76 protein-coding genes, 2 tRNA genes and 2 pseudogenes are annotated in these 93,884 nt (G+C 46.4%); 68 read left to right on the forward strand and 12 right to left on the reverse strand.

All coding sequences use genetic code 11. The features are described from left to right. Positions 1-134 (forward strand): annotated as a pseudogene (locus E5358_RS09555) (IS982 family transposase); the annotation flags it as partial. 313 nt (positions 135-447) lie between these two features. Here E5358_RS09555 and E5358_RS09560 read toward each other — a convergent pair. Beyond that, entirely contained in the window at positions 448-2,961 is a 2,514-nt protein-coding gene (locus tag E5358_RS09560) for an AMP-binding protein (RefSeq protein WP_135939967.1), read from the reverse strand. A 593-nt stretch (positions 2,962-3,554) separates the two neighbouring features. On the opposite strand from E5358_RS09560, the gene E5358_RS09565 reads away from it, so the two are divergent. From E5358_RS09565 to E5358_RS09645, 19 genes are all read left to right on the forward strand, one after another. Continuing rightward, positions 3,555-4,439 carry an aldose 1-epimerase family protein gene (locus tag E5358_RS09565; protein WP_135939968.1) on the forward strand — a complete coding sequence of 295 codons (885 nt, stop codon included), beginning with the start codon at positions 3,555-3,557 and terminating at the stop codon, positions 4,437-4,439. Positions 4,440-4,580: 141 nt separating this feature from the next. Then, complete coding sequence (locus tag E5358_RS09570) at positions 4,581-4,769, forward strand: winged helix-turn-helix transcriptional regulator (RefSeq protein ID WP_135939969.1); 189 nt, start codon at positions 4,581-4,583, stop codon at positions 4,767-4,769. Then, entirely contained in the window at positions 4,751-5,116 is a 366-nt protein-coding gene (locus tag E5358_RS15340) for an AlbA family DNA-binding domain-containing protein (protein WP_277821241.1), read from the forward strand. The genes E5358_RS09570 and E5358_RS15340 overlap by 19 nt, the downstream gene beginning before the upstream one ends. A 108-nt stretch (positions 5,117-5,224) precedes the next feature. Further along, the gene (locus tag E5358_RS15345; RefSeq protein ID WP_277821242.1) at positions 5,225-5,362 is read left to right on the forward strand and encodes a hypothetical protein; all 138 of its coding nucleotides are present in this window, start codon (positions 5,225-5,227) and stop codon (positions 5,360-5,362) included. Beyond that, on the forward strand, positions 5,331-5,972 hold the full coding sequence (locus E5358_RS15350) for an ATP-binding protein (protein ID WP_277821243.1): 642 nt from the start codon (positions 5,331-5,333) through the stop codon (positions 5,970-5,972). Before E5358_RS15345 ends, E5358_RS15350 begins: the two co-directional genes overlap by 32 nt. Positions 5,973-6,000: 28 nt before the next feature. After that, the gene (locus E5358_RS09580) at positions 6,001-6,948 is read left to right on the forward strand and encodes a nucleoside recognition domain-containing protein (protein ID WP_168354628.1); all 948 of its coding nucleotides are present in this window, start codon (positions 6,001-6,003) and stop codon (positions 6,946-6,948) included. A 55-nt stretch (positions 6,949-7,003) separates the two neighbouring features. After that, the gene (locus tag E5358_RS09585) at positions 7,004-7,894 is read left to right on the forward strand and encodes a cell division protein FtsX (protein WP_422121073.1); all 891 of its coding nucleotides are present in this window, start codon (positions 7,004-7,006) and stop codon (positions 7,892-7,894) included. Positions 7,895-7,946: 52 nt separating this feature from the next. Further along, complete coding sequence (locus E5358_RS09590; protein ID WP_135939971.1) at positions 7,947-8,180, forward strand: DUF3098 domain-containing protein; 234 nt, start codon at positions 7,947-7,949, stop codon at positions 8,178-8,180. Positions 8,181-8,219: 39 nt separating this feature from the next. Beyond that, positions 8,220-9,017 (forward strand): undecaprenyl-diphosphate phosphatase, encoded by a 798-nt coding sequence (locus E5358_RS09595; protein WP_135939972.1) that lies wholly within the window; start codon positions 8,220-8,222, stop codon positions 9,015-9,017. Positions 9,018-9,039: 22 nt separating this feature from the next. Next, positions 9,040-9,840 (forward strand): tRNA pseudouridine(55) synthase TruB, encoded by an 801-nt coding sequence (gene truB / locus E5358_RS09600; protein ID WP_135939973.1) that lies wholly within the window; start codon positions 9,040-9,042, stop codon positions 9,838-9,840. Between the two features lie 14 nt (positions 9,841-9,854). Then, positions 9,855-11,036, forward strand: a complete 1,182-nt coding sequence (gene queA, locus E5358_RS09605) for a tRNA preQ1(34) S-adenosylmethionine ribosyltransferase-isomerase QueA (RefSeq protein ID WP_135939974.1) — start codon at positions 9,855-9,857, stop codon at positions 11,034-11,036. Positions 11,037-11,102: 66 nt separating this feature from the next. After that, positions 11,103-11,522, forward strand: coding sequence for a 2-amino-4-hydroxy-6-hydroxymethyldihydropteridine diphosphokinase (folK, locus tag E5358_RS09610; RefSeq protein WP_135939975.1), 420 nt, complete (start codon positions 11,103-11,105; stop codon positions 11,520-11,522). 17 nt (positions 11,523-11,539) lie between these two features. Continuing rightward, positions 11,540-13,027 carry a CCA tRNA nucleotidyltransferase gene (locus E5358_RS09615; protein WP_135939976.1) on the forward strand — a complete coding sequence of 496 codons (1,488 nt, stop codon included), beginning with the start codon at positions 11,540-11,542 and terminating at the stop codon, positions 13,025-13,027. Continuing rightward, positions 13,024-14,280: a 3-phosphoshikimate 1-carboxyvinyltransferase gene (locus tag E5358_RS09620; RefSeq protein ID WP_135939977.1), complete on the forward strand. Its 1,257-nt coding sequence runs from the start codon at positions 13,024-13,026 to the stop codon at positions 14,278-14,280. The genes E5358_RS09615 and E5358_RS09620 overlap by 4 nt, the downstream gene beginning before the upstream one ends. Before the next feature lie 273 nt (positions 14,281-14,553). Continuing rightward, a complete protein-coding gene (porW, locus tag E5358_RS09625; RefSeq protein ID WP_277821245.1) occupies positions 14,554-18,282 on the forward strand; it encodes a type IX secretion system periplasmic lipoprotein PorW/SprE in 3,729 nt (1,242 codons plus the stop codon). Between the two features lie 45 nt (positions 18,283-18,327). Beyond that, positions 18,328-19,950: a T9SS response regulator signal transducer PorX gene (gene porX, locus E5358_RS09630; RefSeq protein WP_135939978.1), complete on the forward strand. Its 1,623-nt coding sequence runs from the start codon at positions 18,328-18,330 to the stop codon at positions 19,948-19,950. 36 nt (positions 19,951-19,986) lie between these two features. Further along, positions 19,987-20,856, forward strand: coding sequence for a glycosyltransferase (locus E5358_RS09635; protein ID WP_135939979.1), 870 nt, complete (start codon positions 19,987-19,989; stop codon positions 20,854-20,856). A gap of 34 nt (positions 20,857-20,890) precedes the next feature. Beyond that, complete coding sequence (locus tag E5358_RS09640; protein WP_135939980.1) at positions 20,891-21,940, forward strand: glycosyltransferase; 1,050 nt, start codon at positions 20,891-20,893, stop codon at positions 21,938-21,940. Between the two features lie 235 nt (positions 21,941-22,175). Then, positions 22,176-22,249 (forward strand) — tRNA-His (locus E5358_RS09645). A 616-nt stretch (positions 22,250-22,865) separates the two neighbouring features. Here the strand turns inward: E5358_RS09645 and E5358_RS09650 are convergent. Continuing rightward, positions 22,866-22,939, reverse strand: a tRNA-Met gene (locus tag E5358_RS09650). 176 nt (positions 22,940-23,115) lie between these two features. On the opposite strand from E5358_RS09650, the gene E5358_RS09655 reads away from it, so the two are divergent. The 14 genes from E5358_RS09655 to E5358_RS09720 all read left to right on the forward strand — a co-directional run bounded on the left by E5358_RS09655 (position 23,116) and on the right by E5358_RS09720 (position 38,780). After that, positions 23,116-25,023, forward strand: coding sequence for an LptF/LptG family permease (locus tag E5358_RS09655; RefSeq protein WP_135939981.1), 1,908 nt, complete (start codon positions 23,116-23,118; stop codon positions 25,021-25,023). A gap of 192 nt (positions 25,024-25,215) precedes the next feature. Continuing rightward, a complete protein-coding gene (locus E5358_RS09660; protein ID WP_135939982.1) occupies positions 25,216-26,409 on the forward strand; it encodes a pyridoxal phosphate-dependent aminotransferase in 1,194 nt (397 codons plus the stop codon). 146 nt (positions 26,410-26,555) lie between these two features. Then, the gene (locus E5358_RS09665; RefSeq protein ID WP_135939983.1) at positions 26,556-27,389 is read left to right on the forward strand and encodes a MotA/TolQ/ExbB proton channel family protein; all 834 of its coding nucleotides are present in this window, start codon (positions 26,556-26,558) and stop codon (positions 27,387-27,389) included. 33 nt (positions 27,390-27,422) lie between these two features. After that, on the forward strand, positions 27,423-28,043 hold the full coding sequence (locus tag E5358_RS09670; RefSeq protein ID WP_135939984.1) for an ExbD/TolR family protein: 621 nt from the start codon (positions 27,423-27,425) through the stop codon (positions 28,041-28,043). A 1-nt stretch (position 28,044) separates the two neighbouring features. Beyond that, positions 28,045-28,689 carry an ExbD/TolR family protein gene (locus E5358_RS09675; RefSeq protein WP_135939985.1) on the forward strand — a complete coding sequence of 215 codons (645 nt, stop codon included), beginning with the start codon at positions 28,045-28,047 and terminating at the stop codon, positions 28,687-28,689. Positions 28,690-28,736: 47 nt separating this feature from the next. After that, a complete protein-coding gene (locus tag E5358_RS09680; protein ID WP_135939986.1) occupies positions 28,737-29,570 on the forward strand; it encodes an energy transducer TonB in 834 nt (277 codons plus the stop codon). A gap of 365 nt (positions 29,571-29,935) precedes the next feature. Further along, positions 29,936-30,892 (forward strand): PstS family phosphate ABC transporter substrate-binding protein, encoded by a 957-nt coding sequence (locus E5358_RS09685; protein ID WP_135939987.1) that lies wholly within the window; start codon positions 29,936-29,938, stop codon positions 30,890-30,892. Positions 30,893-31,106: 214 nt separating this feature from the next. Beyond that, a complete protein-coding gene (locus E5358_RS09690; protein WP_135939988.1) occupies positions 31,107-32,552 on the forward strand; it encodes a tetratricopeptide repeat protein in 1,446 nt (481 codons plus the stop codon). A 979-nt stretch (positions 32,553-33,531) separates the two neighbouring features. Then, complete coding sequence (locus tag E5358_RS09695) at positions 33,532-33,966, forward strand: nucleoside deaminase (protein WP_135939989.1); 435 nt, start codon at positions 33,532-33,534, stop codon at positions 33,964-33,966. Positions 33,967-34,057: 91 nt separating this feature from the next. Continuing rightward, complete coding sequence (locus E5358_RS09700) at positions 34,058-35,161, forward strand: AAA family ATPase (RefSeq protein WP_135939990.1); 1,104 nt, start codon at positions 34,058-34,060, stop codon at positions 35,159-35,161. Positions 35,162-35,366: 205 nt separating this feature from the next. Next, positions 35,367-36,395 (forward strand): sensor histidine kinase, encoded by a 1,029-nt coding sequence (locus E5358_RS09705; protein ID WP_135939991.1) that lies wholly within the window; start codon positions 35,367-35,369, stop codon positions 36,393-36,395. Positions 36,396-36,485: 90 nt separating this feature from the next. Then, on the forward strand, positions 36,486-37,181 hold the full coding sequence (locus E5358_RS09710; RefSeq protein ID WP_135939992.1) for a LytR/AlgR family response regulator transcription factor: 696 nt from the start codon (positions 36,486-36,488) through the stop codon (positions 37,179-37,181). A gap of 303 nt (positions 37,182-37,484) precedes the next feature. Continuing rightward, on the forward strand, positions 37,485-38,063 hold the full coding sequence (rbr, locus tag E5358_RS09715; protein ID WP_135939993.1) for a rubrerythrin: 579 nt from the start codon (positions 37,485-37,487) through the stop codon (positions 38,061-38,063). A gap of 123 nt (positions 38,064-38,186) precedes the next feature. Further along, positions 38,187-38,780: a superoxide dismutase gene (locus E5358_RS09720; protein WP_168354629.1), complete on the forward strand. Its 594-nt coding sequence runs from the start codon at positions 38,187-38,189 to the stop codon at positions 38,778-38,780. Between the two features lie 150 nt (positions 38,781-38,930). On the opposite strand, the gene E5358_RS09725 is transcribed toward E5358_RS09720, so the two are convergent. From E5358_RS09725 to E5358_RS15355, 3 genes are all read right to left on the reverse strand, one after another. Further along, the gene (locus E5358_RS09725; protein ID WP_135939995.1) at positions 38,931-39,470 is read right to left on the reverse strand and encodes a beta-class carbonic anhydrase; all 540 of its coding nucleotides are present in this window, start codon (positions 39,468-39,470) and stop codon (positions 38,931-38,933) included. A gap of 508 nt (positions 39,471-39,978) precedes the next feature. Beyond that, positions 39,979-40,173, reverse strand: coding sequence for an FmdB family zinc ribbon protein (locus E5358_RS09730; RefSeq protein ID WP_135939996.1), 195 nt, complete (start codon positions 40,171-40,173; stop codon positions 39,979-39,981). A 131-nt stretch (positions 40,174-40,304) separates the two neighbouring features. Further along, positions 40,305-40,535, reverse strand: a complete 231-nt coding sequence (locus E5358_RS15355) for a hypothetical protein (RefSeq protein WP_135939997.1) — start codon at positions 40,533-40,535, stop codon at positions 40,305-40,307. A 239-nt stretch (positions 40,536-40,774) separates the two neighbouring features. Between E5358_RS15355 and E5358_RS09740 the strand changes: the two genes are divergently transcribed. Continuing rightward, a complete protein-coding gene (locus E5358_RS09740; protein ID WP_135939998.1) occupies positions 40,775-41,632 on the forward strand; it encodes a Cbp1 family collagen-binding glycoprotein adhesin in 858 nt (285 codons plus the stop codon). 1,026 nt (positions 41,633-42,658) lie between these two features. Here the strand turns inward: E5358_RS09740 and E5358_RS09745 are convergent. Continuing rightward, complete coding sequence (locus tag E5358_RS09745) at positions 42,659-44,938, reverse strand: NADP-dependent malic enzyme (protein WP_135939999.1); 2,280 nt, start codon at positions 44,936-44,938, stop codon at positions 42,659-42,661. Positions 44,939-45,172: 234 nt separating this feature from the next. Here E5358_RS09745 and E5358_RS09750 point away from each other — a divergent pair, with 234 nt between their 5' ends. The 3 genes from E5358_RS09750 to E5358_RS09760 all read left to right on the forward strand — a co-directional run bounded on the left by E5358_RS09750 (position 45,173) and on the right by E5358_RS09760 (position 48,009). Then, the gene (locus tag E5358_RS09750; protein WP_135940000.1) at positions 45,173-46,171 is read left to right on the forward strand and encodes a class II fructose-bisphosphate aldolase; all 999 of its coding nucleotides are present in this window, start codon (positions 45,173-45,175) and stop codon (positions 46,169-46,171) included. Positions 46,172-46,180: 9 nt separating this feature from the next. Then, positions 46,181-46,933 (forward strand): 5'-nucleotidase C-terminal domain-containing protein, encoded by a 753-nt coding sequence (locus E5358_RS09755; RefSeq protein ID WP_135940001.1) that lies wholly within the window; start codon positions 46,181-46,183, stop codon positions 46,931-46,933. A gap of 233 nt (positions 46,934-47,166) precedes the next feature. Further along, on the forward strand, positions 47,167-48,009 hold the full coding sequence (locus E5358_RS09760) for a bifunctional metallophosphatase/5'-nucleotidase (protein WP_135940002.1): 843 nt from the start codon (positions 47,167-47,169) through the stop codon (positions 48,007-48,009). A 1,039-nt stretch (positions 48,010-49,048) separates the two neighbouring features. Here E5358_RS09760 and porT read toward each other — a convergent pair. After that, positions 49,049-49,792 carry a type IX secretion/gliding motility protein PorT/SprT gene (gene porT / locus E5358_RS09765; RefSeq protein WP_135940003.1) on the reverse strand — a complete coding sequence of 248 codons (744 nt, stop codon included), beginning with the start codon at positions 49,790-49,792 and terminating at the stop codon, positions 49,049-49,051. A 157-nt stretch (positions 49,793-49,949) separates the two neighbouring features. Between porT and E5358_RS09770 the strand changes: the two genes are divergently transcribed. The 21 genes and pseudogenes from E5358_RS09770 (at position 49,950) to E5358_RS15110 (ending at position 75,237) form a co-directional block, all read left to right on the forward strand. Further along, on the forward strand, positions 49,950-50,510 hold the full coding sequence (locus E5358_RS09770) for a DUF1599 domain-containing protein (RefSeq protein WP_168354630.1): 561 nt from the start codon (positions 49,950-49,952) through the stop codon (positions 50,508-50,510). A 6-nt stretch (positions 50,511-50,516) separates the two neighbouring features. Further along, positions 50,517-52,444, forward strand: a pseudogene (locus E5358_RS15585) (BT_3928 family protein). Positions 52,445-52,502: 58 nt separating this feature from the next. Further along, complete coding sequence (locus E5358_RS09785) at positions 52,503-53,069, forward strand: SPOR domain-containing protein (RefSeq protein WP_277821246.1); 567 nt, start codon at positions 52,503-52,505, stop codon at positions 53,067-53,069. Then, positions 53,069-53,647 (forward strand): GTP cyclohydrolase I FolE, encoded by a 579-nt coding sequence (gene folE, locus E5358_RS09790; RefSeq protein WP_135940006.1) that lies wholly within the window; start codon positions 53,069-53,071, stop codon positions 53,645-53,647. Before E5358_RS09785 ends, folE begins: the two co-directional genes overlap by 1 nt. Positions 53,648-53,759: 112 nt before the next feature. Further along, a complete protein-coding gene (locus E5358_RS09795) occupies positions 53,760-54,587 on the forward strand; it encodes a transketolase (protein ID WP_135940007.1) in 828 nt (275 codons plus the stop codon). 71 nt (positions 54,588-54,658) lie between these two features. Continuing rightward, positions 54,659-55,582: a transketolase family protein gene (locus tag E5358_RS09800; protein WP_135940008.1), complete on the forward strand. Its 924-nt coding sequence runs from the start codon at positions 54,659-54,661 to the stop codon at positions 55,580-55,582. Further along, complete coding sequence (locus E5358_RS09805) at positions 55,579-57,072, forward strand: FGGY-family carbohydrate kinase (RefSeq protein ID WP_135940009.1); 1,494 nt, start codon at positions 55,579-55,581, stop codon at positions 57,070-57,072. Before E5358_RS09800 ends, E5358_RS09805 begins: the two co-directional genes overlap by 4 nt. Before the next feature lie 126 nt (positions 57,073-57,198). Further along, positions 57,199-58,629: an L-fucose/L-arabinose isomerase family protein gene (locus E5358_RS09810; RefSeq protein WP_135940010.1), complete on the forward strand. Its 1,431-nt coding sequence runs from the start codon at positions 57,199-57,201 to the stop codon at positions 58,627-58,629. An 89-nt stretch (positions 58,630-58,718) separates the two neighbouring features. Next, positions 58,719-59,486: an exodeoxyribonuclease III gene (locus tag E5358_RS09815; RefSeq protein ID WP_135940011.1), complete on the forward strand. Its 768-nt coding sequence runs from the start codon at positions 58,719-58,721 to the stop codon at positions 59,484-59,486. Between the two features lie 705 nt (positions 59,487-60,191). After that, positions 60,192-60,761: a hypothetical protein gene (locus E5358_RS09820; protein ID WP_135940012.1), complete on the forward strand. Its 570-nt coding sequence runs from the start codon at positions 60,192-60,194 to the stop codon at positions 60,759-60,761. 52 nt (positions 60,762-60,813) lie between these two features. Beyond that, complete coding sequence (locus E5358_RS09825; RefSeq protein ID WP_135940013.1) at positions 60,814-63,915, forward strand: tubulin-like doman-containing protein; 3,102 nt, start codon at positions 60,814-60,816, stop codon at positions 63,913-63,915. A 19-nt stretch (positions 63,916-63,934) separates the two neighbouring features. Next, complete coding sequence (locus E5358_RS09830; protein WP_135940014.1) at positions 63,935-64,564, forward strand: hypothetical protein; 630 nt, start codon at positions 63,935-63,937, stop codon at positions 64,562-64,564. Between the two features lie 27 nt (positions 64,565-64,591). Next, positions 64,592-65,725, forward strand: a complete 1,134-nt coding sequence (locus E5358_RS09835; RefSeq protein ID WP_135940015.1) for a hypothetical protein — start codon at positions 64,592-64,594, stop codon at positions 65,723-65,725. Between the two features lie 7 nt (positions 65,726-65,732). Then, a complete protein-coding gene (locus E5358_RS09840; RefSeq protein ID WP_135940016.1) occupies positions 65,733-66,542 on the forward strand; it encodes a hypothetical protein in 810 nt (269 codons plus the stop codon). 17 nt (positions 66,543-66,559) lie between these two features. Beyond that, positions 66,560-67,531, forward strand: a complete 972-nt coding sequence (locus E5358_RS09845) for a nuclear transport factor 2 family protein (RefSeq protein WP_135940017.1) — start codon at positions 66,560-66,562, stop codon at positions 67,529-67,531. Between the two features lie 17 nt (positions 67,532-67,548). Continuing rightward, positions 67,549-68,709, forward strand: coding sequence for an SUMF1/EgtB/PvdO family nonheme iron enzyme (locus E5358_RS09850; RefSeq protein ID WP_135940018.1), 1,161 nt, complete (start codon positions 67,549-67,551; stop codon positions 68,707-68,709). A 30-nt stretch (positions 68,710-68,739) separates the two neighbouring features. After that, entirely contained in the window at positions 68,740-70,443 is a 1,704-nt protein-coding gene (locus E5358_RS09855) for a hypothetical protein (protein ID WP_135940019.1), read from the forward strand. Between the two features lie 15 nt (positions 70,444-70,458). After that, positions 70,459-70,881 (forward strand): hypothetical protein, encoded by a 423-nt coding sequence (locus E5358_RS09860; protein WP_135940020.1) that lies wholly within the window; start codon positions 70,459-70,461, stop codon positions 70,879-70,881. An 804-nt stretch (positions 70,882-71,685) separates the two neighbouring features. Beyond that, positions 71,686-74,205, forward strand: coding sequence for a hypothetical protein (locus E5358_RS09865; protein ID WP_135940021.1), 2,520 nt, complete (start codon positions 71,686-71,688; stop codon positions 74,203-74,205). Positions 74,206-74,258: 53 nt separating this feature from the next. Continuing rightward, positions 74,259-74,480, forward strand: a complete 222-nt coding sequence (locus E5358_RS09870) for a hypothetical protein (RefSeq protein WP_135940022.1) — start codon at positions 74,259-74,261, stop codon at positions 74,478-74,480. A 493-nt stretch (positions 74,481-74,973) separates the two neighbouring features. Next, positions 74,974-75,237, forward strand: a complete 264-nt coding sequence (locus E5358_RS15110; protein WP_168354632.1) for a hypothetical protein — start codon at positions 74,974-74,976, stop codon at positions 75,235-75,237. A gap of 822 nt (positions 75,238-76,059) precedes the next feature. Here E5358_RS15110 and rpsO read toward each other — a convergent pair. Continuing rightward, a complete protein-coding gene (gene rpsO / locus E5358_RS09875) occupies positions 76,060-76,329 on the reverse strand; it encodes a 30S ribosomal protein S15 (protein ID WP_135940023.1) in 270 nt (89 codons plus the stop codon). Positions 76,330-76,635: 306 nt separating this feature from the next. Between rpsO and typA the strand changes: the two genes are divergently transcribed. The 9 genes from typA (at position 76,636) to E5358_RS09920 (ending at position 87,440) form a co-directional block, all read left to right on the forward strand. Beyond that, positions 76,636-78,438 carry a translational GTPase TypA gene (gene typA / locus E5358_RS09880; RefSeq protein WP_135940024.1) on the forward strand — a complete coding sequence of 601 codons (1,803 nt, stop codon included), beginning with the start codon at positions 76,636-76,638 and terminating at the stop codon, positions 78,436-78,438. 79 nt (positions 78,439-78,517) lie between these two features. Beyond that, complete coding sequence (locus E5358_RS09885; RefSeq protein ID WP_135940025.1) at positions 78,518-80,758, forward strand: glycoside hydrolase family 31 protein; 2,241 nt, start codon at positions 78,518-78,520, stop codon at positions 80,756-80,758. Positions 80,759-80,879: 121 nt separating this feature from the next. Next, positions 80,880-81,701, forward strand: a complete 822-nt coding sequence (coaW, locus tag E5358_RS09890) for a type II pantothenate kinase (RefSeq protein ID WP_135940026.1) — start codon at positions 80,880-80,882, stop codon at positions 81,699-81,701. Positions 81,702-81,710: 9 nt separating this feature from the next. Continuing rightward, entirely contained in the window at positions 81,711-82,229 is a 519-nt protein-coding gene (locus E5358_RS09895; RefSeq protein ID WP_135940027.1) for a KdsC family phosphatase, read from the forward strand. A gap of 39 nt (positions 82,230-82,268) precedes the next feature. Continuing rightward, a complete protein-coding gene (locus E5358_RS09900) occupies positions 82,269-83,042 on the forward strand; it encodes an SDR family oxidoreductase (RefSeq protein ID WP_168354633.1) in 774 nt (257 codons plus the stop codon). A gap of 32 nt (positions 83,043-83,074) precedes the next feature. After that, a complete protein-coding gene (locus E5358_RS09905; RefSeq protein WP_168354634.1) occupies positions 83,075-84,640 on the forward strand; it encodes a right-handed parallel beta-helix repeat-containing protein in 1,566 nt (521 codons plus the stop codon). Between the two features lie 35 nt (positions 84,641-84,675). Beyond that, positions 84,676-85,128, forward strand: a complete 453-nt coding sequence (locus tag E5358_RS09910) for a low molecular weight protein-tyrosine-phosphatase (RefSeq protein WP_277821247.1) — start codon at positions 84,676-84,678, stop codon at positions 85,126-85,128. Positions 85,129-85,171: 43 nt separating this feature from the next. Next, on the forward strand, positions 85,172-86,722 hold the full coding sequence (locus E5358_RS09915) for a pectinesterase family protein (RefSeq protein ID WP_135940031.1): 1,551 nt from the start codon (positions 85,172-85,174) through the stop codon (positions 86,720-86,722). Between the two features lie 112 nt (positions 86,723-86,834). Beyond that, positions 86,835-87,440, forward strand: a complete 606-nt coding sequence (locus tag E5358_RS09920; protein ID WP_135940032.1) for a uracil-DNA glycosylase family protein — start codon at positions 86,835-86,837, stop codon at positions 87,438-87,440. Positions 87,441-88,146: 706 nt separating this feature from the next. Here E5358_RS09920 and E5358_RS09925 read toward each other — a convergent pair. The 4 genes from E5358_RS09925 to E5358_RS09940 all read right to left on the reverse strand — a co-directional run bounded on the left by E5358_RS09925 (position 88,147) and on the right by E5358_RS09940 (position 93,561). After that, complete coding sequence (locus E5358_RS09925; protein WP_135940033.1) at positions 88,147-89,334, reverse strand: ATP-binding protein; 1,188 nt, start codon at positions 89,332-89,334, stop codon at positions 88,147-88,149. Then, a complete protein-coding gene (locus tag E5358_RS09930; protein WP_135940034.1) occupies positions 89,294-89,614 on the reverse strand; it encodes an AlbA family DNA-binding domain-containing protein in 321 nt (106 codons plus the stop codon). Before E5358_RS09930 ends, E5358_RS09925 begins: the two co-directional genes overlap by 41 nt. Before the next feature lie 151 nt (positions 89,615-89,765). Beyond that, entirely contained in the window at positions 89,766-92,021 is a 2,256-nt protein-coding gene (locus E5358_RS09935) for an LlaJI family restriction endonuclease (protein WP_135940035.1), read from the reverse strand. A 1-nt stretch (position 92,022) separates the two neighbouring features. Further along, on the reverse strand, positions 92,023-93,561 hold the full coding sequence (locus tag E5358_RS09940) for an McrB family protein (protein WP_168354635.1): 1,539 nt from the start codon (positions 93,559-93,561) through the stop codon (positions 92,023-92,025). Between the last annotated feature and the right edge of the window lie 323 nt (positions 93,562-93,884).

Here is a 93,884-nt window from a genome sequence, read left to right on the forward strand (position 1 = left end):
ATTCAAGGCACAGGTCTGTGCACAACTTCATAATGAACATCTGCTCCGCACTGACAGCATACTGCTTCTTTGACAACAAGCCGGAGGCTATGCCCGTGCATGTGGAGAAATCAAGCCAGATGGAGCTATTTTAAATGATTTCTTATCCCGAACTTGCGTAATTCGTGGGTTGCTACCCACGGCTACTTTCTTGTCACCGCTAACGCGGTGACAAAGGCAAGCTCGGTTTTGAAGAATAACCTTATAATATGCTAATACAGAACGACTTTACTGCTTGGTATTATTTTTTACCGGACAATAATAATTTGTTATTAAAAGGCACTGCCAACTGAAAATAACGACCTCCCCCGCTATCATGACTTGATGATAGCGGGGGAGGTCATTTTATGATGTATGCCACGGCTTTAGCATTATTTCCTGTGAGGCAATGCCGTGACAGATATGCGCTTAAAGCCTGTCATTGATGACTGTGCGTACCTTGTTGGCAAACTCATCGTAAGTTCCGGACGGCTTCACGATAGGGAGATACTCCACATCGATGTGGCTTGCCTTGATGTGATGCTTGCCACGTGGCAGAGCATCGTAAGCACCACGGATGCATACAGGCAGCACAGGGATGTCAAGCTCTACGGCGAGGATGGCAAACATCTTCTTGAACTTTCCTATCTCACCTGAGTGGGTGCGTGAGCCTTCAGGGAAAATCACCACGTTCTTGCCCTGTTTCAGCACCTGGGCGAGTTTCAGGATGGAGTTCTTGAGATTCTTGCGTTCCATGAGGATGATGTTGTTATGGCGTGCAAGATATTTCACAACAGGGTGCTGCACATGCTCCTCTGTGGCGTAGAAATAGTAGTCTTTTATCCTGGAGAAATCAACTCCCGACATTACGAGCGGTCCGTCCATGAAGCTCTGGTGGTTGGCTGCAAGGATGAACGGTCCTTTCTTCGGAATATTCTCTGTGCCTCGCACTTTCAGACTGTTATAGACCTTGAATGAGCCTTTGAACATCTTGCCGGCAACAGGCAGCATAGGCGATGTCTTTGGCAGTACAAGGTTCATCACAGTGTCATCGTTGAGCAATGTCTTCCAGTCGGTCTCCTCCATGACAGCCCTTGTCTTGTGGTGTGCGATGTGGTCAGCCATAGCCTTGATGTTAGGGAAATCAGCCATTTTGTCCGTCATCACGGTCATGCCGAAGCTCTGTTCTATGAAGCCCTGCAAGCTGACTTTGTCAAGGGAGTCAAAGGCAAGGTCAGTCTCGATGTGGGATTCCGGATGCACCGGTAGCTTCTTCTCTGCCTCGATGTATTTTTTCAGAATCATGAATTCCTCGGAATAAGCAACCTTCTCCGAAGGATTCTGTGTTTCTGCTGACGATGTTTTCCTTTCTGTGCACTCCTTTACAATGTCCTTGAGCTTGTACCTCTGAATCTTGTCCAATCGTGTCCTTGGGATGTCACCATGGTAGACAAGGATGCGCATCACCTTCTTGTAGTTCTCCACGGTAAGGTTGTAAGGTTCGATTACCTCGCGCTTCAACGTTTTCTCGATGTCACTGTCTGTCTTGCCCTCAGCCCACAGCTCCTGCGGCACTATTATGGCAAGGAGCATGTCGTCCTTTTCTGTCACGGCGCACTCCTTTACCTTGTCGGTGTACCTTTCTATATAGAACTCTATCTCGTTAGGCTGCACATTCTTGCCGTTGGAGAGGACAATGATTTCCTTCTTTCGTCCTGTGATTACGATACGGCCCTTTTCGTCAAAATGTCCAAGGTCGCCTGTATGGAGATATCCGTCCTTGTCGATTACCTCGGCAGTCTCTTCCGGGCGGTTGTAGTAGCCCGGCATGAGGTTCGGACCTTTTGCACAGATTTCTCCGTCGATAATCTTGCAGTCTACCGTCGGCAAAGGCAGTCCGGCACATCCCGGAACGATGTCATCGGGGCGTGTGAAGGAAATCATCGGAGCGGTCTCTGTCATGCCGTAGCCTTCGAGGACGTCAAGGCCGAGAGTGCGCAGTCCGATGCCTATTTCCTTGTCAAGGGCGGCTCCGCCACATACGCAGTAGTCGAGATAGCCGCCCATTTTCTTATGAACCGACTGGAATACGAAGCGTGACAGACGGCGGCTGTCAGCCTTGCGGCACATGTTGAACAAGCCGCGTGTGACAGCTTTCTCATCGATTTTCTTCTTTATGCCGACATATAGCATCTGCCACAGGCGCGGAACACCGATGAAGATGCCCACTTTTCCACGGCACAGCGTGTCCATAATGTCAGGACCTGTCATGGAAGGGCATATCGCCACGCCTCCGCCACACACTATCGGAGCCACGAGAGTGCCGATAAGCGGGAACACATGGTGCAGAGGCAGGAGAATCATTGTCCTGCGCTCGGTGTTGAAGATTGGCACATCCTTGGATACGCTGTCGATGTTGGCATAGATGTTCTTGTAGGTCAGCATCACACCCTTTGGCGAGCCTGTCGTGCCGGAGGTGTAGATGATTATGGCAACATCGTTTGATTGAGGGTTTGGCGTTAGCGATGATGTGTTGACAGGGGCACTGCTGACGCTTGCCTGCTCATGGTCGTCAATGATGATAATCTGCATTTCAACCGCTGCCTCGTCCATCGCTTTGCGCAGGGTCTCGACATGTGACAGTGATGTCCATACCGCGACAGGCTTGCAGTCGTCAAGTATGTATGCCACATCCATTACTGTCGCTGCGGCGTCAACCGGCACGGCGATGCACTTGTTCTGCCATACTGCAAAGAAAGCGTAGCCCCATCCTTCACGGTTCTCGCTGAAAATGACCACCTTGGGGACTTCGTTGACCATGGTCTGCCAATCCTTTCGTTTCGGTGTGTAGGATGCAAAGTGATTGATGCGCTGTGCCATCTCCTTATATGACACATGGTGCTCACCGGCGATGATTGCGGTTTGTTCAAGATTTTCTATCATTGTCTTGTCGCTGTTGATATGGTTGTTTTTATTTAGCGAATAGTTTGTTTTGGTCGCAAAATTACAAAAATTGTTCCAAATTTCTGTAAAACATGTTGCAAATTATATATTGTTAACAGAGAAGCGGTGCTTGGTTGTTGTTTTTGTGAAGATAATGCAAACCGAACGTGATGGAACTTGTTCCAAACTGCCGAGTTGCATCTTATATTATGCAAAGTTACATAAATATTTTAAATAAGGTGCATTCTTGTTGAAAAAATGATGCCGGGACTATGAATTTTTATTTATTTGCCCATGCGTTTGTGCCGTTTCGCCGATTACGCAAGGACAGTTGGCTTAATGTGCTGTGATTAAGGGCGTTGCGAAAGGTTACCTTTTACAAGGTGAAGTGTTACCTTTTGTATGGTTAACTGTTACCTTTCACCATGCAAAAGGTTACCTTCCGTATGCCAATCACTCCTTTTCGGCAAATAAATGAGTGGCAAAGTGAATAGTTTTCAGATATTTGCTGTGTTTTTCTGATAACTTTTTGTAACTTTGCAAAAGATAAGTGATTGGACTTTTTGCAGGCAAACGATATAATATTATAAGTCATGGAAATTGTATTGAAGAACGACAGACTGCGTGTTGTGGTGGACACACACGGAGCGGAAATAACTAAAGTTGGGCTTTTTGCCGACGGCAGAGCCGTGAAGGACTGCGTTTGGGACGGCAATCCTCGCTGGTGGAAGCGTCACACACCGGTGCTTTTCCCGATAGTCGGTGCGTTGTGGCATGGCGTCATGCGCCACAAGGGCTGCGAATATGCCATGGGGCAGCACGGTTTTGCGCGCGACTCGGAGTTTGAAGTGGTGGCAGCGACGGATGATTTCGTGGAGATGCGTTTGGCAAGTTCGGAGGAGACATTGAAGGTTTATCCATTCTGTTTTGAGCTTTCCATGAAGCATGAAATCTTCGCCGACGGCACGATTACGACCTCTTGGCGCGTTGCGAACACAGGTTCTGAGGAGATGCATTTCCAGATTGGCGGTCATCCGGCATATCTTCTTCCCGTTTCCGAGTCGGGAGGGTACGAAGGCACGGTGAGATTGTCCGGCGGCAAGCAGCCTTATCGTCTGACAACGATTGAGGCAGAGGGATGTGTCGCTCAGGGATATACTGCTTTTGAAGGGGATGTAATCACGATAGCTCCTGACACTTTTGCCCATGACGCTTTCATTTTTGAGACTCCGTGTCCAGACACTGTCACGTTGTGCGACGGCACCGGCAAGGAATTGCTTGTGTTCCGTGCCGACTGTCCTGCGCTTGGCATCTGGGCGCCGGGAAGAGACGAGATCGCCCCCTTTGTCTGCATAGAGCCTTGGTGGGGACGCACTGACCGTGTGGGCTACGAGGGTGACATCGCCGACCGCGAGTATATGCAGCACCTTGCACCGTCAGCTTCCGCAACAGGTTGTTGGTCAGTGACTTTTAAGTGAGTTGCCGGCATCCCTTTCTGTGCTTGAAGCAAATGTAAAACAAGATTCTTTTAGGTAAAGCGGACTATGGACAACTTTCTTTTTCAGCAACGAATACCAACAGAGAATAGATGAGCGACCGGAAAGCGACCAGAAAACAGTTTGCAAGAACAAGAGGAAGCCATTGTAGAACTTATTCAAGCCAACCCCTATATTTCCAGAAAAGAGATTGCCAGACAGTTGGATATACATGAAAGCAGTGTGAAACGCCGTCTGGCATCACTTCAGGAGCGCAATGTGATACGGCGTGTTGGTGCTGCAAAGGGCGGTTATTGGCAAGTAATAAAGTAAAAGAAATAAACAGGAACGAACTGAATAACACTTTACTGTGTGGAGAACGCATATCCTTGGAGTGCAAGAAAGCAAAGAATGAAGTCCCGAAGTCTGTTTGGGAAACTTATTCTTCGTTTGCAAACACATTAGGCGGTGACATATTGCTTGGTGTGGAAGAGCACTTGTCGGCTGAGGATAATGCCGGACGCTTTACTGTTGTGGGCGTTGATAATCCGATGAAGATAAAAACGGACTTGTGGAATACGATGAACAGTGACAAGGTCAGTTGCAATGTGCTTGTGGATGACGATGTGTCAGAGATAGATGTGGATGGCAAGGTTGTGGTTTGCATTCATGTTCCGTAAGCGGATTTCACACAACGCCCTGTATATATCAATGGCAATCCTATAAAAGGTTCGTTCCGCAGAAACCATGAAGGAGACTATCATTGCACGGAAGAGGATGTCAGAGCTATGATGCGCGATGCCAATGTGGAAGGCAACGACAGTATGCTGGTGGAGTACTATGGCATGGACGATATTGACCCGGATTCACTGCGCCAATACCGCACAGAGTTTCGTGTTCTCAACAGCGGGCATACTTCAGCATGAGGCTGTACGAGAAGCATTTACGAATTCCATTATCCATTCAGATGTGTTCTTGTCAGGCGGGGTTCTTCGTATAGACAAATACGATGACCGGCTGTGTTTCCGCAATCCGGGTATATTGAAACTTCCCATGGAGCAGGTTTACGCCGGTGGCAGTTCCAAGGCGCGTAACCCTAAAATGCAGAATATGCTCCGTATGATAGGCTATGGAGAGAACCTTGGGTCAGGCTTCCCTAAGATTCTTGCAGCATGGAAAGAGGCAGGCTGGCAGGAACCGTTGTTGGAGAACTGTTTGGAATTGGATGAGGTAAGGCTTACATTGTTCATTCCTTTTGTGGAAACCATACAAGACCCCATACAAGAAACTACCCAAGAAACTATACAAAAGACTATACAAAACTTGACAGAGCAGCAGCAAAGTATATTGTTATATGTAAAAAACAATCCAAACGCTACGCGGAAAGGGCTTTGTGAAAATATTCCCGGCGTGACAATGGGAGGAGTAATCTACAATCTCTCCCGTCTTCAGGAACTTGGAATTATTAAGAGGGAAGGAGGTCGCAAGCTGGGATATTGGAAAATCTTGGTTGATTTGAAGAATGGTGATGTTTAAGAAAAACAAAAGTGTTGAGATTATAGATATGTTTTCGACTCATAGAGTTTCGGCACAGTTTCGGTCTGCATTCCGTCCTGCTACAACGACGACGGTGTGGCTGTTGAAGATAATGCTGCCTATATCGTTGGTGGTGAGGATGTTGCAGTACTATGGCGTGATAGCATGGCTGGCGCAGTATCTTGATGTCGTCTTCCAATATATCGGACTGCCCGGAGCGTCAGCGATAGCATTCCTTACAGGTGCTTCGGTGACAACATACGCCGGTCTTGCCGTAATGCTTAGTATGGAACTAACCATGCGCGAGGCTACGATAATAGCGATTATGATGCTCCTTTGCCATGCCCTCCCGTTGGAGTGCGCGGTGGTGAAGCGTGTCGGCTCCAATCCTTGGGAAATGGCAGCGCTGAGAATCGTGGCAGCCTTTGCTGCCGCCTTGTTCCTGAATGCTGTGCTTCCGGAGATGACTAATCCATTTGTGGCTCATCCAGAGGCTGATGCAGAGGGGACGGTGTGGACTGTTATGGAGTTGTGGCTGCTTGCTTCAATGAAGCTATCATTGATGATTTACTTGCTGATTTACAGTCTCATGGTTGTACAGCGTCTGCTCAGTGAGTTTGGTGTTATGCCTTTGCTTGACAAACCGTTGCGTCCGGTGATGCTCCTGTTCGGTCTGCCGGAAAACTCAGCTTACCTTTGGCTTGTAGGTAATGTCCTTGGGATCAGTTATGGGTCGGCAATGATGTTGGATTTGGAGGATTCCGGTGCGATAACCAAGGAAGAGGCAAACGAAGTGAACTACCACCTGATAATGAACCATTCGATGCTTGAGGACACACTTGTGTTCTCGGCGGTAGGCATATCAGCGTTTTGGATACTTTTTGTCCGTATGCTCTTTGCCTTTCTTCTTGTTTGGAGCCGTAGACTTCTTGGATTGTCCTTCAGAAAATGCAAAACAGTCTCTAAAAAAGGTTAATCTCTTGCGCGCGTGATTTTTTTTGAGTAACTTTGCACATTATTTTGTAAATTGGATAAAAGTGGCAAAAAATAAACGCAAGAAGAAATATGGTCGTCATGGTGGCTTGCAGGTGGTAACACTGTGCATAAGCACATCACTCGTGCTCATACTTTTGGGTATGGTGGTTTTCTCTGTCCTCACGGCTCACAATCTGTCGAGTTATGTGAAGGAAAACCTTACCGTGACTGTCATGCTCAGTGAGGATATGACGCAGCCGGAAGCTCATAAACTTTGTGTGAAGTTGAAGCGCCGCCCTTATATAGCACATACGACATATATCAGCCCCGAGCAGGCTCTTAAGGAGCATGTGAAGGCAATGGGATCCGACCCTACGGAATTTCTTGGCGGCAACCCTTTCGTTGGAAGCATAGAGATGCAGATGAATGCCGATTATGCCAACAGTGATTCCCTGAAATGGATTACCAAAGAACTGAAATCCAACGCGAAAGTCACGGACATAACATACCAGAAGGACTTGATGGACCAGGTTAATGACAACCTGAAGAAGACCAGCATCGTGCTTCTTGTGCTTGCTGCGCTGCTGACTTTTGTGTCATTCTCTTTGGTGAACAACACTGTGCGCCTCAGTGTCTATGCACGCCGCTTTTCCATCCATACCATGAAGCTTGTCGGTGCGTCATGGGGATTCATCCGTTGGCCATTTATCAGGCGGGCTCTTCTCATAGGTTTGCTGGCAGGTGTTGTGGCGGATGTTGTCCTTGCGGCATGCCTGTATGGACTGTATACCGTTGAGCCGGGCATACTCGTCGTTGCCGATTGGGTGGTTATGGCAGTCACGGGAGGGGCGGTACTTGTCTTCGGACTTGTGATTACATCGGTGTGCTCTTCGCTTTCTGTCAACAAGTTCCTGAAAATGAAAGCCGGGGATTTGTACAAGATTTAGCATTAAGCCGGTAAATGTTTGTATTTGAGGTAAACAAAATAATTTTTTATACATGGATAAGAAAAATCTTGCATTCGGCAAAGAAAATTTCATAGCTCTTGGAATTGGCTTTGTTATTGTCGTCATCGGATTGCTGCTCATGTGTGGCAGCAGTTCCACAGTGGAACATTACAATGCGGACATCTTCAGTGTGCGTCGCATAAAGGTTGCTCCGGTTGTGACAGTAGTTGGTTTTGTATCAATAATTTATGCAATCATACGCAAGCCAAAAGATACAGTAGAATAGGGAAACGGCAAAAAAAACACATAACGCTAAAAAGAAACTATGGATTGGTTACAAGCACTTGTCCTTGGCATTGTCCAGGGACTTACGGAATATCTTCCTGTAAGTTCGAGTGGTCACCTTGCCATCGGCTCATACCTTTTCGGTATTGAAGGAGAAGAGAATCTTGCATTCACAGTCGTTGTTCATGTGGCAACCGTGATGAGTACTTTTGTCATCTTGTGGAGTGAGATAGCATGGTTGCTGAAAGGCATCTTCAAGTTTGAGATGAACGACGAGACGAAATACATGCTGAATATTGTTGTCAGCATGATACCTATCGGCATTGTCGGAGTGTTCTTCAAAGATACTGTGGAAGAGATTTTCGGTTCAGGACTGCTCATTGTGGGAATAATGCTGCTGTGCACTGCCACGCTGCTGACATTTTCCTATTATGCCAAGCCTCGCCAAAAAGCAAAAATAGGGCTTCGCGATGCCTTTATCATCGGTCTTGCTCAAGCTCTTGCCGTGATGCCGGGTCTCAGTCGTTCCGGCTCAACGATAGCAACAGGCCTGCTTCTTGGCAACAAGAAGGAAAACCTTGCACAGTTCTCTTTCCTGATGGTGATACCTCCGATACTTGGTGAGGCGCTGCTTGATGTGCTAAAGGCTGTCAAGGGCGGTGAGGCTTTTGGAGGGATAGAGGCATTGCCGCTTGCTGTCGGTTTCATTGCCGCTTTTGTCAGCGGATGCCTTGCATGCAAGTGGATGATAAACATTGTGAAGAAAGGCAAGCTCATCTATTTCGGAATTTATTGCGCGATAGCAGGAGCAATCACCATTCTGTGCAATTTTATCTAATACAATATTTATATAAAGCATAATGAACTTTCACGAAGGAGAGTATTTGTACATAAACAAGCCTTACGGCATATCCAGCTTCGGAGCTTTGGCACACATTCGTTATGTTGTGTCAAAGCATCTTGGTGTTAAGAGGGTCAAGATTGGGCATGCCGGAACTCTCGACCCTCTTGCCACCGGTGTACTGGTGCTTTGCACAGGCAAGAAGACAAAGGAGATAGAGTCTTTGCAGCTCCATACGAAGGAATATGTTGCCGGAGTGCAGTTCGGATGTACCACACCGTCCTACGACCGTGAGCATACTGTGGATTATACTTATCCGAAGAATCATGTCACACACCAACTTCTGGAAGAGACGCTGAAGACTTTTGAAGGTGACATAATGCAGGCTCCTCCGGTTTACAGTGCCATAAAGATAAATGGCAAGCGTGCCTATGAGTTAGGAAGGGCAGGCAGAGATGTGGAGATTGCTGCAAAGCCGGTGCATATAGATGAGATAGAACTTCTGGAGTTTGACGATGCAAGGAAATGGGCAAGTATACGTGTGGTATGCGGAAAAGGGACGTATATCCGCTCTCTTGCCAGGGACATTGGGGAAACAATAGGCAGTGGAGCCTATCTTACATCACTGTGCAGGACACAGTCCGGCAATGTCCGCATCGAGGATTGCCTGGACTTTGACCGGTTCAAAGAGTGGCTTTCGCAGCAGGAAATAGAGCCTTACCCTTGCGGAGACAACAATGGATATGCCGGTGGCGGTCATCCCAAGCACCGTAAGCGTAACGGAAAGAATGTAAAACAAAGAAAAGAAACAGGAAAATAATAAATCAACCAAATATGAAGTTAAGTAATTTCAAATTCAAATTGCCGGCAGAGCAGGTGGCACTCTATCCTCACATCGAGGAGCATACATTGAAATCAGGCGTGACATTCAAGTTGAAGCGTCCGGACCAGTGCCGTCTGATGGTTCTTCATAAGAAATCGCAGACAATAGAGATGTACCGCACGGATGCGGATGGAAATCAGCTGAAGGATGCTGACGGCAATCCGGAATATCTTCGCTTTGTGGACATTGTAAATTACTTTGATGAAGGCGACACATTCATTTTCAATGATACAAAAGTGTTTCCGGCACGTCTTTATGGCACAAAGGAAAAGACTGATGCAAAGATAGAAGTACTTCTTCTCCGCGAACTGAAAGAGGAAATGCGACTTTGGGACGTGCTTGTCGAACCGGCACGTAAGATACGTATTGGCAATAAATTGTTCTTTGATGAGTCCGGAACAATGGTTGCAGAAGTTATTGACAACACAACAAGCCGCGGACGCACATTGCGCTTCCTTTACGATTGCCCTCATGATGAGTTCAAGAGAGAGCTTTTTGCTCTTGGCGAAGCACCATTGCCGCGATATATCATCGACCCGGCTCTCAACGGAAAGCGTGAACGCCCTGTCACAGAAGAGGATCTTGACGATTTCCAGTGTGTGTTTGCAAAGAATGAGGGTGCTGTCACAGCTCCTGCAACGGGACTCCATTTCACACGCGAGGTGATGAAGCGTCTTGAGATAGCCGGCGTAAACACTGCATTCATCACGCTGCATTGCGGTCTTGGCAATTTCAATGACATTGAGGTGGAAGACCTGACAAAGCACAAGATGGATTCGGAGCAGATGGTTATTACAGAGGAGGCTTGTGAGTTGGTGAACAACACAAAGAAAGCCGGACATCGTGTGTGTGCTGTCGGTACAAGCGTTACAAAGGCAACTGAGTCTTCTGTTGGCACTGATGGATTCCTGAAACCTTTTGAGGGTTGGACAAGCAAGTTCATATTCCCACCGTATGAGTTCGGACTTGCCGACTGTATGGTTTCTAATTTCTATCATCCGCTGTCGACACTCATCATGAACGTTGCCGCTTTCGGTGGCTATGACCTTGTGTGGGAAGGCTATAAGAAAGCCCTTGAGCACGGTTACCGGTTCGGATGTTTTGGTGATGCGATGCTGATTCTTAACGACTAACCCACGGGGAAGGACTGCTTTATGCCGTCCTGCCTGTAGATTAGTTTGACAGAAAACGAAGTTAGTATGGCACATGCTGTCTATCTCGGATTGGGAACAAACCTTGGTGACAAGGAGCATAATCTCCGTATTGCCATAGATAGGATAGGGGAGAAGGTCGGCGCTGTGGTGCGCCGGTCTTCGTTCCTTGTGACAGAACCTTGGGGATTCTGTTCCGACAATACGTTTGTCAATGCTGTTATAATGGCAGAAACACAGTTGTCGCCAATTGAAGTCCTGCATGCCACACAGCAGATAGAACGTGATATGGGCAGGACGATGAAGTCTGTCGGCGGAGAATACCATGACAGGGTGATAGACATTGACATACTGCTTTATGATGACATCATATTGGAAACGGAGGAACTCACTATTCCTCATCCGCTGATGTATGAACGTGATTTTGTCATGACACCTCTTAGGGAAATCATGGCAAAGAAAGAATAAAGAAACAATACTGATATATGAAACTATACTCTGACGACGAACTTGCAGAGAAACTTGACACTCCAATCTTTCATCTTGTTGGTGAAACTGCCGATGAGTTAGGATTGGAGTGTTATGTCGTTGGTGGATATGTGAGGGACATATTTCTCGAACGCCCGTCAAACGACATTGATGTGGTTGTCGTAGGCAGCGGAATCAGTGTGGCACAGGCTTTGAAAGACAAACTCGGACGGAAGGCGCACTTGTCTGTGTTCCGGAATTTCGGCACTGCACAGGTCAAGTTCCGCCAGCGTGTCGAAGAAAATGGCACAGAGAAACCGACATATAAGGAAATCGAGGTGGAGTTTGTTGGGGCGCGCAAGGAAAGCTATCAGCGCGGTTCACGGAAACCGATTGTGGAGGACGGCACACTTGAAGACGACCAGAACCGACGTGACTTCACAATAAACGCTCTTGCAATCTGCCTCAACAAAGAACGCTTCGGAGAACTTGTTGACCCGTTTGACGGCATATATGACATGGAGGACGGAATCATACGAACTCCATTGGACCCGGACATAACATTCTCCGATGACCCTTTGCGCATGCTGCGCTGCGTACGTTTTGCGGCACAGCTGAACTTCTTTATTGACGATGAAACTTTCGATGCTCTCGAACGCAACCGTGACCGGATAAAGATAATTTCCGGTGAGCGCATACAGGAAGAACTGAACAAAATAATGATGACACGCACACCGTCAAAAGGCTTGATGGATCTTCATAGGTGCGGTCTTCTGCAGCTTATACTTCCGGAAGTGTCAAACCTCGACATCGTGGAGACCAAGAACGGAAGGGCGCACAAGAACAATTTCTACCATACCCTCGAGGTCTTGGACAATGTCGCGCATGCCACCTCGGGTGCTGATGCTACCGAAATGGCTCTGTGGCTCCGCTGGAGCGCGTTGCTTCACGACATCGGAAAGCCAAAGTCAAAACGCTGGGAACAGCCAATGGGCTGGACGTTCCACAATCATAACTATCTCGGTGCGAAAATGGTTCCGGGAATATTCCGCAGGCTTAAGCTGCCAATGGACATGAAGATGAAATATGTCCAGAAACTTGTTGACTTGCACATGCGCCCTATTGTCATTGCCGATGAAGAAGTGACCGACAGTGCCGTGCGTCGTCTGATAAGTGATGCCGGAGACGACATCGATGACCTCATGACCTTGTGTGAGGCGGACATAACCTCCAAGAATGAGGTGCGGAAAAAACGTTTCCTTGATAATTTCAGACTTGTGCGCGAGAAACTTGCGGATTTGAAAGAAAGGGATTTCAGGAGATTGCTGCAGCCTGTCATCGACGGCAATGAGATAATGGAAATGTTCCACCTTACTCCGTCGCGTGAAGTGGGAGCGTTAAAGCAAGCGTTGAAGAATGCCGTGCTTGACAATGTCGTGCCCAATGAGCGTGAACCTCTCATCGAACTTCTTATGAAGAAGGCAAAAGAAATGAAATTGGTATGAAATACAGAATATCTGCTCCAAACATAATAAAGGCAGACGTGAAACTGCCATCGTCAAAGAGCATCAGCAACCGTGCACTTGTCATCTCTGCCATGGCAGGTGATGTCAGTCGGTTGGAAAACCTTTCCGACTGTGACGATACAGATGTCATCGTGCGCGCCCTGAACGATATGCCTGAGACCATTGACATCAAGGCGGCAGGAACGGCAATGCGTTTCCTTACCGCCTATCTCAGTGCTTTGCCCGGAGAAACACATGTCCTTACAGGGACGGAAAGGATGAAGCACCGCCCGATAAAGATTCTTGTCGATGCCTTGCGCCGCCTTGGTGCACAGATAGAATATGTCGGCGAAGAGGGCTATCCTCCGCTTCGCATCACCGGCAAGAAGCTCCCGGGCGGCAAAGTGTCCCTCCCCGGAAATGTCAGTTCGCAGTATATATCCGCCCTGATGATGATAGGTCCATTGATGCAGGACGGTCTCACACTGATGCTTGAAGGCAGCATTGTCTCTCATCCCTACATAGACCTGACATTGTGCACCATGCGTGATTTCGGTGCGGAGGCAGACTGGACGGGCGTTGACACGATAGTTGTGAAACCGGTGGAGTACAAGCCCTCTCCTTATTATATAGAGAGTGATTGGAGCGCAGCAAGCTATTGGTACCAGATGATGGCAATGTATTGCAACGAGGATTGCCATGTCAACCTTCACGGAGTCATGGACGGTTCGCGTCAAGGTGACTCGCAAGTGAAATACATATTCTCAATGCTTGGTGTGAAAACAAAATTTGAATCGACTCAGAAACTTGTCCCTACGACGGCTGCACTCACTTGCCATGACCGCACGCTGCCACGTATGGACTTTGATTTCACCCACCAGCCTGATCTCGCACAAACACTTATCGCAACCTGTTGCGCATGCAATATCCATTTTTATTTCCGCGGGCTTGCTTCCTTGAAGATAAAGGAGACGGATCGCATAGAGGCTATGAAGACAGAGATGCGCAAACTCGGCTTTGTGCTTCATGATTTCAACGACTCAGAATTGCGTTGGGATGGTGAGCGGTGCGAAAGGGAGGCTGATGCAGTGATGGAGACTTACGACGACCACCGCATGGCAATGGCGATTGCGCCGATGTCGATAATCCTCGGGTCGCTGACGATAAACCATCCGGAAGTGGTCAGCAAATCCTATCCGCATTTCTGGGAAGACCTCATGAAAGCAGGCTTCCGCATAGAGGAATTGGACTGATGCCGTCGCGGTGTGCGTCATTGCATTCTGCACACCACAGCAGACGAGCTGGCGGAAGGTGACCTTTTGCAGGATAAAGTGTCACGTTTGACCATGTAAAGTGTCACACTTTGCCCTGTGAAAGGTCACCTTCGGCATTTATGGCAAAAAGATGACTGTCCGACAGGTCTGACATACAATATTATAAGCGAACTGCCGTTATTAAAATAGTGTGCACATCGTGCATGATTGCGGCAGTCCCGCATAACACAAAAACAATAATCCGGCACTCCATTGCTAATACTTGCAGTCTCCATACTTGTGCTTGGCGCGCTGTGCGCCATTTTGGGACTTCTTGCCAAAGGCGGCAAGGAGCAACCAGTCAATGCCGAGCCGACATGTGCCACATGCACCGGTGAGAATGCAAAATGTGAGCAGGAATGCATGCTTGAGGCGGCTGTCAAGGACATAGAATACTATGATGATGAGCAGCTTGACAGGTTTCAGGGGCGTGATTCCGACAGTTACGACGATGATGAAGTGGAGGAGTTTGCCGATGTCATGTACACACTGAAGGAGGATGAAGTGGCAGGGTGGAACCGCAGCCTTATCCTCCGCAACATAAACTTCCCTAATCAGTTGAAGGATGAGCTCATTGCGCTGCTCTCAAAGGCGTCGGTTATCCTTGCAATAGTCTTTGTGTGTGTGGGCTTACAGGGATGTTCCACTCAAAAGAATACGTCAGCATCACGCTGGTGGCATGGCTTCAATGCAAGGTACAATACGTATTTCAACGGCTCTCAGGCATACATTGAAGGCTCTTTGGAAAAGGAGAACGGCAACAAGGACAACTACACCGAGATGCTGCCACTCTACTATGTCGGCAATAAGGCAAGCCGTGAACTTGGTAAGTCTAACTTTGAGACTGCTGTGACCAAGGCGCAGAAGGCCATCAAGCAGCATTCCATAAAGAAACGCCCCCAATGGACAAAAAGCCGCAAGAAGACAGAACGCGACATAGAGTGGCTCAACCGCCGCGAATATAACCCGTTCTTGTGGAAGGCTTGGATGCTTATGGGACGCTCACAGTTCCATATTGGAGCATTCGATGAGGCAGCCGCGACTTTCTCGTACATGTCGCGACTGTACAGGACACAGCCTGCCATTTATGGCAAGGCACGTGCATGGCTGGCAAAATGCTACATAGAGCAGGACTGGCTCTATGATGCAGAGGATGTCATACGCAACATGTCGCGTGACTCGATAGACTGGCGCGCAAGGAAGGAGTGGGACTACACTCTTGCCGACTACTACCTCCGCACCGGTGACCTTGAGCAGTCGGCGGTTTATCTGCGCAAGGTCATACGCCACGAGATGCGCTCTAAGCAGCGTTCCCGTGAATGGTACATCCTCGGACAGGTGTACGCCGCTTTGGGAAAAGGCACGGAGGCCTATGACGCTTTCCGCCGTTGCATCCGTCAGAATCCGCCTTACGAACTCGAATTCAATGCGAGAATAGCCATGACGGAGGTTCTGCCGCACAACCAGGCGAAATCAAAAATCGGAAAACTCAAAGCCATGGCGCGCTCGGACAAGAATGCGGAATATCTTGACCAAGTGTATTATGCAATGGGAAATGTCTATCTTGCCGAGAAAGACACCATAAACGCCATTGCTGCATACGAGAAAGGAAACAGGGAGGCGACACGCTCAGGCATAGAGAAAGGTGTGCTGCTGTTGCATCTCGGTGACCTTTACTGGGCTGTTGAGAAGTTTGGCGACGCCCGTCGGTGCTATGGTGAGGCGATAGGTCTGCTTGACAAGGACCGCCCTGACTATGAGCAGTTGGCAGAACGTTCAAAGATACTTGACATTCTTGCACCGCATACAGACAACATACATTTGCAGGATTCTCTGCAAAGCCTTGCGAAAATGAATGAGAAAGAGCGCAATGCAGCCATCGACCGTGTCATTGAGGCTTTGAAAAAGAAGGAAAAGGAGGAGCGTCTTAACAAACTTGAAGAGGAGGCGCAAAAGAATGCTGCCCAAGGAAACGTAGCTGGCAACACGACACAGAAGACACCTCAATCGCCGGCTTTTGGTCAGGCGAGCACGTTCTATTTCTATAACCCCATGGCTGTGCAGCAGGGAAAGCAACTCTTCTTCCGCCAATGGGGCAAGCGAGAGAATGCCGATGACTGGCAGCGTGCCAACAAGACCGTTGTGGCTTCGGCATCTTGGGAAAATGAGGGCGAGGCAGGAATGGACTCTGACAGTGTTGGTGTGGCAGGCACTGACTCTGTTGCAGCCGGTGATGACATGGCGGAGAAGTCTGATTCAGCTGCTCTTGACCCACACAAGCGCGAGTATTATCTTGCACAGATTCCTTTTACTGAAGAGCAGCTTGCTGCTTCCAATCAGATACTTTCCGATGCTCTCTTCAATGCCGGTGTGATTTTCAAAGACAAACTTGACAACCTGCCTTTGTCGGAAAAGGAACTGAAACGCCTTACAAGGGATTTTCCTGATTTTGAGAAGAACGATGAACTGTACTATCATCTGTTCCTTTTGTATTCACGCAAAGGAGACTTTTCAGAGGCAGGGATTTACAGGAGTCTGCTGGCGGAACGCTATGCGGATTCGCAATGGTCAAAGATTGTCAATGACCCGAACTTCGTCGATAACATGCGTTATGGCACTCATAAGGAAGATTCCCTGTATGCAGAGACCTATGAGGCATTCAAGGCGGATGATTTCGTGACGATGTCGCGCAACAGTCGTGTCTCCGAGCAGCGTTATCCGCTTGGCGCACACAGGGACAAGTTCCTGTTTGTGGGCGGCATGACGCGCCTGAACCAGGGCGATGCTGACAGTTGCCTCCATGCCATGGAGCGTGTTGTCGGTGAATATCCGCAGAGTGAGGTCTCCCCGCTTGCCGGAATGATAATCAATGGTGTCAAGGCTGGGCGCAAACTGAGAGGTGCGAAGTTTGACATCGCCAACATTTGGGATTACCGCTCTACGGTTTTGACCGAGGATGCTGACACAACAGTCTCGTTCTCTGCAAACCCTGACGAGGAGTTCATATTCCTTATGACGTACAACCCTGATTCGCTCAACGAGAACCAGTTGCTGTACAGTCTTGCGAAATATAACTTCACAAGCTACCTTGTGCGCAATTTCGACATCGAAATCGAGAATTTCAGCGACATGCACCGCCTTGCCGTCAGTGGTTTCCGTAACTTTGGCGAAGCACTTGTGTATGCCCGTGAACTTTACCGCAACACCTCAATCATGACCATTGCCAAGGGCAGTCGCAATGTTGTCATAAGCAGGACGAATCTTCCGCTCCTTGGGGCGCAGTTCAGCTATAATGATTATGACAAGTTCTATTCTGAACATTTCGCTCCTTTGCCAAGACCGTCGATAGCTGTCCTTGAGGAGCAGACAGTCTCACCTGAACAGTATGATCCTGAATTGACACCGGATTCCGATAAAAAGGATGATAGTGAAGACGAGGAAACTTCTCCTGCAACCGGTGAAGATGACGGTATCATTGTGCCGGAAGATGTCCCGGCAGAAAATGAAACTACGGAGATCGTGACAGACGCTGCTACCGAAACTCCTGCAACAGAAGAAGCTCCAAACAATGATGACGGTATCATTGTCCCTGTTGAACAGCCAAGTCCGGAGAGTGGACAATCACAGGAAATCCAGGACAGCCCGTCAACGGAGATAAAGAATGATGACGCAGTCCCGGAGGATTCTACAGGCAATGAAGGTGTGGTTGTCACACAGCCTAAGGAGAACCCTGCAAAGGCGGAAACTCCAGTAAATACTGTAACGGAAAAGACGCAACAGCAGCAGAACAACGGCAACACTGTCCGTATGGACATCAACAGCGATATTCTTGAGATTATCGACGAGGATGCAGTGAAGAACGATACCCCTTCCAATAGTGGCAAGGTATCAAAGGAGCCGGTCGAAAACGATGACGAGTACTTTGACTTCGACGGCTTCTGATGGTAGTGCTCAAATGTAACTTCTTATAACAGACTAAATTCAGAGATGACTAACGGCAAAATTCTTTGGGTAGACGATGAGATAGAACTTCTTCGAGCCCACATAATATTTCTTGAAAAGAAAGACTATGAGGTCATTACCGTGTCCAATGGTACTGACGCCATAGAGCAGTGTCAGCAGCAGACGTTTGACTTGATTCTGCTTGATGAGATGATGCCGGGAATCACCGGTCTTGAAACTCTTCAGCAAATAAAGGCTGTACAGCCACACACTCCTGTCGTTATGGTAACCAAATCCGAAGAGGAGAATATCATGGACCAAGCTATAGGGCAGAAGATTGCCGACTACCTTATCAAGCCTGTCAATCCTTCGCAGATTCTTCTTGCATTGAAGAAACATATCCATTGTCGTGAGATAGTTACGGAAGTTACACAGACCCATTATCAGCAGTCGTTCGGACAACTGTCCATGCAGATAATGGAGTGTCGCACACTTGCTGACTGGAAAGCCGTCTATCAACGTCTTGTACTTTGGGAACTGGACTTGTCAGAGACAGATTCGCAGATGACGGAAATGCTTGTTTCACAGAAAGAAGAGGCAAACGCAGGATTCGCGAAGTTCATAAAGCAGAACTACATGTCTTGGGTGGAGCCAAAGACATTCCTCGATTATGACCGACGTCCGGTGCTGTCACCGGACATCTTCCGTAAATACATTTTCCCTGTGCTTGATGGCAAATCATCATCGCCTGCCAATCCGGAAAAAGTGTTCTTTATTGTTGTGGATAATTTCCGCTATGACCAGTGGCGCATTTTGTCAAAAGAGATAGGTGATATGTTTGACATTGATGAGGACATGTACCTCACAATACTTCCTACAGCAACCCAATATGCACGTAATGCCATATTCTCAGGACTTATGCCTGAGCAGATAGAGAGGATGTTTCCGGAACTATGGATAGAAGAGGATAGTGAGGAAAGTAAGAACCTCAACGAGGCACCGCTGATACGCACACAGATAGAAAGATACCGAAGGGATTATTCGTTCTCTTATAACAAGGTCAATGACTCTCAGGGAGCAGAACGATTCCTTGACAAGCTGCCCAATCTTTCTCAGAACGACCTGAATGTCCTTGTTGTCAACTTCATAGACATGTTGTCACATGCGAGGACAGAGTCAAAGATGGTGCGTGAGCTTGCCAACAATGAGTCTGCATACCGTTCAATAACGCTGTCGTGGTTCCGCCATTCTGTACTTGCAGAACTTTTCCGCAGGCTGGCACAGAGTGATTACCGGATAATACTTACTACAGACCACGGCTCGATACGCTGTGGCAAGCCTGTAAAGATTATAGGTGACAAGAACACTAATACCAATCTGCGTTATAAGCTCGGCAAGAACCTTAACATTCTGCCAAACGGTAATGGCGGAGCAAAGGAGAAGGACTTGTTAAGGGATATTTTCATTGTCAAGGAGCCTGCCAGGGTTCAGCTCCCGTCTCCAAATCTTTCCACAAATTATGTGTTCGCTACCGGCAATTCTTTCTTTGCCTATCCGAATAACTATAATTATTATGTGTCATACTTCAAGGATACATTCCAGCATGGGGGCATTTCCATGGAGGAAATGCTTGTGCCAATCATAACAATGAAACCACGCAAACGCTGAAGGCCGATAATAGATTTTAATTATAGATAACCAGAAATGATTACTTTTATAATATGTAGCCTTGACCCTGTCAAAGCTTCTGCCGTAGAGCAGAATGTACGGAAGACGATAGGTGTGCCATGTGAGTTTATCATAGAAGACAACCGGGAAAAAATAGGGGGGGGTAAAGGCATCTGCACTGTATATAACCATTGTGCAGGAAAAGCCTGTTATGAGTATCTCTGCTTCCTACATGAGGATGTGGTATTCCATGGAAATGACTGGGGACAGTCTGTTATAGCACAACTGCGAAAGAAAGATACTGGTGTCATAGGCTTTATGGGCAGTGTCTACAAGAGCAAGTCGCCGTCAGGATGGAATGTGTTGCCAAGACTTAACCGGTCTCATTTCATCCGGACAGACAAAGTTCAGGGAGTGCGTAGAAGTGATGAGGGGACAGGAGATTTCCGTCCTTGCCTGCTGTTGGATGGAGCATGCATCTTTGTAAGGCGTGATGTCTGGGCGGAGATTCCTTTTGACGAAGATATGCTTGACGGTTTCCATTGCTATGATATAGACTTTTCCCTGCAGGCATCGGCAAAGGGGTATCGCAACTATGTCTGCGGAACGGTATGGCTGGAGCATCTCTCCGATGGTGTGTTTTCGGATGCGTGGGGTGATGCGACATTACGCCTTTATCTTACAAAATGGAAGCATGCAATGAGTGCGAAAGAATTGGAAACCAATGAACTTGATTACATCTCGGGGCACCGTTCTTTCATAGAAGCCCGCAGTTTTTATGTGTTTCTAAAAAATCAGAAGAGCAGGAAATGGAACAAAGAAGAACGCTGCAAGCTCCGCTCGCTCTTGTTCCGTCATATAACACATCCTGTACTGTGCTTGAAATGTTTGCCTTATTTGGTTTAATCACTGTCACCATAAAAATATTGATTATACACATATGATTTCCATTATAATCTGTTCTCGTTATTCGTCACTTTCACAAGAGCTCCTGAATAATATTCGTGCGACTATCGGTGCTTGTGAATATGAACTGATTCATATAGAGAATACAGAAAACACATATAATATTTTTGAAGCGTACAATCTTGGTGTCCGCAAAGCGATGGGAGACATACTCTGTTTCATGCATGAGGATATTCTTTTCCATTCTAACGAGTGGGGGATGAAAATCACCAAATGGCTGACTAATGATGATTATGGTATTATCGGTGTTGCCGGTGGCTATGCAATACTTTCTCAAAGTGATTGGCGGCTGTATGGTAAATGCCTTGTGAATCTTATACAGGGATATAATACCATAGAGGAGGATAGCAAGTATTATGTTCCGCATGATTCTCCGCATAAAGCGAACCGGAAGATAACCGAGCCTGTTGAAGTTGCAACGCTTGACGGGGTATGGTTCTGTATTAGGAAAGAATTGTTTGAAAAGATTTCGTTTGACGAAGTCACTTATGATGGCTTCCACATGTACGATACTGATATATGCATGCAGATTCACCAGCTTGGAAAGAAAGTCATGATATGTCCTGATGTATTGCTGGAACATCTGTCCATAGGGTCATACACTCCTTCTTTTGGCAAAGGGCTTGCTGCTTTTCATGCAAAATGGAAAGATTGTCTTCCGGTAATAAAGACAATAACTTTGACCGATGAACAAATAGAAGCGTTGTATAAGCGTGGAATGTCCCGTCTTAAAGAATACATCATCCTTGACGGTGTGAAAAACGGACTGAAGCAGTTATTTGCTGAGAAAGCAAAAGGGTTGCCTGTCCGTCCTTTCACTGATAAGGAAAAGAGTGTAATGAAAAAGTCAAAGTATACTTACTGTAAGTCGACAATCAAGAATCGTAATCTGAGCTTTTCTGAAGCATATCGCTGCGTTCGCCCGTACCTTATGGATAATTACTGCCCTCATAAGCACAAAATAGTTCTCAAATTTATATGGTACAGAACCATGATAGGGCTTAAACGCAGAAGTTATGATTAGTCTGAAGGCAGAGCCCCTGTACCGAAGGAATGCCGGAATATACTTTGATGTTTGTAAAGAAAGGTTCATAAATGCATAAATATTAAGGTAAATTAAGCAGAAAAAGAAAAAAAGCGTAGAATTATTTGGTCATTTGAAAAAAAATGACTACCTTTGCACTCGCTTTTGAGATAAGGGAATGAAAATGTTGCAGAGTGGCTTTGATTTTCTTTCTTGATAGCAAAAGACATAAATGGTGCCCGTAGTTCAGTTGGTTAGAGCGTCAGATTGTGGTTCTGAATGTCATGGGTTCGAGTCCCATCGGGCACCCTGAAACGGAATGAGGTTGAAATCGTAAGGTTTCAACCTCATTTTCTTTTGATTAATCGGGACGCAAGGTAAGGAGGAGGTGTGTGAGTGTGTGTGGCTAAATTGCGGTTAAATTGTGGCAATAAGACGGCTCAGTAGAAATTTAGTGGGGAGTTGGTTTGAGTTTTTAAATAACCCTACTCATGTCAGCAACTCTCTAAAAGTGTGGCTCCGCCACATTTTCGGAGGTCGGACACACATCACAAGTGTATATCCAACTAAGTTTCTACCGGATCAATAAAACGGCTCTCATATTATGAGAATCCTAATTTTGACATTTTGCAAGCAAAGTGACTGTTGTTGATTGCAAAATGGTGGGTGTTTCGGCGCTTTTGGTGAATGGAGGAATTAATGAATATTAAAATGCTGTTGGTTATGCGAAAGATAACGCTTTGCTTGGTAAAAGGTAACCTTTCGCAAGGCAAAACGTTACCTTTTGCAATATCAAAGGTTATCTTTCATTTTGTCATCCATGGCTTTGTAATGTAATGACAATGATTGAAGTTAAGGTTTTCCGAAGGCTGTCTTAGAAGTGGATAAAACCAAAAAGGAGCTGCAAACCTGCAACTCCTTTTTGTAGCGGGAGGGGGGCACGATCCCTCGACCTCCGGATTATGAATCCGACGCTCTAACCAGCTGAGCTATCCCGCCATACCGTTTGTTCTTAAAAGCGAGTGCAAAGGTACGACTTTTTTTTGAATTGGCAAAGAGTTTTGCTGTTTTTTTTATCAAATATATTGAAAATTTCTTTTATTCGAGATTTTATTACTAACTTTGCACCCTGAAAATATATATACAACGTACGTACTGAGGCGTGCGATTTTTCTATGTTCAGAATAAAGAAACTCGATATATTCATAGCCAAGCAATTCGGACTGCTTTTCGCAGGAACGTTCTTCATCTGCCAGTTTGTGCTGATGATGCAGTTCCTGTGGCGTTATGTTGATGAGCTGATAGGCAAAGGGCTTTCGCTGGATGTGCTGGCGAAATTCTTCTTCTATATGGGTCTGATGCTTGTGCCGCAGGCCATTCCTCTTGCCATTCTGTTGTCATCATTGATCGCTTTTGGCAATCTTGGCGAAAGCTCGGAGCTGACGGCGATAAAGGCTGCTGGCATATCACTCATGCAGGCGTTCCGTTCGCTGATAGTGATAGCACTGTTTATCACTGCCGGCTCATATTTCTTCCAGAATGACATCGCACCGGAATGCCATAAGAAGATGGCACAGCTTCTTGTCGCGATGAGGCAGAAGAGCCCGGAACTGGAAATCCCGGAAGGTGTGTTTTATGATGGCATTCCCGGCTGCAACCTCTATGTCCAGAAGAAAGATGTCGGGACAGGCATGCTGTACGGAGTGATGATTTACCGCATGACAAACTCTTTTGAGGATGCGGCGATAATACTTGCAGACTCAGGGCGCTTGCAGTCTACGGCAGACAAGCACCATATTGTGCTTACACTGCATTCCGGCGAATGGTTCGAGAACATGAAGTCACAGGAGCTGGCCGGGAATTCAAATGTCCCTTACCGCAGGGAGACTTTCATGGACAAGCGCATAGTCCTTGACTATAATGACGATTTGGAGGTCGATGACAATGTCTTTGCCGGTGATGCCCGTGGCAAGAGTATCGATGCCATAAAGGAGGGGCTTGCCAAGACACGGCATGCCATCGACAGTGTTGGCATGGCGGTGAAGAGGGATATGGACAGGCAGTATTTCTCCAAATATATGCCGGAGAAGCGTGATACTGTTACCGGGTCGCGTCTTGCAAAGGCAGGCAACAAGGCATATGACCCGGACAGCGTCTATTCCCACCTTTCTGCTGAGGAGCAGCGTACGGTCATGGCGCAGACCGCCAGTGAGGTGAGGATGGCGAAGGATTTTCTTTCGTTTGGAGGGCTGATGGCGAAGAATGGCCACCAAGTTGTGCGTGAACATTATCTTGAATGGACAAACAAGTTTACCACAGCGTCACTCTGCCTTATTTTCTTTTTTATAGGTGCTCCCCTCGGTGCTATTATCCGAAAGGGTGGTCTTGGTGTACCTGTGATAATCTCTGTGTTTGTCTTCATTGTCTTTTACATCTTGGACAATACAGGCTTCCGCATGGCACGAATAGGTGACTGGCCCGTATGGTTTGCCAAAGGCATAGCACCAACAGTCTTAATCCCTACTGCCGTGTTTTTCACGTATAAGGCCAATAAGGATTCCGTTGTGTTCAACATGGATATGTATGTCGACGCTTTCAGGAAGATTTTGGGACTTAGGCTGCAGAGGCGCATTGCAATGAAGCAGGTCATCATAGAAGAACCGGATTATGCAAGTGACAAGATGAGGCTGCAACAGGTCACGGAAGATGTTGCAAGCTATAATCAGGCGCATCGTCTGTGGCTGATGCCTAATATAATAAAGGTGTTCTTCGTATATGTCCCTGACAGGGAGATAGAACGTATAGTTTTGGAACTGGACAGCGTTATAGAAGACCTTGGGAACACTCGCGACAAAGGGGTAATGAAACTGTTGAGGCAGTATCCTGTTGTTTCAATAAAAGCACATACGCGTCCTTTCGACCGACGCTGGATGAATATTGTGGCTTTCGTACTCTTCCCTGTCGGAATTTTCCTGTATCTGCGAATGTGGCGCTTCCGTCTTCGACTGCTTGCTGACTTGAAGAAAATCCATGAACTCAATGATGCCGTGATTAAGAGGATAGAGGGGATGGCTGTGCTGTAAAATGTCGTCCCGGATGCTTGCCGCCATGGCTGTGCTGTGTAGTTGCGAATGCGAGTGTCAGCCATTTTTGTGGTTATACGTTAAAAGAATAAAAGAGAAACAGAAAAGTGGAGCAAATATTCGCCAAAATGAATAAAAATAACTAATTTTGCACAGATTAACAAAATAACAATAAGTAAAAACGGAATTGCTATGTCAAATTTATCAGAACGCTTGAACCGTCTGGCACCGTCAGCAACTCTTGCTATGTCACAGAAGAGCTCTGAGATGAAGGCGCAAGGGATTGATGTCATCAATCTCAGTGTAGGTGAACCTGACTTCAACACTCCCGAACATATCAAGGCTGCCGCAATCAAGGCTGTTGAGGAAAACTGGAGCCGCTACAGCCCGGTGCCGGGCTACCCGGAATTGCGTAAGGCTATTGTCAACAAGTTGAAGAATGAGAATGGTCTTGATTACGAGCCGTCTCAGATTCTTTGTTCCAATGGTGCCAAACAGTCTGTCTGTAACGCAATAATGGCACTTGTCAATTCCGGTGATGAGGTTATTATCCCTGCACCGTATTGGGTGTCTTATCCTCAGATGGTCCTTCTTGCAGAAGGTACGCCTGTTTTCGTGGAAGCCTCTATAGAACAAGATTTCAAGATCACTCCTGAACAGTTAGAGGCTGCTATCACTCCAAAGACACGTGCAATCATACTGTGTTCTCCGTCGAATCCTACAGGCTCGGTGTACAGTAGGGAAGAACTGGAAGGGTTGAAGGATGTGCTTATGAAGCATGAACGTGTGATTGTCATTGCGGATGAAATTTATGAACATATAAATTATATGGGCAAGCATGCCTCTATGGCGGAGTTTGCTGACATCAAGGACCGTGTGGTGGTCATTAACGGTGTGTCAAAGGCTTACGCCATGACAGGATGGCGTATAGGCTTTATTGCTGCACCGGAATGGATTGTCAAGGGATGCAACAAGCTGCAAGGACAGTACACTTCCGGTCCATGCTCTGTTTCACAGAAGGCCGCAGAGGCGGCTTTTGCCGGCGACCAGCAGTGTGTGGAGGACATGCGCCTGGCTTTTGAACGCCGCAAAGACCTTATCGTAAAATTGGCTAAAGAAATCCCGGGTCTTGAAGTCAATGACCCGCAGGGAGCATTCTACCTGTTCCCCAAGTGCTCAAGTTTCTTCGGAAAGGAATATGAAGGCAATGTGATACGCACATCTACCGACCTTGCACTTTATCTTCTTGAAAAAGCACATGTGGCAACAGTTGCCGGTGATGCATTTGGCTCGCCTGAATGCTTCCGTATGAGCTATGCCACAAGTGATGAGAACATCGTGGAGGCAATGCGCAGAATAAAGGAAAGCCTTGCATTACTCAAATAGTAAAAAGGTTTTTTGACTGCAAACGTGGTTAAAATTCCTTAAACTCGCAGTTTATTCTAATAAATTGCGTATCTTTGCGAGGAAAAACAATTGTGGAAACTTATTTCTAATCAATATTTATAATTAAATCTAAACAAAAATCAATTATGGCAAATTCACAGAAAGCAGCTCCTGCTCAGAAGAAGCAGGGCTTCACAGGTGTTCGCGCAGCGATTTGGATTATCGTACTCTGTTTCATCGCAGGTGTATGCTTCTTCGAGTTCGTACTCGGCAACCCGGACAATTTCCAGGGCGGTGACAACGCAAACGCTCCTCTTCCAGGTAACCTTCTCGGTACAATCTACAAAGGTGGTATCGTCGTTCCTGTGATTATCACACTCCTCTTCACCGTGGTTGCTCTCTCAGTAGAGCGTGCTCTCGCACTCTCAACAGCTCACGGTAAGGGCAAGCTCGCTAAGTTCGTCCAGGATGTGAAGGCAGCTCTTGCAGCTAACGACCTCGCTAAGGCTCAGCAGCTCTGCGACAAGCAGCAGGGTGTTGTAGGCAACGTTGTTTCTGCATCTCTCAAGACTTACAAGGAGATGGAGACTGCAACAGGCATCAAGAAGGAGCAGAAGATCTCTAAGATTCAGCAGGCTCACGAGGAGGCTGTACAGCTTGAGATGCCAACTCTCCAGATGAACATGCCTATCCTTGCAACTCTCGTTACTCTTGGTACTCTGACCGCTCTCTTCGGTACCGTTGTGGGTATGATCAAGTCATTCGCAGCCCTCGCAGCCGGTGGTGGCGGTGACTCTCTCGAACTCTCTACAGGTATCTCTGAGGCCCTCGTAAATACTGCATCAGGTATCTTGACTTCTTGGTGTGCTGTTATTGCTTATAACTTCTACTCTAACAAGATCGATAAGCTTACTTACGCTCTTGACGAGGTTGGTTACACAATTGCTAAGACATACGAGGCTAACCACGAAGAGGCTTAATCTTTTTACTAACCCTTTAAAACTTTTATCGCTATGGGTAAAGTAAAAATTAAGAAAGCCGACGTCTGGATTGATATGACCCCGATGTCAGATGTCATGGTCCTTCTCCTCACCTTCTTCATGTTGACATCAACATTCGTGAAGAATGAAGCCGTGAAGGTCAATACACCTGGCTCCGTGTCAGAAATCAAAGTCCCGGAAACAGAGGTGTTGCAGATCCTTGTAGACAAGGAAGGCAAGATATTCCTCGGTCTGGACAAGCCTGGATACATGAAGGAAATGCTTGAGAACGTTCAGGGACAGGTGACTGGTCTTGATCTTGCACCTATGCAGGTGAAGAATTTCGTAGCTCTCGCATCTTTCGGTATGCCGGTATCAGAAATGTCAAATGTCCTCAAGCATGAGGCTTCCGACATCAACGAACTGCAGAAGAAGATGGGTATCCCTACTGACAGTATCAATGGTGGTATGAGCGAATTCCAGATTTGGGTGGATGCAGCTCGCAACTCATCATTCGGTTCTGACATGAAGATTGCCATCAAGGCTGATGCAGCGACACCTTACAAGGTTGTCAAGAAGATGATGTCTGAACTCCAGGACATGAGTGAGAACCGTTACTATCTTATAACATCGTTAAAGAAGGAGGGCGAATAATATGGCAAAGAAAAAAGCTAGCCGCCAGAAAAAAGCGGAGACCCGAGTGGACTTCACTCCGATGGTGGATATGATGATGTTGCTTATCACCTTCTTCATGCTGTGTACATCTTTGAGCAAGCCTCAGTCAATGCAGTTGACGATGCCAAGTAACGATAAGAATGTCGCAGAACAGGATCGTGGTGCAACAAAAGCGTCACAGACTATCACACTGTATCTTGCAGGAAATGATGCTGTATATCATGTTGACGGTATTCCTGAATATGATAACCCTGCTTGTCTGAAAAAGACCACATGGGGAGCTGATGGTCTCCGTGATGTGCTTATCAACCACAAGACAGAAGAAGGCTATACACCTGTAAAGAACATCAAGGCTTCCAAAGCCCTTCTTGATGCAGAGCGCGCAAAAGACAAGTCTATGACAGACTCTGTGTATAACGCACGTCTTTCTAAAATCAAGAATGGTGAGCTTGAGACCGGCAAGGTTCCGGTTCTTACAATCATCATCAAGGCTATGGACACAGCTTCATACAAGAACCTTGTTGACGCGCTTGATGAAATGCAGATTTGCGCAATCGGTAAGTATGTTATTGACCAGGTTAATGATGACGACATGCGTCTTCTGAACGCAGCCGGTATCAAGTAATCTGTGATATGGCAAATTGTTAAACCATAAAAAGAAAGAACAGAACTATGTCAAAAATAGATCTTATTTCAAACGATTGGACTGAGATTGTCTTCTCAGGTCGCAATCAGGCCTATGGTGCTTACCAGTTGCGTAAAGGTACAGGCAGACGTAACCTATGGTCAATGGTGTTCGTTGCTGCCGTTGCTGCGTTGGCGTATGTAGGCCTTTCAATGTACAACTCTTATCAGGAATCACAGAAAGCCAAGTTCGAGGCTGAGATGGAGGCATCTCTCCTTGAGCAGAAGAAGGAAGCTAAGGTTGAGAAAAAGACTGAGGCTCCAAAGATTGAGCAGGTTAAGCAGGTAGAGAAGGTCAAGTCTTCTATTGCCTTCACACCACCTGTCATCAAGAAGGACTCTGAAGTGAAGCCTGAGGAGGAAATGAAGACTCAGGAAGAACTTAACGAAAGTAAGACAGCCGTTGGTGCCTTCACTGTTGAGGGTAACGACGAAGAGGGCGGTACAGTCCTCAAGGCTGTCGAGGAAATCGCTGCACCTGAACCTCCTAAGCATGAGGAGGAGAACAAGGTGTTCGATGTAGTAGAGCAGATGCCTGCATTCCCTGGTGGTCCGGCTGCCCTTATGCAGTATCTTTCTTCTCACGTTAAGTACCCTGCAGTTGCTGAGGAGAATGGCATTTCAGGTCGTGTTACTGTCCAGTTCGTCGTAGAGCGTGACGGTAGTGTGACTGACGTTAAGACAATGAAGTCTGTTGACCCATCACTTGATCGTGAGGCAGAGCGCGTTGTCAAGTCAATGCCTAAGTGGATTCCTGGTAAGCAGAACGGCGCACCTGTTCGTGTGAAGTACTTCGTACCGGTTGTATTCCGTCTCCAGTAATATGTGATATAAAAACTATGTAATATATGAAGAGTAGGGCGAGGCTTCTCAAAGAGGGGTTTTCCTCTACTCTTCATTGTCAACGGAAGTCAATGCATATTCGCCACAAGTGCTGACAAACCTTTGTTCTTGACAGTTGCATTGTTGGTTTTCTGCAAATATAGTTGCCGAAGTCCAAGAATGACTAACAGTTTATGTATGGAAGAATCTGTTATTCGCAGTAACGAATACACAGTATAGGGCAGAAATGAGTCAGGCTGTATGTACAAGACAGAAGCTTGCAAGATGCAGGCAATCGGAACTTTCCCTAAGTGGAGGAATGCTTGATGTACGATAGGTTATCCTTAAATATAATAACATAAACAATGAAGAAAATAATATATACATCCCTTATAGTCCTTACATCTCTGATGGTTCTTGGAGCATGTAAGCAGAAATCCGCTAACGGAAGAACCGACACATACGCTTCCGGAGAGATGGTTGTAATGTGCGATGAAAGTTTCAGCCCCATAATCAATGAAGAGATAAAGGTGTTCCATGCCACTTATCCGGATGCGAAAGTCACTCCGAAGTACACAAACGAGCTTGATGCGTTCAATGCCCTGATGGAGCAAAAGGTTCACCTCATCATCACTGCGCGCAACTATAGTGCCAAGCAACTGAACTTCTTCAAGTCCAACGGCTTGCAGCCACGCTATTTCCCTCTCGGTTATGACGGACTTGCATTCATAATCAACAAGGAGAATGTTGACTCCTGCATACATGTCAACGACATCAAACGCATCCTCAGTGGTAAGGTGCGTAACTGGAATGAGGTTAACAAGGGCTCCAAGTTGGGTGAAATAGACGTTGTTTTTGATAACGCGAAATCAGCGGCAGTCCATTGGGCTGTAGACTCAATCCTTGGAGGAAAGCCTATCAACAGCCCTAACATAACAGCCGTAAATACAAGTGCGGAGGTCATCAACTATGTCGAGAAAACGAAGAACGCCATTGGAATCATCGGCAGCAACTGGCTTAATGACAAGCGTGACACGACAAATGTCACCTTCAACAAGAACATAAATGTCATGTCTGTTTGCCAAGTTGAAGGCAAGAAGGCAGATGAAATGAACTCATGGAAGCCATATCAGCTGTACCTCCTTGACGGTCGTTATCCTTTCGCACGCACTGTCTACGCTTTGCTGGTAGACCCATATCACGGTCTTCCTGTCGGCTTTGCCAATTTCATGCAGTCACCGATAGGGCAGAAGATTGTCCTCAAGTCAGCACTCCTTCCTTATCGTGGAGACTTGCAATGGCGCAAGGTGCAGACAGATTAGTCCGGAGCAAGAGAACAGCAGGTGTGGAAAGGCGGAAAAGCGAAACGCCAAGTGCGGTTTGGGATATGTCTCCATTTGTTGACACTTTTATGCCGGATATTGACACATGTTTTGCACATTCAAAAAATAGTCCTAATTTTGCATACGGAAATTAAAATAGTAAGATAAATCACTAACACAAATATAAATAACCAAGCTAATACAATAAAGATTTATGAATACAATGAAATATCTTTTGGCTGGTGCCCTGATGGTTGTCAGTGGCTCAGCAATGGCTCAGTCTTTTGATGAAGCAGTGAAAGCAGTTAAGTCCGGACAGTCCCCGAAAGAGGTGGAATCCCTTGTCAAGGATGTCAAGGACTGGAAGAAAAACGCAGCAGGTCTGGCTAAGGTCGGCCGTGCTTATCTTGATGTGAAGGACACCCTTAACACACGTAAGTATGCCAATCTCGCCGTTGATGCAGAGAAAAAGTTGAAGGAAGGCAAGACAGCCGTGGGCTATATCCTTCTTGGTGACCTTGAGGTCTACAATGATAATCCGGGCGATGCAGCTGCTTGGTATCAGAATGCCATATACTTCAACCCGAAGGCAGCTGAGGCATACAAGAAGTATGCTTTCATCTATCGTGGCCGTGACCCAAAGCAGGCAGTCCAGACACTTGAGCAGCTCCGCACTGTAGATCCTACTTATCCTGTTGACGCAGAGGCAGGACACATCTACTATATGTCTGCAACAAAGAACTCTGACTATATGCCGCTTGCCCTTCAGGCTTACCAGAAGGTTCAGCTCGAAGACCTTTCCAAGCTGGAGCCATACTACATGACAGAGTATGCCCTTGTAGCATTCGCTTCACAGAAGAACGACCTCTCAAAGAAGATTGCAGAGTTCGGTCTCAAGTCCACACCACGCAATGCCGGCTACAACCGTCTTGCAATGTACAACTCTGTCGAGTTGAAGCAGTTTGAGGATGCTGTGAAGTACACAAACAGGCTCTTCAATGAGAGCGACACGGCAAAGTTCACACCAATGGACTATAAGTATGCCGCACTTGCATACGAAGGCATCAACGACCTTGACAACGCTGTCGCAAACTACAAGAAGCAGATAGACTGCTGTACTTCCGAGACTCAGAAAATCACAGCTTTGAAGGACCTCTCTGACTGCTACAAGGCAAAGGGCGACCTTGTCAACTCACTTGCAACTTACGAGGAGTATCTGAAGCTCAATCCTAAGGCAAGTGCAAATGACTATGCAGGTTTCGCAAACATCTACCGCAACATGGCTGCAGAGCAGACCGGTGCAGAGCAGAAGGAATCCGTGGACAAGGCACTCGCCATCTATAAGGACATGATTGAGAAGTTCCCTAACTCTGCTGACTACTCCAATTTCATGGCAGCTCGTACAAGCTCTATCATCGACCCGGACCAGAAACTCGGACTTGCACGTCCATACTATGAGGCTCTCTTCAACTCTATCAGTGCTGCCGGCATCAAGGACAACAGCGACAAGGCACGTATCGTAGAGGCTTGCCAGTACCTTGGAATCTATTTCTTCAAGATACAGAATGACAATGAAGCCGCTAAGCCTTATTTCGAGAAACTTCAGGAGATTGACCCTGAGAACGCTCTTGCAAAGCAGGTTCTTTCGATAATCAAATAAATATATAATATAGACTGAAATGTAGAAAGTAGGGACAGACTGAGTTCAGTTTGTCCCTATTTTCAGTTATGCAGAGTGGCAGTATCTCTCCTTATGCAGCAGTTACGGCGTAGGCTTTGGCATCCCGTTGCATTGTGAAGGCTGTAGAGTAATTTATTATTGTCCGGTAAAAAAAAACAATGACAAGCAGCACAGTTCTTGTATATCCCCATCTTATGAGATTTTTCTTCAAGGGGGGCTTGGGAACCGCGTCAGCGGTGACCAGAAAGTAGCCGTGGGTAGCACCCACGGATTGTGATACAAGCACCGGGCAACGACCGATTTATCGGTCGAACAGCCTTGCGGCACTCCCAATTATTCGACCGATAAATCGGTCGCGCACAGAGCGTTACTGTATTCCGTGGGTACGCCCACGGCTACTATATTAAACCGCTAACGCGGTTCTCTGCACAGGAACATCCGGGCATTGCGTACACATTCAGAGATGTATTTTGCGTTTTACCTGACACCAATTCAGCCTTACTCCATGCCTTAGTATAACCTGATTGCCAAAGAAAAATTTATATCAAATATTTTAATTATGCAAATATGTACGACACCAATTAATAGTAATTCAATGGAGTATGGCAACTTCTCTATATAGATATTTCCTCTACAAAACAATGAAATTATAAGTGGTAAAATGAAAGATAACACTTTACCGTGCGAAGGGTTACCTTTGACAGTACAAAACGTTACCTTTCACCAAGTAAAGCGTTACCTTTCGCCAAATCAATGGGGTTTTAACATTCATTGTTGCTTAAGTTTAGGGAAATTTCTGTAGATATGACATTTTGAAAGTAATTGCCATGTTTGGCTTACATATAGGGAATTGTGCTAACTGTACGATAGACGCACTTGCATCAAATCCACACACGATAACATTCAAATGCAGAATAACTTGCATGACAACTGATAACATTACAACAACAAACATTCTATGACAGACGACGAGAGATTCATGCGTATGGCATTGAAAGAGGCAGAGCAAGCTGCCAATGACAATGAAATCCCCATAGGAGCAGTCATTGTCAGCAATGGCAGGGTGCTGTCACGTGCCCATAACCTTACAGAGACATTGTGTGACGTCACCGCCCATGCTGAGATGCAGGCGATAACCTCCGCTGCCAACACTCTCGGAGGCAAGTACCTGCAAGGCTGCACGTTGTATGTCACAGTAGAGCCTTGCCCCATGTGTGCCGGTGCCATAGGGTGGGCACAACTCTCACGCATTGTCTATGGCTGTCCCGACGCGAAGCGCGGCTATCGTGAGTATGCTCCCAAGGCATTCCACCCTAAGGCTACAGTCACGGAAGGTGTGCTGTGCGAGGAATGCAAGGCACTTATGCAGTCTTTTTTCAAGAAAAGACGCTGACGGTCTTCCGCACAACCATGAACCATGCTCCCCCCCCCCCCCCATAAAGTCCGGCATGGCATCTGTATATTGCTCATTTTATACATACTATATGAATAACATCAAACGAATAGTTCTTACAGGCGGTCCTTGTGCAGGCAAGACAACAGCCCTTGTAAGGATACGAGAACATTTCTCAAACCTTGGATACAAAGTGTTCACAGTTCCTGAAGTTCCGACAATGATTACTCAGACCGGTTGGAACTACCTTACGGACAACAAGAAATTCTACTACGAAGGCGAGCTTGTCATCCTCCAGATGCAGCTTGCCCTTGAGGACAGTGTGCAGAGAATGGCAGAGACTGTCGCGCCTGACAAACCGTGTGTCATCATCTGCGACCGTGGCACAATGGACATCTCCACCTACATCTCTCCTGAGATATGGAAGGACATCTGCGGCAAGGTCGGCCACACTACGGCAGAGTTGCTTAACCGTTATGATGCTGTCCTGCACCTTGTCACTGCTGCCGATGGGGCAGAGGAGTTCTATACCATTGAGACAAATGCCAACCGATATGAGCAGGCAAACGAAGAAGGGCTGAAGATAGCACGCATGCTTGACCATAAAGTGTTCGATGCATGGTTCACCCACCCACATGTGCGTGTCATCGACAACAGTTCCGACTTTGACCTAAAGCTCAACCGTGTGCTGACCGAAATTTCCCAAGTCCTTGAACTCCCGTTGCCTGTAAAGGAAGAGCGCAAGTACATTGTGGAACTTGCCGGAGAGTTGCCTGAATGCATTGAGAGTGAGATAGTCCAGACTTATCTTGTCGCTGACCCGGGACGCGAAGTGCGTCTGCGCCGCCGCTGGCAGGATGGTCAGGCGATAAACATCCATACGACGACAAAGATGATTTCCCCAAAAGAGAAGATTGTCACAGAACGTCAAGTGAGCAACAGCCTTTACGAGTCACTCTTGCAGCAGGCAGACCCTTACCGTGCCACTATACGCAAGCAGCGCCACAGCTTTATTTGGTGCGGACAGTACTTTGAGCTGGACACTTATCTTGAACCCGTCTCTGACCTTATGATTCTTGAGACAAAGGAGAAGACTTGCCATGAGGAAGTCAAATTCCCTCCGTTCCTGAAGGTCGTAGAGGACATAACAGGCAATACAAAGTACTACAACTACAACCTTGCCTTGAAGAAATAGGCAGTCATCTGCCACACTGTCACGGCTGTCACATTTTCTGTCTGCAGTCTTTGCAGACGGAAATGTGGCAGCATAACCCTCAATCTTCAGCCACTCTTCTCTGTGTGTGCAAGTGTTGCCATGGCGATAAACCGCCTTGCTGCCCAAAGGAAAACAATCTTTCAGGCTGTCATTCATCCGAATCCATGTAACATTCTTTTCCAACATGAAATTTTCAGTACACAGCACGACTCTCGTTTTTGACCTGTTCTTCTGCCTCGTCTTCGTGCCGCTCATCGTCATTCTCGGACCGGCACGCTACTGGCTTGTGCGCTGGACCGGCTTTTTCTTCCTTGCATGCGCCTATCTTTATATGTGCTATTTCACTATAAAGTATTTGAATTTCCCGAAACTGATGATTGCACGAAAGTACAAGAAGATAGGCATCTCCATTGCACTCCTCATCCTTTCCAACATTCTCATTTCCCACTTTCCCCTGCCTGACGTGGAATTCATCACCCCGGCGATGACAGAGTATCAGACCAGTGTCCGTGACCAAGGCATAATGCTGAACATGTGGCTCATGTTTTCCTTGGTGGTAGGCTACTCCCTCACGGTCTCTTTTGCCAATGAACTCTATGAGCAGCTGTTGCTGAAAAAGAGGATTGAGAACCAGAAGAACAAGGCTGAGATGGCTATGTTCAAAGCCCAGATAAGCCCGCATTTCCTTTTCAACACTCTCAATTCGCTGTACAGTCTTGTCATTGGGACGTCGCAAAAGGCTGAGGACGCATTCATAAAGTTCACGGAAATACTGAGGTACACATACGTCACGATAGAAAACGAGTCTGTGACATTGAAAGATGAGGTGACCTACATACAGAACTACATTGACCTTCAGGCATTGCGCCTCAACAAGCACACCACCGTGGACTGGAGCCATGACATCGATAATGATGGCGTTACGGTGCCTCCGATGATATTCCTCACCTTCGTTGAGAACGCTTTCAAATATGGCACATCGCCAAGCCATGACTGCTCCGTCGTCATACGCCTTACCGTGAAGGACGGAACCCTTTCGTTCACGACGCAGAACAGTGTGATGAAGCATGCCCATGAGTTCCGCCGCGATTTGCCTGTGGGCATGGAGAACTGCCGTGCGCGTCTCGAAGCATTGTTTCCGGGAAAGCATACGCTTGAAGTCTCGGAAGCAGACAGCAAGTTCAATGTATCACTCACCATACAGCTCTTCTGACCATAAGCTGTTCCGCAGAGCCAACAATCCACGGCAAACAGGCGTTTGCCATAAACCAAACATAAAAGCACTACGCAACAATAAGCAATAATGAACAGTAATGTAAACTGCATAGCCATTGACGATGAGCCATTGGCACTGGAGATTATAGAGAAATTCTGCACACGAATGGACGGTTTCGCGCTCCGTACATATTCTGACCCGGAAGAGGGACTTGCCGCCATTCTCCAAGAAAGACCTGACATAGTGTTCCTTGACATAGAGATGGAAAACATCACAGGACTTGCCATTGCACGCCGGCTCCCTAAGGAGATTTGCGTCATTTTCACGACAGCTTACCTCAACTACGCACTTGAAGGCTTCAATCTTGATGTCGTCGACTATCTCCACAAGCCATTCGCATTCAGCCGTTTCCAAGCCGCCTGCACAAAAGCCTTGCGCAGAATCGAATTCAATGCGATGAACTCCGCAAGCCAGAATCTGGTGGTCAAGCAGGAATATAACAATGTAAGTATCCCATTGAGCGACATCCTTTACATTGAAGCCATGGAAGGTTATTCCAGGATACACAGGCTCAGCGACAAGCCAATCATGTCACGTGGCGTGCTGAAATCCTTTGGCGACAGGCTGTCTCCCACAGAGTTCATACGTACACACCGCTCATATATTGTGGCAGCGGGTAAAGTGAAGAGTTTCACAAAACAGTCAGTCACACTCGTTAACGGGGCGACACTGCCTATCAGCAGGCAGTATTCGGAGAATGTGGTGAGACTCCTGAGCGAATGACCGTTCACTTTTACGCAATGCATCTGTTTTTGCGTGTCAAACAGACAGTGTTTAATGATTTTTCAATCATGAACACTGTTTTATTATGGATTTAACTTTATGAAAGAATGTCTTATAAAAAATATTCTTACATGTTCAAAAAAACGCAAAAACAATTGTTTGTTATGCAATTTCTTATTACTTTTGCCACCGAGATTTTCAACCAAGGCTGCCGACAATGCCGGTGACTGGCTCAGGACCAAGACCACGGGAGATGCATTATCGGCAGGCTTAAAAAGTTAAACCCTTAAAAACACACTTATTATGAACAAAAGTATTAAAGGGACTCAGACAGAGAAGAATCTGATGTCATCATTTGCAGGTGAGTGTCAGGCCAGAATGCGTTACACTTATTTCGCATCAAAGGCTAAGAAAGAAGGATTTGAACAAGTGGCTGCCATTTTCGAGGAGACAGCCAACCAGGAGAAGGAGCATGCAGAGCGTATGTTCAAGTATCTTGAAGGCGGCACATGTGAGATTTGTGCCTCATTCCCTGCCAGAGTGATTGGAACAACCGTTGAAAATCTGCAGGCAGCAGCAAAAGGCGAGCATGAAGAAGCGGAAGTTGACTATCCGAAGTTTGCCGACATAGCAGAGGAGGAGGGCTTTGACGAGATAGCAAAGATGTACCGTAACATTGCTATTGCGGAGCGTGGACACGAGAACCGATACGGCAAACTGCTGAAAAACCTTGAGGAAGGCACTGTCTTCAAGAAGGATGGCAAAGTCTATTGGCAGTGCCGCAACTGCGGATACATTGTTGAAGCAAGCGCCGCTCCGAAGGAATGCCCGGCATGCCTGCACGCACAGGCTTACTTTGAGGTGATGAAAGACAACTATTGATGTAAAGTCAAATATGGCGCAGTGGCAGTAATGGCGGTGCTTGTTGCCGGAAGACAGGCGGCTGTGCCATACAAAGTCCCCAATCTGAACCTTTGGTCTTAAACTTTTAATTCGCTTACAACTATGGATAACATGAAATTTCAAATGCCCGCACTCGGCTATGCCGCTGACTCACTCGCGCCGGCTATCAGCGCAGAAACTGTCAACCTGCATTACGGAAAGCATCTGCAGACTTACGTAGACAACCTTAACAGGCTTGTTGCAGGAAGCGGATTTGAGGACAATACATTAGAAGAGATTGCGGCAAAAGCCACAGGACCGCTCGGCAACAATGCCGGACAGGTAGTGAACCATACACTGTATTTTGAACAGTTGTCACCCAACGCCAAGTCAACCGAACCGTCAGCAGCGTTTATAGAGAAGATAAACCGCGCTTTCGGAAGCATGGAGGGCATGCGCGAAAAGCTCAGCGAAGCCGCCATAGGCCTCTTTGGCTCCGGCTGGGCATGGCTGGCAATGGATGAGAATGGTGAACTTTCAATCCTTCAGATGCAGAATGCCGACAACCCATTGCGTCACGGACTGCGCCCGTTGCTGACCATTGACGTATGGGAGCATGCTTACTATCTTGATTATCAGAACAGGAGGGCAGAGCATGTAAAAGCAATATGGGACATCATTGATTGGAATGTTGTCTCTGCCCGTGCAGAGCAATGATGAAACAAGCCTATACAGTCAGTGCTGACTTGTCTGGCTCTGATGTACGGAAATGAAATACTCCAATATAAAACGTGGTGACACAACCTTTATTTTTGGTCGTGTCACCACGTTTTGTATACTTGCCTTTCCGGCAACCAAAGGAAGCAATCACATTTCCTCAAGTTCTCCGGTCTCTGAGTCTATGATGAAACCGCGCACAATGATGTCCTTAGGAACCAGTGGGTGGGTTCTTATGGTCTCCACGGTTCTGCGCACGGACTCCGGCGTGTCCTTGAATCCTTCAAGCCATGCATCGAGGTCAATGCCACATTTGCGTATGGTCGCCAGTGTGCTGTCTGTCACTCCGCGTGCTATCATCTGCTCATGGAAATGCTCATAACTCATGTGGCATGCACCGCAATGGGAATGGGCGACAACCATAATCTCCTCAACTCCAAGCTCGTAGATGGCTACAATCAGGCTGCGCATCGCTGAGTCGAATGCGGAAATAACCAGTCCTCCGGCATTCTTTATGATTTTCGCGTCACCATTCTTCAGACCTAACGCCGCTGGAAGCAGCTCTGTCAGGCGCGTGTCCATACAACTGAGCACGGCAAGTTTCTTGTCTGGATACTTGTCAGTCACAAATTTCTCGTACTCCTTGTTCTCAACAAAACCTTTGTTGTAATCTATAATCCGGTCTATCATAATTATATAGCTGTTTGTATCAATAGGCATATCAAAGACTCGCGCATAATGAAAGCGCAGGACAAAAATACACAAACTTATTGAGAAAACAAAATATTTTAAGTCTTTATTGCAATTTTCTCCTTTGGAGCACAATGCAGGAGCCTACACCATATTCCTTATATAATGTGAAAGTTAGTGCCTTTATTATATGTGTAGGTCAAGAAAACGGAATATTTTGTGATGATTTCTTTCTTTGTGTTAAAAATACTTTCTGTGTCCGCACACAAAAATCATGACACAAAAAACACAGTCAAAATACTTGCAACTCTCAGGAAAAGTGCTTATCTTTGCACTCGTTATCCTGAAAACAATCTCTTTACCTTAGAAAAAGACTAATACCTATTGAAGTTAAGAGCGGTAGCCTGTGAAGGTCATCGCTTTTTTTTATGCTCATATTTCAAGTTGAAAAAGCAATATTAAAGAGAGCTTCCAAGTATACAAGCAAGTCAGCAAGAGATGCTTGTCCTCATTCCATCTGCTTCCACAACATCTTATACCTGACCCTGTCAAGCCATGATATTATTTTAGGGAAAGTGCGAATGCTGCCACATTTCACGCACTTCACCGGTGTAATCAAATCGGTGTTTTTCCATTGGATACCCATTTCGTCAAATTCTTGTCCACAATCAGTGCAGACAAATGTGATGTTTCCTTTCAACATAGTTTGTTCATAGTTTATGAGTTAGACTTCTGGTTAAGTGCCTGCAATCCATGACAAGCATGCCGCAGTTCCTTTATTGGCAATAAGATGGTCTGAGTGGGTTAGCATGCTAATGGCTTCCGGTTCCGTGTTCACCATTCTTCATGATAAGAAAAGAGCCCCTGAAGTCCACAGACTTTCTGGGGCTCAAATTCTCTCTCTGCATTATTACTATTCAAATGAATTTCAAACCATGACTCTCGTACTTTGCCAATATTTTCTATAGAGACTTTACCAATAGCAATGGCATTCACCGCCATAAAACACACCTTTGTAAAGTTCTCTACTGCAAAGATAATAATTTTATTGTATTTTAACTGCATTTTCGGGGGGGGTAACGTTTGTTAACAAAATAAAACTATAATTCACGTAAACGAAAGGCGTTGTGTTGCCATGGAAAATACGGTTAATGCCATATTCAAACTGCTCGGACAAGAAGGCTTTGTTTGTTGTGGTCTTCCATTCGTTGACACATTCATGTCAGATATTGACACATATTTTGATTATCCAAGAATAAGTCATAATTTTGCCGGCAGTTAGTAACCAAAATAGGAGAAACATTATGAAAAAGCAAATCATCACATCACTTGCCGCATTGGCACTGCTTTGTGCTTGTGGCAACGACAAGCAGTCTAAGGAACAGCAAAACCTCATGGAAGCCTCAAAGCAGGAACTTGCAGAGGCTGTCAGTGAGCGTGACCAACTTTTACGCCTTGTGGGCGAAGTGTCTTCGGGAATGGAACAGATAAAGCATATTGAGAACATACTTACGCTTTCCAAGTCAGGAGAGAACAAGTCGCAACGTGCTCAGTTGCTTGCTGACATGGAGACCATACAGAAGACTTTGAAGGAAAGAAGGGAACAGCTTGAACAGCTTGAGGCTAAGTTGAAGAAGTCAACACTTTTCAACAAGGAGCTCCAGACAACCATCGAGGCTCTTCGTGCACAGATCGAGTCACAAGCAACAGAGATTGAAGACTTGCGCACACAGCTTACTGCAGCAAAGGAGCGTATAGGGCAGCTGAGGAACTCTGTCGATTCCCTCAACACTGCTGTGGCTAACGTGACAACGGAAAAGGATGCAGCGCAGAAAGCTTCAGTGCAGTTGGAGAACGAGCTGAACACTTGCTACTACACTGTAGACACAAAATCAAATCTCAAGAAGCATAAGGTCATAGAAACAGGATTCCTGCGCAAGTCAAAACTCATGAAAGGTGACTTTGACCAGAATGTTTTTGTCATCAGTGACAAGAGAACCCTCACAACAATTAATCTGAAGTCAAAGAAGGCGAAGATACGCACAAACCACCCTGCCGGCTCTTATGAGTTGGTGGAGAACAACGGACAGAAAGTGTTGCGCATAACAAAGCCGCAACAGTTCTGGGAACTTTCCAACTACTTGGTTGTCCAGACGGACTAAAGTCTTGCGCCTTTCCGAACATAAGGAAAAAAGGAGATTCATCCAAACTGGGATTGGCAAACCTGAGAGCCTTCTGACATGGTTTACACATTTATATAATTAGGTTTGCCGGTACAGTGTTTTTATAAAGAATATCCTTCTGAAGAGCGTTCGCAGATACTTGCATCTTATGTGCAGTCTGTGGATGCTCTTTTTGTGTTATGGCATTTCGTGTGAAAATGTGATTGTGCCACAACTTGTAGAGTTTTGCCGGACGACGCCAATATAAATCACATTGTTACAATAATTTCATCCTACCATTTTACAATTTAGCCTAATAGTATGTATAGCATAGACAGAGGCATAAAACAAAGATGTGCAGACATTTCACAATGTCTGCACATCTTGTTTGTATTGATTTCTAAACTTTTCAAAAAGAAAGACGAGCCTCACGGCTGGTCGGTGTTACCTGAATTAACAACAAATCTTTTTACTCTTAAAAATCTAATACAATCTAAACTAACTAACTTTTACCTAATAACTAAAACCTAACTATATACTATCTATGAAAAACTAATTTCTTTTCAGTCAAGACTGTGTTTCAAGTCCTGTTGTCATCAGTACTTTTTGATGTCTCTACATCCTTTGTTCCTTTTGACGATGCAAAGGTACGACTGTTCTCGCACATGGCAAAATATTTATGTTGTTTTTTACTCAAAAAAGCGTTATTATTGATAGGGGTCAAGCATGTTTTCCGGCATAGGGTGTAAATATAACACTTTTTCGCATTTATCATGATTCTTTGTGTTTTCTCTGAGTAGCATATTTTTGCATATTGTTTGTGCTTGTTGTTCCTTTTTGTGACATATATTTATGGTAGGGTAGAGTATTCCTGACATTTTGCAATATGGACGTTTTACGTGTCTTTCATGCTTAATGCTTTGAAAAAGATGTTTTTTTGTTGTGAAAAGCCTTGTTTTGCTGATATGAAAAATGGGGCTGCACTTCAAACAGGTGCAGCCCCATGGAAAGGAAAGGTTGTATTCTTTACTTTATCTTGTTCACGTAAGCATCGATTACAGCTACGGCAACAATGTTTACCACGTCACGAACTGTAGAGTCGAAGTCTGTGAAATGGATAGGCTTCTTAAGACCCATCTGTATCGGACCTATCACTTCCGTCTCAGGAGAGAAGCCCTTGATGAGCTTATAGGCAGAGTTCGCTGCCGAGAGGTTTGTGAAAATCATTGAGTTCACGACCTCCCCGTGCAGGCGGAGGAATGGATACTTCTTGTCTCTGCGCTCATGGTCGAGTGCAAGGTCGATAGACATCTCGCCGTCAATCTTCAGGTCAGGGTATTCAGCCTGCATCTCTGCCACGACATCGTGCATAAGTCTTGGGCTGCCATCCTTGTCCACACCGAAATTGGAGTATGAGATCATTGCCATTTTAGGCTCATCATTGAAGAAGCGTATAGCATCCGCTGTAAGTCTGGAGATGTCCTTCAGTGTCTCCTTGTCCGGGTGACGGTTGATGAGTGTGTCGGCAATGTAGTATGTGCCACGCTTGGAATTGACAATGTGCATTGTTCCGAAATGCTTGTAGTTGTCACGTATGCCAACCACTTCCTTAGCGACTTTGATAGTGTTTGAGAACTTTGTGTAGACACCTGTGATAAATGCATCCGCCTCTCCTGTCTCGACCATCATCATTCCGAAGTAGTTGCGCTCGAACATCTTGTCGTTTGCCTCCTCGAAGTTATATCCTTCGCGGCAGCATTTCTCTGCAAGTATCCGTGCATATCGTTCACGGCGCGCCATTTCGCGGTCATGGCGTAGGTTTACAATCTCTATTCCTGTCAGGTCAAGGTCGAGTTCCGCGGCTTTCTTTTCTATCATCTCATCGTTGCCGAGGAGTATAGGCTGGCATATTCCCTCCTGCTTAGCCTGCACGGCAGCCTTTATCATTGTCGGGTGGAGACCTTCAGCGAACACCACACGCTGTGGGTGCTTGCGTGCTGTCTCGTAGAGTGACTGGGTCACGTTTGTCTCCTGTCCCATCTTGCGGCGTAGGTTGTTCTTGTATGCATCCCAGTCAGTGATAGGGGTGCGCGCCACTCCTGAGTCCATGGCAGCCTTTGCAACAGCAGCGGAAACTTCTGTGATGAGGCGTGGGTCGACAGGTTTCGGAATGAAATAGTCAGGACCGAAGGTAAGGTTGTTGACCTTGTAGACCTGGTTCACCACATCCGGAACAGGCTGTTTTGCAAGGTCGGCAATGGCATGTACAGCCGCAATCTTCATCTCCTCATTGATTGCAGAGGCGTTAACGTCCAATGCGCCACGGAAGATGTAAGGGAATCCGATTACATTGTTTATCTGGTTAGGATAGTCGGAGCGTCCTGTGGACATGAGAACGTCCGGGCGTGCATCCATGGCATCCTCGTAGGAGATTTCCGGTATAGGGTTCGCGCATGCGAAGACGATAGGGTTCTTTGCCATGGAACGTATCATCTCCTTGCTGACAACATTGCCCTTTGAAAGTCCGAGGAACACGTCAGCGTCCTTCATAGCCTCTTCCAATGTGTGCGCATCGCGGCGTTCTGTCGCGAAGAACTTCTTCTGTTCCGTAAGATTAGGTCTGTCGCTGGTAATCACTCCCTTGGAGTCAAGCATCAGGATGTTCTCCAGTTTTGCGCCGAGGGCGACATACAGCTTTGTGCACATTATGGCTGCCGCACCCGCACCGCTGACCACAATCTTCACATCCTCAATCTTCTTTCCTGCCACCTCAAGTGCGTTGAGGAGGCCCGCTGAAGAGATGATGGCCGTGCCGTGCTGGTCATCGTGCATGACAGGGATGTCAAGAGTCTTCTTCAGACGCTCCTCGATGTAGAAACACTCGGGAGCCTTGATGTCCTCAAGGTTGATGCCGCCGAATGTCGGTGCAATCTTCTCCACTGCCTCGCAGAATTTCTCCGGGTCTTTCTCGTCAACCTCAATGTCGAAGACGTCTACTCCGCCATAGATTTTGAACAGAAGGCCTTTTCCCTCCATGACAGGCTTTCCTGACATCGCGCCTATGTCACCGAGTCCGAGCACGGCTGTGCCATTGGAGATTACGGCAACGAGGTTGCCCTTGTCCGTGTACTTGTAAACAGAATCAGGATTATCTTGAATCTCCAGGCAAGGATATGCCACGCCCGGTGAGTACGCTAATGACAAGTCTGTCTGAGTACGATAAGGCTTTGTTGGTACTACCTCGATTTTACCGGGTCGGCCGGCCTCGTGATATTCAAGGGCGGCTTCTTTCGTTATTTTCACCATAATATTATATGTATTTAAAAAGTTTAGTTATCGTGAATGAATCTTTTTATAAGAAAAACCTGCTGCAAAATAACAAAAAAAAAACGAGTTGACCAAATATATATAATGTTTTTATCCAAAATAACAAAAAAACTAACAAACTTTTTGGTACTTACTGATAATTTTCTTAACTTTGCGGTACAAAAAAACTATACCGAGGATATACAGTTCAACTATATAAACAATTAAAAAACTATGGTAAATTACAAAGAACTTGGTCTCGTAAATACTCGCGAGATGTTCAAGAAGGCTGTTGCCGGTGGTTATGCTATCCCTGCGTTCAACTTCAACACAATGGAGCAGATGCAGGCTATCGTCATGGCAGCAGTGGAGACAAAGTCACCTGTCATCATGCAGGTGTCACGCGGTGCACGTAACTATGCTAACCCGACAATCCTCCGCTACATGGCAGAGGGTGCTGTTGAGTACGCTAAGGAGTTGGGATGCCCTAATCCGGAAATCGTTCTTCATCTTGACCATGGTGACTCTTTCGAGACCTGCAAGTCATGTATTGACATGGGCTTCTCTTCTGTAATGATTGACGGTTCTTCACTCCCTTACGAGGAGAACATCGCTCTCACAAAGAAAGTTGTGGAGTATGCACACCAGTACGACGTGACTGTCGAGGCTGAGCTCGGTGTCCTCGCAGGTGTTGAGGATGAGGTTGTTGCTGAGGAGTCTCACTATACAAAGCCTGAGGAGGTTATCGATTTCGCTACACGCACAGGCTGCGACTCACTCGCTATTTCTATCGGCACATCCCACGGTGCATACAAGTTCACTCCTGACCAGTGCACACGCGACCCTAAGACAGGCAAGCTCGTTCCTCCTCCACTCGCTTTCGAGATTCTCCATGAGATTGAGGAGAAACTTCCGGGATTCCCAATCGTGCTCCACGGCTCTTCTTCCGTACCACAGGACTGCGTGGATACAATCAACGAGTTCGGCGGCAAGCTGCCTGATGCAGTAGGTATTCCTGAGGAGCAGCTCCGTGAGGCTTCCAAGTCTGCCGTTTGCAAGATCAATATCGACTCCGACTCACGTCTTGCAATGACAGCTGCCATCCGCAAGTATCTTGCAGAGAACCCAAGCCACTTCGACCCTCGCCAGTACCTTACACCGGCTCGTGAGGCAATGAAGCAGATGTACATCCACAAGATTGTTGACGTACTGGGCTCCAACGACAAACTGTAATCTATGCAAATGAGAAAATATATAGTTGTGGCAGTCGTCTTTTTGACGGCTGCCATTTCTGCTTTTGGGCAGAAATACCATGTCACCAATGTCACACGGGAACGTATCCTCGTCGACAGCACCTTTGCCGATGATGCCCGTGGCGTGGATGTCCTTGCGCCCTACAAGCACATTGTCGATTCCATTATGTCGCCTGTTGTCGGCAAGGTTGCCAAATACATGGCGGCACACAATCCCGAAAGCGAGCTGTCCAACCTTCTTGCGGACATCATGGTGTGGCAGGGCAGGCGGTACGGCGAGAAGCCTGACCTCGGCATCTACAACATGGGAGGCATCCGCGCGGCACTGCCTGCCGGCGACGTGACGTTCGGTGATGTCAATGATGTCGCGCCTTTTGAGAACTACATAACATTCCTCTCCCTTACAGGTGAGCAGATGAAGACACTCTGCGACCAGATAGCGAAGAGCAACGGATGCGGTCTGTCAAAGGGAATCGCCCTCGTCATAAAGGGCAGGGAGGTGGAATCGGTCACACTTCACGGACAGCCGATAGACCCGAACCGCACCTACCGCATTGTCACACTGAACTATCTTGCTGAAGGAAACGACGGTTTTGCGGTGCTCCCTGAAGGTTTTGACATAAAGTCCCCTAAGGATGAGCAAGCCCGCACAAGAGAATTCATTGTCGATTATTTCATAGAGAAGACCAAGGCGGGTGAGGTCATCGATGCGGAAATCGAAGGGCGTGTCGTGCTGAAGTAAGCATGAAGACCGGAATTCAAAGCATTGTTGTCTGGTAAAAAAAACAATGACAAGCAGCAAAGTTCTTGTATATCATCATATTATGATATTTTTCTTCAAAAGGGAGTGTTTTGGGAACCGCTAACGCGGTTCTCTGCACAGAAACATCCGTACACTGCGTACAAAATCAGAGATGTATTTTGTGTTTTTATCGGACAACAATAAAATCAAAGTAAACAAAAAAGCGGAAAACTATGATTGATTCTATAAAGATTAAAGCCATTGTCGTCTGTGCCCTTGTCTGCACTCTGCTGCCTGCATACGCACAGAAGCGGCTCACCATACTTCACACCAATGACACGCACTCATGCGTCCTGCCGATGAACCCGAATCTTTCCGACAAGAGCATTGCCGGACGTGGCGGATACCTGCGGCGCATCACGCTGATTAACGAGGAACGCAAGAAAGACCCTGACCTTCTGTACATCGATTCCGGGGATTTCTCGCAAGGCTCTTCCTATTACACACTCTTCAAGGGTGACGTGGAGGTGCAGCTGATGAACGAGATGGGCTGCGACGCATCAACAATAGGCAACCATGAGTGGGACTACGGACTGGAAAACCTTGTCCGTAACGCACGCATGGCAAAGTTCCCGTTCATCTGTTCCAACTACGATTTCAAGGGCACAGAGCTTGAGAATGTCATCAAACCGTATACAATCATCAAGCGCAACGGTCTGAAAATCGGCATCTTCGCCCTTTGCCCGCCACTTGAAGGGCTTGTGTTTGCCGGAAACTGCAAGGGCGTCACCTACAACGACCCTGTCGCTTGCGGGCTGGAAATGGGAACATTCCTTAAGAAAAAGAAGAAATGCGATGTTGTCATCTGCATCTCCCACCTTGGCTGGGACGAGCGTGGCGACATCGGAATGATAAAGGGCTCACGCAACATAGACATCGTTCTTGGAGGGCACAGTCACAGTTATTTCACCGAACTTCAGTATGCCAAGGATCTCGACGGTAAGGATGTCCCTGCCGACCAAAATGGAAAATCCGGCATCTATGTAGGCAAAATCGTACTCGAGCTTGGCAAATGACATGACTTCCCTATAGTGTCTGTCGTTGTTTGCGGCAAACACGACTTGAGTATAGGTTGGTTTGCTATGTCCTGTTTTATGGAGTCAGGCGGTATCCGTGTGTTACGGATACCGCCTGATTTGTTTATGGATATAATCGAAAATATTGGTGTCGCTAAACATAAGTTAGTCCACAAAATTAAACGACATTATTTTCAATCGTTATGTATGAATTTGTCTTTAGCCTTCTCTGCTTGTCATTTTTGGTGAAAGCTATAGGTCTCATCGGTCATGTAGCTCGCTACACTCCCTATTCAGCCTACGATTTTTCCTCAAAAATAATAGCGCAGATAATGCAAATTAATTTTGTGGACCAACTTATATAACGCATTATCATTTATCTATTTCTGTTATGACAAGCCCCTATCCTCGCATACGGCAACATGATTTAGCTGTAAAGTGTGGCTCTGCCACATCTTATGCGAAACATTTCCTATGAAAATGTGATTTCACAACAACTTGTGGAGTTTTACCAGCAAAATAAATCTAAAAAAAGTGCATGAGTTTTCTAATTCCCTATTTATCATAATGTGAGAAACAAGCCTTCGTTACGTGAAAAATCATGCTCCATTCAGTCAAAGCCGGTCATTCAGACAGTAAAGCAATACCTTTCGCACTGCCAAAGGTATTGCTTTTCACTGCAAAACGTTATGGTTTGCAAGGTAAATGGTAACGAATTGGCGTGTTTTATCATGCCCTGTGAGTGTTATGCCATTGCTAATGATTTGGTTTTCAGCAAAATAACTAAATGACTGAATTTTAGAAATTTCCGTAATTCCCTTGTGAAAAAATCTACAGACGATTCTCAGAGGGCAAAAATGGCGTGAGTTTTCTAATTCTTTTCCTCTTTCGGAGGTTGGACATACATCACAAGTGTATATCCCAACAGAATTTCTACTGCCCCGTGAAAATACCAATAAAATGAAATAGTCCACAGTCTGTTCCTACGAACAGACTGTGGACTATCATGCCATAAACTGCTATGTAGCAAAAAGCGTAACTACTCAAAGTAAAGCGACAGGCAAATCATTTTCGTGCGTGCCTTGTCCACGGAGTAGGCGTAGGGCAGCATACTCTCGTCGCGCAGGGTGCCGGCATGCTTCGTGTCGAGGCTGTTTGTCAGGCTGTACATGAACTTCAGCTCCGGGCGGAGCTTGAAGAACGGCAGATAAAAATCGCATCCCAAGCCCGCAGACAGGAATATGTCGTACTTCTTCAGGCGCAGATAGTCGTTCGCCTTTGTCGTCAGATTGAACATCGGGGTCAGGCCGGCAACAATGTAAGGGCGGTGGTTGTTGAAGCGTTTTGCACTGAAAATCATGTCCATTGTCGCCGCGATGTACACGGATTTCATGTTCTGCACCACCTCTCTCGGCTGTTCCTGCTCGTCAAGGTCTGCACGATTATGGAATGTCAGGTGCTTCGTGCCGAAATAAAGCATCGGTGCAAGGCGGAACGCAAAGTGCGCTCCGAGGCGCGCTTCGCCAAGCACACCAACCTGAAAGCCCGGGTCCCAACGGTCCTGATCAACGCTCACGACAGATGTGTATTGCCCTCCGTCCTCCGTCTCTATGGTGACCGGACCGACATTGTTCAGCTCCATGTCCTGCAAGTGGGTGCCGAGAACCACGCCGAAATGGAACGGGCGCAGATCCGTGTAAGGGCGGTTCTCCACCGATCTGTCCTGTGCGCAGGCATAAAGTGCCGGCGCCAAGGCGAGTATGATTGTCAAAATATTCTTCATCCTATATATAACGTGTAGGCTTTTGTTTTATTGTGCCAAAACGGTGCTGCATGAATTTATCTGCATTTTCCTTTGTGGTGTATCATATAAAATAAGGTGAAAAGTTTGGGAAATTGGGGAAAAATGAGTAACTTTGCCCCAAATTAAGCAAACCGTAATGGCAAAAGACTTGCAGAAGACAGAAAGTCAGTTCCATGAAGCGTTGGAACTGTGCAGAGATATTTTCCGGAAGAAGCTCTATGATTATAAGCCGTCATGGAGGATGCTGCGCCCGTCGTCGCTGACCGACCAGCTCTTCATCAAGGCAAAGCGCATCCGTTCGTTGGAGATAAAGAGGGAATCCAAAGTCGGTGAGGGCATCTTCCCTGAGTTTATAGCGTTGATAAACTACGGTATTGTAGGGCTTATCCAGCTTGATAATGGTTTTGTGGACGAGATAGACATCACCAACGATCAGGCGATGGCACTCTATGACGAGTATGCCGAGGCATGCCTGTTGCTGATGATGAAGAAGAACCATGACTACGACGAGGCATGGAGAGGCATGCGTGTGAGCAGCTATACCGACTTCATACTCACGAAGATAGAGCGCATCAAGGAAATCGAGAACCATAATGGCGAGACCATCGCTTCGGAAGGCATCGGCTCCAACTATATGGACATCATCAACTATGCAGTGTTTGGTGTCATAAAGTTCATGGAAGCGGCAAAAATGTAGAAGCCTGTGGATAAACGTAAGATTGCGAATGCTGTCATAGTAAACCTCTCCAGGGTCTTGGTCGGCGTGGTTTTTGTGTTCTCGGGCTTTTCCAAGGCAGTCGATCCGTTGGGGACAGTCTACAAGTTTCAGGACTATCTTGCAGCCCTCGGGCTTGGAAACACTATTCCGGACGCCCTGCTTCTGCTCTGTGCTGTGGCATTGTCAACGGTGGAGCTTGCCATGGGCGTGTTCACTCTTCTGGCAATATGGCGTCGCAAGACCTCGAAGGCTGTGCTTGCCTTGATGGCTGTAATGCTGTTGCTGAGCGTTTGGATTTATGCTGCCGATCCGGTGCAGGACTGCGGATGCTTCGGTGATGCGCTTGTTCTGGCAAACAGGGACACACTCATCAAGAACATCATCCTGACAGCTTGTGCCATAGTGCTTGCCCGCTACCCGCTGTCAATGCCACGCATGCTTGGCAAAAACATACAATGGATGACGGTGCACATCACTGTTGCCGGCTCAATCGTGCTTAGCGGATGGTGTCTTTACGACTTGCCGGTGGTGGATTTCCGCCCTTATCATGTCGGAGCCGACATACGTCAGGGGATGATTGTGCCGGAAGACGCCGAGCAACCGGAGTTTGAGACAGTCTTCATCATGGAGAAGGACGGCAGGCGAGAGGAGTTCTCGCTGGAGAACTACCCCGATTCCACATGGACATTCATTGACAGCAGGACAACCGTTGTCAAGCAAGGATATGTCCCTCCGATACATGATTTCTCGATAACTACATCCGACGGTGCGGACATAACCGACGATGTACTTTCCTACAAAGGATATACATTCCTGCTCATAGCACCTTTTCTGGAGAAGGCCGACGACTCCAATTTTGGTGAGATAGACCAGATTTATGAGTTTGCGGACGACAACGCCCACAGGTTCTATTGCCTGACATCCAGTGGCGAAAAGGCTGTTGGGCATTGGAGGGACATCACCGGCGCGGAATATCCTTTCTGTTTCACCGACGGAACGACGCTGAAGACCATAGTCCGAAGCAATCCGGGGCTGCTGCTCCTTAAGGACGGCAGGATTATAGGCAAGTGGAGCCATAACCTCCTCCCGTCGTTGGAGAGGCTTTCGGGGATGATAAAGACGGAAAAATAACAGTTTAACACTTAAAAAATAAAAACAAAATGGCAAAGAAAATTGTTGCGGGCAACTGGAAGATGAACAAGAATCTTCAGGAAGGTGTTGCCCTTGCTAAGGAACTCACAGAAGTTGTCAAGAATCCAAACTGCGGTGTCATCATCTGCACACCGTTCATCCACCTTGCAAGTGTGGCAGAGGTTGTCAAGGGTTCTGCAATAGAGCTTGGCGCAGAGAACTGTGCTGACAAGGCTTCCGGCGCATATACAGGTGAGGTTTCTGCAGAGATGGTCAAGTCTACAGGTGCAGAGTACGTCATCCTCGGTCACTCAGAGCGTCGCGAGTACTACAATGAGACTCCGGAAATCCTCAAGGAGAAGGTGGAGCTTGCACTGGCTAACGGTCTGAAGGTAATCTTCTGCATCGGCGAGTCTCTCGAGGAGCGCGAGGCAAACAAGCAGAACGAGGTAGTAAAGGCAGAGCTTGCAGGTTCTGTGTTCCACCTTACAGCAGAGCAGTGGAAGAACATCGTAATCGCTTACGAGCCAATCTGGGCTATCGGAACAGGCAAGACAGCCACTGCAGAGCAGGCTGAGGAGATTCACGCATACATCCGTTCTTGCGTTGCAGAGGTTTACGGCGCAGAGGTAGCGGCAGAGACATCTATCCTTTACGGTGGCTCTTGCAAGGCTTCCAACGCTCCTGAACTCTTCGCAAAGCCTGACATCGACGGCGGACTTATCGGTGGCGCGTCACTGAAGGCTGCTGACTTCAAGGGCATCATCGACGCTTGGGGATAATGGCGTAAAGCCTGTGGTGGAATGGAGGAGAGCATATTTTATATATGATTTGTTGAATATGATGAAACATCTCTTTATTACAATATGTCTGGCATTGGTGGCTTTCGCTGCCAATGCACAGACTATTACAGATGAACTCCGACGCTCCAAGGACGGAGAGGGTACGGTAGTCATAAACCAAAGTCAGGAGATTGAACGTCTCGTGAATGCTGCAGATGTGCGCCGGCAGGCGGAAAAAGCACCGTCGGCAACAACATCAGAGCCGTCGACAGCAACCGCTCCGTCAACGGAGAGAGGCACTTCCACCACGGAAGGTGTAGCCACCACGGCGGAAACAGGAAAGAAGATAATGCGCCATAGTTACAAGACTACAGGCTACCGCATACAGATTTACAGCGGAGGGAACAAGCGTGCCGACCGCATCAAGTGTGAGCAGATTGCGCAAAGGGTGAAGGGCAGTTTCCCCAATCTCCCTGTTTATGTGCATTTCTATTCACCAAGCTGGAAGTGCCGCGTGGGAAATTTCACCAACCAGGAAGAGGCATCGGCTGTGCTTAAGCAGATACGTGCCATGGGATATTCACAGGCGTGTCTTGTCAAAGGAAAAATTAATGTTCAGTATTGATGACAGAGGAAGAAACATATTTGCGTCCGGGACTTGATGAACTTGCAGCACATTACAAGGAAATCCTCGGACTGCTTGGGGAAGACCCTGAGCGCGAGGGGCTTGAGAGAACCCCATTGCGTGTGGCAAAGGCGATGCAGTTCCTTACGAAAGGCTATGGACAGGATCCGAAAGCGATACTTGAAAAGGCACTGTTCCATGAGGAGTACAGCCACATGGTTATCGTCAAGGACATCAATTTCTACTCGATGTGCGAGCACCACATGCTGCCGTTCTATGGAAAAGTGCATGTGGCATACATCCCTAACGGCACAATCACAGGCCTTTCCAAGATAGCACGCGTTGTGGAAGTCTTCGCACGACGCCTGCAGGTGCAGGAACGCATGACACATCAGATTATGGAAATCATACAGGAGACTCTGCATCCCATGGGAGTGATGGTTGTCATAGAGGCGGAACACATGTGCATGCAGATGCGTGGCGTGGAGAAACAGAATTCCGTAACCACAACATCCGCATTCTCGGGTGTGTTCAAGGCACAGGAGACTCGTCAGGAATTCATGAACCTGATAAAGTGAGCTGGCTTTCCATGGATAGCCTTTTAGCGGTTATATGCCATCGTATGGGCGGTGGAGACCGGATATTTACAGGAAGAAAACAAAAATAAATCAACCATAAATCAAACTAACAATGACAGCAAAAGAACTTACTCTGCAGTCAGAAACCAACCGCAAACGCTTGGTGGAGATTGTCTACAATGGAGGTGCCGGCCATATCGGTGGCGACTTGTCATGCCTTAATGTGATGACAGCACTCTATTTCGATGTGATGAATGTGAACCCTGAAGATCCTAAAATGCCGGAACGCGACCGTTTCGTGCTTTCAAAGGGACATTGTGTTGAGGCTCTTTACAGTGTGCTGGAAGCAAAAGGCTTTATCACAAAGGAGCTTACGGACACTCTCGGACAGTTCAATTCCGTGCTTTCCGGTCACCCTACAATCGAGGTTCCGGGCATAGAGGTAAACTCCGGTGCACTCGGTCACGGTCTCCCTATCGGTGTTGGAATGGCTATTGCTGCAAAGATGGACAAGCAGCCATGGCGCACTTATGTCATGATGGGCGACGGCGAGCAGGGTGAAGGCTCTATATATGAGGCTGCCATGGCAGGCTCTAACTACAAGCTGGATAATCTTGTGGCAATCATTGACCGCAATCATCTTCAGATTTCCGGTAATACGGAGGATGTCATGAAGATTGATTCCGTAAAGGAACGCTGGACAGCTTTCGGCTGGGATGTCATTGAAATCAACGGCGACTCTTGCGAAGAGATTCTCAATGCGTTCCACTCTATCGACTACACTAATGGCAAGCCGCACCTCATCATCTCCCATACGACAAAGGGATATGGCATCTCTTATATGGAGAACATTGCGAAATGGCACCACGGCATGCCTAACCGGGAGCAGTACGAGCAGGCTGTAAATGAGATAAGCGCACGCATCGAAAGCCTGAAATAAGTAGTCTTCATGGCAGGAGATTATCATTTCCCTGCCCAATCCATCAACATTTAACCTAAAAATCGAAAGAAATGATTGCTTGTAGAAAAAGTTTTACCGATGAGCTTCTGCGTCTCGGTAAGCAAGACAAAGATATTATTGCCGTGACAAGTGACGCGCGCGGCTCAGTGACATTGGGCGATTTCGCCAACGAACTCCCTGAACAGTTTGTGGAGTGTGGCATCGCCGAGCAGGATGCTGTCGGCATTTCCGCCGGTCTGGCTCATTCGGGAAAGAAGGTTTTCTGCTGCGGACCGGCATGCTTCTATGTCGCACGCTCCTTGGAGCAGGTGAAGGTTGACCTTGCATACTCACAGAATCCTGTGACAATCCTTGGCGTATCGGGCGGTATTGCCTATGGCGCACTCGGTGCAACCCACCATTCTCTCCACGACATCGCTGCTCTCCGCACATTCCCTGGAATGTCTGTGTTCCTCCCTGCTGACGGTCAGCAGACAAAGGTTCTTGTCGGCAAACTTGTTGATTATAATCAGGCGGCTTATGTGCGTGTGGGACGTGCTGCCGTTCCTGAGGTTTATCCGGAGACAAAGACTGACTTCGAGATTGGCAAGGCTGAGCAGATTCATGACGGCGACGATGTCGCTATCATCGCTGTCGGTGAGCCGGTTTGGCACGCTCTTGAGGCAGCTAAGCGTCTTGAGGCTGACGGAATCCACGCCCGTGTGATAGACATGTCACTGGCAATCAAGCCATGCGACCGTGAGGCTGTCATCAAGGCGGCACGTGAGACAGGACGCATCATCACCGTAGAGGAACACTCTCGTTATGGAGGTCTTGGCGGTATGGTGGCAGAGATAGTCTGCGAGGAAGTTCCGGGAACAGAGCTGACAATCCTCGGTATTCCTGATGAGAACGCCGTACACGGCACTGACAAAGAGATTCGCCACTATTACGGACTCGATGCTGACGGCATCTATGAAGCGGTGAAAGAATGATTATCTCTATAGACCAGAGCACATCGGCTACAAAAGCCCTGCTCTTTGACGATAACTGCAAACTCCTGAAGCAGGTGGGCGTGCCTCACAAGCAGCACTATCCTCAGCCCGGTTGGGTGGAACATGATGCGGAGGAGATTTGGCAGAACACCATCGAGGCTATGAAAGAGGCTCTCTCTGCGCTCCCGGAAGGGGAGGGCATGGGTGAATCTCTCAGCGTTGCCATCACAAATCAGCGCGAAACGGTCGTCGTATGGCATCGTGAGACCGGCAAACCTGTCTGCAATGCTGTCGTATGGCAGTGCATGCGCGGACAGCAAATCTGTGACGAACTGAAGGCAAAAGGCTATGGAGACATGGTCAAGGAAAAGTCCGGACTTCTCATCGACCCGTATTTCGCAGGCTCGGGTGCCAAGTGGATTCTCGACAATGTCGAGGGTGCGCGTGCCTTGGCAGAGGAAGGCAAACTGTGTTTCGGCACGATTGACTCATGGCTTGTCTACAAACTGACAGGTGGAAAGGTTCATGCCACAGACTATACAAACGCTTCACGCACGATGCTGTTCAATGTCCACACTCTTGATTGGGACGACGAACTGCTTGAAATGCTGACCATTCCACGTTCAATGATGCCGACGGCTCTGCCTTGCGATGCCGTTTACGGTGAGGTGTGTGACGAAGTGCTTGCCGAATTGGGATGCAATGCCGACATAGTGAAGATTGCCGGAATCCTTGGCGACAGCCATGGCGCACTCAGTGGTCAGATGTGCTTCGCGGAAGGCTTCGGAAAGGCAACCTACGGCACAGGCTCTTCCGTAATGGTTAACATCGGTGAGAACTGTGCTCCTGCACCTGACGGTCTTGTGACCTCAGTGGGATTTTCTGCTCTTGGCAAGACTTTCTATGCCTTTGAGGGAAACATCCACTGCACAGGTGCCACACTTAACTGGCTTCGCGACCAGCTCCAGCTCATCAACGGCCCGCAGGAAGTGGAGGCAATGGCGACATCTGTCCCTGACAATGGCGGCGTTTATTTCGTTCCTGCGTTCTCAGGACTTGGCGCACCATGGTGGAATGCTGACGCAAAGGCATGCATCTCCGGCATGACTTTCGCCTCTATAAAGGCTCATGTGGTACGTGCCGCACTCGAAAGCATTGCCTATCAGGTGACCGACCTCATAAAGACCATGACCGAAAAGGCGGGAATCAATCTGAAGGAAGTTCGTGTCGACGGTGGTCCTACAAAGAACAAGTTCCTCATGCAGATGCAGTCCGATCTCCTGCAGGTGCCTGTTGTGCGTTCCGAAGTGGAGGATGCTTCAGCGTTCGGAGCACTCGTAATGAACCGTTTCGCCCTTGGCATATGGAAGACTTTTGACGAGGCACAGAAGGCATGGACAGCCCTTGAAGCCACAACTCCGGTACATACACCGGAGGATATGGCACCGGCGTATGCCGGATGGCAGAAGGCGGTGCAGAGCTTGCTGTAAAAATAACTTGGGTTGCAAGAGGAATTTCGTGATAAATCATGATTCATCATGATGAAACATGTTGCATCAACCCACAATCAATCACCCCATAATCCACAATCAACAACCCTAATACCTATTAATATTATGTATCAACCAGCTAAACCGGGAAAAGAGACTTTCGGTCTCATCATAGGCACACGTGCCTATTTCAACTTTGAACTTGCAATCGATGTGCGCAAGACTCTCATCAGTGAGCTTACAAAAGCAGGCTACGGCTATGTCCTTCTTGATGAAAACGAGACAGTTACAGCAGGCGCAATGGAGACTGTCGAGGACGGCAAGAAATGTGCTGAACTCTTCCGCAAGCATCGTGACGAGATTGACGGCATCATCGTTTCTCTTCCGAACTTCGGCTTCGAGATTGGCATCATCAACGCCATCTCACGTGCAGAGCTGAATGTACCTGTACTCGTTCAGGCTTGTGACGACGAGAACGATAAGGTAGACCTTGACCACCGCCGTGACTCTTTCTGCGGAAAGATCTCTGTTTGCAACAACCTCTACCAGTATGGCATTCCTTTCACTGACACAACTCTCCACACATACTCTATAAACTCTCCGCTGATGATGCAGGATGTCAACCGCTTTGCTGCCATTTGCCGCGTGGTGAAGAAGCTGACTCACTGCCGTGTGGGACAGATTGGCACACGTCCGCTTGGCTTCAACACTTGCCGTGCATCAGAGAAACTTCTTCAGGCTTCAGGCATAACAGTCGTTCCTGTCGACCTTTCCGAGATTCTCTACAATGCTGAGCGCGTGGCTGACGATGACCCAAAACTCATCGAAAAGATGGCTGCTATCCGCGGATATGCCACTGTTCCTGAGGCTTACGACGACAAAGTCAAGACACAGGCTAAGTTCGGTGTTGCTGTAGAGAACTGGATTGAGGCAAACGAAGTGGACTGCGTGGCAATGCAGTGCTGGGATTCTCTCGAAGTAAACTATGGCTGCGCTGCCTGTGTGACAATGTCCATGCTTGGCGAGAAGGGCATCCCTTGCGCTTGCGAGACAGACCTCGCCGGTGCTGTGGCTATGTATGCTCTGCACCTTGCTTCTGAGCTTGCTCCTGCTCTTGCAGACTGGAATAACAACTTTGCAGAAGACCGTGAGAAGTGTGTTGTCACACACTGTGGCAACTTCCCTAAGTCATTTATCCGTAACGAGATAAAGCTCGGTCCTCTCGGTGTGCTTGGCAGAACTCTCGGTAAGGTTCGCACCTTCGGAGCTGTCTATGGCAAGTGCACGGAAGGTGAGTTCACATATTTCCGTATCTCTACCGATGACACTCTCGGCTGCATCAAGGCTTACCTCGGTAAGGGCGAGATGACCAACGACCCATACGGCATGGACGGCTGCATCGCTGTCACTAAGGTGCCAAATCTCCAGGGACTGATGAAGTTTATTTGCAAGAATGGCTTCGAGCACCATGTCGCTATGGTACGTACAGATGTCGTTGAGATTCTTCGCGAGGCTATTGAGACATACCTCGGCTGGGATCTCTATGTACACGAATAATAATAAGGTTATAGGTTGTGGGTTTTAGGTTAATTAGTAATTAACAAAATCATCCTTAACCCACAACCATTAACCCACAACCAAAACAAATGAAATTCATTTCATGGAATGTAAACGGTCTGCGTGCATGCGTGGGGAAAGATTTTGAGAAATCTTTCCTTGCGCTTGACGCAGACTTTTTTTGTCTTCAGGAGACAAAGATGCAGGCGGGACAGCTTGATTTGCAGTTCGTCGGGTATAAGTCTTATTGGAACTATGCTGAGAAGAAAGGCTATTCAGGCACAGCCATTTATGCAAAGCATGAGCCACAGAATGTGATGTACGGCATGCGCCCAATCCTTGGTGACGATGTAGATGAGCATGAGCACGAAGGGCGTGTGATAACCCTTGAGTATGAGGACTTCTTCCTTACCACGGTCTATGTGCCGAATGCCCAGGACGGACTGCGCCGTTTGGACTACCGTATGCGTTGGGAAGACGATTTCCTGCGTTACATAAAGGCTTTGGACGAGAAGAAGCCTGTCATCTTCTGCGGTGACCTCAATGTCGCCCATGAGGAGATCGACCTTAAGAATCCGAAGACAAACCGCAGGAATGCGGGCTTTACTGACGAGGAGCGCGGTAAATTCTCCACCCTGCTGTCAAACGGTTTTGCGGACACGTTCCGCACCCTTCACCCCGAAGAGCAGACCTTCTCATGGTGGTCCTACCGTTTCCGTGCACGTGAGAAGAATGCAGGCTGGCGCATCGATTACTTTGTCGTGTCCGAGCGTCTTATGCCGAAAGTGGAAAGTGCTGCTATCCATACTGACATTTTTGGCAGCGACCACTGTCCTGTAGAACTTGTGCTGAAATAAAAAATCGCAATAATTCGTATGAGGATGTTGTTATTTTCTCATATGGATTCAGAATTTATGTAGATAAAATACAATGCGTGTTTGATATGTGACAGTATCGAACACGCATAACTGTTTTATGAATAGTAAGGTTAATGTATCTTAAAAGTAAAGCTGTTGGCTTAATTATTTTTGGTTATTAATAAAATAAAAGTTAACTTTGTTCTTGACTTTTTAGAGTCTTTGTCAAAATGTTGTGAATGAGAACGTGTTCTTGCAATGCAACATGACGAGGGCAGCCTGCGCCGGGTTGATGAGCGGACGCTTTGCAACGGATGGGTGGGAAAAGAAAAGTCAAGACATAATTAAGGCGTTTACTTAACGCTACGTTCGTGACGTATCAGAAATCTAGCAAATTTTAAGATACAAATATTAAAGTCGTGGACATAGCAACGGTAGATGCCCCGGGTGTGATTATATCACGACCTATCGTGGATTGGTGCAAAAGCCTCTTTTAAAAAGAAGGCCATATTGCACCATGAGATGGGTGTATTATATTCATATCGGCGTGGGCTCTGACGTTGTCTGTTCGACTTTAATAGGCAATTGCTAGAGCCTCTGATGCGTGGAATGGACAGCCGGAAGTTCTCACGCTTTTTTTGTGTCCTATTGAGTTGATTATATATTATTTATGTAGGACTATTCCGGCTCAGCCGACATTTATTTATGGGTGCATTGTTTGATATTATGTATTATGCCATTGGTAGCTTCTTCTTAGGAGTTATCCTTACTTTATGTGGCATGGTTCTTATGTTTTATCTTGTGAAGTCTTGGCGTAATAATGCAGAATACACTCCTGCAAGTTACATTGTCGGAGGCGTTCTGTTCTTTTTCCTTGCGTTTCAGACAGTTCTTCTTTGTGGTGCTGTAACGATAAAGTCGTATGTCGGTGATGTGGAAATATATGTAAATCATTTGGTTTCCGGAATTTCACAATCATCTGTATTGTCAAGCCAAGATAGTCAGGAGATACTTGATAGCATCAGTAATGAATTCCCGCTTGTCGGCTACTATGTCGATATTGCAGATTTCAGTGGGCATACTCCGCTTACAATTGCTGCATCTATGGCTGAGGAGTTGGGTAGCTACATGAATTGGTATATTCTGAGGCGATTGTTATGGATGTTGCTGTTCATTGCCATAGGCGCATTTGCTGTGATTAAGACAATGGATAAAAGTATGAAATATACGCAAAAGCGTGGCAGCACAACTAACAGGTATGTGTATGACGACTAACTTTCCGGTAGAAATAAACAAGTAATCAAATAACTTAATAAGAACAATAATTATGTCAAATCATCTTATCATTGGACTTGGAGGTACAGGTGGAAAAGTTCTCCGTGAATTCCGTAAGCGTGTGTACGAGGAATTTCGTAGTAACGACCCTTGCCATGGTGTGTTTTTGGATTATGTCTATGTCGACTCGTCACCTGCCGACCTTAACGACCGTTCAGGTTGGAAGGTAATAGGCAAAAGTGTTCATCTTGGTGAGGCTCAGAAAGTTAACATTAATGGCATGAACGCTTCCGTACTCCAGAACCTTGGGATGTATCCGGGTATGCAGAGTTTTATCAATGGCAATGACAAGTCATTGATGGACAGGCATATGGGACCGCTTATTACTGCCGGAATCGGAGGTCAGCGCCGTCGTTTGGGACGCATGCTGTTGGCTAACAACCTCAGTGATTCTGCCAACCAAAGCAATCTTAACAATGTGATTCATAATGCCGTGGTACGTTTGCAGAGCGCGTCAGGCGATAACGATGTGACTTTCCACATCTGTGCAGGTTTGGCAGGTGGAACAGGTTCGGGCTCGATTGTCGATGTCATTGCCCAGATACGAAAGCAATATCCTTATCAGGAGAGCACACGTGCATTCAAGATACGCCTTTTTGTGTACATGCCTGAGCGTAATATGGTTTATGCCAACCATGACAGCGGATTCTATCAGGCCAATGGCTATGCTGCTTTGCAGGAACTGAACGCCATCAGTACAGGATATTATGCTCCTGTAGACATTACAGGCGAGAAGGATGTCTACACTCAGGAAGTAAGGAAACTTATGGAGAGGCAGGAGTCTTTTGAGGCAGCCTATATTTACAGCAATGTGAATGAAGCTGGTAAGATGCTTGACTTGAGCCATGGACTTCCGGCATCTGTAGCTGATTTCATGTTCCAGACCATCGTTGCTGCCAACATGATCGGTGGTGCAGGCAAGATGGCAAGACTTGTGGGATGCGAGAATGACGGTGCCGGTCCTGAGCAGGATCAAAGCGGTGCTAAGACCAGAAGCCGTAAATTCCTGTCATTCGGTATCAGCCGCATAGAGTACCCTGAGTCAGAAATCAATGAGTATATGGTTTATAACTATGCCATCCAGGCTGCACGTCAGCTAACATACGACATGTGGCAGGAGGGTATAGGCTATGGTGAACGTTCCATAGAAGAGGTTGGCGCCGGATTCTTGGATGAAATCAAGAACCCAACAAACAGAGAACGCTTCAAATTGGCGAACTCTTATATCACCTTAGGACGCCCTATCATTGAGTCTTCCTCAACAAAACGGTGGAAAGACCTGACTACCACATGGGAAGACCGCACACAGCAAGATGCCGGTCTGGTGCAGTCGCAATATGAAAAGAAACAGTGGTTTGCCGAGTTTACAACACTGATTGACGCTTATTATGCCGATGGATTCCGTTCCCATGGTGTAGTGAAGTTCTATGATATACAGCGTCAGGAAATAAAAGCCTATGCTCGCAATATCCGTAGAGTGATAGAGAAAATCCTTTTTGATGAATGGACAAGTGGTGGAAAGGACAGCAAAAGCATATTGGCGATAGAGCGTTATGCACAGTTGCTGCGAACAGACTGTAATGACCGTATTGATACTTTTAAGCGGCAAATCGGAAATATGGAGGCAGAACTTGAAGAATATTCTGCTGCTGTCAAGGCTGCTGATACCGCTTGGAATAACATAGGCTGGCTTAAGGATGCGCTTACAAATGCGGCATCAAAGGTTTTTGCACAATACAAGACTGCAAAATGCAACTATTATACAACGTCCACACGCATACAGGCTTACCTCTATGGCATAACCCTCCTGCAAGAGATTATTGTGGAATTGGGCAACATGATAGAGGGAGTACAGGCATTTAAGAACGAGTTGAACGACATCTTGTCACAGGTGGTTGTTCAGGCAGGCACGAAATGCCAGGTGAATGCTGTTCAGGATGATGCTATTATCAAGAAATACGACCCGGAGAAAATACAGCAGTTGGGCAAATTGTATGCAACAAACTTTGAGTATCAAAGTGGCAATGCTGCCGAGATTCGTGCAAAAATGGTAGCGAACTTAGGCGAGGATGGTGAACATACATTTGCTAATCTGTATGATTCCATTGACCAGGAGACGGCTATGGGAATCATTTTGGATGTCTGCACAAAGAATGCCCGTGCCGCAATGGATGATTCTGCAAAGAACGACCCGATGATGAAGATGGTTGGGGTGAACATCCTTGACAAACTTAAGGTGGAATTGAACACAGAGGAAAAGATAGAGGCGTTTGTGAAGTCGTGTGTCAATTGGGCGCGTTCCTATGTACAGTTCAATCCGGAGGAGACAGGCAAGGTCATTGCAGGCAATTCGGGTAAGATGATGCCTATGGTACAGGTGGCTCTGCCAAAGGCGGAAAGCGACTCCACAGAGGCTTTCCGAAACAAACTCCTTGATGCCTTTGTGCAGAATGTTCCGGGATTTGTTCCTAACCTGGACACTGACTTGTCAATCAACTACAAGCCAAACCAAATGGTTGTGGTGTGTGCGAATGCCGGTTTCCCACTGCGCTATTTGGAGAACATGAAGACTTTGAAACAGAAATATGACCAACTGTTAGCTTCTCCTGAAGGTGAATTGAACAGGATGGTGCTTCATACCACAAGTTTTGCAAAGCCTCTTCCTTCACTCTTTGAACAAAGTGCGGTTGACTTGATGGAGAAAGCAAAGCGTCAGCTGATGCTGGCATTTGCATTTCAGATTGTCAAGCAGTGCCAAGATCCTGTCACAGGAGAAAGTTTCTATGCACTGCGAGTACCTGACGGAGACTTTGGTGATAGCTGGAATAAATTGGCAAAAGATTTCAAGAGTTGCTTGGAGGCACTGTCACAAAACTTCAAGAACTTTACTCTCGTAGAGGAACAGGTTGCAGCAGAGTTGAAGATACAGGCTCGCAGCAATGAGCAAAAGGCAAGCATGCGCAAGGCTGTTGGTGCTGTTGTGAAACAAGTGATTTTGCCAACAATGTGTGAAAACAATGAGTTTGACCCAACATATCTTAAATACAGAGATTTGGCAAAAGACATTTTCAATACGGAACTGAAAGAACTTTAATTTAAAAACTGAAAGACAAATGGCAAAGATAAAAGGAATATGCCGCAATGATGATTGTGACTTGGCGGCAGAAAGAGTTATCCAAGAGGTAGAGAAATCCAACTTTGTGTGTGAGGAATGTGGCAAACCGTTGGTTCCATTCGGCAATATATCTGATGGAGATAAAAACAAATGGAAGAAGAAAGCCGCCATTGTTGTTGCAGCATTGGCAGTGCTTGGTGGCGGTGGTTTCGCCCTTTCCCAAATGAGTGGCAGTGAGGAGAAAGCTCCTGAAGCGATCAATAAAGTTGATACGGCTAAAGTTGACTCTGTCAAAGCCGAGACAGCGACAGCTAAGGCAGAACCTGTCTCAGAACCTGTGAAGCCGGAGGCGGAGAAAAAGGAAGAGACAAAGCCTGCACCGGAGAAAACACAGCCTGCTGCTCCTAAGGGACCGTCTGTCTCATGGGGCAAATATACCGGTCCTGCCAATGGACTTGGTGGCACTATCCGTGTGACAAAGTCATACACTCTCGACCTGAACAGTATGGATGGCGATGTCCTTGAACTTAATCCGGGCGACGAGATACAGAACACACAGTTCAAGAACGGACAGCTGCGTGGAGGTGTATGGGTGCATGGCGGTAAGCGCAGGTTCTTCAACAGATAATCTTTGATGCTGATGGCACAGCCATTTATGATAATAAAGCGTTTGTCGGCACTCCTCGTTTTGGGAGTGCTGGCAAACGTATGCTCTTTTGCTGCTTCCGGATTCCACTCCAATCTCTTGCAGGAAATGGCAGAAGTATCGGGTATAAGGCCTCAGATTGACAAACTTACGGACGGCTGGTATTATGATGTGTTCTCTTATAAGAACCGCCCGCTGACAGTGGTTGTGAACAACGATGAGGTTGTGCATGTCGGTTACACAATCTTCTCTCCTATGCAGAGGGGATTTGTTGGCAGAGATATTGCTGATTTTGTTGAAAGATATTGGCTGTCAACCGATTTGCCATTGAAACGTCTGAAGCCCGTCGGACAACAAATGCGTGAGGACAGAGTCGTTTTTGCCAAAGGCTCTCTGCCGGTAATTGACAAGTTGCAAGGAGATTCAACTTTGTCTGTGCAGACATCAATGGATTTTGAGAGGCGTTATGTCATTACTTGGAAGAAAGACGGTGTTACAGTATGTGCATTGAGCTTCCCTGTCGATAATGAACTGCTCAGTGGCAGAAACCTTATCGAAAATGACCAAAGGTTGGCTGATGACATTCTTCGTGCAAGACAAAGTCCGGAGGTGCAGGATACTATTGTAAATGGTGATGTGCTGCAACATTCTCAGGAGCATGGCTATTATGTGCTGCCGGGTGAAAGCTATTACATGGATTCGCTTACAGGCAACCGTTATTTCCGGAGGGACAAGAAAAAGAGACTGTTCCACTTGCTGAATACTCCTGAATATAAGTTTGAAACCATAGCGAACATGTTGACCGGCACAGACTTGCCTCAGGCAGAGAACTATACGCTTACTCTCAGGCAGCAGACCTATAATTACCAACAGAAGATTGTCACGACTTCATTAAGGCAATATGTCTCGTTTTGCCTGCAGAACGGTTGTACTCCTTATGTCGGGCTTATAAGTGAGACCGGCAACATCGTGGAGGTTGAGCTTGTGATGCGCAATGTAGCCTTGGGATATGCACATGTGACGAAACTGTCATTCGATACCGCACAAATGGGTGAGGGCAGGGGTACAGTGTCCGGACGACTGAACGCGTATGTCCCGACTGCCAATGTCAAGAATCTGTTCAAAGACTTAAAAACAAAATGAAAGAGTAATGAGAAAGATATTTTTATTTTTAGTGGCAACGCTGGCATTCCTCCCACATCTTTCCATAGCTGCAATGGCACAGAATGGAGAGTCACCTTCCAAGACCATCAACAAGATTAAGCGTGATGGCAGCTATGTGTATGCGGAAGCTACAGCAAAGACAAGGGAAGAGGCTGCTGAGGCTGCAAAGCAGTTGCTGCTGATAGAGATTAGCCAGTATGTGGCAACAAAGAAGAAATTCTCAGGAGCCGACCAGGTGCTTATCAAGGACATGCAGACAGAAAGCCAGTCCATAGAGATGCCACGTGGAGACATGACAAGGATTTTCCTGTATGTGAAGAAAAATGACCTTATTGCCGCTGAAACTGTTGAGGCTGTCAATCAGAAAACTCTCAATGCTATCACGCCGAGACCGGAACCCAAGAAGGTCAAAGAGGAAAAGAAAGCAGCCCCGGCACGTAAGGAAGAGGTAACCGAGCCTGTGACCGACAATGTGTTGGCAATAAATGATGCTTCATTGAAAGATTGGCATAAGAAACTTATACAAGACGTGATGGGCAAGCAGGATTTCCACAAGGTCAAGCTGGCTCTAAACAAGTACAAGTCACAATATAAGGTTAAACGCCTTGGCAGTAATGAAACATCTTGCCCAACTCCAAGCGAGGCGTTTTACGTGGTGTTTGGAGACGGTGGGAGCATCGTGCAGTTCATAAGTGCCGATGCAGGCTCAGGGCGTATAGATTATGTGTCAGGCAAGGCTGCCGATACTGTAGGCATAGAGTCAAAAAAGCATGTGTGGTTTACGCTTTCTAAATAAACAAAACTTATATAACAATGAAAAAACTTATATATTTATTTCTCTTTCCATTGGTCTTCTGTGGCAATCTTTTCGCACAGAACCAAGTGTCCTTTGAAATAGACAAAAATGAAGGAGTGCCATCGGGTATGCCTGTTGCTGTCATGGAGATGAATACGGCACGATTGCTCACAGCCATCAACAAGGCAGAGGCAGCAAAGTCTGATGAACTGGATTTCTCCGGCATCAACATGACGAATGATGCAAAGAACAGCTTGGCAATGATGTGGGCGAATGTTCATTTCAGAGTCATGGATGACGACATTTTCCAGAAATGCCTGTCGCTGAAAGCCAACGGACGTGTGCGTGGCTATGAGGTGGCAAACATTGCCATAGAGATGATTCCGTTGACTGATGAATATGAGGAGAGCCGTACTCAGGAGATAACCATCAGCTATGACAAAGGCGGAAGGATTGATGATATTGTCATCTCAATGGGCAAGCACCAGTACACATCTTTGATGAAAGGCGCGGTGACGCTTGATGACTATGACCGCCGCATGCAGATTCTCCATTATGTGGAGCAGTTCCGCACGGCTTACTGCCAGAAGGATATGACTTTCCTTAATAATGTCTTCAGCGACGATGCACTCATCATAACAGGTAAGCGCACAATGACCAGAGTAAAGGATGGTCGTGGCATGGTTGCCAAGACAGAATACACCAAGCAGTCAAAGGCACAGTATCTCGCAAATCTTGCAAAAACATTCAAAAAAAACAAGTACATCAATGTAAAGTTTGATGAAATCGAGGTTGAGAACAATCCTTTGCATACTCACATGTATGGAGTGACATTGAAACAGAAATGGAACTCTTCCACATACAGTGACGAAGGCATAGTCTTCCTGCTTTGGGATTTCTCCAACGAGGAAGCTCCGAAGATTTATGTGCGTACATGGCAGCATATAGATGACCCAAACAGATTCAAGACAACTGATTTCGAATTCTAACCAATAAAAGTGATTTTATGAAACACAGATTAGTGTTTTTGCTGGTAACATTCTTCCTTTTAGCCTCTGAATCCTATGCCCAGTTGAAGGTTTCAACCCCATGCTACAAGAAGGATGGAGACCTCTCTGCTACCACAGAGGCGCAGAACAGACCATCAAAGAATGCTTATGGACAGAATCTTCCGTTTGCCTTGGTTCGTGTAGGCTTGGCGGAAGAGAATGTAAAGTTTGAGGGAAAGGGCGTCATCGAGAGCGAGTTCCGTGACAATGAGTATTGGGTCAGATTGCTGAGCACGGCAAAGGAGATGACCATAAAATCCCCACTGCATGAGCCGTTGATTTACAGATTCCCCGTACAGCTTGAAGACAATGCCACTTATATCATGTCCATAAACAAGGTATTGGGCAAGCTGGAAATATCAAGCAATCTTGGCTCAAAGGCTAAAGTCTACATTGACGGTCGTCTGGTAAGCGAGGTTACCCCTTTTGTCTTTGAAGGCGAAAAGGGGGAGCATGAACTGCTTGTCAAAGCCGATGGTTATGCCGATGAGAAACGCGCTGTGAAAATCCCTGCCAACGGAACTGTAAAGATAACTGTCAATCTTAATGTGGAAGGCTCTCTGAAGGTTGGCAATGTCAGCTATGGTGAGATAGCTGTTCAAAATGTCTCGTTCTCCATGGGTGACAATAGTTTCTATTATGGTCGCCCGGTGCATGCTGTACAGCTCCGCCCGTTCAACATTGGCAAGGCAATGGTCTCCGCATCGTTATGGAAGAGTGTGATGGGAGAGATTGACGAGAACATGATAGGTGCAAACGGGCAGGTTGTCAATGTGACTTACAGCCAATGTTTGGATTTCATCACATTGCTGAATGAGAAGACCGGCAAGTCCTACCGCTTGCCTACCGAAGCAGAATGGGAGTATTGCGCCAAGAACGCCGGCAAACTCGGCATGGAGGATATGACAAAGTGCCGTGAATGGTGTTCGGACTGGTTCGGCCATTATGCACAGTCAGGACCTTCGCCACAGGGGCCGGCAACCGGTTTCCTGCGTGTCGTCAGAGGAGCAGATGGTCCGGGATCCTATTTTACTGTGAGCAGTGCCACATGGCGTGGACAGATGAATCCGGAATTATCTGCCAAGGATGTTTCTTTCCGTTTGGCATCCGATAACTAATAAACTGAAACAACTACTAAAAAAAAGATTATGAGAGCAAGAGAATTTCTTTTGACAGCATTTGCTGCTTTGATAGCAATGTCTGCCAACGCGCAAGTGGAAAAAGTTTACATGAACCCTGTACAGTCTGCTGTCTCTCTGGACAGCAACAAGAAAAACCGCCTGCAGACGAAACTGATTATGGGTATGAGCAAAGCACATACCCTGAAGACAACAAAGGGGCAGACGCTGACTGCCAACGGCCAACTGGCTTCCGATGGATATAAGTATGCACTCAACGTAAAGGTCACAGAGGCGTCACACAAGCAGGATGAGGAACTTTTCTCAAGCAAGAAGAAGGACACCTATACTGCCACCGTGAAGATGAATGTTGCCTTGGTTGACGTTACAAACGGCAAGGAGGTTGCGAACTCCGTCTTTGAGTGTTCTGCCAGCAACAAGGACATCAACACAGCCTACTATAAGGCTTTCAATACTGTTGACGAGGACATAATCGACTTCATTGACAACAGTCTGCCGGTCACGGCTGAGATGATAGAAATCTATCAAAGTGATGTTGACAAGGAGGATGCCGAAGCTAAGGGCGTAAAGGTCAACAAAGGCTCTGCCTCCGGTGTGCGTCGTGACATGATGTTCACTGTCTACAAAGAGGTTGGAGGCAACAGGACGGAAATCGGCAAGGCACGTTGTGAGCAGGTGCTCAGTGCCGATGAGTCTTTGCTGAAGGTCTACGGCAAGGAGGATGGCGACAAGACTGTTGCCGAGTTGTTCAAGAACATGGACGGCTCATTCAATGTGGTGTTCGTGTCACGCTCCAAGAAACTATGGGGAAAATTGGGCTCCGGTGTGACAAAGGTGTTCAAGAAGGATGAGCGCACCAACTACTATGAGCCGAACCTTGACCGTCAGGCAAAACTCAAGGTTGGACTTATGGGCATCACTGCTGCAAACTCCGGTGTGACAAAGGATGCTTTGGAACTCCTTGCATCTGAGACTGTGGAAGGTTTGTCAAAGGTGACAACCATCGACTTCGTCCGGCAGCTGCATCCTACTCTTGAAGCTGCCCGGAAGGCGGGTCTCGACGGACTTATCAACATCACTTTCGACAAACTTGACCAGACGACAAGCAAGACAAAGGAAGGCAAGACAAATTATGAGTCTCACGCCTACATCTCAATAGAAGGTATAAATGTGCATGAAGGCTCATGGATAGAGATGACCGATGCCGACCAGCCGCACTCCTCAATGGAAAATGCTGCAGAAGCTGTGAAGAAGGCTGTGGACGCCATGGATGACCACATCAAGAAATTTGCCGAGGATGTGTTCCCTGTTGCCGGCAAGGTCATGGAAATAAAGGAGGCAAAAGACTATGTGGACAAGAAATCAAAGAAAAAGAAGAATGAGGAAGAAAATGCCCAGCCTGCCAAGCAGCGTGGCTCTGTGAAAGCTGCATCCATAAGCATCGGCTCAAATGTCGGAGTGCGCAAGAACATGATGTTTGACATCTACAAGCAGATAAAAGGTGTCGGTGCGGACTCACGCGTGTTCCTTGGAACTGGAAAAGTCAGCGAGAATCCGTCGGCAACTGAGGCTGTAATCAAAATCAAGGGCTCAAAGAAGGGCGATGAGGTGATTTATGACATATTGAAGAACGCTACTGATGATTCAATAGAGATTATCGTCATTTCACGTGCCTTTGACGGAATTGGCGGTTTCCTGAACAGATTGTTGTAATGCAAAAAGTAACGTATGAGACTATTATTTGGAATCCTGTTCGCACTGTCGGTAATGCCGTTGTTCGGCAAAAGCGACGTGGTCTATCTGGAGAAGGTAGGCAATGGAGGGACACGCGTGTTCTCTGTTGTTGTCCCTGTGATGGACAAAGAGGCTGAGACTATTGACTTGGCAAAGCGCACACTGATAGATGCGTTGCTCTTTGAAGGTGTGGAGAACTACAATGGCGGTTTCCCGCTTGTGTCGAATCCTGAGCATATCTATGCCAAGGAGATGGTTGACCCTGGCAAAGGGCAGTACCGCATCTACAGCAAGGAAATCTATTATGAGAACCGTAGCAGTAAATCATTGGCATACTTCACCATTGTGCTGAACCATTTCAATTTGCTGAGGGTGCTGAACATGCGCAAAGCAATGGACACTCCATTTGCGGAGTAACCGTGAAAAGCGGTGTGCAGCTTGTTTCATGCCATGAAAGAACTTGCACATCGGAGAATGTTTTTAATTTAATCAGGGGTAGTAATGAATTGTGAAAGTCATTACTACCCCTTTGTTTTGTCAATATGTAAGCAAAGTGCGCCTGTTGCTTGCAAAATGTTACGTATCTTAGTGCTTGTTGCAAACTAAAAAATCAATAAATGTCAAAATGTGATTACCGTGACGGAAGGTAACGCTTTGCATTGCAAAAGGTAACACTTTACTTGATGAAAGGTTACCTTTCGCACAGTAAAAGGTAACCTATCATAGTGTCATTCTCATGTACTGTTCTCATTGTTCAAAATTTTGCGGAATGCAACTTTTATGACAACGATTTATAGTAAGACAGAATTGATTTGCATTATTTTCGCAAATCAATCCAGTTTGACTATAAATAGGATAGCAATTCAAAGTGCCTGATTTCAAGCCCCCGTTTAACAGTGCTTGAAAACAAGTGTTTTTGCGCAGCAGAATAGTCATAAAAACATAATACAAATGTTAATTAACAAGAAAACTCACGCCATATACGTTAAACTTTGTTACCCCCCCCTAAAAAGGGTTAATTGAGAAGAAATATATGTACCTTTGTTGCCTGAATATATGATTATCCGACAGAATATTGTGTATCCATATTCACATCGACATGGACAGGTGGAGAAGCAACAGACAATCACATATATGGATTCCACTGAAGGCTCACAGTGTGTTGAACCGGGAGGGACAGAGAAAAAATTATATCAAACTCATATAACAAATAGTATTATCATGAAAAGAAATGTATTCTGCAAGACACTGCTCAGGCTTGGCCTGATGTGTCTCTTCTTCATTGCCATTCCGCAACGCTCCGCAGCACAGGGTGATGCCGAAAAGGCTAATTTCACGGGCGCGGGTCTTGACATTGACAAAGATGGAGATATTACTTTCGCCAATCCGGATTCCCAAACTTTTCCGGACATCTTAGACTCAAATGCTTCCCGAGTGCTTTTGTACAATGTGGGCAGGGACATGTTCCTCAATGCCGGAGGCTTCTGGGGCACACGTACCGCAACCTTCACCGTGGGACTGCCGGTGATTATGTCAAGGACACGGAATGGTCAAATATGGAATAGGTATTATACTTATTATTTCCGTGGTCCGTTTGACAACGGCAACGGAACGGATGTCGGCTCACTTATGGCTTTTGTGAATGACCAGAGACAGTCCAGACGAGGAGTCTTCTGGGACAGAGGCACAAAGTCAGGAGCAGACATAAACAATCCTGCCTGGAGATTTGAAGAGGTGACAAGCGAGTCAACCGCTACCGACAAGGTTTATAGGATATACGTTACCGTAGACAACACCAAATACTATCTGTGCTCAGGCTGTCCCATGAGTGTCCATGTCTTCAAAAACGGAAATGACAATCTTGTAAGGGCGCTTACAGACAGCGAACGTCAGAACATAAAATACATTGGCGAGGATGGAACAGAGCAAACTGGTTTGCCTATAGAAAACACCTACTGGAAGCTGACGAAAGAAAGAACATTGGAAAGCTCGTTCGAAGAGGATTACAAGGACGCGATTCTTGCTGACGCCACATTCCTGCTGCGCGCACAGGGCTTCAATATCTCGAACATATACAGTGCGACCGAAAGTGTTGAAAAATATGGCAGAGGATGGCAGACAAAAGGAAAGGTGCAGTACGAGACAAGTTTCTCTGCCGCATTCCCGAATCAGAGTGCGACACGTTTGCATGAAGCGCTGAGTCCTAACTTCGGCATGTTCCAGTGTGCCGGACTCCGCAATGCCGAAAAAGGTGCAAAACTTTGCCAGAAAGTGACGCTGAGCAAACCAGGATGGTACATGGTTGAGTGCCAGGGATTCTACAATGACGCCGGCGGGCAGGATGGCAAAGCGGTGCTGTACGCGAAATTCCTTGACGAGAATGGCAACAATCCTGCCATAAATTCCGTAGCGTATGCAACAACACCGCTGCTCAAGAAGTCCTATGCGGAGGATGCCAAAATCATGGGTAAGTTCGAGCAGACTCTCAACACTGAGACATTCTTGGATCTTAGCAGCAATAATGAGAACTGTCCGCAAGACGACACATACAAGAATCTTCTTGCCGGTGGCATCGGTGACAGTAAAATCTCCAACAAGGTAGAGGCAGGTGTGGCGTTCTACTCAAAGCTCTATCCTAACCAGGTAATGGTATACGCAGCCTTCGAAGAAGGAAAGACAAAGGACATGGAAATCGGTATAGAACTGCCGGACGGTCTGACGACCAATGAAACAAGTAATGCCGATGCGCCGAATAACGACTATGTCTATGTCGATGACTTCCGTGTGAAGTATCTTGGACTGAGCTTCGCCGTCAGCGATGAATGGAATGATTTCAGGACTCCGGGAATTGTTGGAGAAGACCAAGAAGACTATACAGACCATTATAACCAGAAGGCGATGGTCTTCAAGCGCAACCTCACCACTGGAAAGTGGAACCCCATCTGTCTGCCTGTCGACCTCCAAAAATGGCAGCTGAGAAGCGCGTTCTCCGCAGAGGTGAAATTGTCAAGGATGAAGGACACGCCTGTAAAGGACGGACGCATAGAGTTTGAGCTCGTTGACCTTGAGAATGCACTGGAAGACGAGGTTGTGCTCAAGCGTGGCGAGTGCTACCTCATCAAGCCGGGTGTGGGAAGCCTTATCGAGGACAATAGTATTACTGTAGGTAACATCAACAATAACAATGTTTTCCCACCGTACTACATCATCCCGAAAGTAACGCTCACGAAATCGGAGCTTGAGGATGTCATTGGCATCAACAGTACATCTGTGGTCTATAAGAAGTTCCACTCTTTGGATTATGACAGAGACGGCGGTTCCTCCTACGTAAGGGACAAATTCTACAAGCTCGCCGGTACGAAATACCAGGACTGTCAGCTGGACCTCTATGCTACCTTTGAGAATGAGGCAGAGGCACCGGCAAACTCCTATGTGTTCCATAAAGGCGCCCTCTACCATGTCACGAAGGCAACAAAGGTTCCGGGCTACAGCTGGTGGATAGTGGACAAGCATCAGGATGTGGAACAGGTGGGTCTGCAGGCAAAGCGCCACCTGCTGTCCTTCGATGACGGTGGCACAGCCACAGGCATAGAGGAAATTGATTCAGGCATCACTGTACGTGAAGGCGTGGAGGCTGTCTACAACCTCTGGGGACAGGCAGTCCGCTGCGGCACAACAGACCTCAGCGGTCTCCCAAGCGGAATCTATATAGTAGACGGAAAGAAGGTTTCTGTAAAATAATGACACCCATGCCGGCAGGCGGAAAATCCTGTCTGCCGGCATAACAAAAAACTATGGAAAATCAATCAAAAAAAGAGGACAAGACAATGAAACAGAAGAAACCATACATAGCTCCTAAAATCGAGATAATCCCAATGGAGGAGAATCTCATGGATCATGCCTCAAAAGTCTATGTCGACTTCGGTGACGGTACAGGCGAGGATATCCCCATTATCGAGGGCGATATCCCGGAGGAGGCGAAGGAGAGCCCGTACTCCGGTGCTTGGGAGCTCTAAGGAGGCAGATGCATGTGTGAAAGCAGGGATGTCGCCAATCAGAAAAAAAACAAATAGCAGAATGTACCTTTTCTCTCATGAAAGAGCCGGCAAGACATTCCTGCACACACACACATGTTTCAGGAACAGTTATTTTATCTTATACCATGATAACCGATCAAAGCCGTGACATTGTCTGTTGAAGACCGTGTCTGTTCACGGTTGTAATTATCTATTAGTAAAAAACGGTTTATAGTGTGTGAAAAAGAGAGAGAAACGCAGCCTGAGGACCGGGAGGTCCGCAGGGTTGCGTATTTTTTTTTATGCTTTCATGATATAGTCAAACAGAATTGATTTGCGAAAATATGCACGTGCATTGCTCATGGTTTCCAAATTATTCCCAATGATTGCGTTTTGCAAGACATTACCGGTTGATTATGCAATATTGTGTATGAGTATGAATAATATGCAATATTGCGTATGAGTAGGAGTATGAATATGAATAATATGCGGTATGGTTGTGTTGTCCGATTTCCTCATCAAGTGTGGCGGAGCCACAGCCCTTATGGTACCCCCTCGCTTTAGCGATGGGGCTGATACTCTGCATGATAAGCCGTGTGGCAGCGCCACACTCTTTTCTGCTTCATCTCCGCGCAGTTGCATGGGATTGGCTTGCGGCGTTTTTACCGCCTGTGTTTCCGGCATAAAGGAGTGTGGATCCACCACACAGCGTTTGAGTTTCTTTACAGTCCTCACGGCTAAAGCCGGAGGTGGTTGAGCTTTGCTCTACCTCCCCTCGCCACGGCATAGCTGAAACAAGTTTCGCTCTGCTCGTTTGGCTTATCGGGGACGTTTCCCGTAAGGGTTGTGGCTCCGCCACACTTTGCATGGAGATGGTGACAATAAGGCATGAGTGTTTTCGCAATCCAATTTTGGGTGACTATACAATAAGGTATATATGTGGTTTCGCAAATCAATTTTGTTTGACTATAAGTTGATGCAATGACTGCCAAAGAATAAGGTTGCTAATATTGAAGTGTCAGCTAGTATAAAAGGGGCAACCATTGTTTTCTAATTTCTGTCTTTTGGTATTTTTAGAAAAACATCCTGAAAAACTCAACTGCATTCAATGTATTTGTTTTTATTGGGCATTGGCACCATAAATGATTTCTCATTTTAGTAACTATGTGCGGTGGGTAAATTATTCTTCATGTAGATTCAGAGGATTACTGTGAATAATCAGCAGAAGCATCGGCATAAAATCATGAAAAACAGCAGGTATATGGGTAGATACCCCTATTGATACCCCTATAAAATTTGGAATCGCTTGTGAAATGTTGTACCTTTGCAGCGTCTTTGTAAGACAAGTGTTCTTTGACAGATTTGCCATACAATATTATATTATAGTGCCGGGAGAATGCCGTGGGATGTTTTTGTTAAGCCAACCGGGTAGAGCCGAGTAGTGCTTGTGCTATGCCATGGTGAGAATGGGGCGAACAGACATAACAAAAAATCTCGCCACCAAAAACAATGGTGGCGAGATTTGAGTTCTCATTAATCGAAGATTGCCGATGTGGAAATGAATCCCCGGCGGCACATCTTATCGGCGGAGACCGAGAGCCTTGATGATGGCGCGATAGCGATTGATGTCGCGGTCGTAGAGGTAATCAAGGAGTGCACGACGCTTGCCGACGAGCTTTGTCAGTGAACGTGCTGTCCTGAAATCCTTGTGGTTAGCCTTCAGGTGCTCTGTAAGGTGCTTGATGCGGAAAGTGAAGAGTGCAATCTGGCTCTCTGCTGAACCAGTGTCAGTTGTTGACTTTCCGTACTGTGTGAAGATCTCTGCCTTCTTTGTTGGATCTAAATACATGAATTTAGTGTGATTAATGGTTTGTTAATTACGTTCTTCTGATGTCTCCGCAACCTTAATCGAAGCCGCGTACATCATCGAATGCAGCATCTCTTAGTGAAAATGCGTTGCAAAATTACAACTTTTTCCTCTATCAGCAAAATATTTAATATATTTTTTGTAATTTTGCACCGAAAATAATAATAAATTATGTTGTAACCACATGCTTTTCTTTCCCAAATGGGCAATGGAATTGGTTTTCATGCTGTTGTGGCAGGAGGGCGAGGGTGGAATGAAATTGTGTTTCGTGGAAACACCAGAAAGATTATGCAGGATATTAGAAATATCGCAATTATTGCGCATGTCGACCATGGCAAGACTACTTTGGTTGACAAGATGATGCTTGCGGGAAAGCTTTTCCGTGACGGTCAGAACAATTCCGGCCAAGTGCTTGATGCCAATGACCTTGAGAGAGAACGTGGTATCACAATTTTGTCGAAGAATGTCTCTATAAATTGGAAAGGAACCAAAATCAACATCATCGATACTCCGGGACACTCCGATTTCGGTGGTGAGGTGGAGCGAGTGCTGAATATGGCTGACGGCTGTATTCTGCTCGTTGACGCTTTTGAAGGTCCGATGCCACAGACTCGTTTTGTGTTGCAGAAGGCTTTGGAGATTGGGTTGAAGCCGATTGTTGTTGTGAACAAGGTTGACAAGCCAAACTGTCGTCCGGAGGAAGTCTATGAGATGGTCTTTGACCTGATGTTCTCTCTTGATGCTACAGAGGAGCAGCTTGATTTCCCTGTGGTATATGGCTCTGCCAAGAACGGCTGGATGTCTGAGGATTATAATTCTCCTACTGACAATATCGACTATCTGTTAGACAAGATTGTTGAGGTTATCCCTGCTCCGACTGTGCTTGAGGGTACTCCGCAGATGCTCATAACATCTTTGGACTACTCAAATTATACAGGTCGTATTGCTGTCGGACGTGTTCATCGCGGTTCGCTGAAGGAGGGCATGAATGTCACTATTGCCCACCGTGACGGCAGTATGGAGAAGACACGCATAAAGGAGGTGCATGTCTTTGAGGGCATGTCACATGCCAAGGCTGCGGAAGTTCAGAGTGGTGACATCTGTGCGATTATTGGTTTGGAGAAGTTCGAGATTGGCGACACTATCTGTGATTTCGAAAATCCGGAGCCGATGGAGCCGATTGCTATCGACGAACCGACAATGTCTATGCTCTTCACTATCAACGATTCTCCTTTCTTCGGCAAAGAAGGCAAGTTCGTCACTTCACGTCACATCAATGACCGTTTGGAAAAGGAACTTGAGAAAAACCTTGCCCTACGTGTAGAGCCTTTTGGAGACTCCACCGACAAGTGGATTGTCAGCGGGCGTGGTGTGCTCCATCTCTCTGTCCTTATCGAGACAATGCGTCGTGAAGGATATGAGTTGCAGGTGGGGCAACCTACTGTAATCTACAAAGAGATTGACGGTGTGAGGTGTGAGCCTATCGAGGAACTTACAATCAATGTGCCTGAGGAGTTCTCTTCCAAGATGATTGACATGGTGACACGCCGTAAGGGTGAGATGACTTCCATGGAAGCTCAGGGCGACCGCGTGAACATTGAATTTGACATACCTTCACGTGGCATCATGGGACTTCGTACAAATGTCCTTACAGCGTCACAGGGTGAGGCTATTATGGCACACCGTTTCAAAAAGTATGAGCCGTATAAGGGAGATATTCTCCGTCGTACAAATGGTTCCATGATTGCTCTTGAGACAGGTAATGCATTTGCCTACTCCATAGACAAACTGCAGGACAGAGGAAAGTTTTTCATCGACCCGGGGGAGGATGTTTACTACGGTCAGGTTGTGGGCGAGCATGTCCATGACAATGACCTTGTAATCAATGTGACCAAGGCAAAGCAGTTGACCAATGTCCGTGCGTCAGGTTCTGACGATAAGGCACGCATCATTCCCAAAACTGTCCTCTCGCTGGAGGAATGTCTGGAATATATCAAGGCCGATGAGCTTGTGGAGGTGACACCGAAATCTATGCGCATACGCAAGACAATCCTTGACCACAACGAGCGTAAGAAGGCGAACAAGGACTGACCTTAATAAATAATAATATAGGCGGCGGATTGTACGGACATGTGACGTGCATATTACTGCCGCCCACTTATAACTGAAAATGAAACAAACCAACTACTACCTATTTGATTGGATGGACTTCGATGAAAGTCTGTCAAAGGATGAGTCATTGTGGAAAGCCTATACCTCCACCGAGGTGAAGGCTGTCGATGGCGACATACATATCACTGTGCCTTATCAGAAGCAGGTGCTGCAGGAAGATATGCTTGCCGACACAGATGTGCCACAGAGGGATTATATATTGATTCTCCGTGCATACGGCGATTCCATTGTCCGTATGTTCACATCTATGGTAGATGATGAGATGAAGGACACCGGCAGTTATATGTTGGAGCTTGACAAGGCTTTGACGCATAAGCCGTTGTCTGTTGAGTTTGCAGATAATGTCTATACCATAAAGGATAATGACGGTAGGACACGCGCAAGGATTGACATCACACCGTACAACACAGAATGGTGGAGCGACCTGCAACCCGGACCGCAGCCGACAATACATCTTACGGTGTATCCTGACGGTAATCTTGCAAAGGGTGTGGAACTGAGTGATGACCATTTCTCTCCTCCGCGCTATGATGCGCTGCCGATAGGCTTCTGCCTTACAGAAGGCAAGCCCGACCGTGCTACAGTCTCTTTCAAATGTGAGGCAGATGAATGCTTTGTAGGCACGGGCGAGCGCTTCCGTAAGATGGACCTTTCCGGTCAGACATTCTATTTGAAGAACCAGGACGGACAGGGTGTGAACAATAGGCGGGCATATAAGAATATTCCGTTCTATATGTCAAGCCGTATGTATGGTGTGTTTTACCACACTTCTGACTATTGCCGCCTTTCGCTTGCCGACCATTCAAGCCGCTCTGTGCAGTTCCGCAACGACCGTGCGACGATTGACACATTCATCATCGGTGGCGAGACTCCGGAGCGCATTCTGTTCCATTATCGTCAGTTGACAGGCTTCCCTCCGATGCTCCCGATTTGGTCGTTTGGTATATGGATGTCACGCATGACATATTTCTCTGCTGACGAGGTGGACGAGATTTGTGACAGGCTGCGTGCCGAGCATTATCCATGTGATGTGATTCATCTGGACACAGGCTGGTTCCGCACAGACTGGCTTTGCGAATGGAAATTCAATCCGGAACGTTTCCCAAATCCGGAACGTTTCCTGAAGCGTCTTTCTGATAATGGTTATAAGGTTTCGCTTTGGCAGCTGCCTTACGTTGCCAACGGTGCAGAGCAGATTGAAGAGACAAAGGCAAACAAATATATCTCCACACCTACAGGAGGTTGGGAGAACGCTGCCGGGACATCCGGTGCATCAAACTTCTCAACCCTTGACTATGCCGGCACGATAGATTTCACTTCCGAGAAAGCCACAGAGTGGTATAAAGGTCTGTTGAAGAATCTGCTTGACATGGGTGTGAAATGCATAAAGACCGATTTTGGTGAGAATATTCACATGGATGCTACTTACGAGTCCATGACACCGGAGCAGCTTAACAACATCTACTCATTGCTGTACCAGAAGGCTGCTTATGAGGTAACAAAGGATGTCACAGGCGACGGCATTGTCTGGGCACGTGCTGCATGGGCAGGTTGTCAACGCTATCCTTTGCATTGGGGCGGTGACTCTGAGAGTTCATGGGCAGGACTGGCAGGTTCTCTGAAAGGCGGCTTGCATTTCGGTCTTTCAGGCTTTGCATTCTGGAGCCATGATGTGCCGGGCTTCCATAGTGAGCCGGACTTCATGAACTCAGTAATTGACCCAAAGGTTTACATGCGTTGGACACAGTTTGGTGTGTTCTCCTCTCACATGCGTTATCACGGTTCTCACAAGCGTGAGCCATGGTACTATCCTACAATAGCCGAGGACATAAAGAAATGGTGGCGTCTGCGTTATCGCCTATTACCTTATATAATAGAGGAATCACGCATAGCCACTGAGTCCGGTTGGCCTATGATTCAGGCGTTGCTGATGCATCATCCGGAGGACAAGACCGTATGGCACATAGATGACGAGTATTATTTCGGCAGAAAGTTCCTTGTTTGTCCTGTTATGAACGGCAATGATCGTCGCGACATCTATCTTCCGGAAGGAGAGTGGGTTAACTTCTTTACAGGTGAACACTTCGAAGGTGGCAAGTGGTATCGTAATGTAGAGGTTCCTCTTGATGAGATGCCGGTGTTCTGCCGTCCGGGTACGGAGATTAAGGTTTATGACGAGAAAGTAGATTCTACCGACGACATAGATTGGCAGAAGGTTAAAACACTTTTTATAGAATAAGAATATAAGTGGCTGTTGGAGGCTTTTTTATATTGGTTATGGCTTCGATAAATATTTTTTCAATATAAAATTACTTTTCAGCAGTCACTTAAATATATAATGACATCAGCCTTTTTATATTATGAAGACTGTGATAGGAATAGATGTCGGCATATCCACAACCAAGATTGTCGGCATACGCAATGGAAAGATTATTTCTCCAATACGCATCAAGGCGACAGACCCTGTTACCTCTCTTTATGGTGCTTTCGGAAAGTACATCAACGAGAACAATCTCACTCTCAGTGACATTGAGCAAGTAATGCTTACGGGTGTCGGAGCTGCATATATCAAGGGTGACATTTATGGTCTTCCCACTGCTCGCACCGATGAGTTTGTTGCTGATGGTCTGGGAGCGCAGTATGAGAGTGGTCTTGACAGGATGATAGTTGTCTCTATGGGCACTGGAACTACACTTGTCAAGTACGACAACGGTGCGGTGCATCATATTGGTGGACTTGGTATTGGCGGTGGAACGCTTGCCGGTCTTTCACGACTGTTGTTAGGTACGGATGACGTCAAGCATATTTCCAGCCTTGCCAAGAATGGAAACATCTCTAACATTGATTTGCAGATAGGTGACATCTGTGCCGAGGAAATCCCCGGTCTGCCTGCATTTGCTACGGCATCGCTCTTCGGAAATGCTAAGGCTACAGCAAAGCATGAGGACATTGCGTTAGGCATCATCTGTTCTGTTGTGCAGACAATTGGTTCCGCGGCAATTCTTGCGTCTATCAGTAGTGGAATCAAGGATTTTGTGATGATAGGCAATCTAACCCTCCTACCACAGTGCAAGAAGGTGTTTGGAATTATGGAACAGATATATGGCGTGCGATACCATATACCGAAGCATTCCGAGTTTGCCACAGCAATCGGTTCTGCATTGAATTATTTCAAGAAATAAGGTTTGCAAATGATTCCGTATGATTTGACAAAAATACGTGCCGTCATCTTTGATGTCGATGGCGTCCTCTCTGCCGGTACTATCACTATGGATTGTACAGGAGAGCCGTTGCGTACAGTGAACATCAAGGACGGTTATGCCATTCAGTTGGCACAGAAACTTGGTCTGCAGATTGCCATTCTCACCGGTGGTAACACATCTTCAGTGCGTAAACGTTATGAGAATCTTGGAGTTAAGGATATTTTTATGGGTTGTGCCGTGAAGATAGAGACATACGACATATTCCTTGCAGACTCAGGTTTGTCAGATGAGGAGGTTCTGTATATGGGCGATGACATTCCCGACTATGAGGTGATGAAGCGGGTAGGGTGCCCGTGTTGTCCAAAGGACGCGTGCAGCGACATTCGCGAGATAAGCCTTTATGTCTCTCCATATAACGGAGGCTATGGCTGTGGTAGGGATGTCATAGAACAGGTTCTTCGTGCTCAGGGCTTGTGGATGAACAGTGCGAAGGCTTTCGGTTGGTGAACGATAAGACGGAATTTCTTGAAGCCAATGAAAAAAGATATGAAAACAATAATACTAACCGGAGGCAGTTCCGGAATAGGAAAAGCTGCTGCCGAGCTGTTTGTGAGCAAAGGCTATGAGGTCTATGAGTTCTCGCGCCATGGTGAGAGCCATGACGGTATCAATCATGTTGACTGTGATGTGACTGACCCTGTTGTATGTCGTGCGGCAGTGGAGAAAGTCATCGCTTCTTCCGGCAAGATTGATATCCTTGTTTGCAATGCAGGCATGGGTGTTTCGGGTGCGATTGAGTTTACAAAAGTCGAGGATGCAAAGCGACAGTTTGAGGTGAATTTCTTTGGTGCATTGAACATCACACAGGCAGTCCTTCCTTATATGCGTGAGCGCCGTCAGGGACGCATAGTGTTTACGAGCAGTGTCGCTGCCATCTATGCCATCCCTTTCCAGGCATTCTATTCAGCCTCCAAAGCTGCCCTTAATTCCATGGCACTTGCACTTGCCAATGAGGTTCGTCCGTTCGGCATCACCGTTGCCAGTGTGCTTCCTGGAGATGTCAAGACAAATTTCCAGAGAAAGAAAATCATTGAGGGCGCGGATATTTACACTCATATGGACAAGGCCGTCAAGCAGATGGAACATGATGAGGAGAACGGTATGACAGCAGAGCAGATTGCGCGTTGCATCTACCGCACTGCCACAGCTCGCCGTCCATGGTCATTTAACACAACAGGTATGATATACCACCTATTCATATTTGCCGGCAGACTTTTTCCGACCTCGTTCATTAATTGGGTGCTTGGAAAGATGTACTAAACAAATGCTTTTACCTTAACTAACCTATGAATATGAAAAGACAAATACTGCTGTTATTCCTCGTTTCGATGAGCCTGCACTGTTTTGCCGGTGACATTTATGTGTCTGTCAGCGGTAGCGACAAGGCAACAGGTGTTAAGAATGCTCCCGTACAAACACTTCAAAAGGCGTTGCGCATAGCAAGAGAATGGCGACGCACAAATAATCCTAATATAAAGGACGGCATAACAATAAACCTTGCTAAAGGAGATACTTTCGTACTTGACGAACCGCTTTACATACGTCCCGAAGATAGCGGAACGCCCGATAGTCCTACCATTATCACGGGCGGAACCATTTCCGGTGGTAAGGCTGACAACTCCTGTATTATGGAAGAATATCCTGAAATGGAGCGTATGCTTGCCTTTGACAAGGACAATGAGCAAATCATCATTCCTGCGAAGTCGTTGCAGACTTATGGAATAACCAATGTTGCCGATGCTGCCAAGTATGAGATGGTTGTGCATCAGCGTTGGGCAATTGCCATCCTGCGTATCAAGGCTATCAGTATTTCCGGCGATAAAGCCATTGTCACGTTCCGCAATCCAGAGTCACGCTGGGAGTTCTCACATCCGTGGCCGCAACCGGTGATAGACGAGGAGAGAGGTTCTTCCTCATTCCTGCTGCGTCCTATACCTCAGCCCTCAGCTTCTTTGTCACGCCTTGTGACAATAGAAGGCTCGGAATATGCCTCTGTACATGACATCTCTTTCAAGAATGTCTCTTTTGAGAATGCCTCATGGGAGCGTCCTTTGAAATATGGGCATGTCACACTTCAGGGTGGTTTCCCGATAATCGACGCATACAAACTCACAGAGAACGAGGGGATGCCGTGGGCTCCTACGCTTGAAAACCAGGCATGGGTGATACGCCCGGAGGCTGCAGTGTCTGTGGTTTATGCTGAGCGTGTTAACTTTAAGAACTGCACATTCACAAACTTATCATCCACAGCGTTGGATTATGCACATCACTGTGTCGGTGCAATGATTGTCGGAAACAAGTTTGAGAACATCGGCGGCACGGCAATCATGGCAGGCTCTTTTGGCGAAGGACCATGTGAAGCGCATCATCCACGTAACTACACAAACACAACCGGCTTTGTCATTGACGGTAATATAATCCACAATGTCACAACACGCGATTGGGGTGCGGTGGCTATCGGCTGTGGCTATGTTCGTGACTTCTCCATTAAAAATAATAATGTATCACGAGTGAACTACTCCGGCATCTGTGTAGGCTGGGGCTGGACTCCTAAAGACACGGGTATGCGCAACAATCGTATCATAGGCAATACTGTCAAAGATTATGCGCGCATTCTTTATGATGCAGGAGGTATCTACACGATGTCCAATCAGCCCGGCTCGCTCATAGAGAACAATACTGTCAGCGCGCCACACCCTTCGCCTTATGCGACAAACTTCCGCGCATTCCCTATCTATTTCGATGCTTGCACTGATGGCTATACCGTCAGGAACAACTCCCTCTCTGTGAATCTTTCCGTACAAAAAGAAAAATACGGTTGGAACACTCCGGGACCGAAAATGGAGGTTGAGAAATAAATAACGATTCTTTTGACTTTTAATACCAAAGAGCTTTGAAAACCAAAATACTTTTTGTATGCCACGGAAACATCTGCAGAAGTCCGATGGCAGAGTTCATAATGAAGAGACTTGTCAGCGAAGCCGGCAGGTCAGATGAGTTTGAAATAGCGTCAGCAGCAACAAGTACCGAAGAGATAGGCAACAGTGTCTATCCTCCTGCACGCCGCAAGCTGGCAGAACACGGAATAAACTGCGAAGGAAAGACCGCACGGCAGTTGCGCCGTGACGACTATGCCCACTATGACCTGCTGATAGGCATGGATTCCTATAACATACGCAATATGCAGCGCATGTGCGGTGGTGACTCGGAAGGAAAAATCCACATGCTGCTTGATTATACAAACCGTCCGGGAGATGTTGCCGACCCATGGTACACAGGCAACTTTGACGCTACCTACCGTGATTGCCTTGAAGGCTGCCGCGAACTTCTGAAACATTGCCCTTAAAGGGAAGATTTGTTTGTAAAAAGTAATTATAACTGCCGAAAAGATGAAAAATATACGTATTGCTGCCTTATCCTTACTGGTTTTGGTTGGTTTGTGCGATGTCAATGCGCAGACACTGACGCTTAATCCTCAAAACGGTGCTGTTGGCGTTTGCCCTGACACACATCTTCAAATCACTTTCGATGATGTTCCTGCCGTAGGCTCTGCGGGAATGATACGCATCACGGATGTTGCCACAGGAGTGGTAGTTGACAGCATTGACCTAAGTGTTCCCGCCGGTCCGACGGAGAGCCGCACTTATGGAAAAGACTGCGGCTACACGAAAATCCCATATGATTATGCGCGCACGGTGATGCCTACCAATCGGGACACTCGCCCCGGCACTCCGTCAGGCACAGCTGAGCCAACGCCTCCTGAGTATCAGCTTAACATTATCGGCGGTTTTACCGATGCTTTCCATTTCTATCCTGTCATAATCCATGACAAGACAGCCACAATCTATCTGCATAACAACGTTTTGGACTATGGCAGGAAATATAGTGTGGAAATATCCGGCGGAGCGATAAAGGCGCGGAAATATAAAGGTACGACGCGTAAGCAGCCATGGACTTTCACAACAAAGGAAGCGCCGAAGTTCCTGAAAGATACTCTCGTTGTGGACGCTTCCGGTTGTGGTGATTACTGCACAGTGCAAGGCGCGCTTGACGCTGTGCCGGATTTCAGTGCACGGCGTACAGTGATATTGGTGAAAGCCGGCGATTATGAGGAGATAGTTTACGCCCGTAACAAGACCAATGTGAAGATTAAAGGTGAGGGAATGGCGTCTACGCGTGTGCATTACGCTAACAATGAGGTGTTCAATCCTCACCCCTTGACGGTGAAAACCAATGAATGGCCCGGTACATTCCCTTCTCGTCGTGCAGCTTTCGCACTTGACAATTGCCATGACATCATTTTGGAAGACATGACAATAGCCACCGATTTGCAAGGTCAGGCAGAGGGACTGCTAATCAATGGAGAACGTATTGCGCTGTACAGGGTTCATGTCATAGGGTCCGGTGATGCGCTTCAGGCAAACGGCACTATCTATATGGAGTGCTGCGAACTTGACGGCGGAGGTGACACCATACTTGGAAGGGGCAGCCTTTTTGCCTACCGCAGCCATTTCCGCAATGGTGGCGGACCATTCTCATGGGTGAGGAACACTGCCGGCCATCATGGTGATGTGTTTTTGGAATGTACTTTCTCTGCTCCTGACGGATGCAAAGCTGACTTTGGGCGCACCAACACCAATAAGGGCACGTCATATCCTGATGCTGAGTTTGTGCTAATCAATTGCTTCACTCACAACATCATCCCTGAAGGATGGAGTTCTATCGGATTGCCGACAGCACGGATGCTTGAATATGGCACACGAGACAGTCACACACGCCGGCTTGTAGATACTTCTCACCGACATCCTTATTCTCGCCGGCTAAATGCCAAGACTGATGCCGCCCTTATCAAATGCTATTCCACACCGGCCTTCGTCTTGAAAGGTTGGCATCCTGCCGGTTCCTCGGTATCTCTGCAAACAAACTGTGCAGTGCAATAAACGAAAAAGAATAATAAAGTTAAGCAGCTGTTGAAAATCAATTTCCAATAGCTGCTTATCAAACAAGTTGAGTCTCTGTTACTCTGATTTGCCCAACGATTTACATTTGCTTATGACAATAGAAGAACATCCTTTACGCCCGTTCCTTCCGCCGGGAGGAAAGATACTCTTCCTTGGTAGTTTTCCGCCGCCGAAAGCACGGTGGTCGATGGATTTCTTTTACCCCAACTGGATAAATGACTTCTGGCGTCTGATGGGCTTGATTCACTATGGTGACAAGGCTCATTTTGAGGTGAAAGGGGAGAAACGTTTTTACAAAGAACGGATAGTTGAGTTTGCAGAACGCAATGGGCTGGCTTTCTACGACACAGCGGTAAAAGTGTGCCGCCATAAAGACAATGCCAGTGACAATTTCCTTGAGATACTTGAGCCTACGGACATCTCCGCTTTGCTCACAGCCATGCCATGCTGCCACACAGTTGTCACGACAGGAGGGAAAGCGAGTGAAGAGTTGAAGATGCAGCTATCCGCCTCCGCCGATATCTTCTCCTCAAAGCCTGCCACTCTTATCCCTATGCCACCGATAGGAGGCTGTGTGGAACTGGAGTTTTCCGGCCGTCAGTTGCGGTGGTGGCGTATGCCGTCATCGTCACGCGCCTATCCGCTCAAATTGGAAAAGAAGGCGGAATACTACCACCGTTTGTTTGAGGAATGTTAAGTGTGCCAGGTCTCATATACAAATAAGTGACTGTTGGTAATTAAGTTAGCCAACAAAATTATATCATTTGATTTTGTTGACTAACTTAGTTATCTATGATGCCAGAACTTCGCTGTAAAGTGTGGCGCTACCACATCTTCTGAACAATGTCCGTAGCGACTCATGGAGTTTTCTTGGGTATATATAATAAATAATGTATGGCAAATCTGTCAAAGAACACTTGTCTTCTAAAGACGCTGCAAAGGTACAACATTTTACAAGCGATTCCAAATTTTATAGGGGTATCAATGGGGGTATGTACCAATTTGTGTATGGTAACTACTCGTGGAGTGTTACCATACACAAATTAATGGCTAAGCATCTGAAAAATAAGTTATACTTTATGACTCAAAAACGATAACTTTACAAATGAAAAAGTAAAACTTTATAAAACATGTGGCAATGGCTTGTCCATATGATCTTACTATTGCTATTCTACATAATATCTCTCATGCGGATAATAGCGCCATTGCAGATTCTATAGACAAACAATATCAGTAATAAGCAATAATATACGCATGGAAGATATTTTGCAGACACTGAAGAAGAGTTTATCCAGTTTGACTGTCTTTTATTTCCCAACACCCACCTCTTGCCGGTTCGATATGTTTTATTTTTCCTTCATCTTTCAATCTGTTGATAATATTCCTGACAGATTTCACTGGTATCATACCAATTTTTCTTTAAGTTTATCACACAGTACCCAACCGCCGGTTTTCTTTGATCCTTCACGTTTGATAAGTTCCATCTGCTGCAAGATATTTGTGTATTCTGTAACCGTGCGGCAAGAGGCTTTTGTCCACTCTACCAATTCTTTACTTGTTATTGCAGGACGCGATGCGATTAGTAATGTCATATCTTGAAGGGTTTGGATTTTGCCGTCTGAAAGTGTGTTGTATCCTTCCAACAGTTTACATGTAGATTCCAATATCCTCTTCACATTATCAGGAGAAAGTTGCGCATTATCGGGAGAAAGTTGCGCATTATTTTTGTCTCTCCAGATAATAGCTACAAATTTATCTCGTTCAATATCATTGTTCAGTTCTACACGTGAGCCTGATTTAATAGCACGAGTGATGCCTGTTCCCAAGCCTCTATATGGCATTGTTTTGCCACAGAATTGTGATAATTGCGGATTGCGCTTGGTGGCATTGCCCAACATTATTCGTTCGATGGTCAAATCTGCCGGCAAGCATCCTGGGCTTTCTATTTCAATACGATTGTCGAATATAAAGAGTTTTACAACATCATCACCCAGAGTCTCTCTGTGAACCAAAGCATTCTGGATAAGTTCCTCAAGTGCAATGCGTGATACTTCCAATCTTCCTGTAGAGTTGAAAGATTGGCCTTCCTGCAAATGACGAAGGTTGCCTTCACAGAAGCGAATAGCTTGTTCGTACATTTCTGGTATTGTCCCCTCTATGTCAACACTATCTCTATATTCGGTTCCCGACTTGTCGTTACCAACAAAACAAACAGCTTTTATCTTAAACTGTGGGCATTTCCATGTAGGCATAATACCGAAGAAGAGCAGACCGGCTAAAGTTGCTTGTCCTTTTTCGTCAAGTAGGCACAGATTCTCGTATAAAGCGGCAATAGGCACATCAAAATCCTCTTTAGTTTTACCAAATTGTTTGAGAAAGAACTTGTCAATCAATGATTCGCTTAGATTCTTAACGGACGTATTAGGAACACCCATCTTGTCAGGATAGTATTGTCCCGACTCATAAAACATTCGTAGTATCTCTCGGTTGTCATTTATCTGTCTCTTGTCTGCACCTTGTTTTACATAAATCAATCCTCCCTTTTTGGTTTTATAAGGTTTGTTGCTGCCGGAAGGAATGTTGATAACCAATATGTCTTACCTTCGATTTCTTCCGGATGTGACAGAATGTAAAGAGGTGGGATAATGTTATTCTCAGCCATATTGCTGGCTTTTGATGAACTTCATCGTATGTCAACCCTTCTATGCTGCCGGTTTTATCTTCTATGCCAAACACGATACTACCGCCTCTGCTGTTGGCAAAAGCTATCGTCTCTTTACTTATTTTATCGTTATCGCTCCACTGCAGTTTGAATTGTAGTGTTGAAGATTCACCTTGAGCGATACGTTTCTTCAATTCTTCTTTTTTCATGATTACTAATCTGCATAAAAAATGTTTCTTAAATAGTCTTGTTGAGCGTATGATAACTGAGTGTTTTGCGTTCCATTAAATTTTAATGGTCAACATGCTTAACCTGATGTTTCCATTTCTTTACCATTAATCATACTGATCGCTATTGAACTTATCGTTTTATCTTTACCTCAATAAGTTCTTTTCCCTTCACATAGATAGGGGTACCTTCTATGAATTTCTCCTTTGTATCTATGCGTTTTATGGAAATCAGTCTGTTTATATCATAGTTTCCTATTTTGATTTCCTCGTCAAGGCAGAAAACCAGGTAATTGCCTTTTGGCTTGCGAGGATATAACGAGGCCTTCATTTCTTCCTCTGTCATTTCAGGATAGCCATTTATGCGGAACACATGATACTTGTTTTCAAACTCATGCCCGTTTTCGTATAAAATGGCAAACTTTGGTCTCATTTGGTTTATCTTGCCAATGCGCTGCGTGCCCTCACGGTCTTTTGACAAACGAACATTGTACATCAATGACCCTTTGGCGTTCTTTCCGTTAATCCAATCCCAATGCGCTTTGTCATGATACATTCCTACAACAAAGGTTTCATCCATATAGCGTTCGACATGGTACTCCGTGAGCCACTCTTCATTTCTATATTCAGCCTCATGAGCCTTGCCGGCTTCAATGGCGTTGGTGAGCTTTGCTTCTGGGTCAACACCGACCTTTATCTCTTCCACATAGAAATGTCTTCTCAATTCTGCAAGTAGTTCTGCATTCTCTGTCTTGTACTTGTCGCCATTGTCAAGCGCAAGAGAGAAATAATCCGGGTTCTGATATGGTTTGTACATCTTGCCAAGCACACTTTGGAAATTCTTCTCAATATACGCTTTTGCATCCACACCGGGGTGGGCTGTCATGGCATAGAAAGAGAAACTTGCCTCCAGCATCTTTTGGATTTCCTCACGGAACATCTTCCTGACTTTGTCTTTCCATTGCCTTTTTGCGCTGCCATTGTCCTGCGCGTACAGCGACACGACATAAAGGAAATTCACATCATAATGATATACAAGCAATGTGTCGCGGTCGAAAAGCCTGTTCTCAAAATGCCTTTGCATGAACATCTGCTTCTCCTTGTCCGTTTTGTAAATGCGGTCAGCGTATGACAAGCCCTCATCCATCCTCGCGCTTATAAAGAAGTTGGGAACAATGTTGTAGCCTTCTGTCACCTCGTCCCTGTATTGCAGAGTCCGATTGCGCCATTTCTCGTTCTTCTCGTCAGGATTAAGGAAAATGTTCATGTTCCACTGAATGACATTCCGTGCGTATGTGTACTGCTTGTACACAGACTCGTCAGAAAGGTTGTTCTTCAAATGATAATACTTGCTGTCGCCAATGTAATAGATAGACTTGTCTTCTGTTCCGGTAGTCGTCAAACCTTTGTAGCTGTACAAATGGTCGACACGCTTTCCGTCCTCCTGTTCCTTCAGTCCGTCAGGAAGCTCGGACTTCTTGTCGCCTACAAGTTCGTCAATGATTGACTCGAACACAATGTTGAAATTCTTGGCAATCAGATACTCCTGCAGCTCACTTGCCACGGAAATGTTTCTCGCTTTGTCGAAGAATGCGAAGCACAGCTCCCACAAATAAAGTGCCTTGTCGGAGAAATACTTGTACTTAATCTGTCGCAACCGAACCTGTCCGTAGCCATTCAGATAGTGCTCGAACTTTGCGCCGGTAATCAGTTCAAAACCTATGTTTATCGTTACCGGAAAACCATACTTCTCATTGATATGCTTCAGTATGGAGAAGAAGATGACGAGCAACTCTTCGTCAAAGTTTATCTGCCGCTTCTTGTTGACCAGGTCAAGATAAATGGGGCGGTTGTCCTGTACAATAGCCTGACAACGCGCAATGGTGCGTGTCCAGTTTATTTTGTTCATGCCGGAATGCAAGTTCTTCAGTATGGTCATGAAGAAATTCCGGTTCTTTTTGTTGAAATCTATCAATGCCAGCAGCACTTCCAGATAAGTGTTGGTAAGATGCTTGTGGCGACTCCCAACCTTAACCATCTGCTTATGGTAGACAATGTCATTGTCAGTGTTGTACCTGTTGAAAACAAAGAGAGCACGGTAAATCCATACGGCAAACTCGTAAATGAACCTGCGCTCATCGTCAGTCAGTCCTTCCGCTTTCTCAACATGGATTATCTTTGACGGGTCAAGGTGCGAGAATGCCATGCCATGCTTGTCGACCATCACCTTTGGCAAAATGAACACACAGTCATGGATATGCGGGTTATACAGATAACCCACATAATTCACGACCACCTCATGATGGACATTCTCCAGGAAATCAAGTCCTGTCAGAATACCCTTCACATCGTCTGCCTTGTAATGATAACCTTCAATCAGTATGCGCATATCATGCTTTTTCTATACGTATATTCCAATCTTGCGTACTAACTTTGTCTATAAAGTCTTGTATGTTGGAACTACCCACCTCTGTTGATACATAGATAGACTCCCCATTGCTTAAAGGCACCGGCTTTGCACGCTTTTTGGAATCAGAAGAGCCTGATGTTCTTGTTGTAAACTCATCTTGCGTCTCTACAAGGTGGACAATCTTAAAATCAAGTGACATCCATGCTGTTCTCACAGCATTTGCGTCCATGTTTGGGTTTTGAGTGCAATAATAACTTATTACCTCTCTTACAAGTTCGCCTTTTCCATATTGTTTGTCGCCACCATTGATTCTATATTTAGAATAATCCCTTTCTTTCTTTGGCAATCCTGCCAAGTCATCGGTAGCATCTTCCTCTTCTGTATCCTCTGTGTCTTCCGCCAACGGCATGATTCCATTGTATTCCATGAACTCCCTCACTCGCTCCTCATGCCCTTCTCCGAAGAACGTTGTGAAAGGTGTCTTCTCGCTGCCGTCAGTCGTTTTCTTTTTGAAAATACAGTCATTGCTGTCGGCATAATCCTTGTAGACATCGTTACACAGATAGAACAACACCTTGGAAACAAACTGTTTGCAGCCTATTTCCGTACCACCGTTAGCCGGTTTGGCAAACCAATAGCCTAACTTCTTGTCCTCAGAACAGGTGATACCCTCAATCTTTTCATTAATAGTGCTGATGAATTCCCACCAGTCATATTTTGTATTTCCTATTTTGATTACAAACTCCTTATCGCCCTTCTCTATTGGCATATACTCCCAATCCCAACGACGCTTAAAAGCGGAGTCAATAGGGAACAGCGACTGGTCACTAGTGTTCATCGTTGCCCAAATATACAGATTCTCAGGCAATCGCATCTCCTTGCCTGTCCTGATACTTTCTTCTATATGTGTGCAGCTGTCCAATTCCTTGGCTATATGACGCCTCATATCATCGTCAGGGACAATGGCATAGCGTGACCTGCACCTATCGTCCCTGTCAAGCAATTGGAACAAATCACCGAATATCTGTGCACAATTGCCACGGTTGATTTCCTCAATGACAAGATAGTATGGACTATCATCCCCACCATCCTTGCGCTTCCAAGCTTCCACATAAGCCTTTAAGAATGCTTGTGGGACAAAAGAATAAGTTATCTGTTCCTCTTCCCTAATAGAACCGCTTGCCTCATAGACTGTGACAGTCTTGGTTGTTGGTTTGTAAGCTCCAACAAAAGTGGAATAATCACTGTCAGGATGGAAAGTGGTTCTTATCCTATTGCCATCTTTAGTGTACGTTTCTATATGGTTTGACTTGCCAGTACCTGGAGCACCGTAGAAGATTATTTGGCGAGAGTTTAGACTATTATCGGTTGGAGTAATGGTAACTTTATGGTCTTTCATCATTTTTGCCATTGTCAGCAGTGTGGATGCATAACCATATTCAAATTTATCAACCTCAGACTTACCGCATAGAGTTTCTCTTGCTTGATTGGCGTTGATTTCCGGATTCTCGCTAATCAACTTGAAGAATTCTAATAATAGTTGCTTGGATATTGTTCTAAGCCCAACAGCTCCCTTGCTTTCTGACCTTACAAGAAAGCATAGCCTGTCTTCATCAATAATTTTTACTTGACCATTTGATGATATGTCTCCTATTTTCAAACCAAAAAAATCCATTGTGTTAGGTTTATGCGATTGACATTGTTTGTATTCTTTGTTCCATCGAGTATGACTCTATAGCTATTTGCAAAGTTACTAATATTTGCTTAATTTGCCAAAAAACTTTTGTAATGAACTTGTTCAAACTAATTTATATTCGTTAATTATTCGCTAAAATACAAAAA

The sequence above is a fragment of the Palleniella muris genome, assembly GCF_004792655.1.
GTDB classification, from domain to species: domain Bacteria; phylum Bacteroidota; class Bacteroidia; order Bacteroidales; family Bacteroidaceae; genus Prevotella; species Prevotella muris_A.

Excerpts from the sequence above, each read along its gene's own strand:
- E5358_RS09915 (WP_135940031.1), top strand. The coding sequence starts at position 85,172 with ATGAAAAATATACGTATTGCTGCCTTATCCTTACTGGTTTTGGTTGGT.
- E5358_RS09850 (WP_135940018.1), top strand. The coding sequence starts at position 67,549 with ATGAAACACAGATTAGTGTTTTTGCTGGTAACATTCTTCCTTTTAGCC.
- E5358_RS09740 (WP_135939998.1), top strand. The coding sequence starts at position 40,775 with ATGAAAAAGCAAATCATCACATCACTTGCCGCATTGGCACTGCTTTGT.
- porT (WP_135940003.1), bottom strand. The coding sequence starts at position 49,792 with ATGAAGAATATTTTGACAATCATACTCGCCTTGGCGCCGGCACTTTAT.
- folE (WP_135940006.1), top strand. The coding sequence starts at position 53,069 with ATGACAGAGGAAGAAACATATTTGCGTCCGGGACTTGATGAACTTGCA.
- E5358_RS09755 (WP_135940001.1), top strand. The coding sequence starts at position 46,181 with ATGAGAAAATATATAGTTGTGGCAGTCGTCTTTTTGACGGCTGCCATT.
- E5358_RS09595 (WP_135939972.1), top strand. The coding sequence starts at position 8,220 with ATGGATTGGTTACAAGCACTTGTCCTTGGCATTGTCCAGGGACTTACG.
- E5358_RS09785 (WP_277821246.1), top strand. The coding sequence starts at position 52,503 with ATGATGAAACATCTCTTTATTACAATATGTCTGGCATTGGTGGCTTTC.
- E5358_RS09675 (WP_135939985.1), top strand. The coding sequence starts at position 28,045 with ATGGCAAAGAAAAAAGCTAGCCGCCAGAAAAAAGCGGAGACCCGAGTG.
- E5358_RS09660 (WP_135939982.1), top strand. The coding sequence starts at position 25,216 with ATGTCAAATTTATCAGAACGCTTGAACCGTCTGGCACCGTCAGCAACT.
- rbr (WP_135939993.1), top strand. The coding sequence starts at position 37,485 with ATGAACAAAAGTATTAAAGGGACTCAGACAGAGAAGAATCTGATGTCA.
- E5358_RS09855 (WP_135940019.1), top strand. The coding sequence starts at position 68,740 with ATGAGAGCAAGAGAATTTCTTTTGACAGCATTTGCTGCTTTGATAGCA.
- E5358_RS09750 (WP_135940000.1), top strand. The coding sequence starts at position 45,173 with ATGGTAAATTACAAAGAACTTGGTCTCGTAAATACTCGCGAGATGTTC.
- E5358_RS09860 (WP_135940020.1), top strand. The coding sequence starts at position 70,459 with ATGAGACTATTATTTGGAATCCTGTTCGCACTGTCGGTAATGCCGTTG.
- E5358_RS09590 (WP_135939971.1), top strand. The coding sequence starts at position 7,947 with ATGGATAAGAAAAATCTTGCATTCGGCAAAGAAAATTTCATAGCTCTT.
- E5358_RS09830 (WP_135940014.1), top strand. The coding sequence starts at position 63,935 with ATGGCAAAGATAAAAGGAATATGCCGCAATGATGATTGTGACTTGGCG.
- E5358_RS09685 (WP_135939987.1), top strand. The coding sequence starts at position 29,936 with ATGAAGAAAATAATATATACATCCCTTATAGTCCTTACATCTCTGATG.
- E5358_RS15355 (WP_135939997.1), bottom strand. The coding sequence starts at position 40,535 with ATGCAGTTAAAATACAATAAAATTATTATCTTTGCAGTAGAGAACTTT.
- E5358_RS09670 (WP_135939984.1), top strand. The coding sequence starts at position 27,423 with ATGGGTAAAGTAAAAATTAAGAAAGCCGACGTCTGGATTGATATGACC.
- E5358_RS09800 (WP_135940008.1), top strand. The coding sequence starts at position 54,659 with ATGATTGCTTGTAGAAAAAGTTTTACCGATGAGCTTCTGCGTCTCGGT.
- E5358_RS09815 (WP_135940011.1), top strand. The coding sequence starts at position 58,719 with ATGAAATTCATTTCATGGAATGTAAACGGTCTGCGTGCATGCGTGGGG.
- E5358_RS09565 (WP_135939968.1), top strand. The coding sequence starts at position 3,555 with ATGGAAATTGTATTGAAGAACGACAGACTGCGTGTTGTGGTGGACACA.
- E5358_RS09620 (WP_135939977.1), top strand. The coding sequence starts at position 13,024 with ATGAAATACAGAATATCTGCTCCAAACATAATAAAGGCAGACGTGAAA.
- truB (WP_135939973.1), top strand. The coding sequence starts at position 9,040 with ATGAACTTTCACGAAGGAGAGTATTTGTACATAAACAAGCCTTACGGC.
- E5358_RS09805 (WP_135940009.1), top strand. The coding sequence starts at position 55,579 with ATGATTATCTCTATAGACCAGAGCACATCGGCTACAAAAGCCCTGCTC.
- E5358_RS09885 (WP_135940025.1), top strand. The coding sequence starts at position 78,518 with ATGAAACAAACCAACTACTACCTATTTGATTGGATGGACTTCGATGAA.
- typA (WP_135940024.1), top strand. The coding sequence starts at position 76,636 with ATGCAGGATATTAGAAATATCGCAATTATTGCGCATGTCGACCATGGC.
- E5358_RS09835 (WP_135940015.1), top strand. The coding sequence starts at position 64,592 with ATGATAATAAAGCGTTTGTCGGCACTCCTCGTTTTGGGAGTGCTGGCA.
- E5358_RS09840 (WP_135940016.1), top strand. The coding sequence starts at position 65,733 with ATGAGAAAGATATTTTTATTTTTAGTGGCAACGCTGGCATTCCTCCCA.
- E5358_RS09900 (WP_168354633.1), top strand. The coding sequence starts at position 82,269 with ATGAAAACAATAATACTAACCGGAGGCAGTTCCGGAATAGGAAAAGCT.
- E5358_RS15345 (WP_277821242.1), top strand. The coding sequence starts at position 5,225 with ATGATGCGCGATGCCAATGTGGAAGGCAACGACAGTATGCTGGTGGAG.
- queA (WP_135939974.1), top strand. The coding sequence starts at position 9,855 with ATGAAGTTAAGTAATTTCAAATTCAAATTGCCGGCAGAGCAGGTGGCA.
- E5358_RS09700 (WP_135939990.1), top strand. The coding sequence starts at position 34,058 with ATGAATAACATCAAACGAATAGTTCTTACAGGCGGTCCTTGTGCAGGC.
- porX (WP_135939978.1), top strand. The coding sequence starts at position 18,328 with ATGACTAACGGCAAAATTCTTTGGGTAGACGATGAGATAGAACTTCTT.
- E5358_RS09560 (WP_135939967.1), bottom strand. The coding sequence starts at position 2,961 with ATGATAGAAAATCTTGAACAAACCGCAATCATCGCCGGTGAGCACCAT.
- E5358_RS09720 (WP_168354629.1), top strand. The coding sequence starts at position 38,187 with ATGGATAACATGAAATTTCAAATGCCCGCACTCGGCTATGCCGCTGAC.
- E5358_RS09865 (WP_135940021.1), top strand. The coding sequence starts at position 71,686 with ATGAAAAGAAATGTATTCTGCAAGACACTGCTCAGGCTTGGCCTGATG.
- E5358_RS09710 (WP_135939992.1), top strand. The coding sequence starts at position 36,486 with ATGAACAGTAATGTAAACTGCATAGCCATTGACGATGAGCCATTGGCA.
- E5358_RS09640 (WP_135939980.1), top strand. The coding sequence starts at position 20,891 with ATGATTTCCATTATAATCTGTTCTCGTTATTCGTCACTTTCACAAGAG.
- E5358_RS09655 (WP_135939981.1), top strand. The coding sequence starts at position 23,116 with ATGTTCAGAATAAAGAAACTCGATATATTCATAGCCAAGCAATTCGGA.
- E5358_RS09690 (WP_135939988.1), top strand. The coding sequence starts at position 31,107 with ATGAATACAATGAAATATCTTTTGGCTGGTGCCCTGATGGTTGTCAGT.
- E5358_RS09770 (WP_168354630.1), top strand. The coding sequence starts at position 49,950 with ATGGCAAAAGACTTGCAGAAGACAGAAAGTCAGTTCCATGAAGCGTTG.
- E5358_RS09680 (WP_135939986.1), top strand. The coding sequence starts at position 28,737 with ATGTCAAAAATAGATCTTATTTCAAACGATTGGACTGAGATTGTCTTC.
- E5358_RS09825 (WP_135940013.1), top strand. The coding sequence starts at position 60,814 with ATGTCAAATCATCTTATCATTGGACTTGGAGGTACAGGTGGAAAAGTT.
- E5358_RS09795 (WP_135940007.1), top strand. The coding sequence starts at position 53,760 with ATGACAGCAAAAGAACTTACTCTGCAGTCAGAAACCAACCGCAAACGC.
- E5358_RS09665 (WP_135939983.1), top strand. The coding sequence starts at position 26,556 with ATGGCAAATTCACAGAAAGCAGCTCCTGCTCAGAAGAAGCAGGGCTTC.
- E5358_RS09615 (WP_135939976.1), top strand. The coding sequence starts at position 11,540 with ATGAAACTATACTCTGACGACGAACTTGCAGAGAAACTTGACACTCCA.
- rpsO (WP_135940023.1), bottom strand. The coding sequence starts at position 76,329 with ATGTATTTAGATCCAACAAAGAAGGCAGAGATCTTCACACAGTACGGA.
- E5358_RS09695 (WP_135939989.1), top strand. The coding sequence starts at position 33,532 with ATGACAGACGACGAGAGATTCATGCGTATGGCATTGAAAGAGGCAGAG.
- E5358_RS09820 (WP_135940012.1), top strand. The coding sequence starts at position 60,192 with ATGGGTGCATTGTTTGATATTATGTATTATGCCATTGGTAGCTTCTTC.
- E5358_RS09930 (WP_135940034.1), bottom strand. The coding sequence starts at position 89,614 with ATGAAAAAAGAAGAATTGAAGAAACGTATCGCTCAAGGTGAATCTTCA.
- E5358_RS09905 (WP_168354634.1), top strand. The coding sequence starts at position 83,075 with ATGAAAAGACAAATACTGCTGTTATTCCTCGTTTCGATGAGCCTGCAC.
- E5358_RS09810 (WP_135940010.1), top strand. The coding sequence starts at position 57,199 with ATGTATCAACCAGCTAAACCGGGAAAAGAGACTTTCGGTCTCATCATA.
- E5358_RS09895 (WP_135940027.1), top strand. The coding sequence starts at position 81,711 with ATGATTCCGTATGATTTGACAAAAATACGTGCCGTCATCTTTGATGTC.
- E5358_RS15110 (WP_168354632.1), top strand. The coding sequence starts at position 74,974 with ATGGTTGTGTTGTCCGATTTCCTCATCAAGTGTGGCGGAGCCACAGCC.
- E5358_RS09705 (WP_135939991.1), top strand. The coding sequence starts at position 35,367 with ATGAAATTTTCAGTACACAGCACGACTCTCGTTTTTGACCTGTTCTTC.
- folK (WP_135939975.1), top strand. The coding sequence starts at position 11,103 with ATGGCACATGCTGTCTATCTCGGATTGGGAACAAACCTTGGTGACAAG.
- coaW (WP_135940026.1), top strand. The coding sequence starts at position 80,880 with ATGAAGACTGTGATAGGAATAGATGTCGGCATATCCACAACCAAGATT.
- E5358_RS09845 (WP_135940017.1), top strand. The coding sequence starts at position 66,560 with ATGAAAAAACTTATATATTTATTTCTCTTTCCATTGGTCTTCTGTGGC.
- E5358_RS09580 (WP_168354628.1), top strand. The coding sequence starts at position 6,001 with ATGTTTTCGACTCATAGAGTTTCGGCACAGTTTCGGTCTGCATTCCGT.
- E5358_RS09725 (WP_135939995.1), bottom strand. The coding sequence starts at position 39,470 with ATGATAGACCGGATTATAGATTACAACAAAGGTTTTGTTGAGAACAAG.
- E5358_RS09635 (WP_135939979.1), top strand. The coding sequence starts at position 19,987 with ATGATTACTTTTATAATATGTAGCCTTGACCCTGTCAAAGCTTCTGCC.
- E5358_RS09745 (WP_135939999.1), bottom strand. The coding sequence starts at position 44,938 with ATGGTGAAAATAACGAAAGAAGCCGCCCTTGAATATCACGAGGCCGGC.
- E5358_RS09920 (WP_135940032.1), top strand. The coding sequence starts at position 86,835 with ATGACAATAGAAGAACATCCTTTACGCCCGTTCCTTCCGCCGGGAGGA.
- E5358_RS09760 (WP_135940002.1), top strand. The coding sequence starts at position 47,167 with ATGATTGATTCTATAAAGATTAAAGCCATTGTCGTCTGTGCCCTTGTC.
- E5358_RS09935 (WP_135940035.1), bottom strand. The coding sequence starts at position 92,021 with ATGCGCATACTGATTGAAGGTTATCATTACAAGGCAGACGATGTGAAG.
- E5358_RS09870 (WP_135940022.1), top strand. The coding sequence starts at position 74,259 with ATGGAAAATCAATCAAAAAAAGAGGACAAGACAATGAAACAGAAGAAA.
- E5358_RS09730 (WP_135939996.1), bottom strand. The coding sequence starts at position 40,173 with ATGTTGAAAGGAAACATCACATTTGTCTGCACTGATTGTGGACAAGAA.